We start from the raw sequence: 110,729 nt of genomic DNA, 5'->3' as shown, positions 1-110,729 counted from the left end.
AGACCGGCGATGCGATCTTCTTCGGCGCCGCCACCTACAAGTCGGCCAGCGATTTCATGGGCGCGCTGCGCCTGAAGCTGGGCAAGGACCTGGGCATGGTCGCCGACACCTGGGCGCCGCTGTGGGTGACCGACTTCCCGATGTTCGAGTGGGACGACGAGGAAAACCGCTACGTCGCCCTGCATCACCCGTTCACCGCACCGGCGGTCGACTCGATCTCCGACCTGCGCGCCAATGCCAAGACCGCGGTGAGCCGCGGCTACGACATGGTGCTCAACGGCAACGAGATCGGTGGTGGTTCGATCCGCATACACAACTCGGCGATGCAGTCGGCGGTGTTCGAGCTGCTCGGCATCGGCGCGGAGGAAGCCGAAGGCAAGTTCGGCTTCCTGCTCGACGCGCTCAAGTACGGCGCACCGCCGCACGGTGGCATCGCCTTCGGCATCGACCGCATCGCCGCGCTGATGGCCGGCACCGAGTCGATCCGTGACGTCATCGCGTTCCCGAAGACCACGACCGCGCAGTGCCTGATGACCGGCGCGCCGTCGCCGGTGCCGGACGCGCAGCTGGCGGAAGTGCACATTCAAGTTCGTCCGAAGAAAGAAGGGAAGTAATCGCAATGTCGGAAGTTGAAGTGGAGCAGGCTCTGGAGCTGGAGTGGGAAGCGCTGGTGGATGCCGGTTCGGCCGCGGGTGCCGGCCTGGTGACCGAGCGCGCGCAGGTGTTCGGCGGTTGGCTGGTGCGCACGCGCACTGCCGCCGGTCAGCTGTCGATGACCTTCGTTGCCGACGGCCAGTTCCGTTGGGACGGTGAGGACTTCGGCGACGAGGACTACGAGGAAGAAGACGAGGACGCCGAGGAAGACGACGGCGAGGAGTCCGACGAGGAAGAGGAAGAGGACGAAGAGGAAGCCTGATCATGGCGACCATTCGCCGTGCCACCGTGGCCGACGCGGAAACCGTGTCGGCCCTGGCCGCGCAGACCTTCACCGAGACCTTCGGGCACCAGTACCCGGAGGCCGACCTGCAGTTCTTCCTGCGCGACAGCTATGCCGTCGACAAGCAAGAGGTGATCCTCGGCCACCCGGACTATGCGGTGTGGCTGCTGGAAGTGGAGGGCAAGGCCGTCGGCCACGCGGCGGCAGGCCCCTGTGGCCTGCCGCATGCCGATGTCGCCGATGGCGATGGCGAGCTCAAGCGCCTGTACGTCTTGCGCGAGCACCAGAACGGCGGATGGGGCGCGCGGTTGTTCGAGACCGCGCAGGAATGGCTGCTGCGCGACGGGCCAAGAACGCTATGGATCGGTGTGTGGAGCGAGAACCTGGGGGCGCAGCGGTTCTATGCGCGTTACGGGTTCGAGCGGGTAGGGGACTACGACTTCATCGTTGGCGGTACTCGCGATCACGAGTACATCCTGCGCCGCTCGGCGTAGCTCCCCTCTCCCTGGCCGCCTTCGCGGCCTGTCCTCCCGCAAGGGGAGAGGGCAAAGCGGTGTTCCTTCTCCCCTTGCGGGAGAAGGTGCCCGCAGGGCGGAAGAGGGGGTGCTCTTGCGGTTGCTTCAAACGACCTCCATCAAGGTCCCCATGCCCACCCACCGCGTCATCCTCCTCCACGGCCTCTGGATGCCCCGGCTGTCGATGCACTGGCTGGCCCAGCGCCTGCGCGAGGCCGGATTTGCCCCCGAGTTCTTCGGCTACGCCACCGTCGCCGGTGGCCCGGATGCGGCGATCCCGCGCCTGGCCGACCGCCTGCAGCGGGCGCCGGCGCACGTGGTGGCCCACAGCCTCGGCGGACTGGTCGCACTGACCACACTGGAACGCCATCCATCGGTCCCCGTCGAGCGCGTGGTCTGCCTGGGCTCGCCGTTGTGCGGCAGCGCCGCCGCCAGCGGTATCGCGGGTTACGCCTGGACCGCGCCGACGCTGGGCCGAAGCGCATCCCTGTTGCGCAAGGGCTGCGCGCCCTGGTCGGGCAAGGCCGAAGTGGGGATGGTCGCCGGCCGCACCTCGCTGGGCCTGGGCAAGTACTTCGGCCGCTTCCAGGAAGAGAACGACGGCACCGTCTCCGTCGCCGAAACCCGGCTTGTCGGCCTTACCGACCACACCGTGGTCGATACCAGTCATACCGGCCTGGTCTATTCCCGCCAGGTCGCCGCCCTGGTCGCCGGCTTCCTGCGCAACGGTCGCTTCGCGTCCTGAGCCGGGTAACGTGACCGGCGGCACGTCCCGCCCAATCGAGTAAAATCGCCGCTTCGCCAAAGCAACAGCCTGGAACAGTTCATGGGTAGAGGTCCCTCGATCGAGGCCCGCAAGAACGCGGTAGACGCGCAGCGCGGCAAGATCTTCACCAAGATCATTCGTGAAATCGGCGTCGCTGCACGCGCCGGTGGCGGTGACCCGTCGGCCAACCCACGCCTGCGCGTGGCGGTCGACAAGGGCCTGTCGGTGAACATGACCAAGGACGTGATCGAGCGCGCCATCAAGAAGGCCACCGGCGAACTCGAAGGCGTGGTCTACGAAGAGATCCGCTACGAGGGTTACGCCCCCGGTGGCGTCGCCGTCATCGTCGACTGCCTGACCGACAACAAGGTCCGCACCGTCGCCGACGTGCGCCACGCCTTCGGCAAGTTCGGCGGCAACCTCGGTACCGATGGCTCGGTGTCGTTCATGTTCAGGAAGGTCGGCGTGCTGTCTTTCGCCGCCGGTGCCAGCGAAGACCAGGTCACCGAGCTGGCGATCGATGCCGGCGCCGACGACGTGGTCGTCTACGACGACGGCGCGATCGACGTTGTCACCAGCCCCGACGCCTTCGCCGCCGTCAAGGCCGCCATGGAAGCCGGCGGCCTCAAGGCCGACATCGCCGAAGTAACGATGCGCGCCGACAACGACATCGCCGTCAGCGGCGAGACCGCGCAGCAGGTGGTCAAGCTGCTGCGCTGGCTGGAGGACATGGACGACGTCCAGAGCGTCTACTCCAATGCCGACCTCGGCGAGGATGCCTACGCCTGACGGCGTAAGCTGACCCCGTGATCAGAATCCTCGGGATAGACCCCGGTTCCCAGCGCACCGGCGTCGGCGTCATTGACGTCGCCGCCGACGGCCGCTGCACCTTCGTCCATGCGCGCGCGCTGGTCCTGCTAGATGCCGAGGACTTCCCGTCGCGGCTCGGGCTGCTGTGCGAGGGCCTGGAGGCGCTGCTGGACGAGTGGCAGCCGCAGCAGGTCGCGATCGAGACGGTGTTCATGGCCAAGTCGGCGACCTCGGCGCTCAAGCTTGGCCACGCCCGCGGCGCCGCATTGGCGACGGTGGTGCGCCGGCGCATTCCGATCAGCGAGTACGCGCCGCGCGTGATCAAGCAGTCACTGGTCGGTCGCGGTGCGGCCGAGAAGGACCAGGTCCAGCACATGGTGCGATTGCTGTTGAACCTGCCGGACACCAAATTGCAGGCCGACGCCGCCGATGCACTGGCGGTGGCACTGACCCATGCGCACATGAGCGCGACGGCCGCGCGCACCGGCGTGGCCACCCACCTGTTGCGGAGGCGCGGCGCATGATCGGTCGTCTGAAAGGCATCCTGGTCCACAAGCAGCCGCCGTGGCTGGTGGTGGACGTGAACGGCGTCGGCTACGAGCTCGAGGCGCCGATGAGCACGTTCTACGACCTGCCCGACCTGGGCCGTGAAGTCGCGCTGTTCACCCATTACGCGCAGAAGGAAGACAGCGTCTCGCTGTACGGCTTCCTGCGCGAGGGCGAGCGCCGCCTGTTCCGCGATGTTCAGCGGGTCTCGGGCATCGGCGCCAAGATCGCCCTGGCGGTGCTCTCGGGCACTTCGGTCGACGAGTTCGCGCGCCTGGTCCAGTCCGGCGACATCACCGCGCTCACCCGCATCCCCGGCATCGGCAAGAAGACCGCCGAGCGCATGGTCGTGGAGCTTCGCGACCGCGCCGCCGACCTGGCCGGCGCCGGCGTGACCCTGACCGGCAACGGCGCCGCTGCCGACCCCCAGAGCGAAGCCGTCATTGCCCTGCAGCAGCTGGGCTACAAGCCGGCCGAAGCCGTGCGCATGGCGCGCGAAGCGACCGCGGCCGGCGATGACGCCGCCGCCATCATCCGCAAAGCGCTAAAGTCCGCGCTTCGTTGACGCCACGGCGGCCCCGGCCGCCCCGAGCAATCCACTCCATGTCCTCTCCCGCTACCCACTCGACCTCCGCCAATGGCGCGCAGCACGGCCACGGCAAACAGGGGCTGGGCGGCCTTGTCATCGGTGCCATCGGCGTCGTCTTCGGCGACATCGGCACCAGCCCGCTGTACACCCTGAAGGAGGCGTTCTCGCCGCACTTCGGACTGATCGGCAACCACGACACGGTGCTTGGCATCCTGTCGCTGGTGTTCTGGGCGTTGATGATCGTGGTGACGGTGAAGTACGTGACCATCATCATGCGCGCCGACAACGAGGGCGAGGGCGGCATCATGGCGTTGATGACGCTGGCCCAGCGCACCCTGGCCAAGGGTTCGCGCTCGGCGTACATCATCGGCATCCTCGGTATTTTCGGCGCCTCGCTGTTCTTCGGCGACAGCGTGATCACCCCGGCCATCACCGTGCTCGGCGCGGTCGAGGGCCTCGAGGTCGCTGCACCCGGCCTGCACCGGTTCATCGTGCCGATAGCGGTCGTCATCCTGGTGATGGTGTTCTTCGCCCAGCGTTTCGGCACCGAAAAGGTCGGGCGGATCTTCGGGCCGATCACCACGGTGTGGTTCCTCGCGCTGGCGGCGATCGGTATCCACAACATCATCGAAGCGCCGGAGGTGCTCAAGGCGCTGAACCCGATGTGGGGCGCGCGCTTCTTTGTCGAGCACGGCTCGCACTCGGTGCTGATCCTGGGCGTGGTCGTGCTGGCCGTGACCGGCGGCGAGGCGCTGTACGCGGACATGGGCCACTTCGGACCGCGCCCGATCCGCTACGCCTGGTACATCCTGGTGCTGCCGTGCCTGATGCTGAACTACCTGGGGCAGGGCGCCTTCGTGCTCGGCCACCCGGACGCGGTCAAGAACCCGTTCTTCGAGGCCGTGCCGGCCTGGGCGCTGTACCCGATGATCGTGCTGGCGACGATGGCCGCGGTGATCGCTTCGCAGGCGGTCATCACCGGCGCCTATTCGGTCGCCCGCCAGGCCATGCAGCTGGGCTACATCCCGCGCATGCAGGTCAAGCACACCTCGCAGTCGACCATCGGCCAGATCTATGTCCCGTACATCAACTGGCTGCTGATGATCGCGGTGCTGGCGGTGGTGCTGATGTTCCGCAGCTCGACCGCACTGGCCACGGCCTACGGCATCTCGGTGTCGGCGACCATGCTGATCGACACCCTGCTGCTGGCGCTGGTCGCGCGCGCGCTGTGGCCGCGCTGGCGCACCTGGGTGCTGCCGCTGTGCCTGCTGTTCTTCGTGGTCGATGTCGGCTTCGTGATCGCCAACGGCGCCAAGTTCTTCGACGGTGCCTGGTTCCCGCTGCTGCTGGGCCTGGTCGTGTTCACCCTGCTGCGCACCTGGCGCCGCGGCCGCGAGCTGCTGCATGACGAAGTGCGCAAGGAAGGCATCTCGCTCGACAGCTTCCTGCCCGGCCTGATGCTGGCGCCGCCGGTGCGCGTGCCGGGCACGGCGATCTTCATGACCGCCGACAAGGGCGTGGTGCCGCACGCGCTGCTGCACAACCTCAAGCACAACAAGGTGCTGCACGAGCGCAACGTGTTCCTGACCGTGGAGACGCTCAACGTCCCCTACGCGCCGCGCGACAAGCGCCTGAAGATCCAGGCCATCGGCGACGACTTCTACCGCGTCCTGATCCGCTTCGGCTTCATGGAAGTGCCCGACGTGCCGCTGGCGCTGATGCGCTCGTGCGACGCCGGCGGCACCTATTTCGACCCGATGGACACCACGTATTTCGCCAGCCGCGAGACCGTGGTGGCCAGCCGCCACCGCGGCATGCCGATCTGGCGCGACCGCCTGTTCGCCTTCATGCACCGCAACGCCGCGCCGGCCACGGGCTTCTTCCGCATCCCGGGCAACCGCCTGGTGGAGCTGGGGGCGCAGGTCGAGATCTGACCGTGGTGCAAAACCGGGGTCAGAGTACCTTTTGCTTAAAAGGCACTCTGACCCGGTTTTCGCGACCCCTGCCCATGCGAACATACGGGCATGAATGACTCCCGCATCATCGCTGCCGGCGCCACCCGCGAGGACGAGGCCATCGAGGCGTCTATCCGGCCCAAGCGGCTGGACGAATACCTCGGCCAGGCGCCGGTGCGCGAGCAGATGAAGATCTACATCGAGGCCGCCAAGGCACGCGGCGAGGCCCTCGACCATGTCCTGATCTTCGGCCCGCCAGGCCTGGGCAAGACCACGCTCAGCCACGTCATCGCCAATGAGCTCGGCGTCGGCCTGCGCCAGACCTCCGGCCCGGTGATCGAGAAGGCCGGTGACCTGGCCGCGCTGCTGACCAACCTGCAGCCGCACGACGTGCTGTTCGTCGACGAGATCCACCGCCTCTCGCCAGCGATCGAGGAAGTCCTCTATCCGGCGATGGAGGACTACCAGATCGACATCATGATCGGCGAGGGCCCCGCGGCCCGTTCGATCAAGCTCGACCTGCCGCCCTTCACCCTGATCGGCGCGACCACCCGCGCCGGCCTGCTGACCGCGCCGCTGCGCGACCGTTTCGGCATCGTCCAGCGCCTGGAGTTCTACAGCGCCGAGGAATTGACGAAGATCGTGCGCCGCTCGGCGCAGATCCTCGGCATCGCCTGCGAGCCGGAAGGCGCGGCCGAAATCGCCCGCCGTTCGCGCGGCACCCCGCGCATCGCCAACCGCCTGCTGCGACGCGTGCGTGACTTCGCCCAGGTCCGCGCCGGTGGCGACATCACCCGAGACGTCGCCGATGCGGCGATGGCCATGCTCAAGGTCGATCCGGAGGGTTTCGACGAGCTCGACCGGCGCATGCTCAAGATCATCATCGAGTCCTTCGACGGCGGCCCGGTCGGCGTCGAATCGCTGGCCGCGGCGCTGAGCGAGGAGCGCGGCACGCTCGAGGACGTCATCGAGCCGTACCTGATCCAGCAGGGCTACCTGATCCGCACCGCGCGCGGCCGGATGGCCACGCCCAAGGCCTACCGCCACATTGGCCTGAGGCCGAAAGCCAGCAACGGCGGGCTTTTCGAGGAGGTCGGCAGTGACGGTTGATGTGGCGTTCAGTTGGCCGACACGGGTTTACTGGGAAGATACGGACGCTGGCGGCGTGGTCTACCACGCCCAGTACCTGGCGTTCCTCGAGCGCGCGCGGACCGAGTGGATGCGTGCGCAGGGGTATGGCCAGGAGTTTTTGCGGATCGAGCATGGCCTGGTGTTCGCCGTGCGCGCCATGCAGCTGGATTTCCTCAAGCCGGCACGGCTGGACGATGCGCTGGCGGTGTCGGTGGGGCTGCAGGAATGCCGCCGCGCCAGCGCCGTTTTCATCCAGTCGATCGCAGGCGGTGACGACCTGCTGCTGACCGCGCAGGTGCGGGTGGCGGCGCTGGATGCGGAGGGATTCCGCCCGCGTCCGATACCGCAGCCGTTGTACGACCAGCTCAAGGCGCTCGAGCTACCGCCGCGTTGACCAGATTGACCCCGTTCCACGCTTCACCCGTTTTCATCGATCGCAGTCCCCCAAGTTGCACACAGTCCCGCGTGACGGGCACGGAGAACCAGGCATGACCCCATTGTTGACAGCACTGCAGGCCACCGCGGTGGAGCCCCTGCCGGAAGAGGCCGCCAATGCCGCCAACACAGCGGTGCAGGCGCTGTCGACGGGAGCCGTCGACAACAACAGTCTCAACCTGCTGCAACTGGTGCTGCACGCCAGCATCCCGGTGCAGCTGGTCATGCTGTTGCTGCTGTTCGGTTCGATCGCTTCGTGGGTGATCATCTTCCGCAAGAAGCGCGTGCTCGACCGTGCCGCGCGCGAGGCCGACCAGTTCGAAGAGCGCTTCTGGTCCGGCGCCGAGCTGTCCAAGCTCTACGCCGGCACCACCGAGCGCAACCGCGAGATCGGTGGCCTGGAAGCGATCTTCGAAGCCGGCTTCCGCGAGTTCGGCCGACTGCGCCAGCGCCGCGGCGCCGACAGCCGCATGCAGCTCGAAGGTGCCCAGCGCGCCATGCGCGCCACCGGCTCGCGTGAGATCGACGGCCTCGAGCACAACCTGGAATTCCTCGCCAACGTCGGTTCGATCAGCCCGTATGTCGGTCTGTTCGGCACGGTGTGGGGCATCATGATTTCGTTCCAGGGCCTGGCCAACATGAAGGAAGCGACCATCGCCACGGTCGCCCCCGGCATCTCCGAGGCGCTGATCGCCACGGCGATGGGTTTGTTCGCGGCGATCCCGGCGGTGTGGGCCTACAACCGCTACGCGACCAAGGTCGAACGCATGTCGGTGCGCTACGACGCGTTCTCCGAAGAGTTCTCCTCGATCCTGCAGCGCCAGGCGAACCTCGACGAGACCTGATGCGATTCCCTCGCAACGTCCCGCACACCTTGTGCGGACCTTTCCCGGCCCGCTTCGGGCCGTGAACTAACCGGTCTTCTGGACCGAACGAAACGAGAGGAAGGCCATGGCCGGTATCACCGCGCGCCGCCATCGCAAGCGCAAGCTCAAAGCCGAGATCAACGTCGTTCCCTATATCGACGTGATGCTGGTGCTGCTGATCATCTTCATGGTCACCGCGCCGCTGTTGAATCTCGGCGTAGACATCGACCTGCCGCAATCCAATGCCAAGTCGATCCAGGAAAAGAAGGACCCGGTCGTCGTCAGCGTCGATCCCGACGGGCATTACTTCCTCGCCCTCAAGGCAGGCAGCAACGAGGCGGTCACCGCCGAAGCGCTGCAGGCCAAGGTGTCGGCGATCGTCGCGCAGAATCCGGATGTCGCCGTGTTCGTCGCCGGTGACGCCAAGGCCAATTACCAGAGGGTGATGGACGCGCTGGTGCTGCTGCAGAGCGCGAACGTGAAGAAGGTCGGTCTGATGAGTCAACCGGATCAGGCCCAGAGCCAGGCGGGTCGCTGATGCGGGAGTCGCGCGCCGACACCGCGCGGGCGATCTGGCAGGCGATAGGGCTGCATGCCCTGCTGTTTGCCCTGATGTTCGTCGGTCTGCTGTGGACCCGTGCTGCGGCACCGGTGTCGGCGGCAGGCTCGCCGGTGACCGCTGAACTGATCGACGCCGACGCATTGTCGCCGGCGATGCAGCGCACGTTGCTCAAGCGTCCCAAGCCGGCCGAGCTGCCCAAGCCGGAACCGGAAGAGGCCGCGCCGCTGCCGCAACCGTTGCCGGAACCACGGCCGGAAGATTCGGTCGCCACGCCGCAGCCGCAGCCGCAGGATTTCATTCCGGTTCCGGACAACGAGAACCAGGAAGCGGTCGTCGACCAGCCCACGCCGATCGCGGCCGAGGAAGACAAGGTCCAGGAAGCCAAGCGCAAGCAGGACCAGGTGGACCTGACCGAGCAGAAGCGCCAGGAGCAGATCGAGAAGCAGCGTCGCCTGGCCGAGCAGCAGGACCAGGAGCGCCAGCAGAAGCTGGCCGAGATCCGCCGCAAGCGTGAAGCCGCCGCTCGCGAGGCCGACCTGGCCGAGCAGCGCCTGCGCCAGATTGCCGACGTGCGCTCGCGGCCTTCGCCGGCAGAGTCGGCAGGCAGCAGCGATGCCAGCCCGCCGCCGGGCAATGCCGGCACCGATACCGGCCTGCAGGCACGCTATGCCGCTGCATTGCAGGAAGCGATCCTGAGCAAGTGGACCCGCCCGGAAACCGTGCCGGTCGGTTCGCGCTGCACGCTGCTGATCCGGCAATTGCCGGGCGGGCAGGTGATGAGCGCGGAAGTGTCGGAGCCGTGCGCCTACGATGAGCAGGGTCGTCGCTCTATCGAGGCGGCCGTGCGAAAGGCGCAGCCGCTGCCGTATGCCGGATTCGAGAAGGTATTCGCGCGCGATCTGACGCTGAAGTTCACGGCGCAGGATCGCTGAGGCGACGCGACCTCCCTCTCCCACAAGGGAAGAGGGTGCAAGGGTTTCCTTCTCCCCTCGTGGGAGAAGGTGCCCCGAAGGGGCGGAAGAGGGGGCTGCTTTTGCCCTTGGCTTGAGCCCACGTTCACCACACGCCTGTTAACAATTGCAAAGCTGAATGACCGCATCACTGGAGCACCGATGAACCGACCCGTTGCCTGGCTTGCCTCGCTGCTCGCCCTGCTGCTTCCTGTCGCCGCTTTCGCCCAGCAGGGGCTCGAGATCGACATCGTCGGCGGCAATGCCGCTGCCCTCCCGATCGCCGTGGTGCCGATGCCCTACCAGGGCAGCGGGACAGCGCCGGAAACCGACCTCGCCCAGGTGGTCAGCGCCGACCTCGCGCGCTCCGGGCAGTTCCGGCCGCTACCGGACAAGGACATCATCGAAAAGCCGACCAAGGGCGGGGAGATCAACTACCCGACCTGGCGCGCGTTGAACCAGGACTTCATCGTTGTCGGCCGCGTGCTCGATGCCGGCGCCGGCAGCTACCGCCTCGAGTACGAGCTGTTCGACGTGGCCAAGCAGCAGCGCCTGCTCGGCTTCGCCCTGACGGCCCGTGCCAACGCGATGCGTGACGTCGCCCATCAGGTCGCCGACGCGGTCTACGAAAAGATCACCGGCATCCGCGGCGCGTTCTTCACCCGCATCGCCTATGTCACCGCGACCGGTACCGGCAAGGGCGCCCAGTACGCGCTGATGGTCGCCGACTCCGACGGCTTCAACCCGCAGACGGTGGTGCGCTCGCCCGAGCCGCTGCTGTCGCCGTCGTGGAGCCCGGACGGTGGCCGCCTGGCCTATGTCAGCTTCGAGGGCGGCAACTCCTCGATCTACATCCAGAACATCACCTCCGGCAGTCGTGAGCTGATCGCCAAGTTCCGCGGCATCAACGGCGCCCCGTCGTTCTCGCCCGACGGCCGTCGCCTGGCCCTGACCCTGTCGCGCAGCGGCAACCCCGAGATCTACGTGATGGACCTGGGCAGCAAGGCGCTGACCCAGCTGACCAACCACTTCAGCATCGACACCGAGCCGAGCTGGAGCGCCGATGGCGGCACGATCTACTTCACCTCCGACCGCGGCGGCCGCCCGCAGATCTACTCGGTCCCGTCCAGCGGCGGCAGTGCCACCCGTGTCACCTTCCAGGGCAGTTACAACGCCAGCGCCAGCATTTCGGCTGACGGCAAGAAGATCGCCACCGCCCAGGGCGCCGGCAATGTCTACCGGATCGCCATGATGGACAGCACCCTCGGGTCTGCGCGCTGGAGCACACTTTCGCCCGGTTCCCTGGACGAGTCGCCCAGCTTTGCCCCGAATGGCGCAATGATCCTTTATGCTGCGCGCGAGGGCCGCCGGGGCGTGCTCTATGCCGTTTCGTCCGATGCCCGGGTGCGCCAGCGCCTGGTGCTTGCGGATGGGGACGTGCGTGAGCCGGCTTGGGGGCCATTCCGCTTGCCTCGCTGATCCTGTCGGAGTGCTCCTTTCGGAGTAAGCCGCCGGACCGGCGAAGCTGCATTCGTTCTTGTTTCACTTCTGCTTGCCCCGTATCTGTCCCTGCTCGAATGACGAGGAAAACCATGAACAACACCGCTCGCATCCTGCTCACCGCCGTGCTCTGCACCGCGGCCGTGGCCTGCTCCAAGAAGGTCAAGGAAACCCCGCCGCCGGCCGAAACGCCGACCACCGCTCCGGCTGCTGAAGCTCCGGTCACCTCGGGCGTCTACGGCCCGAACGATCTGGACACCGACGCTTGCCTGCGCCAGCGCGTGGTCTACTTCGACTTCGACCAGGACAGCCTGCGTCCGGAGTTCCAGGCCATCGTCGGCTGCCACGCCAAGTACCTGCGTGACCGTCCGTCCTCGCGCATGACCCTCGAAGGCAATGCCGACGAGCGCGGCAGCCGCGAGTACAACCTCGGCCTCGGCGAGCGCCGCGGCAATGCCGTGTCGTCGGCCGTCCAGGCCAATGGCGGCTCGGGCAGCCAGGTCACGGTCACCAGCTACGGCGAAGAGCGTCCGGTCTGCACCGACTCGAACGAAGATTGCTGGGCCAAGAACCGTCGCGTCGAGATCGTGTACACCGCCAAGTAATATCCGGCGATGATGCGCAAGACGTTACTTGCCATGGCGTTCGCGGCGACCCTCGTGGTCGCCGCGCCCGCTGTCGCGCAGCGGGCCAGCCTGGCTGACCGCGTGGCCGTGCTCGAGCAGCAGGCCGCCAACAACCAGGGCAATGTCGACCTGCTCAACCAGGTCAGCCAGCTGCGCAGCGAAGTGCAGGCCCTGCGTTCGCAGATCGAAGAACTGCAGCAGCAGAACAACCAGCTGCTGGAAAGCGGCAAGGCCCAGTACCTCGACCTCGACGGCCGCATCAACCGGATCGAGAGCGGCGCGGTTGCTCCTCCGGCCACCGGAACCCCGGCACCGGCGGCACCGGCCAAGACCAAGCCCGCGGCGCCGTCCGCATCGGCCAAGGACCGCCCACCGGCGGTCTACGGCGACAAGGGCGCACTGGCCCAGGGCGCCGACGAGCGCTCGGCCTACGATGCCGCCTTCAGCGCACTCAAGAGCGGCGACTACGTCGAGTCCTCGCGCCTGTTCCAGGCCTTCGTCGAGACCTACCCGCAAGGCGCCTACGCGCCTAATGCGCTGTACTGGCTCGGCGAGAGCTACTACGTCACCCAGAATTACGAACTGGCGCAGATCCAGTTCCAGTCCCTGCTGGACCGTTTCCCGACCCACGACAAGGCTCCGGGCGCGATGCTCAAGGTCGGCCTGTCGCAGTTCGGGCTCAAGCAGGTCGAAGCGGCCGAGCGCACGCTGGCCGAGGTTTCGGCGAAATACCCCGGCTCCGACGCCGCCCGCACCGCCAGCGACCGCCTCAACGCGATCCAGCTCGGCCGGCTGCGCTGAAAGACCTGAAAGGTCGGGTACTGCCCGGCAAGATCCTTTAAAATCGCAGCAATGAACGCACTCCCCGCCGAAGCGGCCGCAGCGTCGCCGGACCGGCTGCGGATCACCGAGATTTTCCTGTCCCTGCAGGGCGAAGCCCGCGCCATCGGCTGGCCGACCGTGTTCGTGCGCCTGACCGGCTGCCCGCTGCGCTGCCAGTACTGCGACACCGCCTACGCCTTCCACGGCGGCGAGTGGCACCAGATCGACGACATCCTCGAGGAAGTCGCCGGCCACGGCGCCCGCCATGTCTGCGTCACCGGTGGCGAACCGCTCTCGCAGAAGCGCTGCATCGGCCTGCTGCAGCGACTGTGCGACGCCGGTTACGAAGTGTCGCTGGAGACCTCCGGCGCGATCGACATCAGCCAGGTCGACACCCGCGTCTCGCGCATCCTCGACATCAAGACGCCGGGGTCGATGGAGGTCCACCGCAACCTGTGGTCGAACCTGCCGCTGCTGACCCCACACGACCAGGTCAAGTTCGTGATCTGTTCGCGCGAGGACTACGACTGGGCCAAGGGCATCGTTGCCGAACACGGCCTCACCGCGGTCTGCGATGTACTGTTCTCGCCCAGCTTCACCCAGATCAAGCCCAGCGACCTGGCCGACTGGATCGTCGCCGACAGGTTGCCGGTGCGGTTCCAGCTGCAGTTGCACAAGATCCTGTGGAACGACGAACCGGGCCGCTGACGGCGTCCGGTTTCGTTCCGCGGTGACTCCCCAGTGGAAGCCAATCAGATGAAGAACGCTGTTGTCCTGGTATCGGGCGGGATGGACTCCGCCGTGGTCATCGCGATCGCGCGCGAGCAGGGCTTCGCCGTGCATGCGCTGAGCGTGCGCTACGGCCAGCGCCACACCTCCGAACTCGATGCCGCCGACCGCGTGTCGAAATCGCTCGGCGCGGTTGCGCACAAGACGGTCAACGTCGACCTGCGCAGCATCGGTGGCTCGGCGCTTACCGACGAAACCATCTCGGTGCCGACCGACGACGATGGCCACGCGATCGGCCAGGCCGCGGCCAAGGACGCGATCCCGGTGACCTACGTGCCGGCGCGCAACACGATCATGCTCTCGGTCGCGCTGGGCTGGGCCGAAGTGCTGGGCGCGGCCGACATCTTCTGCGGCGTCAATGCGGTCGACTACTCCGGTTACCCGGATTGCCGACCTGAGTTCATCGCCGCATTCCAAAACCTGGCCAACCTCGCCACCAAGGCGGGCGTGGAAGGCGCCGGCCTGCGCGTGCACGCGCCGCTGCAGTTCATGAGCAAGGCCGACATCGTCCGCGAGGGCATGCGCCTGGGCGTGGACTTCGCCGAGACCGTCTCCTGCTACAAGGCCGACGACCAGGGCCGCGCCTGCGGCCATTGCGACGCGTGCCGCCTGCGTTCGGAAGGGTTCATCGCGGCCGGCGTCCCCGACCCGACGCGTTACGTATGAACGACGGACGCCGCCGCACACTGCATCGCGACGGCGCCGTGCGCTAGAATGCACGCCCCGGCGCAAGGCCGGGCGCACCGCCCGCAACCATCGCGAGCGCCGGAAAGTTCCAAGTGGGCCGTTAGCTCAGTCGGTAGAGCATCGGACTTTTAATCCGCTGGTCGATGGTTCGAATCCATCACGGCCCACCAACTCGTCCGGCGTCGGACTCGGTCACCCGAAACGCGGTGATCCTGATTCCGTACTTCTGCATGAGTTCGGTTTCGTTGAGCAGCCGCTTGATCCCGTCGGCGCCCCTGACGTAGGCATCTCGGCGCATCTCCGGATGGTAAGTCGTCGACACCCGGTCTTCACAGGACCCGGTGACGTACCTGACCTGAAGCTCGGGCGAACTGATCAGCGTGACATCGGATGCACCGCTCAGCAGACGCCCCCGCCAGAAGTGCGAGGCGCTGCAATCGGGCCCTTGCGAGACGCCCTGGTAATCGCAGATTTGCGTGTCGCGATGGACGCCCCTGACTCCCTGTCGTTCGAACTCGACGACGAACGGGAACTCCCGGTGCTTGTCTGCGGGCGCCTCTGGTTTGTGCATCAGGGAGCATTCCATGTAGGCCATGGTCATGCATCCAGCGAGCAGAAAAGGCATTCCCAATGCAACTGAACTGCGCAGGATCATGCAGGCCCCCAACCTTGGTCGCGCGACGGTAGCACGGCCCAAGGCGACTCGGGCTATTGGGCCCGCGATCGCCCGAGGCCGTCTCAACGAGTTCACTTGCGAGACGAACTGGTCGATCCCGCTGCCTGGGACTTTCGAGCCACCAGCCACAGCACCATGAACACCGGCACGGGCGAGATCATCATGAGCAGCCCCAGACCGATGTTGGCGCCGCCGCCCGTATTCAACAGGCCGTCCACGTAGTACCAACCCCAGAACGCCAGCGATGCCAGCAGGCCCCAACCCCAGGCCTTGTCGACCCGCGTTGCGCCGCGCACGACCACCCAGATCGCGAACGCGGCGAAGGGCGCGAACGCCAGCGCGGTGCGGACCCAGCGCGGCTCGACCTCGGTCCCCATCGTGAAAGGTCGCGACGCCAGTTGATCGAATAGCCACTCGCCGCCCCAGACCACGGCCAGGGCGTACACGGCCGACCACAACAGCAGTCTGGCAGCGGTGATCACACCACTCACCCAGCGGGTCAATGGATCTGGAACGCGATGGTGAAGGGCACCTGCGCACCTCGGCGAGCCGATGCGCGCATCTGGTACACCTGGATCGTGTACGTACCGGACGCGGGCAGCTTCCCGCTCCAGTTGGAACCCACGCTGCCGCTCCCCAATGCGGTTGACGATCCGGGGCGGTCGCCCGGAGCGAAGACATTGAAGTTGGCATTGCTGCTTCCGGAAATCTTCACGGTCATCGTCTGGCCAGACTTGGCCCCGAGTGTGTAGTTGACGCTGTCGTATCCGCCGAGGTTTCCCTTCAGCGAGGCATTGCTGCTGCCCTTGGCGAATGCAACCGGGACCGTCGATACCTTGTCCTGCGCGATCGAAGCGGTCGCGAAAGCGATCAGGAAGAAAGCGAGAGTGGCAATGAGCGGCTTCATGATGGATTCCGGCAGAGTGGATGGAAGCAATTCAGTCCTTGCGGAACACGGCGCGGCAGCCATCGTCGACCCAGACGCTATGGCGGGACAGGCCCCACGACACACCTTCGGTGCAATCGGCCTTGCTGAGCTGCCGGACCACGCGTACCGAGCCTGCGGTATTCATGTCGCACTCGTTGCGGCCGCCGTGGGTCGACTCGCAAGTTACTTCGCTGGCGCCACCGGAAGACTGTCCGCGATAGCTGGTCCGCTGGACACGATCCTTCTGGCCGGAGGAATAGCCGTTGCCGTAATCGGTCGATGCGCGCTGCGCGTTGTAGGGCTGGTTGTACAGGCCATCGCGGTAACCACGTTCGAAATCAGCCTCGCTGGCGCTGCTGTTGTCGTGCTGTGCGTCGTCGTGGTGGTGCGATTTGTGCTCGAGGGCGGCGATGCCGAGAATCGCTATCGCGCCAACGGCAATGGCGGCGGCTGTGTTGTTGCTGCTGTTGCCGCCGCCGGAAGCCTGCTGGCCACAGTCGATCGGCCCGGTGTTCGTCGCCGACATCACCTTGCCGCCTTCCGATCGGACCACCACGCATTGGTTCTGGCCGTTGTTCCACCAGTACTCGTAGCCCGATCCGTCCTGGGAACGTTGCAGGTAGCCGCGCTTGAGCAGCTCGCTACGGCTCCAGCCTATGTCCTGGTAGTTCAGGTCGGCCAGCTGGTTGGCGGGTGACTGCGCGAGCGCGATGCCGGGCGCGGCTGCTGCGACTGCCGTGGCGAGGACCGTTCCAAGCAACGCGGAAGACACCTGCATGGACCACCTCCATAAGCCCGCCAAGGCAGCAGACGATAGGCACGGAAAAGTGATCCGGATGTGATGTCATCCGACTCGCAAGGTTGAATGAACCACGTCAATCCAGCCGGCTCAGGCCGCGAACGCGCACTTGCGCCGGCTTGACGGCATGGGTATCGGCTGCCTGCGCGCGGATGCGGACCAGCACGTCCGCCGGATCCAGTTCATCGCCCGGTGCAACCGTGTACACCAGGGTCGACTGGCCCCAGATTCGCAGATGGTCACTCAGCTGGATCTCGTAGTCGGCGAAGTAGCAGTAGCGCATGGCGGATCAGGTACCCACGTGGATGTTGTTCTCGCACTCGCTGCAACCCAGCCGCTCCAGTGCGATCGAAAGCGCAAGCACATAGCCTTGTGCGCCATAACCGTCGATGACGTTGAGCGGGTTGCCGGCGCAGCTGTGCCCGGGAGATCCGTCTCCGTCGGCGTGCACTTCGATGTACGGGACACCTGAGCGCTGGAGCGCGGCGTCGAGTTCACCGTTGAGGTTCGCGGCCGGGCCCGGGTCGAGCAGCAGGAACTCGGTGTTCCTGCCATCGATGTGGCGCAGGCGATCCAGGACGTCCGACATGTCGCGGCAACTGAACACCGCGACTGTCTTGCCGGCAAGGGACGCCCTTTCGACGAGTTGCGACACGACTTCCCGTGGAAGGCCATGGGCACCGGATCGAGCGCCGTCGGGGGCGGCGAGAATGGCGATGGACATCGTTCACTCCGTTGTGACCAGTGCGCAGTCTCCGGCGAGGGGCCGTAAATCCTCCATTCGCAGACCGGCTCGCCGTCGTAAGCGGCGCGTAAATTCGCTGCCCTGTGCGTGGCGAAGCCGGGGGCGTCGGTAGCGACGCACGTCCCGGCCACCTGGCGCGGTACGATGCGTCAGGCTCCCCTCGAGCGTTCGCCCACATGGATCGCATCGAAGCAATGAAGATCTTCATTGCCGCACTGGACGAAGGCAGCCTGGCCGGCGCCAGTCGCAGGACGGGCCGCTCGCCTGCCGCGGTGAGCCGCGCCGTCGCCTCGCTGGAGGCGCATGTGGGCGTGCCGCTGCTGCACCGGACGACGCGGTCGATCAAGCTCAGCGAAGCAGGCGAGCGCTACGCCACTGCATGCCGCAAGGTGCTTGCCGATCTGGAAGAGGCCGATCGGCAGGCCGCCGGAGAACGCTCGGTTCCGCGCGGCACGCTCACGATCACCTCGACCGTCTTTGTCGGCGTGGAGATCCTCCGCCCGGTCGTCGATGCCTTCATCGACGAGTACCCGACGGTCAATGTGCGCATGCACCTGCTGGAACGACCGGTCAATCTGATCGACGAAGGCATGGACCTGGCCTTGCGCATCTCGCACCTGGCCGACTCCACCCTGGTTGCCCAACGCGTCGGCGAGGCGCGTCGCGTGCTGGTGGCTTCGCCACGCTACCTTTCGACGCATCCACGAATTGCGGAGCCGGGGGACCTCGCCAAGCATCAGATCATCGCCATGGCGCACATGGGGCTGGATGCCTGGAGCTTTCCGCCGCCAGAAGGATCGTCGATCGCCCGTTCGGTTTCATTCACTCCGCGACTGGTGGTCAACAACGTCCGCGCCGCGATCGCGTCGGCGGTCGAAGGCCACGGCGTCGTCCGCCTGCTGTCGTACCACGTAGCCGCTGAGGTAGAGCAGGGCGACCTGCAGATCGTCCTGGAGGACTCGGAGCCGGCGCCGCTGCCGGTCCACCTGGTCTCGCCCTATGGCCGCCTCGCCGTGCCGAAGGTGCGGGCCTTCGTCGACTTCGCCTTGCCGCGCCTGCGAGCGGGCTTCGCCCGGCTGACCGCGTAGCGCGGAAGCAATTGTTCCGGGAAGTGGAAGGGTAGCTGCCGGAGTGCGGCGATTCGCAAACAGCACCCGTGCTCCTAGATTGAGGTTCGTCGGTAGCCAAGCGGTTTCCGGCTCCGATCCTCCCTCACATCCAAGAGTACGAACATCATGAGCAGTTCAAGCAAAGTAGCTATCGTCACTGGCGCATCGCAAGGCATCGGTGCCGGTGTGGTGCAGGCGTTCCGGGATCGCGGCTATCGCGTCATCGCCAACTCGCGCAACATTAAGCCGTCCAATGATCCCGACATCCTGACGGTGGCCGGCGATATCGCCGATCGCGAAGTCGCCGAGCGGATCGTGCGCGAAGGCCTGGCCAGGTTCGGTCGCATCGACACGCTGGTCAACAACGCCGGCATCTTCAACGCCAAGCCGTTCACGCAGTACACGCAGGACGACTACGCCAGCGCCATCGCGGTCAATGTCGGCGGGTTCTTCAACATCACCCAGCTCGCTGCTGCGCAGATGGAGAAGCAGGGTTCGGGCCACGTGGTCACCATCACCACCAGCCTGGTCGACCACGCCATCGACGGTGTGCCGTCGGTGCTCGCCTCGCTGACCAAGGGCGGGCTCAATGCAGCCACCAAGTCGCTTGCCATCGAGTACGCCAAGCGTGGCGTGCGTGTGAACGCGGTCTCGCCTGGCGTCATCAAGACCCCGATGCACGCTCCGGAAACCCACGAGTGGCTGTCGGCGCTGCACCCGGTCGGTCGCATGGGCGACATCGGCGATGTCGTGCAGGCAGTGCTCTATCTCGATGCGGCCACGTTCGTGACCGGTGAGATCCTGCACGTTGACGGTGGCCAGAGCGCCGGTCACTGATGCAAGGTGTTGTGTCTGGCGGCCTTCGGTTGGCCGCCAGATGTCACGGCCCGGTGGTTCACAGGATATGGCGGCCGCGAGGCCGCCGCGGAGGTTCTCAATGAAAAAGGGTTACTGGATCATCGCGTGGAAGTCGGTCAGCGATGCGGCCGCGGTGGAGCGCTATATCGCACCCGGCACCGACGCGATCCTTGCCCATGGAGGGCGCATCCTGGCGGCAGGCGTCCCGGCGAGGGCGTACGAAGAAGGTCTGTCGTCGCGCCTGGTGCTGGTCGAGTTCGACAGCCTGCAGTCGGCGGTAGCGGCCTACGAGAGCGCCGACTACCAGGCGTCACTCACCCATCTGGTCGGCGCCGCCGAGCGCGATGTGCGCATCGTCGAGGGCACCGGTTAGCGCACCGGGCCTCAGTGGAACGACGAGCGGATCTCCTCGACGGTGCGCTTGCGGTCCTGCAGATGCGGGTAGTGGCCGATGCCGGGCAGCACGGTGAGTTCGAGGTGGGCCTTCGCGCTGAACTCCGTCGCCATTGCCTGGTTGATGTAGAGGTCCTTCTCGCCCCAGACCACCTTCACCGGCGTCCTGAGCCGGGCGATATTCGACTCGAAGTACTGCTGGTCGCGGGTGAAACGGGAGTAGTAGTGGGCGAAGGCATCCACCGACGTCATGTTGCCCTGGCTCCATCCGCGCGCCATGTCGTCGCGGAACTCCGGTGATATCCCGTACCGCGCATCGTCGGAGAGGCCCCGGTAGAACGTATTGGCCAGGATCTCGTCGCGATGGCCGTTCATGTATGCCCGGGTCGGTTCCGCGGCCGGGCCGCCCTTGAGGTTCTGCAGGCTCTCGTACATGTACTGGGGCCGGTCGAACGGCGCGAAGTCGCCGACGATGATCGTCCGCGCGATGTCAGGCTGTTCAAGGGCGAGCAGCAGCGCCGGCAGCGCACCTATGTCGGTTGCGTAGATCGTCAGGTTCGAGCGGTCGATGCCCGCCTTGTCGATGTATTGCCTGAGCACCCTTGCATAGTCCGCGGGGGCATAGGAGAACCTGTCGGCGGCCGGACGGGAGGAAAGCCCGTAGCCCGGCCAGTCGAAGGCGTGCACTTCGTAGTCGTCGCCCAGGTCGATGGCGATTTCCTTCCAGGCATACACGGTCTCGGGAAAGCCGTGCAGCAGGAGCACGGTTCCTTTCGCCGCCGCGTTGTGCACGACCAGGTTGCGCAACGACATGTCCCTGTCGATCTCGACGACTCCGATGTCCGCTTTCGGCTGCGGCTTGCCGGGATCATGGGCGCAGCCGGATGCAATCAGGGTGCCGGTCATGAGAATGCTCCCGATCAGGTTCTTCAAGGATGGCTTGGACACGCCAGTTGCCTCGGTGCAGGGCTACGGGATCAGCCGATCGACGTGCGCCTGCAGGCGCGGGCCGACCAGCAGGATCGCGGGAATCACGATCAGGTAGCCGATGCCCCACGAGCGCAGCCATGTCAGGGCGAAGTTCTCGGTGAAGCCGAGATTGAGGGCGAGAAGCGCGAAGGAAATGATGCCCGTGGTGACTACGCCCATCGAAAGGGCGAAGGCGATCTTGCGTTTGAGGTGGGTGTTCATGGCGTGATCCTGGCTGGAGATACCGAGCGGTATATTCGTGGTCAAAAAAAACGGGGTCAGAGTGACTTCAGGTCAGGGCGACGATGGAGCTTTCCACCGCCGACATGACGAGCTTGCTGTACTTGCTGTTGCCAGTCAGGCGAGACAGCATGATGGAGCCTTCGATCGTGGCGATCAGCGTCACCGCGGTCTGCTCCGCGTCGATGTCCTTGCGGAACTCACCGTCGGCGATCCCTGCCTCGATGACCGCGACCAGATGCTTCTTCCAGCCCAGGAACGCCGCCTTGGCTTTCTCCCTGAGGGCAGGGTGGGTGTCGTCGGCCTCGATGGCGGTATTGAGCAGGGGACAGCCGCCTTCTGGAAATCCGCTGGGCAGCCTGGTGTAGGCACCGGTGATGGCCAGCAGCCTGTCCTTGTTGGAAGCGTGGCGATCCATGTGCGCACGGACCGTAGCCTGCGCCTGCGCCCAGTTGTGTTCGAAGGCGGCCAGGGCCACTTCTTCCTTGTTGGCGAAGTTGCCGTAGATGCTGCCCTTGGTCAGCCCGGTGGCGGCTTCCATGTCGGCCAGGGACGTGCCGGCATAGCCCTTCACGTTGAAGACCGGTGCGGTCTTCTCGACGATCAGGTTGCGGGTTCTTTGCGCCTTGTTCATGGCGGCGAAAATATACCGATCGGTATTTGCTGTCAACACCTTCCAGTCCCCCGTTCAGGCTGGCGCTGGCCTGAGGCCGTCCTGGTCGCGTTCTGCCGGCGCGTTAGGAAACAGCATGGCGATCGCCGCTGCCGCCAGGCCGACGGCCATCGAGCCTACGTAAAGCCACGTGTAGCTGCCGAAGCGGTCAAACAACCATCCGCCCATCAGCGGGCCAGTCGCCATGCCGAGACTGGAGAGCATGTTCATCGCGCCAAGTACGGTGCCGAGGATCGCGGGACTGAATGCATCGCGCGCCAAGGAGGCATACAGCGGCATCGTGCCCCCATAGGCCATGCCAAAGACGATCGCGACGGCATAGAAACCATCGATCTGGCTGACCTTGAGATACATCACTGCGGCGAAGGCCTGAACGAGCAACCCGACCACCAGCACCGGCTTGGCGCCGATGCGATCGGCGAGGGTGCCGCACAACAAGCGGCCGCCGAGTCCGGCCGCACCTTCCATGCTGTAGATGGTGACTGCTGCAGTGACGCTGAGGCCGCATCCGACCGCATAACTGACAGTGTGGAAGATCGGTCCGGAATGGGCTGCGCAGCAGGCGAAGAACGCCAGTGCCAGCACGATGAACGGCCGCGAGCGCAGCGCCTGCGCGGCAGTCATCCGCTGCGTTGGTGCGATCGCGTGGTCCGCAGTTACAGGCGCGGCGCGGACGAACCACACGGCCGGCAGTGTCAGTGCCCATGCCACGATGCCGACGATCACCAACGTCTCGCGCCAGTCGTAGTGGCTGATCAGCCATGCCACCAGCGGCGACATCGTCATCGGCGCCACGCCCACGCCGGCCGAGACCAGCGAGATGGCCAGGTTCCGATGCCGGTCGAAGGACGCTGCGGTGGCGGCGATCACCGGAGCAAAGAAGCTCGACGTCGCCAGACCCAGCAACACGCCGTAGGCAAGCTGGAACTGCAGCAGGCTGCCGGCAAGACTGGCCAGTACGCATGACAGGCCCAGCAATATCGACCCGGCCAGAACCACGACCCTCGGCCCGAAACGGTCGCTGAGCATGCCCCAGCCAAAGCTGCCGAAGGCGCCGCTGATGAAGGCCAGGGTCATGGCGCTGGAGAGGCCGGCGCGCGACCAGCCGGTCGCGGCGCCCATCGGCGCCAGCAGCACCGCCAGGGCGAAGATCGTGCCGATCGCGACGCAGCCCAGCAGCGCACCGGCGGCGACGAGCCCCCAGTTGCGGTCCATGGCCTGTGGGGCGGCGGGGCGGGATCCTTGGGAGGGGGATCCTTGCATGGGCGAATCTCCTCATGGCAGATACCAGGGAGACGAACCACGGCAGCGCGAATCGACAGGGGACCCGGCAGTGGCATGCGCGGCGCCGGATGGGGCGATCAGGTCCCCGGGTTCTTCGCCACCACGATGATCCCGCGCGCGTGCAGGCTGGCCAGGTCGTCGCGCGCGATCTCGATGTCCGTGCTCATGTCGTAACGGATCCCGTCGGCGACGGCGCGCTTCAGGTCGCGGTAGACGCGTTGCTTGCTGGCGGAGCTGTCCATGGCCGGATGCGCCATGACCCGGTCGGGGAAGACTTCCTCCACGCGCATCAGTCCGTACACCGCAGGCGCCGCAGTGGCGCCATGCAGTGCGTTGATGCGAGCCATGTAGATGTCACCGGGGCTGGGGTCATCTAGGCAGCGGCGAGTGCGGTTCTCGAAACTGCCAACGAAGATCATCGCCGACGCCGTGGCCAGCGCCACGATGGCGATCGCCACCTTGTACGTGATGTTGCTCATGCGTTCCTTCCGGCGCGTCGGGCATGACGCGTGGACGCAATTCTGGCGAGCATGCATGCGTGATCACATAGGAACAGTCTCAAGCAGTGCACGTGCCTGCACGCCGAACCGGTGAACGACGGCTGACGTTGCGCATGCGCTTGAGAATCTCCTGATGGAAACAGCCACGACGCGCCACCTACGCTGTCGCGCCTGCGCTTGCAGCATGCCTGCGCAAACCAACTACATCAGTGGCGCGTGCGCCGGGAGAAATTGCATGATCAAACGACTGTCGGCCGAGTTCATTGGCACGTTCTGGCTGGTGCTCGGCGGCTGCGGAAGCGCCGTGCTTGCCGCCCATTTTGGTGGCGATGGCAATCCGCTGGGAATCGGACTGCTCGGTGTGTCACTGGCGTTCGGCCTGACGGTGTTGACTGGTGCGTATGCGCTGGGCCACATCTCCGGCGGACACTTCAATCCGGCGGTCAGCGTCGGCCTGTTTGCGGCTGGACGATTCCCGGCCCGTGATGTGCTGCCCTATGCGGTGGTACAGGTGCTCGGTGCGATTGCCGCCGCCTGGGTCATCCAGCAGATCGCAACTGGCAGCGCGCAGGTCGTGATCGATCTCGACGCGCCGGGCGCATTCGCCAGCAACGGTTACGGCGCGCTGTCGCCCGGCGGTTTCGACATGGCATCGGCGATGCTGTGCGAAGTGGTGCTGACGGCGATGTTCCTGATCGTGATCCTCGGTGCCACCGACGGCCGTGCGCCGGCCGGCTTCGCGCCGATCGCGATCGGCCTGGCGCTGACGCTGATCCACCTGATCAGCGTCCCGGTGACAAACACCTCGGTAAATCCGGCGCGATCGACCGGCATGGCGCTGTTTGCCGGCAGTGGGGCGATGAGCCAGTTGTGGCTGTTCTGGCTGGCGCCGATCATGGGCGGCGTGCTGGGCGGCCTCGCCCACCGCGGTCTCAAGAGTTGAAGCCTGGGTCCCCACGCACGCGCGTCGTCGTGCGTGGGGACTTCCGGTTCACGAGCCCGGCGGCTGCCCGGCCAGGCTCGGCACGGCGTTGCTGCTGGTGGCAAAGCGCGGCAGCTCGTCGCGGGTATCGAACCAGGGCAAACGCGACTGCGTCCATACGTGGTCGTCGATGCGCACGCGCGTGGGCTCATCGAGACTGCCGATCGACACCTGCACGCGATCTGCCAGGACGTCCTCACGCATGCCCAGCGTGCTTCCACAGTTGGCGCAGAATGCGCGTTGCGCGAACTGCGACGAACGAAACCAGCTCGGCTGCGCGCCGGTCCACTGGAACGATGCCACCGGGAAATGGACGAATGCCAGCACGGGTGCGCCGGAGTGGCGGCGGCACGTCTGGCAGTGGCAGATCACGCCTCGCAATGGCTCGGCGCTGGCGCGGTAGCGGACGGCGCCGCACAGGCAGCCGCCCTCGTACAGGACGTCATTGGGCATGGTGCCTCCTGTGGCGATCTGCAGTCAGGTGCCAACACTGCTGCGCGGATAGTGCTGGGTTGCCGGGTTCAACGCGGGATGTGCTGCGTTTATACGCCGGTGCGGGTGTGGCCGGCGTCGCCGTCAGGGCGCGCTGTCGAACAGGTGTTGCAGCACGGCCTCGCCGTAACGGTCGAGCTTGCTCGCACCGATGCCGGGGATGCGCCCGAGTTCGTCGAGGTCGTCGGGCGCGGCTTCGGCGATCGCACGCAGCGTGCTGTCGTGGAAGATCACATAGGCCGGGACGTTCTGCTCGCGTGCCATCACGGCACGCCAGTGGCGCAGCGCGTCGAAGCGCAGCTGCGAATCGACGTCCAGTTCGATCATCTGCAGCGTGGTCGCGCCGCGCGACTTGCGCCCGCGTGCCGGCTTGGGTGCCTCGTGGCGGAAACGCAGTTCGCGTTCACCGCGCAGCACCGGGCCGCTGGCCGCGGTCAGGCGCAGCGCGCCGTGGTGCTCGACGTCGGCCTCGAGCAGGCCGTTGGCGACTAGCTGGCGGAACACGCCGCGCCACTGCCGCTCGTCGAGGTCGTTGCCGATCGCGAAGGTGCTCACGCGCTCGTGGCCCCATTGCCGCACCTTCTCGGTGTCTGCGCCGCGCAGCACGTCGATGACGTGGCCGGCACCAAAACGCTGTCCGGTGCGGTACACGCACGACAGCGCCTTGCGCGCGGCCTGGGTGCCATCCCAGCTGCTGGGCGGTTCCAGGCAGTTGTCGCAGTTGCCGCAGGCGCCCGGATGCGGTTCGCCGAACCAGCCCAGCAGCGCCTGGCGGCGGCACTGGGTGGATTCGCAGTAGCCGAGCAGGGCATCGAGCTTGCCCAGCTCCAGGCGCTTGCGATCCTCACCGGCCTCGCCCTGCTGGATCATCGTGCGCAGGTTGACCATGTCGCCCAGGCCGTAGCTCAGCCACAGTTCGGCCGGTTCGCCGTCGCGGCCGGCGCGGCCGGTTTCCTGGTAGTAGCCCTCGATCGACTTGGGCAGGTCGACGTGGGCGACGAAACGCACGTCGGGCTTGTCGATGCCCATGCCGAAGGCAATCGTCGCCACCATCACCACGCCGTCTTCTTGCAGGAAGCGGCGCTGGTTGCCGGCGCGCACCTGTGCGTCCATGCCGGCGTGGTAGGGCAGGGCCTTGATGCCGGCGGCCTGCAGCTGCTCGGCGACGCTCTCCACGCGCTTGCGGGAGAAGGCGTAGACGATGCCGCTCTCGCCGCGATGGCCGGCCAGGAAGTCCAGCAGCTGGCGCACGCCGGCGCCGTCCTTGTGGACGACGCGGTAGCGAAGGTTGGGGCGGTCGAAGGAGCTGACGAACTGCCGTGCGTCCTCCAGCGCCAGGCGCTCGGCAATCTCGCGCCGGGTCGGCGCGTCGGCGGTGGCGGTCAGGGCGATGCGCGGGATCCCGGGCCAGCGCTCGTGCAGGACGGTGAGCTGACGGTATTCCGGGCGGAAGTCATGACCCCACTGCGAGACGCAGTGCGCCTCGTCGATCGCGAACAGACCGATCCGGGCACGCTCGAGCAGCGACAGGAAGCGACCGGTGAGCAGGCGCTCCGGGGCGACGTAGAGCAGGTCGAGCTCGCCGGCCAGCAGCTGGCGTTCGACGTCGGCGGCGGTGGACGCATCCAGCGTGGAGTTCAGGTAGGCCGCGCGCACGCCGAGCTGGCGCAGCGCCTCGACCTGGTCCTGCATCAGCGCGATCAGCGGCGAGACGACCAGGCCGCAGCCGTCGCGCAGCAGGGCCGGGAGCTGGTAGCACAGGGATTTGCCGCCGCCGGTGGGCATCAGCACCAGGGCGTCGCCGCCGCGGCTGACGTGTTCGACGATCTGCGCCTGTTCGCCGCGGAAAGCAGGGTGGCCGAAGATGCGGCGGAGCAGATCGAGTGCGGGGTCGGGCATGCGCCTAGTTTAGCGGGCGCGAGGGGCCGGCCTGTCGGAGAACCCCTCTTCCGCATGCGGAAGAGGGGTCAGGGACGGTCATTCCAGCAGCGAGCGCAGCATCCAGGCGTACTTCTCGTGGGTCTGCAGGCGCTGGGTCATCAGGTCGACCGTCGGGTCGTCGCCGGCGTCATCTGCCAGCTTGAGCACCTTGCGCGCAGTGCGGGCCACGGCCTCGTTGCCGACGGTGAGCTGGCGAACCATCTCGCGCCAGTCCAGCGACTCGGTCAGGCCGGGCTCTTCGGGGATCGAGCTGAGGCGGATGAATTCGGCGTACGAACCCGGGGCATTGAAGCCCAGGGCGCGGATGCGCTCGGCGGTTTCGTCCAGCGCGTTCCACTGCTCGGTGTACTGGCCCTCGAACATCAGGTGCAGGCTGTTGAACATCGGCCCGGTGATGTTCCAGTGGAAATTGTGGGTCTTCAGGTACAGCGTGAAGCTGTCGGAAAGGAAGCGCGACAGGCCCTCTGCAATCTTCTTGCGATCGCCGCTGCTGATCCCGATATCGATGGCCGAGGAGCTGGCCACCCCCGTGGCCGCGGTCTTGGCCGGGGACTTGGACTTGGCGCTTTTCTGTTTAGCCACTGTTTTTCTCCCTACGCTGAGGTTTGCGGGCGACAATAGACGCCGCCGATCGCAATTTGAAATGGTTTTTGGCTTGCAGTCTGATCGATGAAATCAATGGACCCGGCGCAGTCTAGACAGCCCGATGTCAGTAACGCGTTACGCCAGGCCCGGCGCGCCATCGATGGTGCGCTGAGTCGTGACCGTGGGCGACTGCAAGGGCTGTGGTCGCGCTGGAGCGGCAAGCCGGCGGACGAACGCGCACGCGAAGCCTTCGCCCAGGCCTTGAGCGCATCGGTCGCGCAGCGCCAGGCGCGGGCCGCGGCGCTGCCGCAGGCGCCGGTCGACCCGTCTTTGCCGATAGCGGCCGAAGCCGAACGCATCGTCGAGCTGATCCGCAAGCACCAGGTCATCGTCATCGCCGGCGAAACCGGCTCGGGCAAGACCACCCAGCTGCCCAAGTTGTGCCTGGCGGCCGGCCGTGGCGCCGCCGGCATGATCGGCTGCACCCAGCCACGTCGTATCGCCGCGCGCGCGGTGGCCCGGCGCGTGGCCGAGGAGCTGAAGACCCAGGTCGGCGGCGCGGTCGGGTACCAGGTGCGGTTCACCGAGAATGTCGGTGAGCAGACCGCGGTCAAGTTCATGACCGACGGCATCCTGCTGGCCGAGATCCAGTCCGATCGCTGGCTGTCGCGCTACGACACCATCCTCATCGACGAGGCGCACGAACGCAGCCTCAACATCGATTTCCTGCTCGGCTACCTCAAGCAGCTGCTGCAGCGTCGCCCGGACCTGAAGGTCATCGTCACCTCGGCGACCATCGACACCGAGCGCTTCGCCCAGCATTTCGGCGATGCGCCGGTGGTCAATGTCGAAGGCCGTGGCTATCCGGTCTCGGTGCGCTATCGCCCGCTCGGCGAGGGCGAGGACGACGGCGAGCAGGGCCGTGAGCAGGGCCGCGATCGCAGCGTCAACGACGGCATCGTCGCCGCCTGCGACGAAATCACCCGCGAGGATCCGCGCGGTGACGTGCTGATCTTCCTGTCCGGCGAGCGCGAGATCCGCGACGCCCACCAGGCGCTGGAACGGCGCAAGTACCGCGAAACCGAAGTGCTGCCGCTGTACGCGCGACTGTCTGTGCGCGACCAGGATCGCGTCTTCAATCCCGGCCCCAAGCGCCGCATCGTGCTGGCCACCAACGTCGCCGAAACCTCGCTGACGGTGCCGCGCATCCGCTACGTGGTCGATCCCGGCCTGGCCCGCGTCAAGCGCTACAGCCCGCGCGGCAAGCTCGACCGCCTGCACATCGAGCCGATCAGCCAGGCCAGCGCCGACCAGCGCAAGGGCCGCTGCGGTCGCATCAGCGAAGGCACCTGCTACCGCCTGTATTCCGAAGCCGACTTCCTGTCGCGGGCGCGCTACACCGATCCGGAAATCCGCCGTGCCGCGCTGGCCGGCGTGATCCTGCGGATGCTGTCGCTGGGACTGGGCAACATCGAGGAGTTCCCGTTCCTGGAGCCGCCGGACCCGCGCGCGGTCGCCGACGGCTGGCAGCAGCTGGGCGAGCTGGGCGCGGTCGACGAGTCGCGCAAGCTCACGCCCACCGGCAAGCTGATGTCGCGCCTGCCGGTCGACGTGAAGCTGGCACGCATGCTGGTCGCCGCCAACCAGCACGGCGTGCTGCGCGAGATGCTGGTGATCGCCTCGTTCCTGGGCATCCAGGACCCGCGCGAGCGTCCGGCCGACCAGCGCGCCGCCGCCGACAACGCCCATGCGCAGTTCGCCGACCCCAAGTCGGAGTTCGTCGGCATCCTCAAGTTGTGGGAGGCCTACCAGTCGGCACACGAGGAACTCACCCAGTCGAAACTGCGTGGCTGGTGCGAGAAGCACTTCGTCGGCTTCCTGCGCATGCGCGAGTGGCGCGAGCTGCACCGCCAGCTCAGGCTGATGGGCGATGAGCTGGACTGGAACAGCGAGCCGCGTGCCGGCGAGTTTGACCAGGCGGTGTACACGACGCTGCACCGTGCCCTGCTTGCCGGCCTGCCGACGCAGATTGGCTTCCGCAGCGAGCGCGGCCAGTACGACGGCCCGCGCGGTCGCAAGTTCCAGCTGTTCCCGGGCTCGCCGCTGGCCAAGAAGCCGCCGCCGTGGGTGTTGTCGGCGACGCTGCTCGACACCGAGCGAGTGTGGTCGCTGACCAACGCCGCGATCGAGCCGGACTGGGTGATCGCCGAGCTGCCGCATCTGCTGGCCCGTCGCCAGCACGATCCGCGCTGGGCGCGATCGCAGGGTCGGGTGGTCGGCAGCGAGCAGATCAGCTTGTTTGGCTTGGTGCTGGCACCCAAGCGGCCGGTGCACTACGGCGCGCTGTTCCCCGAAGAAAGTCGCGTAATTTTTGCCCGCGATGCGCTGGTCACCGGCGAAATCAACACCCGGAGCGCGTTCCTGGCGCGCAACCTGACCACACTCGCCAAGGCGCGCGACGAGGAAGCCAAGCAGCGCCGCAGTGGCCTGGTCGTCGAAGAGGAGTGGATGGCGCAGTGGTACCTCGACCGCCTGCCGCCGCACGTGCACAACGCGCAGGCGCTCGATGCCTGGTACGGCAAGTTGCCGCCGGCGGAGAAGGCCGCGCTGGAATGGTCGCTGGCCGACTTGATGGTGGTCGACGAAAGCGATGCGCAGCGCTTCCCGCCGTACCTCTCGCTGGGCAATGCGCGACTGGCGGTCAAGTACCGGTTCGAACCCGGTGCCAGCGACGATGGCATGACCCTCGCGGTGCCGTTGCACCTGCTCAACGCGCTCGATCCGGTGAGGTTGTCATGGCTGGCACCGGGCTTCGTCGCCGACAAGGCGGCGGCGCTGATCAAGTCACTGCCCAAGACCTTGCGCCGCAACTTCGTGCCGGCGCCGGATTTCGCCCGGGCCTTCTTCGAGGCGCATCCGCAGGCCAGCGCTGACAGCATCACCGGTGAGCTGTCGCGTTTCCTGTCGAAGCTTGGCGGCGTCGCGGTTGTGGCACTCGACTTCGACGAGGCGGCGCTCGAGCCGCACCTGCGCATGAACCTGCAGCTGATCGAAGGCGGCGGCAAGGGTGAGAGTCGCAACGTGCTGGCCGAATCGCGCGACCTCGACGATCTGCGTCGTCGCTTCGGCGAACGCGCGGCGGCGGCCTTCGCGGCCCGCGCCGCCGACGGCCTGGCGCAACAGGGCTTGACGACGTTCCCCGATGCGCCGATTCCGGTCTCTGTGGCGGGCGCCGGCGGTGTCCCTGCGTACCCGGCGCTGCACGACGATGGCGAGAGCGTGTCGCTGCGCGTGCATGCCGAAGCCGAAGTCGCGCGCCGCGAGCATCCGCGCGGCGTGCGCAGGCTGCTGGCGATCGCGCTGGCCGACAAACTCAAGCAGGCGCGCAAGCAGTTGCCGGTCACGCCGAAAACCGGATTGTTGTACGCGGCGATCGAATCGGCGGCTCCACGCAACGATGGCCTGAAGGAGGGCGATCGCCTGCGCGTGGACCTGGTCGATGGCGCGTTCGCATCGCTTGCTTCCGATGATGCGGACGCCGCGCTGTTCGACATCCGGGACGCCGGCGCATTCGCCACGCGCCGCGATGCCATCGCGAAGCAATTGTTCGCCGACGCGATGGAGCGTCTGCGCCAGGCCGAGACCATCCTGGGGGCCGTCGCTGAAGCACGCGCCAAACTGGAGTCGCCGCTGATGGGCTGGGCCAGCGGCAACCTCGACGACATGCGCGCGCACCTGGCGTCGTTGACGCCGCCGGGCTTCCTGCGCAACGTTCCGGCGCAGGCCTTGCGTGAGTATCCGCGTTACCTGAAGGCATTGGCCCTGCGCGGCGAACGCGCGCTGCGCGATCCGGTACGCGACCAGGCGCGGATGCTCGAGATCAAGCCGTTTGCCGACGCACTGGCCAGGGCCGTGGAGGAAGGTGCTGGCGACCAGCCCGACTGGCAGGCACTGCGCTGGGACCTGGAGGAGCTGCGCGTGTCGCTGTTCGCGCAGGAACTGGGCGCCCGCGGCGGCGTATCGCCGAAGAGACTGGCGCAGCGGCTGGCGCAACTGCGCCGCTGACTTGCAACACTGGAACGCAGCGCGTCGCTCAGTCGGCGCGCTGCACCTTCATGCGCGGCGTCTGCCCTTCCATCTGCAGGTACCAGGCGCCCATGAAGCCCGGCGTCAGCGTGACCTTCGGGTTGCTCACAGGCTTGCCCAGGTAGAGGTTGCCTTCGACAACGCGCCAGCGCTGGCCGTTGTCGAGCACCACCGTGTCGCCGCGCGACCAGGCGCGGACATCGCCCTGCACGCTGGCCGTGACCGGTGCTGCGGCCGTGCGCTTCTCGCGCCGGCCGACGTCATCTGCGGCGCGCTCGGCCACGGCGGCTTCCACCGCCGCGCCCTGCTCCTGACTGAGCAGGCGGTTGAGCAGGGTCAGCTGCTCGGGCGACAGCGTGTCCAGGCCGGTGGCGCGCATCTGTTCGGCGTTCAGTCGCTGCTCCAGGGCAACGTAATCCTTTGCCGCACGCGCTGGCCCGGGCGAGATAGAAGCAGCAACGAACACGGCGATGCAGGCGAGCAACAGGCGCATGGACGATTCCCCTGGTGGCAGCTACTGAGTGGCGGTTACTTGACGCGCTGCACCTTGGCGCGCGCGTTGAAGCCCTCGATCGACAGATACCACGCAGAACCAATCACGCTGGGCGTGATCTTGACCTTGGGGTTGGCATCCTTGACGCCGGTGAGCGAGACATCGTCGATCTGCTGCCACACCTGGCCGTTGTCGAGCGTGAAGCTGCGACCCTTGCCGAAGCCGGTGAAGTTGCCGGTGATCGTGCCGTCGACCGGCTCGCGCGATGCGGCCAGGAACAGGCCGCGGCGGTCTTCGTCGCCACCGCTCTGCTTGGCGGTCTCGGCGGCCTTGGCGGTTTCGACCTTGAGCTTGCCATCGAGCCAGTCGTTGAGATTGGCCAGCTGCTCGGGACTCAGGCGGTCCAGGCCGGCGGCCTTGAACTGCTCGTAGCTCATCTGCTGCTCGATCTTCTGCTGGGCGAACGACGCTCCGGCCAGGGGCAGCAGTGCCGCCAGCGCGAACAGGCGGAGCGAGGTATTGCGGGGGCGGGTCGAACGCATGCGCTGTTCCTCCAGACGGTTGCCCGCTAGTGTAGACCGCGTCGTCCAGGATCGTTCCACGCCACGCCCCCGCCATGGTCACCGAGATTCCACAGCTTGCCGCCGTGATGGCGCATCCGGTTGCCGCCGGCATCGCCGCGCCGTTGCGCAAGGCCATGGAGCAGGCGGCCGCGGCGCCCTCGGCGCTGGACGGTGCCGACGATCCGCCCCAGGTCGTGGCGAGCATGCTCGAGGCACTGGTGCTCCTCGGCGCCGATGGCGACACCGCGGCGGCGGCAATCCTGCACACGTATCCCGGCTGGCGGGCTTCACTGGGCCCGGTCGAGCGCGACTTCCCGGCGGTCGCACCGCTGATCGAAGGCCAGCGCGCCGCCGCGCAGGTCTGGGCGCTGCATGCCGAGCGCCATGGCCAGGCCGGCAATGAAGGCCTTCGACGGCTGCTGCTGGCCATCGTCCGCGACCTGCGGGTGGTGCCGATCCTGCTGGCGCGCCAGCTGGCGCGGATGCGCCATGCCGAACCGTTGCCGGACGAGCAGCGTCGCGAGCTGGCGCTGCTCACCCGCGACATCCACGCGCCATTGGCCAACCGGCTGGGTATCTGGCAGCTCAAGTGGGAGCTGGAGGATCTCGCGTTCCGTTACCTGGAACCGCAGACCTACCAGCAGATCGCGCGCCTGCTCGACGAGAAGCGCACCGATCGCGAACGCTACATTGAACAGGTCAAGGGCACGCTGCGCGAGGCGATGGCGGCACAGGGCGTCGTCGCCGAGATTGCCGGCCGGCCCAAGCACATCTACAGCATCTGGAAGAAGATGCAGCGCAAGAACGTGCCCATCGGCGAGCTCTACGACCTGCGCGCGGTGCGCGTGCTGGTCGACAGCCTCGCCGACTGCTACGCCGCGCTCGGCGTCGTCCATGCGACCTGGGCGCCAATCCCGAGCGAGTTCGACGACTACATCGCCCGGCCCAAGCGCAACGACTACCGCTCGCTGCACACCGCCGTGGTCGGGCCGGAAGGCAAGACCCTGGAAGTGCAGATCCGCACGCACGACATGCACCGCCAGGCCGAGCTCGGCGTGGCGGCGCACTGGAAGTACAAGGAAGTCGGCAGCCACAGCGCCGATGCCGCCTTCGACCGCAAGATCGCCTGGATGCGGCGCCTGCTGGAAGCCTCGGGCGAAGGCGGGCGCGAAGACGGATCGCTGTCGGGCGAGTTCGACACCGAGCTGGTCGAAGACCGCATCTACGTGCTGACGCCAAAGGGCGAGGTGATCGACCTGCCGACCGGGGCGACGCCGCTGGATTTCGCCTATCACGTCCACACCGAGGTCGGTCATCGTTGCCGCGGCGCCAAGGTCGATGGCCGCATCGTCCCGCTCGACCACAAGCTGCGCACCGGCGACCGCGTCGAGATCATGACCGCCAAGACCGGCGAGCCCCGTCGCGACTGGCTGATCGCGGCCAACGGTTTCCTCGCCAGCAGCCGCTCGCGCGACAAGGTGCGGGCCTGGTTCCACAAACTCGATCGGGCCCGCAACGAGAGCGCCGGCAAGGACCTGCTCGACAAGGAGCTGCGTCGCCTCGGCCTGCTCGGCGCCGACCTCGCCCCGGCCCGCGAGAAGTTCAACCTTGCCAGCGACGGCGAAGTCTACGTGCAGGTGGCCCTGGGCGATATCGGCCCGCATCAGGTCGGTCGCGCGCTGCTCGAGCACGAACGCGCGGCGTCCGCTGCCGCAGCGGCTGCGGCCACGCCTGGCAGCACCGTCACCACGCCGACGCCGCCGCGACGGGTCCCGCGCAGAACCACCGACTTCACCGTCGAGGGTGTCGGCAACCTGCTGGTGCAGCTGGCGCGTTGCTGCCAGCCGTTGCCGGGCGAGCCGATCGTCGGCTACCTCACGCGTGGCCGCGGCGTCACCGTCCACCGCCCCGACTGCGCCGCATTCCAGCGTCTGGCCGCGTCGCAACCGCAGCGCGTGCTGCCGGTGGAGTGGGGGCGCGCGGGCAGCGGTTACGAGGTCGATATCGAAGTGCTGGCGCTCGACCGCAAATGGCTGCTCAAGGAAGTGACCAACCTGATCGCCCAGGGCAACGCGCACGTGCTGAGCATCAGCAGCGATGTCGAGCGCAACGGTGCCCGGGTACGTCTGCGCCTGCGCCTGCGCGTGGGCGATTACGGCCAGCTGTCGACGCTGCTCGGCAAACTGGCGTCGTTGCCCGGGGTGGAGCATGCGCAGCGACGCTGAACGCCACGCATCGTCCTCCACATCCTCTCACCGACATGAGGCTATGCTTGGCGGGTGACATCAGCAGCGCCACATGAACCGGGGAAATTCAGCGCCAACGGCGCCGACGGCGACGTTGGCGGCGGCGGTGACGGCCGCGATGGCCGCTCGGGGCGTGACCGGGTCGAGCCGCAAGCGCCGCGCTGGAACGACTGGCAATGGGGCGAAGACGACGACCGCGGCGGTCGCTGGGCTGACGAGACCGCCAGGCGCATCCGCTGGCGCGGCTGGGGCATCGGCGTCATGGCCCTGGTCTCGGTGGCGCTGCTGTTGCTGCTGCTGCGGCAACCGCTTTCGAACTGGCTGTGGCCGGATACGCGTGCACAGCAATTGCAGGCCGACGCCGCCAGCGCCCTGCAGCAGGGGCAGCTGACCTCGGCCGACGGTCGTGGTGCGCGCGAGCTGTACGCGGCCGCGCTGGCGCTCGATCCGGATCGCAGCGAGGCGCGCCAGGGCATGGCCAAGGTCGGCCAGCAGGCGCTGGTGCAGGCCGAACGTGCGCTGGAGAAACGCGACTACGCGCAGGCCCATCGCTCGATCGCGCTCGCGCGCGAGCTGGCGGTTCCGCAAGCACGCGTCGATGCGTTGGAACAGCGCGTGCGTGAGCGCGAGGCCGGAGATTCTGGCGTCGACAAGCTGCTCGCCCAGGCCGCTGCCGCGCGCAAGGCCGGGCTGCTCGATGGCGGCGACAATGCCGCGCTGCCTCTGTACCAGCGCGTGCTGGCACTGGAGCCGAAACGGACCGATGCACTGGAAGGTCGCGAGGACACCCTCGCCGACCTGTTGCAACAGGCGCAGACGTCATTGGCGAGAGGCGAGCTGGCCGAAGCTTCGGCGCGGATCCGGCGCGTGCAGGCTGCCGACCCGGGACACGTCGATCTGCCCGATGCACTGGCCGGACTCAACCGCGCCGCCGAACAACACCGTGCCAAAGCCGATGCCGATCTCCGTCGCGGCCGACTCGACGAGGCGGTCGAGGGATACCGCGCGGTCCTGGCGGCCATGCCGGACGATGAGCGGGCACAGCACGGCATCGCTGCCGTCGCCAACGCTTACGCCGGGCGCAGCCAGCGCTATGCCGGCGATTTCCGTTTCAACGAGGCCGAGAAGGAGCTGGCGCAGGCGCGCCGCATCGACGCCAGTGCACCGGGTGTGGCGGCTGCCGAACAGCGGCTGGTGCAGGCGCGACAGTCACAGCAGCGCTACGGCAAGAAGGTTCCGACCGCCGAACGCCAGCGCCGCCTCGACCAGTTGCTGGCCGATGCCGCCCAGGCCGAGTCGCGCGGCAACCTGCTGACGCCGCCGGGCGACAGCGCGTTCGACAAACTGCGCGCGGCTCAATCGATGGCGCCGCAGGATCCGGCGGTGCGCTCGGCAATGGCGCGCCTGTTGCCGGCGGCGCAGCGTTGCTTCGAATCCGAACTGCGCGGCAACCGCCTCAGCCGTGCGCGTGAATGCCTGGATGCGCGTGCCGTGCTCGAAGGCGATGGCCCGGCGGTGCGCGATGCGCGCCGGCGCCTGGCGCAGCGCTGGATCGCCGTCGGCGACGAGCGCCTGGGCGCGGGCGAACTGGGCGCCGCGCAGGCGGCGCTGGTGGCCGCGCGCGAACTGGATCCGCAGGCCAGCGGCCTGGGCGAATTCGCCGACCGGCTGCGCCGCGCTTCAGCCGCCAACTGACCGCTCGGTAGGAGCGAGCTTGCTCGCGACCAGGCGATTGCGCCGCCGATACACCGATCGCGAGCAAGCTCGCTCTTACAGGCGCTGCATCAGCCGGCGGATCCCAGCAGCACCCGGCGCACCACATCGCGGCCGGCATCGAGCGAAAAATGCCGCTCTACGTTGGCCAGGCCGTTGTCGGCCAGGCGCTGCCACAGCGCCTCGTCGCGATACAGCCGCAGGATCGCTTCGGCGAAACCAGCGGCATCGTCGGCCACCAGAACGTCTTCGCCATTGCGCAGGTGCATGCCTTCGACCGCACAAGCCGTGGCCACCACCGGCTGGCCATGGGCCATGCTCAGGTTGACCTTGCCCTTGACGCCGGCGCCGAAGCGCAAGGGCGCGACGGCGATGCGTGCGCCATCCATGTAGGGCGACAGGTCGGGCACGTGGCCGTGGATGCGCACGCCCGGTTGCGATGCCAGTGCATCGATCTCGGCAGTGGTGTCGCTGCCGATGCAATGGAAAACGATGTCAGGCGCCTGCGCGCGAACCAGCGGGAAGACCTCGGTGACGAACCAGCGCACGGCATCGACGTTCGGCGGATGGCGGAAGCCGCCGACGAACACCAGGTCGCTGCGTTGCCCATGTGGCTGGCCGCGGCCGTGGACGTGGTGCAGGTTGGAGAGGATTTCCACGTTCGCCGCCGGCGCATCGACTGCCAGCAGGTTGCGTTCGACATCACTGACCACCAATGTCGCGTCGCTGCGCGAGATCATGTCCAGTTCCAGTGCGCGGGTACGCTCGGACGCGCGCATCAGCGCCTGGTCGTCCGCCAGCTCTGCACCGCGGCGCTCGCGAAGGTAGTGCAGATCGACGGTGTCGAACACCAGCCGCGCGTGCGGCGCGTGCTTGCGCAGCAGCGGCAGCCACTCGCGCAGGACGTAATGGCGGCAGACCAGGACCGTGTCGAAGCGGTGGCCATGCTCGCGGATCCAGCGCGCCGGCGTGCCGAAGAACGGCGCGTACCAGGCCTGCACACCGAGCTGCTGCAGGCGCTGCGTGTGAGCGCCGGCATGGTTGAGGTCGGTGGGAACGAAGGTGACGTGCGCGCCTTCGTCGAGCAGCAGGCGCATCAGGTTGACCATGCGCAGCGAAGCCGAGTCGTGGTCGGGACGGGGCGTGGCGCTGTCGATGATCAGGATGCGGCGCTGGTCCTTCGCGGCTGAAGCCTCGTCGGGCGCTGTGCCATCGGGCCATTGCCGCGACAGGGCGGTACGCCACTTTTCGGCAAACGTATGGCGATTGCGCACCTGGTGCGCCTTGACGCCCTGGTTGACGTCGGTGCCGGCGGTGATGCCTTCCAGGTGCACGACCTGCGAGGCTGGCTGGTACAGCACCCGATAGCCGGCATCACGCACGGCGAAAGCCAGGTCGGTGTCCTCGAAGTAGGCCGGTGCATAGCGCGAGTCGAACGCGCCGATGCGCTCGAACAACCGGCGCGGAATGGCTATTGCCGCGCCGGAGCAATAGTCGGCGGCACGGACATGCGAATAGCGCGGATCGTTGGGGCTTTCGAACTTGCCCAGGTTGTGGGCGTTGCCGTCGGCGAACACGAGTCCGCCGGCTTCCTGCAGGCGTCCGTCCGGGTAGACCAGTTGCGACCCGGCAAGCCCGGTGCCGGGGTGCTGGTCGAACGTCGCCAGCAGCGTATCCAGCCAGCGCGGCTGCGGCAGCGTGTCGTTGTTGAGGAACACCACATACTCGCCACGCGCCAGCGCGGCGCCGTCGTTGCACGCGGCTATGAAGCCGCCATTCTGGCGGCGGCGGTGGTACGTCAGACCTTCGACCTGCGGCAACGCAGTCCCGGTCTCGTCCGACGAACCGTCGTCGACGACGATGACCTCGATCGCGCACTCCGGCGGATACGCGGCAATCGCGCGCAGGCACGACAGCGTGTGTGCGAACTGGTTGTAGACGGGGATGACGATGCTGGCCCTGGGCCGGTCCGACCAGGGCAGCGAGAACGGTGCAAACGGGGCCCGGTCCGGCAGATAGAGTTCGGGCCGGTGCGCGGCCGGCACCCGGTGGAACTGCCGGGCGACCCGCTGCCAGGTGGCCTCGATGCCGCGCGTGCGCAGGCTGGTCAGGCCGCGTCGAAGCAGGCCGGTGCTCCTATCGAAGTAGAACCGCACCTCGGTCCAGCTCAGGCCCATCGATCGCTCGTCATTCTGAAGATTCCTTAACGCAGACTTTGCCGCGACCCCGTCCGCGCGGGGCGGCGGGCCGGCTGCGATAGACTCGCGGCCACGAGGGCGCAGCCCCAACATTGTCCCATGCCGTGGCCCAAATCGATTACGACGAAGACGAAACCGCAGACGACAGTCAGTCCCCGCAATGGCGGCGACGCCTGGTCACCTGGCTGCTGGCCGCAGTGGGCCTGGGCCTTGGCTTCCTCATTCCCTACACGCTGTACCTGAACCACGAAGTCAGCGAACGCTTCGGCCAGCTGCGTTGGCAGATCCCGACCCGGGTCTATGCGCGGCCGCTGGAACTGGCCCCGGGCCTGACCCTGGACGCGACCACCCTCAAGACCGAGCTCGATGCCGCCGCCTACCACTCCGGCGACGGCGTGCGCCCGGGCAGCTACTCGCGCACCGGCGGCCGCTGGCTGATTTCCAGCCGCGGTTTCAGCGATGTCGACGGCGCGGTACCGGCACGGCGCATCGAAGTCGTGCTGTCCGGCAGCCGGGTGGCCTCTGTACGCGATGCCGAGAAGAAGCGCGAACTGAAGACGGTGCGGCTCGACCCGGCCCGCATCGCCACGCTGTACGGCCAGAAGCAGGAAGAGCGGCGCCTGGTGCGCCTGAAGGAAGTGCCCGAGCTGCTCGTCACCGGCCTGCAGGCCGTCGAGGATCGCGACTTCAACAGCCATCACGGCATCGACGTGACCGGCATGATCCGCGCCGCCTTCAAGAACGTCGCCGCCGGCCGCGCGAAGCAAGGCGCCAGCACCCTGACCCAGCAGCTCGCCCGCAGCGGCCTGCTCGGCATCGGCCGCGAGCAGACCCTGACCCGCAAGGGCAAGGAAATCCTCTACGCGATGCTGATCGAAGCCCGTTACGACAAGGGCACGATCCTGGAGGCGTACTTCAACCAGGTCTACCTCGGCCAGCGTGGCGCGCAGGCCATCCACGGCGTCGCCGCCGGCGCCGAGTTCTGGTTCGGCCGCGACCTGGCCGACCTGAGCACCGAGCAGATCGCGCTGCTGATCGGCATCGTGCGTGGACCGTCCTACTACGACCCGAGGCGCAATCCCGAGCGCGCGCTGGAACGGCGCAACTTCGTCCTCGGCGAAATGCACGAGACCCAGCTGATCGACGACGCCGAGTACCAGCGTGCGCTGAAGGCGCCGCTGGGCGTGACCAAGGACCCGGGCAGCGTCGCCGCGAACCGTTTCCCGGCGTATGTCGACCTGGTCCGCCGCCAGCTTGCCCGCGACTATCCGGCCGATGCACTGGCCGGCGCCGGACTGAGCGTGATGAGCGGGATGTCGCCGTCGGCGCAGGCCATGGCCGAGGGCGCGGTCGCCCGGACCCTCAAGAGCCTGGACAACAAGCGCCGGCCGCCGCTGCAGACCGGCCTGGTCGTGACCGACGTCCACAATGGCGAAGTCGTTGCCGTCGTCGGCAGCCGCAGCGTGGCCGAGCACGGCTTCAACCGCGCGATCGAAGCGCAGCGCCCGGTCGGTTCGCTGCTCAAACCGTTCGTGTACCTGCTGGCATTGGCGCAGCCGGGCAAGTACTCGCTGGCCAGCTGGGTCGACGACTCGCCGGTCACCGTCGCGCTGGGCAAGAAGAAGAACTGGAACCCGGGCAACTCCGACGGCCGCAGCCACGGCACGGTGCGCCTGATCGATGCGCTGGCGATGTCCTACAACCAGGCCACGGTGCGCGTGGGCATGCAGGTCGCTCCCGAGCGCATCGCCAGCCTGATCAAGACCCTGGCCGGCATCGAGACCGAGCCCAATCCGGCGTTGATCCTGGGCGCGGTCGACCAGAGCCCGTACGCGATGGCGCAGCTGTACCAGTTCCTCGCGTCCGGTGGCGAGATCCAGCCGCTGCACGCGGTGCGCGGCGTGCTCGACGCCAACGGGCGTGCGCTCAACCGCTACGACAAGGACCCGGCGCCGGCGCAGGAAGGCGACGCCATTGCCGCGCGCCTGATCACGATTGCATTGCAGCAGGCGGTGTCGAACGGCACCGGCACCCAGCTCGTCCGCGATGGCCTCGGCCGCCTGTCGCCCGCGGGCAAGACCGGCACCAGCAATGACGGTCGCGACAGCTGGTTCGCCGGCTGGACCGGCGACCACCTGGCGGTGATCTGGGTCGGCAACGACCAGAACCAGACCACCGGCCTGTACGGCGCAACCGGTGCCATGCGCGTGTGGTCGGCGATCTTCTCGCGCCTGCCCAGCGCACCGCTCAAGGTCGGCGACAAGGGCATCGACTGGCAGTGGACGATCGCCAGCAACACCACCGATCCCGATTGCGTAGGGTCGCGTCGCATGGCGTATGTCGCCGGCTTCGCCCCTGCCTATGCGCCGTGCCCGGCGCCGGAACCGGTGGCCGAGGAAGGGCAGGGTGGTTGGCGCGAATGGTTCGGTTTTGGTCGCAAGGATGAGGAGCAACCGGCCGAACAGACTGCGGAGGCGCCGCCACCGCAGCAGCAGGAGAATCTGCCGTGAGGATCACGCCGTGAGGATGTTGAAGTTGCCGGCGCCGCTGGCGCTGGCGGGTTTGCTGTTGGCCGCGTGCAGCACCACGCCGCCGCCGCTGGCCGAGCCGATGTTCGACGCGCCCGCCGCGGTGCGCGCTGTTCGCGCCGCTGGCGGTGCCGCCAGCAGCGAGCTCGACGTGCAGCCGCTGCGTGACCCGCAGGTCGAGGACCTGCGCAAGGAAGCCGAACGCCTGGAGCGCGCAGGCCAGAACCCGCAGGCGGCCGCCGCGCTGGACCAGGCGCTGCAGATCACGCCGGACGATCCGGCGCTGCTTCAGGAGCGCGCGGAAGCGGCGCTGCTGAACGACAAGCTCGATGACGCCGAGCGTTTCGCCCGCAAGGGCCTCGACGGCGGTTCGAAGGTCGGGCCGCTGTGCCGGCGCCATTGGGAAACGATCGCGCAAGTGCGCGAGGCCAGGGCGCGGGCGCTGCCGGTGGACGTCCCGGGCAACCCCAGCGCCACCGATGCCCGCCGCGAGCGCGATGCCTGCACCGTCGCGGCACCGCCGCGTTACTGAAATGCGGCGACAATGCCGGAATGACTAACCGCCTCAGCGAGGCGAGTCGCGCGGCCCTGGCCGACGGCGGCGAACTCTCGCGCAACATCCCGGCCTTCACCACCCGCGTCGCCCAGCAGGACCTGGCGGCGGCGATCGCCGATGCCGTCGACAGCCGCGGAACGTTGCTGGCCGAAGCGGGCACGGGCACGGGCAAGACGTTTGCCTATCTCGTGCCGGCATTGCTGTCGGGCAAGAAGACCATCGTCTCCACCGGCACGCGCGCGCTGCAGGACCAGCTCTACCACCGCGACCTGCCGCGCGTGCGCGATGCCCTCGGCATAGGCCTGAAGACCGCGCTGCTCAAGGGCCGCGCCAACTACCTGTGCCATTACCGGATGCGCCAGGCTCAGGGCGAGCCACGCTTTGCCACGCGCGAGCTGGCCGCGCAGTTCCAGCGCATCGTCGCCTGGTCCGGGCGCACGCGCATGGGCGACCTGGCCGAGCTCGACGCGCTGCCGGAAGATTCGCCGCTGCTGCCGATGGTCACCAGCACCGCGGAGAACTGCCTGGGCAGCGAATGCCCGTTCTTCGCCGACTGCTTCGTCGTGCAGGCGCGCCAGCGCGCGCAGGCAGCCGACCTGGTGGTGGTCAACCACCACCTGCTGCTGGCCGACCTGGCGCTCAAGCAGGAAGGCTTCGGCGAGATCCTGCCGGGCGCGCAGACGTTCGTGGTCGACGAGGCGCATCAGTTGCCGGAACTGGCCGCGCAGTTCTTCGGCGAAGCGCTGAGCGCCCGGCCGCTGGTCGAGCTGGCCCGTGATGCGCTGACCGAATGCAAGCAAGTGCCGTCGGCGCTGGCCGCGGTGCAGGAGCCGGCGCGCGCGCTGGAACAGTGCGTGCGCTTGCTGCGGGCGGCGATGGACGAACTGCCGGTGCGCGGTACGCGCAGGCGCGCGGCCGAAGAGCCGGCGGTCGAGGAGGCCTTCGATGCCCTCGCCGATGCGTTGCGGCAACTGCACGATGTGCTGCAGCCGCTGGCGCCGGCATCGCCCGGCTTCGATGCCTGCGCGGCGCGGGCGGTCGAATTCGAAGGGCGGCTGCAACGCTGGCGTGACGACTCCGGCGACGCCGAGCCAAAGGAAGACGACGAGTTCGCCGAGGACTTTGCCCAGGTCGACGCCGCCGCTGACGAAACGCAGGACGACGACGCGACCGCGAAGGCCAAGGCCGCGAAGAAGAAACGCGACGATGGCAGCGTGCTCTGGTACGAGCTGACCGCGCGCGGATTCCGTCTCAGCCGCACCCCGCTCGACGTCGCCGGCCCGCTGGCGCAACACCGCGCGCAGTCGCATGCGGCCTGGGTGTTCACCTCGGCCACGCTCGCCGTCGGCGGCCGCTTCGAGCATTACGCGATCAAGCTCGGGCTGTACCTCAAGGGCGACGATCCGCCGCAGACGCTGCTGGTGCCCAGTCCGTTCGACTGGGAGAAGCAGGCGCTGTGCTACCTCCCGCGCGGCCTGCCGGATCCGACCGTGCGCAACTACAACGAAAGCATGGTCGAGAAGATCCGGCCGGTGCTGGAGGCCTCGCGCGGGCGCGCGTTCGTGCTGTTCGCATCGCATCGCGCATTGCGCGAGGCGGCCGAGCTGCTCAAGGGCGGGCCGTGGCCGCTGTTCGTGCAGGGCGAGGCGCCGCGACCGGTGCTGCTCGAACGCTTCCGTGCGTCCGGCAATGGTGTCCTGCTTGGTGCGGCGAGTTTCCGCGAAGGTGTCGACGTCGCCGGTGATGCGCTCAGCGTGGTGGTGATCGACAAGCTGCCGTTTGCCGCGCCCGACGATCCGGTGTTCGAGGCGCGACTGGACGCGATCCGCCGCAACGGTGGCAACCCGTTCCGTGACGAGCAGCTGCCGCAGGCGGTGATCGCCCTCAAGCAGGGCGCCGGTCGGCTGATCCGCAACGAACACGATCGCGGCGTGCTGGTGCTGTGCGACCCGCGCCTGACCAGCAAGACCTACGGCAGCGTCTTCCTCAACTCGCTGCCGCCACTGCCGAAGACGCGGCACGTGGAGGATGTCGCGGCGTTCTTCCCGCCAGAGCCAGCTGCGGAGCTGGATGTGGTCGAGGCCGGGCTGGGGCTGGGCAGCGGGGACGCGTAAGGGCTGCTCACGCGATGGACGTTATGCTGTTGACCTGCCTCCCGCCCCCGACGCAATGAACCTGCTCGCATTCGAAACCGCCACCGAAGCCCTTTCCGTCGCCCTGTTGATCGACGGGCAGGTGCACGAGCGGTTCGAGCTGGCGCCGCGTCGCCATGCCGAGCTGGCGCTGCCCTGGGCCGATGAGCTGCTGGCGCAGGCGGGCATCGCCCGTTCGCAGCTCGACGCCATCGCGGTCGGGCGCGGGCCTGGTGCCTTCACCGGCGTGCGCCTGGCGATCGCGGTGGTGCAGGGCATCGCCATGGCACTCGACCGGCCGGTGGTGCCGGTGTCGACGCTCGCCGTGCTGGCGATGCGCGCGGACCTGCTGCCGCATGCGGGTGCCAGTCGCCACGTGCTTGCCGCGATCGATGCGCGCATGGGCGAGGTGTACTCGGCCGCGTTCGAGCTTCGCGACGGCGACGCACATGCGCTGTCGCCGGAGTCCGTGCGCGGGCCGGATCAGGTCGAGCTACCGGACTCGCCAGCCGCTGGATGGTTTGGTGTCGGCACCGGTTTCGGTGCGGCGGAGGGCGCGTTGGCGCAACGCCTCGGTGATCGCGTGGTCGCCTTCGATGCGACGCAACTGCCGCATGCGGCCGACGTTGCGCGCCTGGCCGCACATGCGTTCGCGCGCGGCGAAGCGGTTGCGCCGGAGCGCGTCGAGCCGGCCTACCTGCGCAACAACGTGGCGCTGACGATCCGCGAGCAGCAGGCGCTGCGCGATTCGCGCTGATCCTGTGGGAGCGAGCTTGCTCGCGATAGCCGCTGCGGCAGCGTGGGTCGCGAGCAAGCTCGCTCCTGCAAGAGCGCGTTACTCGTCGACCAGCGTGCCACCCGGCAGGAAGTTCCAGGTCCGCGTGACGTGCAGGATGTCGGGGTTTTCCTCGGTCCTGGGCAGCGGCGGGTAGGGCTCGGCCAGCCTGGCGATGCGCAGTGCCGAACCATCGAGCAGCGGCACGCCGCTGGATTTGACGATGTCGGCGCGCTCGACCGAACCGTCGCGGCGGATCGCCACGCTGATCACCACCTGGCCGGCCAGATGGCGGCGGCGGGCTTCATCGGGGTAGTTGAGATTGCCGACGCGCTCGACGCGGTCGACCCATTCGCGCAGGTAGCCGGCCCAGGTGTATTCCTGCGTGCTGGCCGAGACGAACTTGCGCGTAGGACGCTTGGCGTAACGCTCCGAACGCATGTGGATCTCGGCGGCCAGGCGCGCCATCTCCATGTCGTGTTCGATCTTTTCCTGGCCTTGCGGCAGGGGGCGTTCGCTCGGCGCGGGTGTCGTCCGCGCGATGGCCGTGGTGGTTTCGCCGCGGCTGCTGGTGACCACGCGCGCCTGCGGCGCCGGCTGCGGTGCCGGCGACTGCGCGCGCAGCGTGCGCGGCGCCAGGCCGGTGGTGGCCTGCGGCAGCGGGCCCGACTGGGCCTCGCGCGGGCGCGTGCTCTTGTCGTGCTCGCCGCCGCCCTGGTTGTTGGCCTGGGCGAGGAAATCGGCCTGCTTCGGCGTCAGTGCCGAGGTCGTCTGCGTCAGGATCACGTCCAGCGTCGGCATCACCGGCGCGGCGTTCTCCAGCGTCCATCCCAGGCCGAGCAGGAGGATGCCGTGGACCAGCAGCGACAGCACGAAGGTCGCGCTGACGCGGCCGTTGTCGGCATCGCCGTAGCTGTGTGGTGCGACGACTGCGCTCATGCGGCCAGGCGGGCCTCGATCGCGTCGAACATCAGCCCGGCGATGTTGAGGCCGTACTGCGCATCGAGTTCGCGGATGCAGGTGGGGCTGGTGACGTTGACTTCGGTGAGGTAGTCGCCGATCACGTCCAGGCCGACGAACAGCATGCCGCGTCGCTTCATCTCCGGGCCGACTTCGGCCGCGATCCAGCGGTCACGGTCGCTCAGCGGACGGCCTTCGCCGCGGCCGCCGGCGGCGAGGTTGCCGCGGAATTCGTCGCCCTGCGGAATGCGCGCAAGGCAGTAGTCCACCGGCACGCCGTCGACCAGCAGGATGCGCTTGTCGCCTTCGCTGATCTGCGGCAGGTAACGCTGCGCCATGGCCAGGCTGTGGCCCCCTTGGGTCAGCGTTTCCAGGATCACGTTGAGGTTGGCCTCGCCAGCGCGCGCGCGGAAGATCGAACGCCCGCCCATGCCGTCGAGCGGCTTGAGCACGGCCTCGCCGTGCTCGCCGACGAAGGCCTTGAGCGCGGCGTTGTCGCGGCTCACCAGCGTCGGCGGGCAGCACTGCGGGAACAGCAGCGCGGCCAGTTTCTCGTTGTAGTCGCGCAGGCCCTGCGGGTCGTTGACGACCATCGCGCCGGCCTGCTGGGCCAGGCCGAGCACCTGGGTGTCGTGGATGTATTCGTTGTCGACCGGCGGGTCCTTGCGCATCAGCACGACCTGGCCCGGGCCGAAGGCGAGGGTGCTCCAGTCGCCCAGCTCGAACCAGCCGGCCTTGTCGTCGCGCACCCGCAGCGGGGCGACCCTTGCCAGCGCCGTACCGTCGCGCACGGACAGCCCGCCGGGTTGCACGTAGTGCAGTCGATGGCCGCGGCGCTGCGCTTCCAGCAGCATGGCGAAGGTCGAGTCCTTGGCGATCTTGATCGACCCGATGGGGTCCATCACGACGACGATGTCGAGCGGCATGGCGGCACTGCGAGGAAGAATGCGCCAGATGGTAGCAGGCGGGTCCCGGGCTCCGGCCAGCTTTCCCAGCCTTTCTGCGGTCTTTTGCCGCCCGGGTGTCCGGCTGCCCATCCGGACTGGTACGTACGTCGCGGCTCGGCAATCCGGTCGTCGGCAGCGCCGGGGAACTGGGGTATACGCATCGGGCGTGCCCGAAAGTCGCCCCGCCGGCCGGTCCCCCGACCCCCTGCTGTTCGATCCGGAAGCGGTTCCCGGCTTGACCGGGCCCGTGGCGCGTTCAGCATGCCCGCTGAAAAGTTTGCTTGACAGCTTCGGCGCGGCTTGGAATAAAGACAGCTGGCGAAGTGCCCGCAGACGCGCGGCATTCGCACGGGGGAAATCGAAAATGCTAGACGAGGTCCGCAACGGCAGCCTCGGCGGTCTGAAGGTCATGGTGATCGACGATTCCAAGACCATCCGCCGAACCGCCGAAACGCTGCTGAAACGAGAAGGCTGTGAGGTGGTTACCGCCACCGACGGCTTCGAGGCGTTGGCGAAAATCGCCGACCAGCAGCCACAAATCATCTTCGTGGACATCATGATGCCGCGCCTGGACGGCTATCAGACCTGCGCCCTGATCAAGAACAATCATCTGTTCAAGGGCACGCCGGTCATCATGCTGTCGTCGAAGGACGGCCTGTTCGACAAGGCGCGCGGGCGCATCGTCGGCTCCGAGCAGTACCTCACCAAACCATTCACCCGCGAAGAACTGCTCGACGCGATCCGAACGCACGTAAACGCCTGACCGGGGGGTAAGGCAACAAATGGCACGTATTCTTCTTATCGAGGACTCGCCGACCGATACGGCGGTCCTTACCCAGCTTCTTGAGCGCAATGGCCACCAGGTGCTGGCCTCGGGCAGTGCCGAAGACGGCATTGAAACCTGCAAGCGCGAGAAGCCCGACCTGGTGATGATGGACGTCGTGCTTCCGGGCATGAACGGCTTCCAGGCCACCCGTGCCCTGTCTCGCGACGCCGACACCAGCGCCATTCCGGTGCTCATCGTCAGCACCAAGGGCATGGACACCGACAAGGCCTGGGGCATGCGCCAGGGTGCCCGCGACTACATCGTCAAGCCGCCGCGCGAAGACGAGCTGATCGCCCGTATCAACGCCTTGCTGGGTGCCTGACTAGATGTTGCATTCGCCGTTCGATGTGCTGGTCGACTACGAGCGCCGCAGCCTGGCGCACGTGGTCGGCTTGCCCGAGCAGCTCGACGCGCCGGGCCTGTGGCGTGGCGTCGGTTACCGCATTGGTGACCGTCGCCTGGCCTCCGGCTTCGGCGAGGTGCTGGAAATCCTCCCGCTGCCGCAGGTCACCCCGGTGCCTGGCGCGCAGCCGTGGCTGCTTGGCCTGGCCAACGTCCGCGGCAGTCTTTTGCCGATCGTGGACCTCAAGCAGTTCCTGGAAGGCCAGCGCACCGTGCTGCATGAAAGTCAGCGCATTCTGCTCGTGCGCCAGCCCGGCGGCGACGTTGCGGTGCTGATCGACGAGCTCTACGGTCAGCGCAGCTTCCTGGAACAGCAGCTGGTCGAGGTCGAAGTCGAGCCGGAGGCCGAAGAGGGCTCCGACGCCGCACTGGCCACCGGCCGCTACAGCCATTTCATCGAGCGCGCCTACCGCCTCGACAACCACACGTGGGGCATCTTCAGCCTGGACAGGCTGGCCCGCACGCCCGAGTTCCGCCAAGCGGCCTCTGAAATGCCGCGCACTGACATGTCGCGGTCCGAGCACCGCTCCAGCAGCAACAATACCGAGGTTGAATCATGAGTGTCACTGCGATTGATAGCGCTGCCGGCAAGGGCCGTAGCCTTGGCGTCAACACCTGGCTGGTCGTGCTGGGCATATCGGTGCTCATCTTCGGCCTCAACACAGGCTACGCAACGTGGAAGGCGGCCCGACTCGGTGGCGCCAGCTCCTCGGCCTCGGATCTGCAGGTGAACTCGCAGAAGCTGGCCGTGCAGGGCTCGGAGGCGGTCAGCGGTGACGCCGCGGCCTTCACCGCGTTCAAGGAAACCCGCGCCCAGATCGTCCAGGACGTGGAGCAGCTCAACACCAACTTCGGCGACACCGCCGGCGTTTCCGGTCCGATCAAGACCGTCGCCGACACCTGGGGCCCGCTCGGCAAGAGCGCAGACCAGGTGGTCTCGAGCGAAACCGCGGTGCTGGCCCTGGCCGGCAACGCCGACAGCTTCACCAGCCGCGTGCCGCAGCTGCAGGCGCGCCTGGACGAACTGGTGCGCGCGATGTCGGCATCGGGTTCGCCGTCCTCGCAGGTCTACATCGCCCTGCGCCAGGTGGTGCTGTCGGGCAAGATGAACGAACGCATCACCCAGATCCGCGCCGGTGGCAGTGGCGCCGCGCTGGCGGGTGAGGCCCTGGGCCGCGACGCCGCCGTGTTCGGCAACGTCCTGACCGGCCTGCGCAAGGGCGACGCCGCCTTCGGCGTGACCCCGCTGGGCAACAGCAACGCCCTGGCCGCACTGGCCCAGGCCGAGACGCTGTGGCTGGAAATGAAGAAGGACCTGGACGCCATCCTGTCCAGCTCGCAGAACCTGTTCCGCGCACAGGCCGCAGCCGAAGCGATCACCGGCGGCTCCAACAAGCTGCTGGCCGACAGCCAGAACCTGTTCCGCGCCTTTACCGCCTTCGGTTCGCTGAAGGACACCAGCATCGCCGGCAACCTGTGGATCTCGATCCTGTCCGGTGCAGGCGCGCTGCTCGCGATCGTCTTCCTGGTGTTCTCGCTCAACAGCCAGCAGAAGAAGCGCTACCTGACCACCAAGGAACTCAACGACCGTAACCAGGAGGCGATCATGCGCCTGCTGGACGAGATGGGTTCGCTCGCAGAAGGCGACCTGACCGTAAAGGCCACCGTCACCGAGGACATGACCGGCGCCATCGCCGACTCGATCAACTTCGCAGTCGAACAGCTGCGCAGCCTGGTGCAGACGATTACCGACACCTCGGTGCAGGTTGCCGCCAGCGCCCAGGAAACGCAGGCCACCGCCATGCACCTGGCCGAGGCCGCAGAGCACCAGGCGCAGGAAATCAACTCCGCTTCCAGCCGTATCAGTGAAATCGCGGCCTCGATCAACCAGGTGTCGCGCAACTCGGCCGAATCGGCCGACGTGGCGCAGCGCTCGGTGCAGATCGCGACCAAGGGTGCGGGCGTGGTGCGCCAGACGATCGCCGGCATGGACTCGATCCGCGACCAGATCCAGGAAACCTCGAAGCGAATCAAGCGACTGGGTGAAAGCTCGCAGGAAATCGGCTCGATCGTGGAACTGATCAACGACATCTCCGAGCAGACCAACATCCTGGCGCTTAACGCGGCAATCCAGGCGGCTTCGGCCGGTGAAGCGGGCCGCGGCTTCGCGGTCGTGGCCGACGAAGTGCAGCGACTGGCAGAACGCGCATCCAACGCGACCAAGCGAATCGAAACGCTGGTCCAGACGATTCAGTCCGACACCAACGAAGCCGTCAGCTCGATGGAGCAGACGACTTCGGAAGTGGTCGCCGGTGCACGACTGGCCGAGGACGCGGGTACCGCGCTGGGCGAGATCGAAAAGGTGTCGTCGGACTTGTCCAACCTCATTCAGGGCATCTCGACCGCCGCGCAGCAGCAGTCCAGCGCGGCATCGAACATCACCGCGACGATGAACACCATCCAGTCGATTACGGCGCAGACCTCGCAGGGTGCGAACCAGACGGCGGCGTCGATTGGAAACCTCGCGCAACTGGCAGCCGACCTGCGTCGCTCCGTTGCCGACTTCAAGCTGCCGGCCTGACAAGGACGAGGTCGATGAACAGGTTCAAATGTGGCCACCGGCGCATGCTCGGCACGAGCATGCACGAGGGCATGGGCCACGGAACGCGCCGGTTCACCGCTGCGTGGGGTGAACGATGACGGTGATGCGCGAAGCAATCGATACGACCACGCTGGGCTGGATCAAGCCGGAGCTGGACGAGACCCTGCGCCTGGCGCAGCAGGAAATCGAGGCGTATGCCGAGAATCCTGCCGACACCAGCCGCATGCGCCATTGCGCCGATCAGCTGCACCAGGTGCACGGCACCTTGCGCATGGTCGAGCTGTACGCGCCAGCGATGGTCGCCGAGGAAATGGAGCGCCTGGCACTGGCGTTGCAGCAGGGCAAGGTCGCCGATCGCGACGAGGCCTGCGCGGCGCTGATGCGCGGCGTCGTCCTGTTGCCCGACTACCTGGAACGCCTGCAGGGCGGCCACCGCGATATCCCTATCGTGCTGCTGCCGCTGCTGAACGAACTGCGCGCCACGCGCGGCGAAGCCGGCCTCAACGAGAGCGTGCTGTTCGCGCCCGACCTTGACCGTCCGTTGCCGGCGAACCTGGCCGGCGCGCCGACCCAGCGCAGTGCACCGTCGCACAGCTCGGCCGGTCACCTGGCCGCACTGCGCGATGCCCTGGCGACCTGGCCGGAAGACGGCAATCCCGCGCATCCGGACAAGCTCGCCGGCGCTGTCGACGGGCTGCTGTCGGACGTCGTGCTGGAACCAGTGCGGCGCATGTTGTGGGTGGCCTCCTCGGTCGCCGGCGCCCTGCGTGACGGCGCCCTGCCGGCCACGCGCGCCCTGCGCCAGGCCTTCGGTGGCGTCGAGCGCGAAGCGCGCCTGATGCTGGCCGATGATGGTTTCGCCGCGCCGCGCACCGAGCCGGCCGCCGAGCCGACCCGCCAGCTGCTGTACCACGTCGCCCACAGCGATGGCCGCCATCCGGCGCTGGACGACCTGCGCCACACCTTCGAACTCGCATCGCACCTGCCCAGCGAGTCCGAACTCGAACATGCCCGCGGCAGCCTCAGCGGTCGCAATCGCGCGCTGCTCGATACCGTCGCCGCGGCGATCAAGGAAGACCTGCTGCGCGTCAAGGACGCGCTCGACCTGCACCTGCGCACCGGCCAGACCGATGTCGCCGGCCTGATGCCGCAGGTGGAAGCACTGACCCGCGTCAGCGACACGCTCGGCATGATGGGTCTGGGCGTTGCCCGCACCGTCGTGCTGCAGCAGCGCGATGCGATGCACGAGATCGTCAGCGGACGCCGTCCGGCCGACGAAGGTGCACTGCTCGACGTCGCCGGCGCACTGCTTTATGTCGATGCCTCGCTCGATGACCAGGTTTCGCGCCTGGGCCTGCCGGACGAACAGGCCGACGACGACCTGCTCGCCGGTGAGGCTCGCAAGGTCCTGGACGTGGTCGTGCGCGAGGCCATCGCCAACTTCGGCGACGCCCGCCAGGCCTTCGTGGCCTTCGTTGAAACCAACTGGGACCACGCCGAACTGGCCGAAGTCCCGCGCGTGCTGGACGAAGTCGGCGGCGCGCTGCGCATGCTCGAACTGTCGCAGCCGGCCGACTACCTGACCGGCGTCAAGCGCTACACCGAGGTCGAGCTGATCGGCCGCAAGCGCGTGCCCAACGGTCAGCAACTCGACACCCTGGCCGACGCCCTGGCGAGCCTGGAGTACTACCTGGAGGCACTGCGCGAGCAGCGCCCGAACCGCAACAACATCCTCGACATCACCCGCCAGAGCCTGGAATCCCTGCGCTACTGGCCGCTGCCGGAATTCGACATCGCCGCGACGATGGCGCCGTCTTCGCCGATCACGCGCGAAGAGCTGGCCAACGTCCCGGACTTCGAACTGTCCGACACGATCACGCTGGGCACGGTGACGATGTCCGCGTCGTCGGACGAGAAGGTGGCGCCCGCGCCGGCAGCGATCGAAGTTGCCGCGCCAGTGGTTGCCGCGCCGGCACCCGCACCGGCTCCGGTGGCAACGACGGCGCAAGCCATCGCCGCCGGTGGCTTCGAGCACAGCGACGACATCGACGACGAGATCCGCGAGGTCTTCCTCGAGGAACTCGACGAGGAGATCCGTCACCTCGGCGACCTGCTGCCGGTCTGGCACGAGTCGCCGGACGACAGCGAACGCCTGCGCCCGATCCGTCGCGTATTCCACACGCTCAAGGGCAGCGGCCGCCTGGTCGGTGCCAAGACCCTGGGCGAGTTCAGCTGGAAGATCGAGAACCTGCTCAACCGCGTGCTCGACGGCACCCGTCCCGCCAGCCCGGCGGTGATGGGCCTGGTCGGCCATGCCTACACCGCGCTGCCGCAGCTGCACGCCGCGCTGCGCAACGAGGGCGTCATCTCGGCAGACCTGGCCGGAATGGAAGCGCACGCCGACCGTCTCGCCGAAGGCAACGAGGGGCACTACACGCCGCCTGCAGCCATGGCGGTCGCCGCCGCCGTGGTCGAGGAACCGGTCGTGGTCGAAGAGATCGCGCTGGAAGCGGTCAACCTCGACGTGCTGGTCGCGGAAGAGCAATCCGAGCCCGTCTACGCCGTCGAAGAATCGATCGAAGAACCGGCAGTCGTGGTCGAGATCGAGCCGGGTACCCCCGCCTCGGTCGACGCGGTGCTGCTGGAGATCCTCGACGCCGAGGTCAGCGGCCACCTGGTCACGATCGAGCAGTGGCTGGCCGCGGCCAACCACGGTCCGCGCCTGGTCGACGACGGCCTGCAGCGTTCGTTCCACACGCTCAACGGCGCCTTCGCGATGACCGAAGTGCCGGTGATCACCGAGATCACCGGGCCGACGGAGATCTACGTCAAGCGCCTGCTTGCTTCCGGCCAGCCGGCCAGCAGCGAGGGCGTTGCGGCGATGGCCGACGTGGCCAATGCGATCCGTCGCACCCTGGCCACGCTGAAGACGCCGTATCCGCGCGTGCCCGCGTTCGAAGGACTTGCCGCGCGCATGCGTGCGCTGCGCGACGGTCTGCCGGATGCGCGCCAGTCGATGCCGGTCAACATCGAGCCGATGGATGTCGCCATCTCGATGGACGACGGCGACGAGGCCCTGCTGACGGCGTTCGACCTGAGCGAGTTCACCGACCTGGCCGGCGACGCCGGTCCGGATTTCCTTGCCGATTCTTCGCAGGCCGAACGCGTGGAGGCCGAACTGGCCGAAGCGCGCCGCATCGAAGCCGAGCGCCTGGCCATCGAACTGGCCAATACCGAGCTCATCGAAGTCGAAAGCGTGCAGGGCGAGCGCTTTGCCCTGGAGCAGACCGAGGCCGAACGCCTTGCCCTGATCCAGCGCGAGCAGGACGCACGCCTGGAAGCCGAGCGTGTCGAGATCGCACGCCTGGAAGCGGAGCGTCTGGAAACGGCGCTGCTCGAAAGCGCGCGTCTGCAAAACGAGCGTCTCGAAGCCGAGCGCCTCGAAGCAGAACGCCTCGAAGCAGAACGCCTCGAAGCAGAGCGTCTCGACGCAGAACGTGCCGAAGCCGAACGCGCTGAAGCCGAACGTGCCGAAGCCGAACGTGCCGAAGCCGAACGCGCTGAAGCCGAACGCGCCGAGGCCGAACGCGCCGAGGCCGAACGCGCCGAGGCCGAGCGTCTCGAAGCCGAGCGCCTGGCTGCCGAGCGTGCCGAAGCAGAACGCCTCGAAGCAGAACGCCTCGAAGCAGAACGCCTTGAAGCCGAGCGCCTCGAAGCCGAGCGCCTTGCCGAAGAAGAGCGCGAGTACGCACGCCTTGAAGCCGATTACGCAGAGGCCGAGCGTGTCGCCCGCGAACAGCAGGCCGCCGCGATCGAAGCCACTGCCTCGGTCGGTCTGGCAGCGTTCGCCGACGCGGGCGCCCCGGGCGCCAACGAGTCGGACAACGATCAGCCCGAGCGCGCTCCGGTCGCGCACGAGCCGCGCGCGGCAGTCGCCAACGATGCCGTTGCCGACGCTGCAGCTGCCGACGAAGCCGACGATGCCCAGGAACCGGCCGTCGCTGCGCTGATCGCGCACGCACTGGCAGCCAGCGACGATCCGGACGAAGCACTGGACCTGAGCGGGCTGGACCCGGAACTGGTCGACATCTTCGTCGAGGAAGCCAGCGACCTGCTCGACCACTCCGACGGCCTGCTCGCGCAACTGCGCCAGGCGCCGGGTGACCGCGAGCCGGTGGTCGGCCTGCAGCGCGACCTGCACACCATCAAGGGCGGCGCGCGCATGGCCGGCATCATGGCCGTGGGCGAACTCGGCCACGCCATGGAATCGCTGCTCGAAGCCGTGGCCGAACAACGCTGCGAACTCGGCCGCGATGGCGTGCCGCTGCTCGAGCACGGCTTCGATCGCCTCCATGCCATGGTGACGCGTGTCGGCGAACGCCGCGCGATCGCCATGCCGGAGGAACTGATCGCGCAGTTCGACGCGCGTGCCCGCGGCCAGGCCTATGTGCCGGCCGTGCAGGTCGAGGCTGCCAAGCCGGCTCCGGCCGTGGTGGAAGCACCGCAGCACGTCGAACTCAAGCCGCTGTCGGCGCCGATCAGCGATGCGCCGGCCACCGACGACGACGAGATCGGCGTGCGCGCTCCGCAGGAACAGGTGCGAATCCGCGCCGACCTGCTCGATCGCCTCGTCAACTACGCCGGTGAAGTCGCGATCTACCGCGCCCGACTGGAACAGCAGCTCGGTGCATTCCGCGGCGCCATCGCGGAAATGGCCGCGACCAACACGCGTATGCGTGACCAGCTGCGTCGACTGGAAATCGAAACCGAAGCGCAGATCGTCGCCCGCTACCAGCGCGAAGGCGATCTGGCCGAGCAGGCATTCGATCCGCTCGAGCTCGACCGCTTCTCCAACCTGCAGCAGCTGTCGCGTGCACTGGCCGAGTCGGCCGCTGACCAGACCAGCCTGCAGACCACGCTCGACGACCTGACCCGTCAGTACGAAACGCTGCTGCTGCAGCAGTCGCGCGTGAGCTCGGAACTGCAGGAAGGCCTCATGCGCACGCGCATGGTGCCGTTCGACGGCCTGCTGCCGCGCCTGCGCCGTGTCGTCCGCCAGGCCTCGGGCGAACTGGGCAAGAACGTCCAGCTCAAGCTCGACGGTACCCAGGGCGAACTCGACCGCAACGTGCTCGAGCGCATGACCGCGCCGCTGGAACACCTGCTGCGCAACGCCGTCGCGCACGGCCTGGAAACGCCGGACAAGCGCCGCAAGGCGCACAAGCCGGAAGAGGGCACGATCCGAATCGCGGTCCGCCGCGAAGGTTCGGAAGTGGTGCTGGAAGTCGGCGACGACGGTGCCGGCCTCGACCGCGCCGCGATCCGCCGCCGTGGCGAAGAGCGTGGCCTGGTCCGCGCCGACGCGGTGCTGTCCGATGCCGCCCTCGATGCACTGATCCTGGAACCGGGCTTCTCCACCGCCGATGCCGTCAGCCGCCTGTCCGGCCGTGGCGTGGGCATGGACGTGGTCGCCAGCGAAGTGCGCCAGCTCGGCGGCACGCTCGACATCCACTCGGTCCCGGGCAAGGGCGTCAACTTCACCCTGCGCCTGCCGCAGACGCTCGCGGTCACCCAGGCAGTGTTCGTCCGCATCGGCGAGACCACCTTCGCCGTGCCGATCGCCTCGGTCCGCGGCGTCGGCCGCATCGCCCGCGACCGCCTCGACATGGCCGATGCGACCTACCGCTACGGCGGCGAGGACTACACGGTCCACGACCTCGGTGCGCTGGTCGGCCACGGTACTGCCAAGGCCGAAGGCCACCTGCAGATGCCGCTGCTGCTGATCCGCTCCGGTGACCTGCGCGCCGCGGTCTGCGTCGACCAGGTCGTCGGCAACCGAGAAATCGTGGTGAAGGCCGTCGGTCCGCAGGTTGCTTCGGTGCCTGGCATCTTCGGCGCGACCATCATGGGTGACGGCCGCGTGGTCGTGATCCTCGACGTCGCCCCGCTGGTGCGCCGCCAGATGCTGCTGCCGCGCGACCACGTGCCGGTGGTCGTGGCGCCGGTCGAACAGCGTCGCGTGCCGCTGGTGATGGTGGTCGACGACTCGGTGACGATGCGCAAGGTCACCGGCCGCGTGCTGGAGCGCCACAACTTCGAAGTCCTCACCGCGAAGGACGGCATCGATGCCCTGGAGCGCATGGCCGACCGCGTGCCGGACCTGATGCTGCTCGACATCGAAATGCCGCGCATGGACGGCTACGAGCTGGCCACCGCCATGAAGGGCGATTCGCGCCTGCGTGGCGTGCCGATCGTGATGATCACCTCGCGTACCGGCGACAAGCACCGCCAGCGCGCGTTCGAGATCGGTGTGGAGCGCTACCTCGGCAAGCCGTACCAGGAGCCGGAACTGATCCGCAACGTATACGAACTGCTCGGCATCAATGCGCAGGGAGCATCTCGCGGCCATGAGTGAGTCTTCGCGTCGCGCGGTACTGCTGGCGCGACCGGGCGCGGCGTGCGAACGCCTGCGCTCGGCGCTGTCCGATGCCGGCGCGCAACTGGTTCTGGAAGCCGACCCGACCACGCTGGATCCGTCAGCGCTCGGACTGGCGGCGCCGCAGGTGATCGTGGTGGCCCTGGACGCGGTCACCGAGGACGCCATTGAACGGTTCGATCCCGTGCTGGCTGATCCAGCGGTTGAAGTGATTTACGAAGAGGCGGCTCTGGCCGCCTCACGCGAGGGCTGGGACCTGGCGCGCTGGAGCCGGCACTTGTCGGCCAAGCTGCAGGGTCATGGCGATGTGCTCCCGCCGGGGCACGAGCCGGAAGGCGAGGGCGATGCCTTCGATCCGCCGGAACCTGCGCCCGTCGTGGCTGCCGTGATGGCCGAACCCGTTGCTCCGCCGGTCGTGGTGGCCGCACCGGCTCCGGCTCCGGCACCTGCGTCGGTACCGGCACCGGCTCCGGTCGAGACGATGGCACTCAGCCCGTTCGACCCGGTTGCCGCGGAACTCGATTACGCGCCGCCCATCACCATGGCAAGCACGCCATCGTTCATGGCGACGGAGTCCCTCGACGCCATCGAGATGCCGTTGCTCGACGAACCGGGCATGGTCTCGACCGACGCCGACGCGCTGGTGATCGAGCCGTTCGAATCCAGTTTCGATTACGAAATCGCTCCGGCGGCCGAACCCATCGTGGTCGAGCTGCTCGACGACGGTGCGTTCGAAATGCCGGCGGCGTCGACGGACCGCGTCGTTCCGGCCGAGCCGATCCTGTTGTTCGAAGCCAGCCGCTCGCTGGATCTTGCCAGTGACGACGTCGCACCGGTCGCCCCGACTGCTGCTGCCGCCGCTCCGCTGGCTCCTGACTGGTCGTTTGCCGACGAGACGTCCGGCAGCACGGCCAGTACCGACACGCGCGCAGCGAACAACCTGTTCCAGCGCGACCTCGGCGATCTGGAAACGCGCATCTCCGCACTGGAACTGGTCGAAGACCGGACGACCGTGCACAACAACGGCGCGGTTCTGGTCCTGGCCGGCATTGGCGGACCCGATGCCGTGCGCCAGCTTCTCGGTGCGTTGCCTGATTCCTTCCCGCGCCCGGTGATGGTGCAGCAGCGTCTCGACGGCGGCCGTTACGACCGGCTTGTCGCGCAGATGCAGCGCGCCACGCCGTTGCAGGTAAGGCTGGCCGAGCCGGGCCTGCTGGCGATGGCCGGAACGATCTACATCCTGCCGGCCGAGATCGGCATTGCCGTCAACGAGTCCGGCATCCGCTTCATCGAAGGCGAAGGCGATGTCATCGCCGCGCTGCCGTCGGCGGATTCGGCGGTGCTGCTGCTCAGCGGCAGCGACCCGTCGCGCGTGGATGCCGTGATGAATCACTCCTGGGCGGGCGCGTTAGTGGCCGGCCAGGCACCGGACGGCTGCTATGACGCCGCGGCCTCGACCGCACTGATCGCACGCGGCGGCGTTGCCGGGCAGCCGGTCGATTTGGCCGAACGTCTGATCGCGCGTTGGCGTTGAGCGGGCAGACCAGGAACCTACAGATGCCGAATCGAAATCACTCCAATAGTTCCGCCGGCAAGCATGCGGCGACCGTACCGGTCGTCGGAGGCCCCGCTGTCGAAAACGACATCCGCGGCGTCCTGATCCAGGTCGCCGGTGGCCGCTTGCTGCTGCCCAACGCGACGATCGCCGAAGTGCTGTCGTACGCGGAACCCGAGCCGCTGGCCGACGTGCCGGACTGGCTGCTGGGGCGCATGCGCTGGCGCGGCTGGCAGCTGCCGCTGGTCGCGTTCGCGCGACTGGCCGGCCTTGCCGACGAGCGCGGCGGACTGGGCAGCAAGGTCGTGGTGCTGCGCGCACTGGGCGGCAATCCGCGCGCGCCGTACTTCGCCATGCTGACGCAGGGCTTCCCGCGCCTGGTGACGGTGTCACGCGACACCCTGGTCGTCGTCGACGACACCCAGTCGCTGCCCAACGGCGTGCAGGCGCGCGTGCTGCTCAACGAAGACGCGGCCTTCCTGCCCGACCTGGAATCGATCGAGGCGCAGGTCAGCGCGGTGCTGGTACAGGCGGCTTGAGCGCAACACCAGCGGCGACGCCGGCGCGGTTCGCGTCGGTCGATGCACTTCGCGGCATCACGGTCGCCGCCATGCTGCTGGTCAACAACCCGGGTGACTGGGGCCACGTCTACGCGCCGCTGCTGCACGCGCACTGGCATGGCTGCACGCCGACCGACCTGATCTTCCCGATGTTCCTGTTCATCGTCGGCGTGTCGATCACGCTGGCGCTGGTGCCGCGCCTGGAGCGTGGCGATGCTCCCGCCGCGATGACGCGCACCGTGCTGGTCCGCGCCGCGCGCATCATCGGCCTCGGCCTCCTGTTGCACCTGTGGGCGCTGTGGGCGTTCGACCTGGCGCACTACCGGGTGATGGGAGTCCTGCAGCGGATCGGCCTGTGCTTCGCCGCCGGGGGCCTGCTGGCGCTGCATGCGCGGCCACGTACGCAGTGGCTGGTGCTCGCCGCGCTGCTGGTCGGCTATGGCGCACTGCTCGCCGCCGGCGGCAGCTACGAACCCTTCGTCAATCTCGCCAGCCGCATCGATCATGCGCTGCTGGGTGTCCACGCTTACCAACTCGATCCAGCCAGCGGCCGCGGCCACGACCCCGAAGGGCTGGTCAGCACGCTGGGCGCACTGGCGACCACAGTGCTCGGCATGCGTGCCGGTGACTGGCTGCGGCGCGGCGATTCGCGTGCGCTGTGGCTGGCGGGTGCCATTGCCATGACGCTGGGCCTGGCCTGGTCCTGGTGGCAGCCGTTCAACAAGAACCTGTGGACGCCCTCTTACGTGCTGTGGACCGGGGGCATCGCCTGCTTGGTGCTGGCAGTCGTGCACTGGCTGGTCGATCGCAAGGGACTGCCGGCACTGGGGCGCGCGTTCGGCGTCAATGCGATCGCGGCCTATGCGGGGTCGGCGTTCATGCTTTACGCGCTGGTCGCCGGCGGTTGGCTGGAGCCTTTGTATCGGGTTGGCTTCGCCGACTGGATGACACCGAAGTTTGGTCCGTTCGTGCCGTCGCTGGCGTTCGCGATTGCCTTCGTTGCGGTGTGGTGGGTAGTGGTTCGCGTGCTCGACGCCCGACGGATCCATTTCAAGATCTGATCGCTACTGCAAATCCCCGAACCGCGCCTGCAGCGCCGCAACCGCCGCCAGCCCCGCACTTTCGGTACGCAGGATGCGCGGCCCAAGCCGCAGCCCAAGGAACCCCGCCGCGCGCAACTGATCGCGATCCAGCGGCGACCAGCCGCCTTCCGGACCAATCGCCAGATACACCGGCGCACTCGTATCAAACGACAGGCTCGAGAACGCCAGCTCGCCTTCCGGATCGAGGATCAGGCGCAGGCCGCCGGCGGGCAGGGCAGCCAGCGTTGCCTGCAGCGTCACCGGTGCGGACACGGCGGGCACGACAGCGCGACCGCTTTGCTCGCACGCCGACGACACCACGCTGCGCCAATGCGCCAGCCGCTTCTCCGCGCGCGCTTCGTCCAGCTTCACTTCGCTGCGTTGCGACCACAGCGGACGGAATGCGGCGGCGCCCAGTTCGGTCGTCTTCTGCAGGATCAGGTCCATCTTCTCGCCGCGCGCCACGCCCTGCAGCAGCACCAGCTGCAGCGGCGATTCACGCAGCACCGGGGTGGCGGCGTCGACCGCCACGCGCAGCTCGCGCTTGCCCAGGGCGACGATCCGAGCTGCGTAGTCGTGGCCATCGCCATTGAACAGCACGCAGGCATCACCGACGCCCAGGCGCAGGACGCGCCCCAGGTGGGCGGCCGCGCTCTCGGGCAGGACAACTTCGCTGCCGGCCGCCAGCGGCTGGTCGACGTGGACACGGGTCAGGCGCATGCGGTGGCCTCGTCGATGGCGGCGCGGGTGGTGTCGGCGAGCAGCTGCAAGGCTTCCTCGTCGACGCAATACGGCGGGATCCAGTACAGCACGTCGCCCAGCGGACGCAGCAGCACGCCGCGATCCAGTGCGGCGCGGTAGGCACGCAGGCCGACACGCATGGCGGGATCGAAGCTGGCGCGGCGGTCGCCGCCCGGGGTCAGCTCGAAGGCGACGATCATGCCGGCCTGGCGCACATCGGCCACGTGGCGATGCCCGGCCAGCGGCGCCGCCAGAGCGGTCATGAGCGCGGCGGTGGCGCGGTTGCGGTTGAGGATGTCGTCGCTGGCGAAGATGTCGAGGCTGGCCAGAGCCGCCGCGCATGCCAGCGGATTGCCGGTGTAGCTGTGCGAATGCAGGAATGCCTTCTCGCGCGAATCGTCGAGGAAGCCGTCGTAGATGGTCTGTGTCGCCAGCACCGCCGCCAGCGGCAACGCGCCGCCGGTCAGGCCCTTGGACAGGCACAGCAGGTCCGGCTGCACGCCGCTTTGCTCGCTGGCGAACAGCGTGCCGGTGCGACCGAAGCCGACGGCGATCTCGTCGCAGATCAGGAACACGCCGTGCGCATCGCACAGCTCGCGCGCCAGCTTCAGGTACACCGGGTCGTGCATGCGCATGCCACCGGCGCACTGCACGCGTGGCTCGAGGATCAACGCGCAGACTTCGTTGCCGTGGCGCTCCAGCAACTCGCGCAGGCCGTCGGCGGCGCGACGCGCATGCGCTTCCGGCGTCTCGCCGGCTTCGCACAGATAGGCATCGGGCGACGGGGCGAACAGGGCTTCGGCCAGCAACGGCGCATAGACGCGGCGGTACAGCGGGATGTCGCCGACCGCGAGCGCGCCCAGGGTCTCGCCGTGGTAACCGTTGTCGAGCGCGATGAACTTGGTCCGGCCCTCGATGCCGCGATTGCGGAACCAGTGGAAGGCCATCTTCAGCGCGACCTCGACGCCGGCCGAACCGTTGTCGGCGTAGAAAACCTTGCTGAGGGGTTCGCGGCCGGTTTCGCGCGGCGCGATGGCGAGCAGGCGCTCGGCCAACTCGACCGCAGGCGCATGCGAGCAACCGGCCAGGATCACGTGTTCGAGTGTCATCGCCTGCTGGCCGATGGCGGCGGCGATGCGCGGCTCGGCGTGGCCGAACAGGTTGGTCCACCAGCTGCTGATGGCGTCGAGATAGCGGCGGCCGTCGCGGCCCACCAGCCAGGCACCTTCGCCACGCGCGATCGGCAGCAGCGGCAGGGTCCCGGGATGCTCGCGCATCTGCGTGCACGGGTGCCACAGCACCGCCAGGTCGCGGTCGCGCCAGTGGTCGGCATCGCCGTCGCCACCTGCCCGGACACCGGCCTCTGCTAGCATCGCCTTATCGTGAGTGTTCTTCTGCATCCCACCATTATCCCGCCTGGCGGCGCGCGGTGCAGCGCAGCGGCCGGGGCCTGCCATGGAACCTGGCCATGAGCCGCCGGCTGCCCACCATCCACAGCATCACCGAGCATGACGCCGGTCCGTACCGGCTCGAACGCCTCGATCTCGAGTTCGCCAACGGCGAACGCCGCCATTACGAGCGCCTGCACGGGCGCGGCCACGGCGCTGTTGTCGTCGTGCCCCTGCTCGACGACGACACCGTGTTGCTGGTGCGCGAATACGCCGCCGGCATGCACCGCTACGAACTGGGCCTGGTCAAGGGCCGGATCGATGCCGGCGAGACGCCCGAGCAGGCAGCCGACCGCGAGCTCAAGGAAGAAGCCGGCTACGGCGCGCGCTCGCTCAACGTGTTGCGCTCGCTGACGCTGGCGCCGACCTACATGAGCCACCAGGCGCATCTGGTTCTGGCGCGCGACCTGTATCCGGAGCGACTGCCCGGCGACGAGCCCGAGGAGTTGGAAGTGGTGCCGTGGAAGCTCGACGACCTGCACCAGCTGATCCTGCGCGAGGACTTCTCCGAAGGCCGCAGCATCGCCGCCCTTTTCATCGCCCGCGAGTGGCTGAGGACGCACCAGACATGATCTCCACCCACATGATTGCCGGCGAGCTGCGCGAAGGCGTGATCGCGCTGGCGCACGATGCCGCCGCCGCGATCCTGGGCATCTACGACAGCGATTTCGCCGTGCAGCACAAGGACGACGATTCGCCGTTGACCGCCGCCGACCTGGCCGCGCACCGCTGCATCGTCGACGGCCTGGCGCGGCTGACGCCGGACATCCCGGTGCTGTCGGAGGAATCCGCGCACGAAGTTCCGACCGCGCAGCGACGGCAGTGGCAGCGCTCGTGGATGGTCGACCCGCTCGATGGCACGCGCGAGTTCGTCAAGCGCAACGGCGAGTTCACCGTCAACATCGCCCTGATCGAAGACGGCGTGGCCGTGTTCGGCGTGGTGCAGGCGCCGGTGACCGGCGTGCTCTGGCACGGCGGCGCCACGCTCGGTGCGTTCCGCCGTGAAGGCGATCGTGAAGAAGTGGTGCGTTCGCGTGCGCCGGCTACCTCGCCATTGCGCGTGGCGGCCAGCCGTTCCCATCGCGACACGCGCACCGAGGCGTTCATCGCGCGCATGGGCCAGGTCGAGCCGATCGGGCTCGGTTCGTCGCTGAAGTTCTGCACGCTCGCCGATGGCCGACTGGATGTGTATCCGCGCTTCGGACCCACCAGCGAGTGGGATACCGCGGCCGGCCAGTGCGTGCTCGAAGGCGCCGGTGGCGTGGTGCTCGATCCGCAGGGACGTCCGTTCCGCTACAACCAGCGCGAAGGCATCCTCAACGGTGACTTCATCGCCCTGGGCGATCCCGCGCTGCCGTGGCGGCAATGGCTGGGCAACTGACATGTCCGACATCGACCGTCTCCTCACCATCATGGCGCGCCTGCGCGACCCGCAAAGCGGTTGCCCGTGGGACGTGCAGCAGGATTTCGCCAGCATCGCGCCGTACACGATCGAGGAAGCCTACGAAGTGGCCGACGCGATCGACCGCGGTGACCTGGACGATCTGAAGGACGAGCTGGGCGACCTGCTGCTGCAGGTGGTGTTCCACTCGCGCATGGCGCAGGAGCAGGGCGCGTTCGAATTCGCCGACGTGGTCGCCGCGATCAGCGACAAGATGGTGCGCAGGCATCCGCACGTATTTGCCGATGCGGCAGTCGACGGCGTGGAAGCGCAGACGGTCGCGTGGGAAGAGCACAAGCGTCGCGAACGCGAGGACCGCGCCCTCCAGGAGCGCGGCCACCAGGACCGCTCCGCGCTTGCCGGTATCGCCCGTGGCCTGCCCGAGTGGCAGCGCGCGGTGAAGTTGCAGAAGCGCGCCGCGCGCGTGGGTTTCGACTGGCCCGACGTGACGCCGGTGATCGCCAAGCTGCACGAGGAGATCGAGGAAGTGCGCGCCGAGTTTGCCGCGCTGGATGCCGATCCGGACGATGCTGCCGCGCGCGACCGGCTCGAGGACGAGATCGGCGACGTGCTGTTCGTCTGCGCCAACCTGGCGCGCCACGCGAAGGTCGATGTAGGCGCTGCGATGCGCCGGGCCAACCTGAAGTTCGAGCGTCGCTTCCGCGCGATGGAGGCCCTGGCGGAAGCCGATGGCGCGGAACTGGCCGGGCAGTCGCTGGAAGCCCAGGACCGCTACTGGGACCGGGCCAAGGCGGCCGAGAAGTCCTAGGCAAGCGGCAGCGCGGCCTGCCTGTTGGTCACAACCCGGCGACGTAGTCCTCCGGGTCCATGCGCACACCGTCCTGGCGGACCTCGAAGTGCAGGTGCGGTCCGGTCGAACGCCCCGAAGATCCGACCAGGGCGATCGGCTGCCCCGCCAGGATCGGCTCGCCCGCGCGCACCAGCAGTCGTTCGTTGTGCGCATAGAGGGTGCTGCAGCCGTCGCCATGATCGATCAGGACGAGGTAGCCATAGTCCTTGCTGTAGGTCGCGCGCGCGACGATGCCGTCGGCCGTCGCGTGCACCGAGGTGCCAGGCGGCGCGGCGAAATCGATGCCGTTGTGGAACGCGGCGCGATGTCGAAAGGGATCGGTGCGGCGGCCGAAGCCGGAGGTTACCCGGATGGCGTCCAGCGGCAACCGCATCGGCAAGCTGCGCGGTCGTGCCGACGCGAAGTCGAAGAGATGCCGATGCGAGGACGCGAGCGGTTCGGGTCGCGGCAAGGCAACGACCATTGTCGCTGCCCCTGTCACTGCTGCCGGCACATGCGAGGCGGCAGGGCTGTCCTGGGTGGCCAGCACGATCACCATCCCTGCACCCGCCACATGCAGGCTGGCCCGCCACGCCGAGCGTTGTCGGCGCGCGCTGGAACGGGCGAAGGGAGGGAACTGGCGGCGGTGACGATGAAACATGGCGGAGGTCCGGTGACTGGCACCTTCCACTGGCGCGCACGCAGCTTTCTGGCCGGGCGATGGAGGCCAGGGGCGGCATTTTGGTTGGAGGCGCCGGATAGGGCGCCGGAGCGATGTGTCGGGACGATTTGTCCGGGGCACATTGTCCGGTTGGCCTGCGCGCATACCATCAGATTCGTCCCAAACCGGAGTTCGTCGCAGACCGGGATTCGTGCCAGAACCGGCGGGATTTCGCCCCGAAACCGCTCCTGCTTGCCCCATCGCCTGCACCGGTGCACGATCACGTCCGGACCGGCAGCGCTGCCGCCGCGGCGCACGGCGCACCGGTCCACATGGGGACATTGGGAGGAACACCGTGCCGCGCTTTTCCAGCTTCCGCGAGTTCTACCCGTACTACCTGGGCGAGCACAGCCATCGCACCAGCCGGCGCCTGCATTTCATCGGCAGCTGCGGCGTGCTGGCGCTGCTGGTGCTGGCCATCGTCGAGCGCAATGGCTGGTGGCTGCTGGCCGCGCTGGTGTGCGGTTACGGCTTCGCCTGGGTTGGCCACTTCTTCTTCGAGAAGAATCGACCGGCCACCTTCCGCCATCCGTTCTATTCGTTCGCTGGCGACTGGGTGATGTTCAAGGACATCCTCAGCGGCAAGATCCGCTTCTGATCGCGCGCCGGCTTCAGCTGGGGAAGGATCAGTCGAGGAAGATCAGCCACGCCGCCACGGCGATCAGGGCAAAGCCGGCCCAGTGGTTCCACTTCAGCGGCTCGCCCAGGTACCAGGCGGAGAAACCGGCGAAGACCAGCAGGGTGATCACTTCCTGCATGCCCTTGAGCTGGGGCGCCGAGTAGACGGCGCTGCCTATCCGGTTGGCGGGCACCATCAGGCAGTACTCGAAGAAGGCGATGCCCCAGCTCACCATGATGGCCATGACCAGGGGCGTGGATTTGTACTTGAGATGCCCGTACCAGGCAAAGGTCATGAACAGGTTGGATCCGAGCAGCAGGAGGATCGGGTAAATGCGTTCGGCAGGCATGGGAAATCTTCGTCGTAAAGAATTCGTTCAGCTTTAGCACAGGACCTTCACGAAACATCCACACTCGCAAAGGCAGCCTTCACAAAGCTGAAGGGTTGGAGGGGTTTGCATGCAGGGTACCGGCACAAGGGACGGCGGTCTGGTCCTGATCGTGGAGGACAACCGCAACATCTCGGAGATGGTCGGCGAATACCTCGAGGGCCGTGGCTTCGAGGTGGACTATGCCAGCGACGGACTCGACGGTTACCGACTGGCGACCGAGAACAATTATGACGTGGTCGTACTGGATCTGATGCTGCCACGCATGGACGGCGTGGAGTTGTGCAAGAAGCTGCGCGAGGAAGCGCGCAAGTCGACGCCGGTGCTGATGCTGACCGCGCGCGACACGCTCGACGAGAAGCTGACGGGGCTGGGGGCAGGCGCCGACGATTACCTGACCAAGCCGTTCGCGATCCAGGAGCTGGAGGCGCGCCTGCGCGCGCTGATCCGGCGCGAGCGTCGCCAGGTCGGCGGTGAGGTGCTCAAGGTCGCCGACCTCGTGCTCGATCCGGCCAGCCTGCGCGTGACCCGGGGCGGCAGCGAGCTGCAGCTTTCGCCGATCGGCCTGCGCCTGCTGACGATCCTGATGCGCGAGTCGCCGCGGGTGGTCAGTCGCCAGGAAATCGAGCGCGAGATCTGGGGCAACGGCCTGCCCGATTCGGACACTTTGCGCAGCCATCTGTACAACCTGCGCAAGACCATCGACAAGCCGTTCGACAAGCAACTGCTGCACACGGTGCAGAGTGCCGGCTACCGCGTTGCCGACATCTCGCAGCCGCCCGAGTAAGACGGCAGCGCCATGCGGCACGGACTTCCGCGCAGGATCAAGCTTGCGTTCCTGACGCAGGCCTTGATCGGCAGCATCGTGATCACGGTGGGCATCCTGCTCGCCGGCGTGATCGTGCGGCAGGAAGTCATCGAGCAGCGCGTCCGCCAGGAAGCGCAGGCGTTCTGGAAGGCGTACGCGGTCGATCCGAACCATCGGCTGCCCAGCAGTTCGACGATGTCCGGCTACGTGGTGATTCCGGGCCAGGCCAATCCGAAGCTGCCGGCCGAACTGCACGGGCTGGGTCCGGGCGTGCAGCGGCTGCCCGACAGCCGCAGCCTGGTCTACGTCGACCGCCGCCCGCAGGGAACGCTGTACCTGGTGTTCTCGGCATGGATGGCCGACCAGTCGGTGCTGATGACCGGCCTGGTCTCGCTGCTGCTGTCGCTGGTCACCAGCGGCGTGCTGATCTGGTTGACCTACCGGACCTCCAAGCGGCTGGTCACGCCGGTGAGCTGGCTGGCCAACCAGGTCGCGCACTGGGATCCGCGCGACCCCGATGCCAGCGCGATCGCGCCGGCGCGATTGCCGGCCGATGCCAGCGACGAGGTGCGCAAACTGTCGAAGGCGCTGACCGGACTTTCCGAGCGCGTCAGCGATTTCGTCCGCCGCGAACGCAACTTCACCCGCGATGCCAGTCACGAGCTGCGCACGCCCCTCACCGTGATTCGCGTGGCGAGCGACCTGATGCTGGCCGACCCGGAAACAAGCCCGCGCGCGAAGCGCTCGCTGGCGCGCGTGCAGCAGGCCGGTCGCGACATGGAGTCGGTGATCGAGGCCTTCCTGATCCTCGCCCGCGAAGCCGACGTGGCGCCGCAGAGTGAGGAGTTCGAGGTGCGCGACATCGTCGCCAGCGAAGTCGAGCGGATCCGGCCGATGCTGACCGGCCGACCGGTGGAAGTGCTGTTCCATGACGAGGGTGGCCCGCGACTGGTCGCGCCGCCGCACGTGCTGCGGGTCATGGTCGGCAACCTGCTGAGCAACGCGGTGCGTTTCACCGGTAGCGGCCAGATCGAAGTGCGGGTGATGCCCGATCGCGTGGTGATCCGCGACAGCGGCATCGGCATGTCGCCGGAAGTGCTGGCCAAGGCCTTCGATCCGTTCTTCCGCGCCGAGTTTGCCGAAAGCGACGGCAAGGGCATGGGCCTGTCGATCGTGCGCAGGCTGGGCGAACGCTTCGGCTGGCCGGTGAGCCTGGCCAGCGAGCCGGGGCAGGGCACGACGGCGGTGATCCGGTTCCAGTAACCGTCTGGCGACAGGGCGCAACGACCGGCCAGGGGTGACAATGCGCTGAACCAATCGGCACAGGCGCTGTCAACGCAACGCCACTCCAGGCGTTGGTGCCGGCATAACCCATGAATCGAGCCAAATGAGCGCAGCCCGCAAGTCCGTCCAGTCGCCGAACTCCCGCAAGTCAAACGTGTGGATCCGTCGCGGCATCGCCGCTGCCGTCGTGCTGGCGCTTGCCGGTGGTGGCTACTGGTACTTCCGCCAGCGCGATGCCGAGGCCGCCACCGGCGCCTACCGCACCGCGCCGGTCGAACGCGGTGACATCCGCGTCGCCATATCATCGACCGGCACGCTCAGCGCGATCTCGACCGTGACCGTGGGCAGCCAGATTTCCGGCCAGGTCACCGACGTGCTGGTCGACTTCAACGACCAGGTCAAACGCGGCCAGGTCATCGCCCGCATCGACCCGAAGACCTACCAGGCACAGATCGCCCAGGGCAATGCGCAGGTCGCCAATGCCCGCGCCGCGCTGTCGCAGGCGCAGGCGACGCTGGTCAATGCCGAGCTCGACTACCGACGCAAGGCCGACCTCGGCACGCGCCAGCTGGTCGCGCGCAGCGACGTCGACCTCGCCCGGGCCGCACTCGACCAGGCGCGCGCGCAGGTCAACGCCGCGAAGGCCTCGATCCAGCAGCAGGCCGCGTCCACCGAAACCACCCAGGTCAACCTCGACCGCACCGTGATCCGCTCGCCGGTCGACGGCGTCGTGCTTACGCGCAGCATCGAGCCGGGCCAGACCGTGGCCGCCAGCCTGCAGGCGCCGGAACTGTTCAAGATCGCCGAGGACCTGGCGAAGATGAAGATCGAACTGGCCGTGGACGAGGCCGACATCGGCCAGGTCCGCACCGGCCAGGGCGTGTCGTTCACCGTCGATGCGTTCCCCGATCGCCAGTTCCGCGGCACCGTCGAGCAGGTGCGCCTGTCGGCGACGACGACCAATAACGTGGTGACCTATCCGGTGGTGGTGACCGTCGACAACAGCGACGGCACGCTGCTGCCCGGCCTCACCGTCAATGCCGAGATCGAAGTCAGCCGCCGCGACAACGTGCTCAAGGTGTCCAATGCCGCGCTGCGCTTCAAGCCGGCCGACGATGCCGCCGGTGCCGGCGCCACGACGGCCGCACCGCAGCCGAACCGCCAGGGCGGCAGCGGCGTGATCGACGACCTCACGCGCACCGCGGCGACGCTCAAGCTCAATGCCTCGCAACAGGCGGCGTTCGATGCCGCCGTCACCGCGGTGCGCGAACGCCAGGCCGCACGGCAGGCACAGGCAGCGCAGTCCGGTGGCGGCAACCGCCTGTTCGGCGGCGGTGGCGGCGGTCGTGGGCCCGGCGGTGGCGGCATGGTCGTGACCGCTGGCGGAAGTGGTGGCGGCAACATGCAGGCGCAGATGCGCCAGCGCATGGCCGACCGCTTCCGCGAGGATTTCGCCCAGTTCCGCAACAGCCTCGACGACACGCAGAAGGCGAAGTGGGACGGCGCACTGGCAGGGTTGCTCAACGCCAAGCGCGCACCGCTGTACCGCCTGGCCGGCGGCAAACCGGAAATGCTGATGGTGCGCATCGGCGCCAGCGATGGCAGCAGCACCGAAGTGTCCGGCGGCGGGCTCAAGCAGGGCGACCTGGTGGTGACCGGCGAGCGGGCGCAGCAATGAGCGCCGACGCTGCGGCAACGCCGGCGGTGATCCTCACGCGCGGGCTGTGCAAGACCTACTCGGCGCACACCGAGGCCGAAGTGCAGGCCCTGCGTGATGTCGACATGCGCATCGATCGCGGCGAGTTCGTCGCGATCATGGGGCCGTCGGGGTCGGGCAAGTCGACGCTGATGAACCTGATCGGCTGCCTCGACACACCCAGCGCCGGCTCGTACGAATGCGACGGTGTGGATGTCTCCACGCTCGACGCCGAAGAACTCGCGGTGCTGCGCCGGGACAAGATCGGTTTCGTCTTCCAGGGCTTCAACCTGTTGCCGCGGATGAGCGCGCTGGAGAACGTGGCGATGCCGCTGGGCTACGCGCAGGTGCCACCGCATGAGCGCCTCGAGCGTGCCCGTGCCGCGCTGGTCGCGGTCGGCCTGGGCGAGCGCGTCGGCCATCGCCCCAGCGAGCTGTCCGGTGGCCAGCAACAACGCGTCGCGATCGCGCGCGCGCTGATCAACCAGCCGCCGATCCTGCTGGCTGACGAGCCCACCGGCGCGCTCGACAGCAAGACGGGCGAGGAGATCCTGGCGCTGTTCAAGCGCCTGCGCGATGACAACCACACCGTCGTGCTGATCACCCACGACGCCGAAGTCGCCGCGCACGCCGACCGCATCTACGTCATGCGCGACGGCGAGCTGCATGCGCAGGAGGACGCGGCATGAACTTCTCCGACATCCTGCGCACCGCCATCTACGCGCTGCGCGGCAACTGGATGCGCAGCGCGCTGACGTCGCTGGGCGTGATCATCGGCATTGCCGCGGTGATCGTGATGGTCTCGGTGGGGCAGGGCACGCAGGCCGAGATCGACAAGATGGTGTCGGGCCTGGGTTCGCAGCGTCTGGACATCAGCTCCGGTGCCGGCCGCGGCCCGGGCGGCGGTGGCGCGCGCATGAGTGCTTCGAGCTTCTTCACCCTCAACGAAGGTGACGTCGAGGCGATCCGCAGCGAGATCCCGGAAGTGCAGTACGTCGCCGGCGCGCTGCGCGGCAACACCCAGGTCGTGTACGCGGAGAACAATGCCTCGACCAGCTGGCAGGGCGTGCAGCCGGACTTCTTCGACATCAACGGCTGGGCCATCGCCAACGGCGAAGGGTTCGACGCGCAGGACTACACCAGCGCCGGCAAGGTGGTGATCCTGGGCGAAACGGTGCGGCGCACGCTGTTCGGCGATGAACCCGGCGTCGGCCAGACCATTCGCCTGGGCCGGGTGCCGTTCACCGTGGTCGCCACGCTGAAGCCCAAGGGCCAGGGCGGTTTCGGCCAGGACCAGGACGACGTGGTGATGGTGCCGCTGCAGACCGCGCGCCGTCGCCTGATGGGCGCGATGGGGCTGCCGGCTGGCGCGGTGACGCAGATTGCGTTGACGGTGGCCGACGCCAAGGACCTGAGCTACGCCCAGGGCGAAGTGGAGGCACTGCTGCGCCAGCGTCATCGCATCAAGCCAGGCGAGGACGATGACTTCAACGTACGCAACATCTCCGAGATCGTCGCCACGCGCACGGCGACGACGCGGTTGATGTCGCTGCTGCTGGGTGCGGTTGCGACGATCTCGCTGATCGTCGGCGGCATCGGCATCATGAACATCATGCTGGTGTCGGTGACCGAGCGCATCCGCGAAATCGGCCTGCGCATGGCGGTGGGCGCCGGTCCGTCGGACGTGCGCCGGCAGTTCCTGGCCGAGGCGATGCTGATCTCGCTGATCGGTGGCGCGCTGGGGATCGCGATCGGCATCGTCGGGGCATTGCTGGTGGGCAAATTCAGTGACTTGCCGGTGGCGTTGAGCGGGCAGGTGATCGCGCTGGCGGCGAGCTTCTCGATCATGACGGGGTTGTTCTTCGGCTATTACCCGGCGCGCAAGGCCTCGCAGCTGGATCCGATCGAGGCATTGCGGCAGCAGTAGCGGCCCGGGATGGCGGTGGGGGTTCGGCGCTATGCTCTGGCTTCCTCGCCGGACCTCGACCCATGCGCCTGCCGATCCTGATCTCGCTCCCGTTGCTCGCACTGTCTGCCATGACCGTCAACGCCCACGCCGCCGACCAGCCCGCCGCGCCGAAGACCGCACTGGTCATCCATGGCGGTGCCGGCTTCGTGCCGAAGGACTCGATCACCGAAGAGGAGCGTCGCGCCTACCACGCCGCCCTCAATCGCGCGCTCGATGCCGGCAATGCCGTGCTCAAGCGTGGTGGCAGTGCACTCGACGCGGTCACCGCGGTGGTGGTCGTGCTGGAGGACGCGCCGCAGTTCAATGCCGGCAAGGGCGCGGTGTTCAATGCCAAGGGTGGCCATGAACTCGACGCCGCGATCATGGAAGGGCATACGCGTCGCGCCGGCTCGGTGGCCGGTGTCACCACGATCAAGAACCCGATCAAGCTCGCGCGCACTGTCATGGAGCACAGCGCGCACGTGATGCTCGCCGGCGCCGGCGCCGAGGCGTTCGCCGACACCCGTCCTGAAATCGAGCGCGTGCCCAACAACTGGTTCGACACCGACAAGCGGCGCCAGCAGCTCGAGAAGGCGCAGCGCGAGGAAGCCGCCAAGGGCAAGCGCGAGGCCAGCCGCTCGCTAGACGATGCGCCGACCTATTTCGGCACCGTCGGCGCGGTCGCGCTCGATGCGCAGGGCCACATCGCTGCCGCCACCAGCACCGGCGGCATGACCAACAAGAAGTGGGGCCGCGTCGGCGATGCGCCGATCATCGGCGCAGGCACCTGGGCCGACGAGGGTTGCGGCGTGTCCGGCACGGGGTGGGGCGAGTACTACATCCGCAACGCGGTCGCGCACGACATCTGCGCACGCGTGGCTTACCGCGGCGATTCCTTGCAGGCGGCGGCGGAGGAAGTGGTGAACCGGATCGTTCCCGCCGCCGGCGGCGACGGTGGTGCCATCGCCATGGATCGCCAGGGCAACATCGCCATGCCGTTCAACAGCGGCAGCATGTTCCGCGGCTGGATCAGGACGGACGGTAGCCGCGGTACGGCGATCCACGAAGGGGAGTGAGACACCCCTCTCCCCTCTCCCTGTCCGCCTGCGGCGGACTGTCCCTCTCCCACAAGGGGAGAGGGAATTGCAGCAGCCTTCGAAGCATCCGCGTTGCCCTCTCCCCTTGCGGGAGAGGGACAGGCGCGAAGCGCCAGGGAGAGGGGGTCAGTGCGGCAGCTTGCTCGCCAGCAGGTCGACCCGGTCGATCTGCGGCGGCTGTGACAGCAGCTCGTCCGCGCGCGCCATCAGTGCGGCCGCGATCGGCCCGTCGAGGTGCGCCTGGCGTCCGGCTTCGGTGTCGAACGTGTCGTAGATGCCGAAGCTGCTGGGGCCAAACCGGAGGGCGAACCAGGTCCGGGTCCCCGGCTCGGCCTCTGCCAGAGGCAGCGCGCTGCGGAGGAACTGCTCGAGCTGGTCTTCCTTGCCGGGTTTGGCCTCCAGCCTTGCCAGCAGAGCGCAACGGGACATGGCGGTTCTCCGTGGGGGCGAGCGGCGAGTCCGTCAGATTAGGGTTGGTGCCGCTAATGGCACGCGAAAAACGCGTCAGGCGGGCATGACCGGGTTCCGTTCATGCCTGCGCGGGGCAGGCGCACGGGGCTTGTGGCAAAATCGGCCCCCTGCCGCGGCCCCCCGGGGCCGCGCCTCGTACCCCTTACAGACCCCATCCATGTCGAACTTCGAGCAGTCCCAGCACTTGTGCGAGCCGCCGGAGTCCCCTCAGGGTGGCGCAGGTGCACCGACCGATCGCAGGCCTTCCAGGCTGGCTTTTCTTTCCCGTCCTGCGACCTGAGCGACCGACATGGCTGATGAGTTTGGGCACATGCCGCGCGGCCCCGCGCGCATCCTGAAGGCTGCCAGGTGGTCGATGCAGGGACTGCGCGCGGCCTGGCTGCACGAGTCGTCGTTCCGGCTCGAGGTGTACCTGTTCGTCGTCCTGGCGCCGCTGGGCTGGTGGCTGGGGCAGACCGCGGTGGAACGCGTGCTGCTGGTCGGTTCGATGTTGCTGGTGCTGAGCATCGAGTTGCTCAATTCGGCGGTGGAGGCGGTGATCGAGCGTTACGGTCCCGAGTTCCACGAGCTGGCGGGCCGTGCCAAGGACATGGGCTCGGCCGCGGTGTTCGTGCTGATGATGAATGTATTGCTGACCTGGGGTGCGATCGTCGTACCCCGCCTGTGGTGAACCCGGCCGGACAGGTCGTTCGCCACGGGTATCCCGACCAGATTCTTAAAAGCCAAAGTGCAGGAAACCGCAAGTGATTGTTGAGCTGCTGACCGATCCGCAGGTGTGGATCACCCTCGTTACCTTGAGCGCCATCGAGATCGTGCTCGGTATCGACAACCTCGTCTTCATTTCGATCGCGGTCAGCAAGCTGCCCTACACGCAGCGCGAGAAGGCACGCAAGTTCGGCATTGCCGTGGCCTGCATCACGCGTATTGCCTTGTTGCTGACGCTGGCCTGGCTGGCCGGCCTCACCCACGATCTGTTCACCATCTTCGGCCAGGGCATCTCGGTGCGCGACCTGGTGCTGATCCTCGGCGGCGCGTTCCTGCTGGTGAAGGGTTCGATGGAGATCAAGGACCTGGTCGTCGGCGAGGGCGAGGCCGAGGACATCCACACCAAGCCGGTCGCTTCGTTCATGGGCGTGATCGCGCAGATCGCGGTGATCGACATCGTGTTCTCGCTTGACTCGGTCATCGCCGCGGTCGGCATGGCCAACCACACGCCGGTGATGGTCGCGGCGATCCTGCTCGCGGTGGCGGTGATGCTGCTGGCGTCCAAGCCGCTGGGCAACTTCATCGACCACAACCCGACGATCAAGATGCTGGCGCTGGCCTTCATCGTGCTGGTCGGTATCTACCTGATCGCCGACGGCTTCGAGATGCACATCCCGAAGGGTTACATCTACGGCGCGATGGGCTTCTCGGCGCTGGTCGAGTGCCTGAACCTGTGGGCGAAGCGACGCGCGCAGCGTCGCCTGCAGCCGGAGTAGTGGCTGGCGGCTTGCGGCTCGTGTGATACGGGCTGCCTGGCTGCGGAGCGGCGTCGTCCGCCGGGCCGGGGATTGCTCCGCCCCTTAGTCGGACATCCTGTCCGATGCGGGGCGCGGGACATCCATGTCCCGCTGCTGCGCAATCCCCGTCCCGGCGGACAACGCTTCGGCATTTCGTTGCCCGGTCTGCGGCTTTTTGCCCGTAATCCCCGCGAATTCGGGGACCCAGCGTCGTTGCTCTCACGCCTGTCATCCCCGCGAAGGCGGGAATCCATGGACGTTGCTTCGGGCGTCGTTGGTTACGCGTTCGTTATTCCGCCTCGCTGGTTTGCATGCCGCCCCCGTAGATGCTGCAATGCCGGCCATCGTCACGGAAGGAGTCGCGCGTCATGACCCGGTTTATCCAAACGCTTGTCCTGGTCCTCATGGCCGCCACGCTCAGCGGCTGCGGATACAACACCATCCAGCAGAAGGATGAGGCCGTGAAGGCGGCCTGGTCGCAGGTGCTCAACGTCTACAAGCGCCGCGCCGACCTGGTGCCCAACCTCGTCGCGACCGTGAAGGGCTACGCCAGCCACGAGCAGCAGGTGCTGACCCAGGTCACCGAGGCGCGTTCGAAGGTCGGCAGCATCAACGTCAATGCCGACGATCCGGCGTCGCTGGCGAAATTCCAGCAGGCCCAGGGCGAACTGCAGAGCGCGATCGGTCGCCTGCTGGTCGTCAGCGAGAACTACCCGCAGCTCAAGGCCGACCAGAACTTCCTGCAACTGCAGGCCCAGCTGGAAGGCACCGAGAACCGCATCACCGTCGAGCGCCAGCGTTACATCGGCACGGTGCAGGACTACAACACCTACATCCGCCAGTTCCCGACCAACCTCACCGCGATGATGTTCGGCTACAAGCCCAAGCCCAACTTCTCGGTCGACAACGAGGCGCAGATCCAGGAAGCGCCCAAGGTCGAGTTCGGCCAGCCGGCGCAGCCGCAGCAACAGCAGCAGCCCCAGCAGCAGCCGGCACCGGCCAACGGCTGAGACCGGCGTGAGGCGTAGCGGAGCATTGCCGTGATCTGGCGGCGCATGCGGGTGCCGGTCGCGAGCTTCGCGACCTGGTTGCTGTTCGCGCTCGTCTCCGTGCAGGCGCAGCAGCTGGCGCCGATCCCGGCGATGACCTCGCCGGTGGTCGACACCACCGGCACGATCGACGCGACCACCCGCCAGCAACTCGAGGCACAGGCGCTGGCATTGCAGCAGCGCAAGGGCAGCCAGCTGCAGGTGCTGGTGGTGCCGACCACGATGCCGGAGGACATCGCGCAGTACGCGGTGCGCGCCTTCGACCAGTGGAAGGTGGGACGCAAGGGCGTGGACGACGGCGTCCTGCTGGTGGTCGCCAAGGACGACCGGCGCGTGCGCATCGAAGTCGGCTACGGCCTGGAAGGCGCGATTCCCGATGCCACTTCCGCGCGAGTGATCCAGGAATACCTGGTGCCGAAATTCCGCGCCGGCGACTATGCCGGCGGCATAACCGATGCCAGCGGCGCGCTGGTCAAGCTGATCGACGGCGAGCCGTTGCCAGCGCCGATGGCCGAGCACCGTACCGGGCGCGGCAACGGTGGCGGCGGCTGGCTGTTCGCGTTGTTCGTCGCCTTCATCGTCGCCCAGGTCGCGCGCGGCATCTTCGGCCGGGCGCCATCGCTGCTGCGCGGCATCATCGGCGCCGGCGCCGCCGGCGGCATCGCCTGGCTGATCTCGTCGATGTTCCTGGTCGGCGGCATCGGTGCGGCAATCGGTTTCTTCATGGGGCTGGCCAGCCTGCCTTCGGGACGCTACGCGCGTGACCGCGGCTATGGCGGCTTCGGTGGCTGGGGCGGTGGTGGCGGGTTTGGTGGTGGCGGTGGGGGCTTCGGCGGCGGTGGCGGCTGGGGCGGTGGCGGTGGCATGAGCGGAGGCGGTGGCGCCTCCGGGAGCTGGTGACATGCGGCTGTTCAAACACCTGTTCCCACCCTCGGCCAAGCGCCTGTTCCCGGGCGAGAGCCTGCAGCGCATCGCCAAGGCCATCGCCGACAGCGAACTGGACCATACCGGCGAAATCTGCTTCGCCGTCGACCCGAGCCTGCATCCGCGCCAGGTGATGTCGGGCGTGGAGGCGCGCGAGCACGCCGCCGAAGTGTTCGCCCGGCTGCGCGTGTGGGACACCGAAGCCAACAACGGCGTCCTGCTGTATCTGCTGCTGGCCGACCATCGCATCGAAATAGTGGCCGACCGCGGCTTCGAGGGCCGGGTAAGTGCCGAGCAGTGGCGCGGCGTGTGCCAGCTGATCGAGGAGCGGTTGCGGGCGGGCGAGGCGGAGGCTGGCGTGATGGCCGGCATCGATGCGCTTTCGGCGCTGCTGGTCGAGCATTTCCCGCGCGGTGAGGGGCAGCACGACCGCAACGAACTGCCGGACCTGCCGTACATCCTCTAGGGCGGCGGAGAGGGCACAATAGTCGCCACGCTTCACGTCCTCCATCCAGAAGCCCGGAGCCGTACCGCCGCATGATCGTCCTGCACCAGATCGATCCGATCGCATTCCATCTCGGCCCGCTGCAGGTGCACTGGTACGGAATCATGTACCTGCTGGGCTTCGGCACCGCCTGGTGGCTGGGTCGACGCCGCATTGCCGCCGGGCGCCTGCCCGGCGTCAGCGAACAGGCCTACGGTGACCTGCTGTTCTACGCGATGCTCGGCGTCGTGCTGGGCGGGCGCCTGGGTTACGTCTTCTTCTATTCCTTCCATGAGCTGCTGCGCGATCCGTTGATGCTGCTGCGCATCTGGGAAGGCGGCATGAGTTTCCATGGCGGCCTGCTCGGCGTCGTCGCCGCGGCCTGGTGGTGGTCGCGCCGGCATCGCCTGCATCTGTTCGACACCGTCGACTTCATCGCGCCGCTGGTGCCGCCGGGCCTGGGTTTCGGCCGCCTGGGCAACTACATCGGCGGCGAGTTGTGGGGCAAGTTCACCGATGGCGGCTGGGGCGTGGTGTTTCCGCGCGCGCCGGAATTCAGCAACTGGACCGGCGAGCAGATCCACAGCCAGTTCGCCAGCGGCGCGCTGGAACGGTTTGCGCGCCATCCCTCGCAGCTCTACCAGGCCCTGCTCGAAGGGCTGGTGATGTTCCTGGCGCTGTGGTGGTTCTCCAGCAAGCCGCGTCCGCGCTATGCGGTGTCGGGTCTGTTCGCGCTGCTGTATGGCTGCTTCCGCTTCCTGATCGAGTTCGTGCGCGTGCCCGACCAGCAGATCGGTTATCTGGCTTTCGGCTGGCTGACGATGGGGCAGGTGCTGAGCCTGCCGCTGATCGCGCTGGGCCTGTTCTGGCTGTGGTGGTCGCGTCGCCAGCCGACGCTGCAGCCGCTGGCCGTGCCGCCGAGCGCGGGCTGAGCAGAGGACCGATGAAATGAAGCAATACCTCGACCTGCTGCGCCACGTCCTAGATCACGGCAGCGACAAGGCCGACCGCACCGGCACCGGCACGCGCAGCGTGTTCGGCTGGCAGATGCGCTTCGACCTGGCCGAAGGCTTCCCGCTGGTCACCACCAAGAAGCTGCACCTGCGCTCGATCGTGCACGAACTGCTGTGGTTCCTGCAGGGCGAAACCAATACCGCCTACCTGAAGGACAACAAGGTCAGCATCTGGGACGAATGGGCCGACGCCGATGGCGAATTGGGCCCGGTCTACGGCAAGCAGTGGCGACGCTGGGCCGGTGCCGACGGCATCGAGATCGACCAGATCCGCTGGGTGGTCGAGGAGATCAAGCGCAATCCCGACTCGCGCCGCCTGATCGTCTCGGCATGGAATGTCGCCGACCTGCCGCGCATGGCGTTGATGCCGTGCCACACGATGTTCCAGTTCTACGTCGCCAACGGCAAGCTCAGCTGCCAGCTGTACCAGCGCAGCGGCGACATCTTCCTCGGTGTGCCGTTCAACATCGCCAGCTACGCGCTGCTGACGCACATGGTGGCGCAGGTATGTGGCCTGGGCGTGGGCGATTTCGTGCACACGCTGGGTGACGCGCACCTGTACTCGAACCATTTCGAGCAGGCGCGCGAGCAGCTCTCGCGCACGCCGCGCGCGCTGCCGACGCTGCGGCTCAACCCGGATGTGCGCGACATCTTCGGCTTCCAGTACGACGACATCGCGATCGAGCACTATGACCCGCTGCCGGCGATCAAGGCGCCGGTCGCGGTCTGATGTCGGCGGTAATGACAGTAGAACTGGTCCTGATCGCCGCGCACGACCGCAATCGCGCCATCGGTCGCGACAACGACTTGCCGTGGCGCCTGCCCGATGACCTCAAGCGCTTCAAGGCGCTGACGCTGGGCAAGCCGGTACTGATGGGGCGCAAGACCGCGCAGTCGCTCGGGCGCGCGTTGCCCGGTCGGCTCAACCTGGTGCTGACGCGCTCGGGACAGGTGCCGTTCGAAGGCATGCAGGCGGTGGCGTCGCTGGATGAGGCGATGCGCATCGCCCAGGCCGCGGCTGCGCCGGCGCTTTGCGTGATCGGTGGTGGCGAGGTCTATGCGCAATGCCTGCAACAGGCAACGCAGATGCACCTGACCCTGGTCGACACGGTGGTCGAGGATGCCGATGCATTCTTCCCCGCGATCGATGAAGGGGTGTGGCGTGTCGTGGCGCGCGAGCGGCATGAGGCGGATGCGAAACACGCCTGCGCGTTCGAGTTCGTCGATTACCTGCGCGCGTAGGAGCGAGCTTGCTCGCGATCATGCGTGTCCAGCGCCGAAAGGCCTGATCGCGAGCAAGCTCGCTCCTACCCGTCGCGCTCAGTCCTGATCGGTTTCCACAGGTGGTGATGGGGCAGCCGTTTCGTTCTGGCGCGGCCGCGCTTGCCCGCCGTTGCCCTGGCCGCGCTGCTGACCCTGACGCGACTGTCCGCCCTGCTGCTGGCGCTGCTGGCGTTGGCGATTGCGGTCATCCGCGTGATACGGCGGACGCGGTCGCGGCGGCGTCGCCGGAACATCGCGCCCGGCGACCTGGACCAGGCGCAGCTCGTCGGTGTCCAGCTGCAACGCGGTGAGCTTGCCGCCCCACACCGCACCGGTATCGATGGCGTGGACGCCATGGCCGATGAACAGTCCCAGCGTCGACCAGTGGCCGCAGACGATCTTGAGGTCGCGCTCCACGCGCCCGGGCACTTCGTACCACGGGTACAGTCCGGCCGGCTGCGTGCCGGGGCTGCCCTTGTCCTCGAACGAGATGCGGCCGCGCGGCGTGCAGTAACGCAGGCGCGTGAATACGTTGATGATCGCGCGATGGCGTTCGACGCCAGCCAGCTTGGGATGCCAGGCCGGCTTGTCGCCGTACATGTTCTTGAGCAGCCGGCGGAACTGGTCGCCGTGCAGGCGCTCCTCGATCTCGCGGGCGAAGCGCTCGGCCATCTGCGTGGACCACTGCGGCGCGAGCGCGGCGTGGACCATCATCCAGCCCAGCTTGCGGTCGGCGTGGACCAGCTTCTGCATGCGCAGCCAGGTCAGCAACTCGTCGCGGTCTTCGGCCAGCACGATGCGCTGCAGGTCCTGGTTGACCTTGCGCTGCTCGTCCTCGCGCCGTTCGCCGATCGCCAGCAGCGACAGGTCATGGTTGCCCAGCACCACCACGCTGCTGGCGCGCAGCGAGTGCACCAGGCGCAGGGTTTCCAGCGACTGCCCGCCGCGGTTGACCAGGTCGCCGCAGAACCAGAGTTGATCGCGCGCGGGGTCGAAGGCGATCTTTTCCAGCAGGCGCTGGGTCGCGTCGTAGCAGCCTTGCAGATCGCCGATGGCCCAGGTGGTCATGTGCTGAGGGCCCGGTCAGTGCAACGTTCGCGGCACGGACAGGCTGAAGGCCGGAATCGGCGCATCGAACTGCGTGCCATCGTCGGCGAGCATGTGGTAGCTGCCTTCCATCATGCCGTGGCTGGTTTCCAGCACGGCACCGGAGGTGTATTCGAAATCGTCGCCGGGGCGCAGGTACGGCTGTTCGCCGACCACGCCTTCACCCTCGACTTCCTGGACCTTGCCGTTGCTGTCGGTGATCAGCCAGCGCCGGCTCAGCAGGCGTGCCGGCACGCGGCCGGCATTGCGGATGCTGATCGTGTAGGCGAAGACATAGCGGTCCTGGCCAGGCTCGGACTGGTCATCGAGGTAACGGGTGGCGACGGAGACGTCGACGGCGTAATCGGTACTGCGTTCCATGCCGACAGTGTAGGGCGAGGCGTCGAAAATTGGTCAACGTTGTGTATGCAAGGCGGGAATGAAGCGCGGGAGTGGGGAATGGGGAGCGCAGGAATGAGGCCGCCGACTGGGCTTCCAGCCCATTGAGCTCGTCCGCCGGCCCGCAACTCCACCGTCATGTCACTTGTCGTTCCCCATTCCCCACTCCCGCGCTTCATTCCCGCTTCAGCGAATTCGCCAGCCGCACGAAATCGGCGACCTCGATCTGTTCGGCGCGAGCGTCGGGGCGCACGCCGACAGCCTCGATCGCGGCCGCATCGCACAGCTTCGACAGCGCATTGCGCAGGGTCTTGCGACGCTGTCCGAACGCATCGCGCACGACCGCGGTGAACATCGCCGGATCGGCGACGCCAATGGTTTCCGGCGCACGCGGCACCAGGCGCACCACGGCCGAATCCACCTTCGGCGGTGGCTTGAACGCGCCCGGCGGGACGTCGAACAGCGGCGTCACGTGGCAATAGGCCTGCAGCATCACGCCCAGGCGCCCATAGACCTTGCTGCCCGGCCCGGCAGCCATGCGGTCGACGACTTCCTTCTGCAGCATGAAGACCATGTCGCGAATGGCCGAGGCATGGTCCAGCGCATGGAACAGGATCGGCGAGGACAGGTTGTAGGGAAGGTTGCCGACCAGTCGGATCTGCCCGTCGCCGGCGCCGCTATTGCGCGCGATCGCGCTGAAATCGACGCTGAGCACGTCGCGGTGGATCACTTCCAGCGTGCCGTGCGCGCGCGCGGCCTCGGTCAGCGGGAAGATCAGGTCGCGATCGAACTCGATCACCGTCAGCTCGCCATGGCGGTCGAGCAGCGGGAACGTGATGGCGCCCTGGCCGGGGCCGATCTCGACCAGGCGATCGCCCGGCTTGGGGTCGACCGCCTGCACGATCATGTCGATGATCCGGCGATCGTGCAGGAAATGCTGGCCGAGGTGTTTCTTGGCCGGCTCGGTGAAGTGGCGGGTGCTCATGCGGGCGAGCCTTCGGAGGATGTGCTCGTAGAGGATGTGCCCAGGCCCGAAGCGCTGCGTCGGACGCGGGCAATGCGGGCGCAGGTATCGGCGGCGGCGATCAGGCTCGAAGGGTCGGCCACGCCCTGGCCCGCCAGTTCCAGCGCGGTGCCGTGGTCGACCGCCACGCGCGGATAGGGCAGGCCGAGGGTGAGGTTCACCGCGTGCTCGAAGCCACTGTATTTCAGCACCGGCAATCCCTGGTCGTGGTACATCGCCACCACCGCGTCGAAGCCGCGCAACTTGGCCGGCAGGAAGGCGGTATCGGCAGGCAACGGGCCGACCAGACGCAGGCCCTGGGCGCGCAGCGCGGCGATGGCCGGTTCGATGATGTCCAGCTCCTCGCGGCCGAGGTGGCCCGCTTCGCCGGCATGCGGGTTCAGGCCCAGCACCGCGATCACCGGCTCGGCGATGCCGAAATCGTCGCGCAGTGCCGCATGGGTGGTCAGCAGGGTGTGGCTCAATGCCTGCGCGCTGATCGCATCGGCGACCGCGCGCAAGGGCAGGTGGGTGGTGACCAGGGCGACGCGGACGATGTCGTTGGCCAGCATCATGACCACTTCGCGCCCGGCCTGTTGCGCAAGCAGTTCGGTGGTGCCCGTGTAGGCAATACCGCCTTCGTTGATCACGGCCTTGTGCACGGGGCCGGTGACCACGCCGTCGTATGAGCCATCCAGGCAGCCTTGCGCGGCCTGCAGCAGGGCGCTGATCACCGCCTGCGCATTGCGCGGGTCGGGATGGCCGAACGCGGGGATGACGGGATTGGCGACTTCTACCAGGGCCAGTTCGCCGGGCCCGAGGGCCGGCTGGCCGGGGCGCAGCAACTGCAGCGGCAAACCCAACGCGGCGGCGGCCGCCTGCAGGCTGCGTGCATCGGCGAAGGCGGTCAGGGAATAGTCGCGCGGGCGCTGGGCCAGCCGCACGCACAACTCGGGGCCGACACCTGCCGGTTCGCCCGGGACCAGGGCGAGCCGGACGTGGTTGTTCCCGGGGGTCATCCCGGGATCACTCAGCTGCCGCTGGCAGGCGCCGCGGCCGGGGTGGCGGGCTCGGCGGCCTTGCCGACGCGGACGTCAACGAAGGCTTCGCCGCGCATCTCGCGCAGGTAGCGGTTCCACTCGTCCTCGAGCTTGCGACGGCCGATGGTTTCCTGGATCTGGGCGCGACGGTTGCTGTCGCCCACATTGGTCTCGCGGGTGCCCTCGAGCTTCACCAGGTGCCAGCCGGCCTGCGTGCGCACGGGTGCGGACACCTGGCCCTGCTGCAGCCCGGCCAGCGCCGCGCCGAAGTCGGGACCGAATTCGTCGCGGGTGAACCAGCCCAGCTCGCCACCCTTGCCGCGCGAGCTCGGGTCTTCGGAGTTTTCCTGGGCCAGCAGGGCGAAGTCGGCGCCGCCGGCCAGGCGGGCCTGCAGCGTCGCCGCCTTGGCCTTGGCCTTGGCGTCGTCGGTCTTGTCGTCCACGCGAATCAGGATGTGCCTGGCCTGGTACTGGGTGACCATCGCCGGCGCCGCCTGCGAGGCGTCCCGGGTCTCGACCAGCTTGACCAGCTGGAAGCCGCTGGGACCGCGGATCGGCGCGGTGACATCGCCCGCGTTCATGCTTCGCATCATCGAGGCAAAGGCCTGCGGAATCTCGTCGACGCTGCGCCAGCCCAGGTCGCCGCCTTCCAGCGCGTTGGGGCTGTCGGAGTAGCGCACGGCGGCCGCGGCGAAGTCCATCTCGCCCTTGTCGATCAGGGCCTTTACGCCCTCGATCTTCTTCTGGGCGACGGCGATCTGCTCGGCGGTGGCGCCTTCGGGCAGCTGCACCAGGATGTGGGCCAGGTGGTACTGGTTGCCGCTGTTGGCCTGGGCGGCCATCGCGGCGTCGATCTCCGAGTCGCTGACCGTGACCCGGCTCTGCGCGAAGCGCTGGCGCAGGCGCTGGATCAGCAGTTCATCGCGGATCGAGCTGCGGAAATCGTTGTAGGAGGTGCCTTCGCGGGCCAGCTGCTGGCGCAGCTGCTCCGGGCTGACCCGGTTCTGCTGGGCGATGCCGGCGATGGCCTGGTCGACTTCCTGGTCGGTGACCCGTACGCCGGTGCCGGCTGCGCGGGCAACCTGCAACTTCACCAGGACCAGGCGCTCCAGCACCTGGCGCTCGAGCACGTCGCGCGGCGGCAACTGCGCCTCGCGGCCGGTGTACTGGCCGAGGATGTTGGCGACGGCGCGGTCGAGCTCGGTCTTGAGGATCACGTCCTCGTCGACCACGGCGGCGATGCCGTCGATGGGCTGGACCGAGCCGGTGGGCTCCTGGGCCGTTGCGGTCGCCAGCGGCAGGGTGCCGGTGAGCACCGCGACGGCAAGGGCGGACGCGAATAGTTTCTTCATAGGGTCGGGTCGGGAGTTGATTCGACTTGGCCGCCGCCGTTATTCAGGCGCTCCGCGGAGCTTGGCGGCACGAGATAGAGGTCATCGCGGTTGTAACCGAGGATACCACGGCGCAGGGCGCGCTCTACGTTCTGCCCGGCCGAGCCCAGGCCCTTGAGTTCAAACTCGAACATGATCCGGGTATCCAGTTCACCATCGCGATTTCGCAGGTAGCGGCGGCCGACCAGGCGGGCGGCCAGGCAGCAGCTTTCCCATTGGACACCGGCGATCGCCTCAAGTTGCTTCTTGTCGAGGATCGAATAGTAGTAGCGTCCGACCACGCTCCAGGTGCGGTTGATCGGGTACAGGAACGAGAAATCGGCCTGTTCGAGCAGGTCCTGGCTCTCGGGCGGATCGATGCCCGGGCGGAAGCTGGCGTTGCGGCGGTAGCGGTAGCCGAAATTGACCACGCCGTTGTTGTCGAAGATGTACCTGGCGCGGAAGCTGGTCATGTCTTCGGCGCGGTATTTCGGGTTCCACATGTAAGTGCCCGACAGCGTCCAGCGGTCGCTGGGGCTGACGCTGGCGTCGGCGATCCAGGCCGACTTGCCCTGCTCGATCGGTGCCTCGTTGGGCAGGGTGACCCGGCTGTCGTCGAAGTAGAAGATCTGGCCCAGGCTCGCCGCCAGGCGTTCCTGGCCGGTTTCCTCGCTGATCAGGCGCGTGGTCAGGGCGGCGGTGAGCTGGTTGGCATCGGCCTGGCGGTCGGCGCCGGTATAGCGGTTGTCGCGGAACAGCTGGCCCCAACTGAACGTGGTCGCGCCGGTGTCGTAGATCGACAGGCCGGACTGGTCGCGGTAGGGCACGTTCAGGTAGTAGATGCGCGGTTCCAGCGTATTGAGGTAGCCGTCGCCACGGATCGTGGTGTTGCGGTCGAAGTAGACACCGGCATCGACCGAGGTGATCGGCAGGCTGCGGGTCTGGTTTTTGTCGCTGAGGTCGGGGGCGGTCCCGCCGTAGCGGCGGACAAACTCGGCTTCCCGCTCGGCGCCGTTGCCGTCCATCTGATAGGCCGTGTAGCGCCAGGCCAGCTTGGGTCGGATGAACCAGCTGGCGCCTTCCAGCGGCATGCTGATGAAGGGCTTGACGTCAAAACGTGAGCCGCCGAGGAACTCGGTGTGGTCGAAGCGCACCAGTTCGGTGTCCACGCCCGCGTGCAGCCAGTTGCCCACAACCGGCTGCGCCCAGTGCGCATATGCGCGCGGCAGTCGATCGAACGCCAGGCTGGCATCGGTCAGGGTGTAGTCGGCCAGCTGGTAGTGGTCGGCCATCAACTGCGCTTCCCAGTAGCGGCCGCGTCCGTACAGGCCCATGTCGCTGCGGATCGTGTAGTTCGAGATGCCGTACAGGCTGCTGCTGAAGTCCTCGAAGTAGTGCGTGTCGCTGACCCAGCCCAGGTTGGTGTTGGCGTACCAGGTGCTGTTGAAGTTGTGGCTGGCGGTCAACGCGAACTGGCCACGATTGTCTTCGGGCAGCGTGGCGCCCGGAATCGGGTTGCCGTTGAGGTCGTTGAGGTAGCGCTCCGGTTCGTTGCCCGGCAGGTCGTCCTTCGGCATCCAGTTGCCATAGACCTCGCCCCTGCCGCTGGGATACAGCCAGCGGAACTCGGCGCCGAGCAGGCTGCCGCGGTCGCTCATGTAACGCGGGTAGAGCGTGGCATCGTAGTTCGGGGCAAGGTTGAGGTAGATCGGCTGTTTCCAGTCGAAACCATTGCGTCCCGACAACGAAAGCTGCGGATACAGCAGGCCGGTGCGGCGGCGCTCGTCGACCGGAAACATGAACCACGGCATGTACATCACCGGCACCTTGCCGATGCGGATCGTCGCATTGCGCGCAACGCCCATGCCTTCGGCGGTGTCGATGTCGATCCGGTGCGCGCGCAGTTCCCAGGCACGCTGGTCGGGCGCGCAGGTGGAATAGGTCGAACCGATCAGGCTGCCCTTGGCGCCGTCGAGGTCGATGCGGTCGGCGCCGCCATTGCCGCGGCGCTGGGTCAGCTGGTACTGGACGTCCTCGATGCGGTGCTTGTCAGCCGTCTGGTCGCCTTCGGCGCGCGAAGCGGTGACGCGCATGCCCGAGTCCTGGTAGCGCACGTGCCCGTCGGCGACGTACTTGCCGGTTTCCTCGTTGTAACTGAGCTTGTCGGTACCGAGGAACTGGTCTCCCCGATTGAGCCTGACGTTGTCCTGGACGACGATGTCCTGTTCGTTGGCCGAACGCTCGAGCTGGCCGCCGTCGATGTCGGTCGGTTCCTGGCCACGCGTGGCCAGGTTGCCCATCGGAGCGGGCGCGTCGTCGAAGGACGGCACCGCGTCCACGATCGGGCACAGGCCCCAGTCTTCTCCGTCGCCGTCGGCGGCGTGCGCGGGCAGGGCCAGCGCGATGCACAGCGACAACGGGAGCAGGCGTAGGGATTGGCGCACTCGGGATCCGTCGCTTGGCGTGGGGAAACGGGTCGCTAGCTTGCCGTATCCACTGCAAGCGGGCAACGCGAGGGCCATCATGCCCACATCCTTGTTCATTTCCGCGTCAAGGCGCGGTGGGGCCCTCGGACAGGGCGCCCACGTGCGCCACGCTGCATTCGCGCAATGCCGACAGGTCGTAACCGCCTTCGAGCATCGACACGACCCGGCCATTGCCATGGCGGTCGGCAATGGCCACCAGTTCGCGGGTGATCCAGGCGTAGTCGTCGGTCTCCAGCTCCAGTTGGGCGAGCGGGTCGCGCTTGTGTCCGTCGAAACCGGCGGAAATGAAGAGCATCTGCGGGCGGAATGACTCCAGGGCCGGCAGCAACTGCTCGCGCCAGGCGCGGCGGAATCCGTCACTGCCGCAGTCCGGCGGCAACGGCGCGTTGACGATGTTGCCCACGCCACGCTCGTTGGCGTAGCCGGTGTCCGGATACAGCGGCATCTGGTGCGAGCTCAGGTACATCACCCGCGGATCGGTATCGAAGATCGCCTGGGTGCCGTTGCCGTGGTGCACGTCGAAATCGACCACGGCCACGCGCGCCAGTCCGTGCTTGTCGCAGGCATGCGCGGCGGCCACGGCGATGTTGTTGAACAGACAAAAGCCCATGGCCACCATCGAGGTGGCATGGTGACCGGGTGGCCTGACCGCGCAGAACGCGCGCCGCACTTCGCCGTGCATCACCGCGTCAACCGCAGCGATACCCGCACCTGCCGCCCGCAGCGCGGCTTCGGCCGAGCCCGGTGCCAGCACAGTGTCCGGATCGAGCGCCATCGGTCCATCGACCTCGGTGTCGAGCACCAGCGCCAGCAATGCATCGTCATGGACGCGCAGCAACTGCCCGCGGCTTGCGCGCGGCGCCTCCTGCCAGTCCAGTCCGGGGAAGTTCTCGCGCAGCGCTTCGGTCACCGCGACCAGCCGCAGCGGCCGCTCGGCGTGGCCGGGGCCGGGATCGTGAAAGGTGCAGGCCGTATGGCTGTAGACGCGCATGTCAGCCCGGCTCCGACTTCTGCGCGCTCAGGCCTTGCGGCGCTCGTGGTTCCACAGCACTTCGCCGTGGCCACTGGCACGCGCCAGCACGCGCGCGAGCACGAACAGCAGATCGGAGAGGCGATTGAGGTAGCGCACCGCTTCGGGCCGCACCGGCTCCAGCCGCGACAGCGCCACGGTCTCGCGTTCGGCACGGCGCACGACGGTGCGTGCGATATGGCAACGCGCCGCGGCTTCGCCACCGCCGGGCAGGATGAAATCCTTCAGCGGAGGCAGCGGCTCGTTGAATGCATCGAGCTGCTGCTCGAGGCGATCGATGTCGGCATCGAAGATGGCGGCGTGGCCGGGGATGCACAGCTCGCCGCCAAGGTCGAACATCTGGTGCTGTACGGTCGTCAGCAAAGAACGGATGTCTTCGGGCACGTCGGTCGCCAGGACCAGGCCGATGCAGGAGTTGGCCTCGTCGACCGTGCCATAGGCCGCCACGCGCGCCGAATCCTTGGCGACGCGGCTGCCGTCACCCAGGCCGGTCGTGCCGTCGTCGCCGGTGCGGGTGTAGATCTTGCTGAGGCGGTTGCCCACGACTACCGCAGACCGCCGGTCAGACCGTCTGCATCCGCAGCGCCGGAACGCGCTGGCGCAGCAGGGCGAAGCCGCCGAACAGCAGCGCGGCGTAGAACAGCGTGCCCAGCACGGTCCACTGGAAGAACGGGATGCCGGCGACGAAGGCCGCGCCGAGGCCGGCGGCGGTCATCGGGTACATCGGGGTCACCTGGAACGCCCACGAAGCGAAGTTGGTGACGACGAAGAACAGCACCGAGCCGACCAGTGAATAGCCGAGCACGCGCGAACCGCTGACACGGCCGCGCAGGTTCAGGCCCAGCGCCGTGGTGAGGGCCACGCACAGGTAGACCACCCAGATGCCGGCGCTGCCGAACCAGGTCGAATACAGGCCACCGTTGATCGCGGCCAGCGCGATGTCGGAAATGAACATGCCGGCCAGCGGCACGAAGAACGCCCAGCGCCTGGAGGCGAAATACGCACCGCCAAACAGGGCCATGGCCTCGACCGGCGAGAAGTTCGGCGGGTGCGGCAGCAGGCGGGTGAGCGCGGCGACCACGATCATGCCGGCGAGGACCAGCGGGCCGGGTGCGAACAATTTCTCGGAAGCAGGACGATTCATCGTGGTGGATTCTTTGGAAGGTAACGGCCTTCAGGAACCGCTAGCATAACGCAATGCCAGTTTTGCCCCCCAATTCCCCGGCCCCCGAATCCTCCGCCACGACCGGTTCCCCCGGTCGGTCCGGGGCCGATCTTCACGATGTCCTCATCGTCGGTGGCGGCCTGGTCGGTGCCAGCCTGGCCATCGCGCTCGAGCGCATCGGCCTGGACGTAGGCCTGGTCGAAGCGGCTCCGGCCGGCGCCCTGCCGGCGGTGTTCGACGAGCGCAACCTCAGCTTCGCCGAGGCCACGGTCAACGCACTGACGGCACTGGGCGTGCTGCAGAAGCTGCGCGCGCCCAGCGGCGCGATCGAGCGCATCCACATCAGCCGCCGCGGCGACTTCGGCCGCAGCCTGCTGGAGGCCCGGAGATACGGTCGCAGCGAGTTTGGCCGGGTCGTGGTCGCGCGTGATTTCGGCGAGGCGCTGGAAGCGCGCCTGGCGGAACTGCCGCGTCTGAGCCGGTATCGGCCGACCCGCTTCCTTGGCCTGGCCCCGACCGACGGTGCCGCCTGTGCCGTGCACGTCGCCGACAACGATGGCGAGCGCGTGCTGCGTGCGCAGTTGCTGGTCGCCGCCGACGGCACCCGCAGCGGCGTGCGCGACGCACTCGGCATCGGCATCGACGAGCACGACTATGGTCAGACCCTGTTCGTCACGCGCGTGCGCGCGGCTCGTCCGCCGGACGGCACCGCCTACGAGCGGCTCGGTGATGACGGCCCGACCGCGCTGTTGCCGCGAGGCGATCGTCACTATGGCCTGATCCATGCCGTTGCCAGCGAGCACGCTGCGCAGGTCGCTGCGCTGGACGAGGCGGGCTTCCTGGCGCGTGCGCAGGACGCATTCGGCTGGCGCGCCGGGCGCTTGCTCGCCTGTGGTCCACGCAGTTCGCACCTGGCGATACGCGTTCTGGCGCAGCGCACCGTTGCCACGCGCGCGGTGCTGATGGGCAATGCGGCGCAGACCATCCATCCGATCGGCGCGCAGGGTTTCAATCTCGGGCTGCGCGATGCGCTGACCCTGGCCGAGCTCATCGAGCACGCACGCCGCGCCGATCCCGGCGCCGATTGCGGAGCGCCGGCGCTGCTCGCGTCGTATGTCGAACGCCGCCGCGAGGATCGCGAGCGCACCACCGGTTTCTCCGACGGCCTGGCCCGGCTGAGTTCCAACGAGGCGCGGCTGCTGCGGCCGCTGCGCAGCCTCGGGTTGTTCGCGGTGGACCGGTTGCCTTCGGCGCAGTCTTACCTGGTGGGTGGCGCGATGGGCTATCGCGGTGACGTGCCGGCACTTTGCCGGGAGATGGCGCAATGAGCCGGCGCGGTGGACTTGACGTGATCGTGGTCGGTGCCGGCGTCGTCGGCGCCGCGGCCGCACTCGCGTTTGCCCGCGACGGCCTTCGCGTGGCACTGGTCGAAGCGCGCGAACCGCCGGCATGGCGGCCGGAAGCGACCGACTCGGACGCCATCGACCTGCGCGTGTACGCATTCGCCCCGGACAATGCCGCGCTGCTCGATGACCTGGGTGCCTGGTCCGGCGTGCGTGATGCGCGCGCACAACCATATCGCGCGATGCGCGTGTGGGATGCGGCAGGCGGTGGCGAGCTCGCCTTCGATGCCGATGCGTTCGGCCGGCGCGAGCTGGGCTGGATCGTCGAACATGCCTTGCTGGTCGATCGCCTGTGGAAGGCATTGGCCGCCGCTGGCGTGCAGCTGCATTGCCCCGATGCGGTCACCGCGTTCGCGCAGGACGAGCAGGGCGCAAGCGTGGAATTGCAGAGCGGGCTGTCGTTGCGCGCGCGGTTGGTCGTGGCAGCCGATGGTGCCGAGTCGAAACTGCGGGCGCTGGCCGACATCGAGGCACAGCGGCACGACTACGGCCAGCGCGGCCTGGTTGCCTTCGTCCGCAGCGAGTTGCCGCACCAGGCGACGTGCTGGCAGCGTTTCCTGCCGACCGGGCCGCTGGCCTTCCTTCCGTTCGCCAGCGACGCGCATACCAGTTCGATCGTCTGGACTTTGCCCGACGACGAGGCTGCGCGGCTGCTGCAGATTGAACCGGACACATTCCTCGGCGAACTGGAGGCGGCATTCGCCGGACGACTTGGCAAGCTGGTCGCGGTGTCGAAGCGGGCGGCGTTTCCACTGCGCCTGCAGCTTGCGCAGAGTCAGGCCGCCGGGCGCCTGGCGGTGATTGGCGACGCCGCGCACGCCGTGCATCCGCTGGCCGGCCAGGGCGTCAACCTCGGCCTGCGCGATGTGACGACGCTGCGTGCCATCGTGGCGAATGCGCACCAGCGCGGCATCGATCCTGGTTCGCCGCAGCGACTGGCGCGCTGGGCACGGCAACAGCGAAGCGCCAATGCCGTATCGGCGTATGCATTCGACGGCATCAACCGTCTGTTCTCGAACGATGCAGTGCTGCCGACGCTGTTGCGGGGGCCGCTGCTGGGTCTTGCAGGGCGCCTGCCGCCGCTGACGCATGCCTTCTGGCGTCACGCCGCGGGGCTTTGACTGGCTCCGCCACCCCTTCCCGGTCCGTGGGAAGGGATGGCTTGCATACCCCCGAGCTCAATACCCGTTACATGCACGCCTTACTTGCCGCCGGCGAGTTCCTTGCGGGTGATGCGGCCGTTGTGATCAGCATCGATACGGGTGAAGTCGGTCGCCAGCGTGGTGTTGGTGGTTACTTCTGTGCGGCTGAGGTTGCCGTCGCGGTCGGCATCAAGCGAATCGAAATCGACCTTCGCCGCCAGCGTCGAATTCGGCGGGCTCGAGGTCACGTTGACCTGCTGCTGCGCGCTGGCCGACGCCGGGACTGCCGGCGTTGCCGGCATCGCCGGCACGGCAGGCGTCGCAGCACGTACGGCGGCATCTGCAGCCTGCTGTGCCTGCACGCTGGCAGCGCCGGCGGCTGACGCCGCCTCGCGCGCCTCTGCCGCGCCGGATGCGGGGTTGGCACCGACAGTGGCGACATCCTGGGCGCCGTGCGCGTCGTGGGCGGCATTGACCGCGCGATTGGCAGCGTCCTGCGCATCGCTGGCGTGCTGCGACGCGGAAGGACCGTAGCCCGGGGCCGCGGTCGCTGTTGCATCACGGGCGCTGGCGGCACTCTCGCGCGCGGCGTTGGCATTTTCGGTGGCTGCCTTCGCGGCTGCTTCGGCCTGCTGCTGCGACTTGGCCGGGGCGGCCTGCGTGCGTTGCGCCATCGCCGTGCCGGTCGATGCGAGCGCGACCAGCAGCGCCGCAGCGAGGACCATCTTGCTATTGCCGTTCGAGGTGATGCCGTGCGTGGAATTCATCGTCTGCGCTCCCTGTGCTTGTAGGCAAGGGCGACGCTAGTCCCGCAATCATCAACCGCCGATAAATTTCATGTTCACGCGATGGGCAGCGTTCACGCAGGTGAGGAGGGTGTCATTGCGGCGTCGCGAAGACGGTGATCTCCTCGCGGTCGTGGTAGAGCTGGCGCGCGCGGATGGTCAGCGGTTTCTCCGCCTGACGCTCGAACAGCTCCAGGCACAGGCGGGTTTCTTCCCAGCGCTTCTTCATCGGCAACTTCAGGTTGAAGATGGTGTGCCTGCACCAGCCTTCACGGATCCACGTCGCCATGCGCTCGGCGACGCGGCGCGGTTGTTCGACCATGTCGCAGACCATCCAGTCCAGCGGGCCCTTGGGTTGCCACTGGAAACCGTCCGCGCGCAGGTGCTCGACGCGTCCGCTGTCGAGCAGTTCCGGACGCAGCGGTCCGTTGTCGATGGAGATCACGCGCAGGCCCTGGCGCATCATCACCCAGGTCCAGCCGCCCGGCGCCGCGCCGAGATCGGCGGCGCGCATGTTGTCGCGGAACAGTTTCTCGCGTTCGTGCTCGTGCACCAGCGTGAGCAGTGCTTCCTCGAGCTTCAGTGCCGAACGACTTGGCGCATCGGCGTGCATGCGCAGGCGCGGGATGCCCAGTTGCCACGGCGAGCCGTCGCGCGGACTCGCCTGCGCGAGCATGGCGTGGTCGCCGGCGAGGAAGATCACGTGCAGGCGCGGGCGTCGCGGATCGTCGATGCGGGTCAACCAGCCGGCCTTGCGCAGCGCCGGGCGCAGCGCATTGCCGAAGCTGCGCGCCAGTCCGGCCAGCGGCTTGGCTTCATCGGAATCGGGATGCTCGACCCACACGTCGCCGTAGGCGGACGGCCTGCCATCGGGATAGGCCGCATGCAGTGCATTGATGATCGGCGTGATGCGATCGCTCGGGTCCAGTCCCTGCAGGTCGGCCAGTCGCAACAGCTTCTGCCGGGCGAAGATCAGATCGTCGTATGGCAGCGCCCGCGACAGCGCGACCGCATCGGTGCCCAGGAATTCGACGTAGGCCTGGTTGCGCTGCGTGCGTGCATAGCCGGGCAGGTCGAGCAGTGCGGCGCGCTCGCTCAGCTCGGCGGCCAGCTCCGGTTCGAAGCCGGGACGGCAGTAGCAGAGCAGGGCGTCGGCGATGGGGGAGTCGGTGCTCACTCAGTAGCGCTCGCCGCCGAGTTCGCCGTAGGTACGCAGCACCTCGCGCGCATCGTCGCGGTGGATGTCGCGCACGACCTGTATTCCGCGACGCTCCAGTTCACCGGCCCAGTCGGCCGGCAGCGGGCCTTCGTCGAATTCGGTAAGTTCCTCGACGTCGTCGCTGCGCGCGCCGATCAGCAACCGGTCGACGCCGGCCCACACGGTGGCGCCGTAGCACTGGCAGCATGGCTGCGATGACGTGGCGAGCGTGATCGGTCCGACACGCTGGCCATCGGCGTCCTCGTTGAGGCGTGCGCGCTGGGTGCGCTGCTGCGCCAGCATGTACGCCATGGTTTCGGCATGCGCCAGCGAGCAGGTGTGGGGCAGCACGCGGTTGACGCCGATGGAGATGATGCGGTCGTCGGGACCGAATACGGCCGCGCCGAACGGGCCGCCGCTTGCAGCTTCGATGTTCAGTCGCGACAGCTCGATGGCCAACGCGACCTTGGCTTCATCGCCGGCGTAGGCGCGGTCGGTGTCGACCGCCTCGTGCACCCACGCAGGCAGCGTCAGGTGAACCTGGGCATACAACATCAGCGCACCTGCTCCGGGCCCTGCTCGAGAGCCGAGGCCTGTTCCTTGCATTGCCCCTGCACGCACTGGCAGCTGTCGATCTGCCTGAAACCGCACACGCCCATGCGACCGCTCTTCGCGCAGGCGTCCTGGACGCCCTGCGGATCGGTCGGACTGTTGACGTTGACGCAGGCCGGCATCGCGCCGCAGCAGTTGCCGACGTCCTTGATGGCGCAGTCGTTGTCGCTGCGGCAGCTGCGGTCGATCTTGACGGCCGCTGGCACGGCGACCGACTTCGCGGGAGCGGGAGCGGGAGCGGCAGCAGGCGTGGGCGTTTCCGGTGTTCCCGCCGTAACCGGCGTGGCAGGTGTGACCGGCGTGGCGGCGGCCTGCGGCGTCGCTGCCGGCGCCGGTTCAGACGGCGGAGCGGCGCAGGCGCACAGGACGGTCAGCAACAGGGCGGTCAAAGCCGACGACAGGCGACGCATGGCCTTTCTCCTCAGGATTTCGTGGTCCAGGTGTCACGCAAGGTGACGCTGCGGTTGAACACGGGTGCGTCGCTGCGGTGGTCGTGGCGATCGGCGACGAAGTAACCGATGCGCTCGAACTGGAACGACTGCTCCGGACTGGCCACGGCAGCTGCCGGCTCGACATAGCCGGTGACGGTGCGACGCGAATCCGGGTTGAGGTGGTCGGTGTAGGTCTTGCCGGTGCCCTCGTCGTCATCCGGATCGGCGACGTTGAAGAGGCGGTCGTACAGGCGGATCTCGGCGGCAATGGCATGGCGCGCGCTGACCCAATGGATCGTGCCCTTGATCTTGCGGTCGGCGCCGGCCATGCCGGGGCGCGATTCGGGATCGAGCACGCCACGGATCTCGACGACCTTGTCGCCGTCCTTGATCACTTCGTCGCAACGGAAGATGCCGGCGCCGCGCAGGCGCACTTCGCCGCCCGTGGTGAGGCGCTTGAAGCCCTTCGGCGGAACCTCCTCGAAGTCCTCGCGTTCGATCCACAGCTCGTTGGAGAACGGCATGGTGCGCACGCCGGCGCTTTCGTCCTTGGGATGGTTCGGGAACGTCAGCGATTCCTCGTGACCGGCCGCCAGGTTGGTGATCACCAGCTTGAGCGGGTCGATCACGGCCATGCGTCGCGATGCGCTGGCATCGAGGTCGTCGCGCAGGGCGCCTTCGAGGATGGAGATGTCGAGCAGCGAGTTCTGCTTGCTGATGCCGACGCGGTCGACCATCAGGCGCAGCGCCGACGGCGTGTAGCCGCGGCGGCGGATGCCCTGCAACGTCGGCATGCGCGGGTCGTCCCAGCCGTCCACCAGCCCGGCCTGCACCAGCGCCATCAGCTTGCGCTTGCTCATCACCAGGTAGTTGAAGTTCAGGCGCGAGAATTCGATCTGGCGCGGCTTGCTGGCCTCGAACGGCAGGCCCTTGTCGAGCAGCGGCTGCACCAGCTCCTTCGAATTGGCCAGGTCGACCTTGTCCACGCACCAGTCGTAGAGCGGGCGGTGGTCCTCGAACTCCAGCGTGCACAGCGAATGGGTGATGCCCTCGACCGCGTCGCTGAGCGAGTGGGCGAAGTCGTACATCGGGTAGATCGGCCAGTCCATGCCGGTGTTCTGGTGCTCGACGTGCTTGATGCGGTACAGCGCCGGGTCGCGCAGGTTCATGTTGCCGGCGGCCATGTCGATCTTCGCGCGCAGCGTGCGTGCACCATCGGGGAATTCGCCGGCGCGCATGCGGCGCAGCAGGTCGAGGTTCTCATCGACGCTGCGGTCGCGGTAGGGCGAGTTGCGGCCCGGCTCGGTCAGCGTGCCGCGGTAGGCGCGCACTTCGTCGGCCGACAGGTCGCAGACGAAGGCATCGCCCTGGCGCACCAGCTTCTCGGCGGCGCGGTAGATGACCTCGAAGTAGTCCGAGGCGTGGCGCAGGTCGTGCCACTCGAAACCGAGCCAGCGCACGTCCTCCTGGATGGCGCGGACGTATTCCGGGTCTTCCTTGACCGGGTTGGTGTCGTCCAGGCGCAGGTTGCACTCGCCGCCGAACTCGCGGGCGATGCCGAAGTCCAGGCAGATCGCCTTGGCGTGGCCGATGTGCAGGTAGCCGTTGGGCTCGGGCGGGAAGCGGGTCTTGATCGCCTCGTGCTTGCCGCTGGCCACGTCCTCGCGAACGATCTGCCGGATGAAGTCCTGCTTGGTGGATGCCAGGGAATCGTCGGCGGTCGGGGCGGCGGTCGGGGCGTTGGCGTGGGGCGTAGCGGACATTCGGGATCGCACGGGCGGGGAAGACCGGGAAGTTTAGCCCGTCATCCCGATGAACGCCGGGAACGCATGGCACGTCATCCCGGCGAACTCCGGGATCCAGGCCCGCAGCGTCCGGGCCCCGTCTACGCCGCTTCCCGGCCGGGGCGTATTCTCATCCACAGCCTCACCGTGGATCCCCCCCATGAAAGTCGTCTACGAAGCCGCCAACCTTATCGACGCCCACTTGGTGCGCCATGCCCTGGAAGCCCAGGAGATCCCGGTGTTCCTCAAGGGCGAGGCGCTGCTGGGCGGGATGGGCGAGTTGCCCCTGTTCGGCACCATCCTGGTGTGCGTGCCGGACGTGGTCTGGCCCGAGGCCAGTGAAATAGTCGCCGCGCTGCCGCTGAACCAGCCGCCGCAGGACGATGGCGAGGAAGCCTCCGACCACCCGCCGGGCCTGCTGCCGGCCTGACCAGCCGTCCCGGGAGGATGGGGTATCGTCTCCCGCCCCCCACTTCGGCCCCGCCATGTCCTACTTCGACTCCCTGATCCGCGAAGTCGCCGACTTCCCCAAGCCGGGCGTGGTGTTCCGCGATGTCACCCCGCTGCTCGCCGACGCCGGCGGCTTTGCCCGTTGCATCGATGCGCTCGCCGAACCCTGGCAGGGCAGCGAGGTGCAGGCCGTGTGCGGCATCGAGTCGCGTGGCTTCATCTTCGGCGCGGCGCTGGCGCAGAAGCTGCACGCCGGCTTCGTGCCGCTGCGCAAGCCGGGCAAGCTGCCGCCGCCGCTGGTCGAGGTCGCCTACCAGCTCGAGTACGGCAGCGATCGCCTGCAGGCGCGCAATGACGCGCTGCGACCGGGCGAACGGACCCTGATCGTCGACGACGTGCTCGCCACCGGCGGCACCCTGGCAGCGGCGCAGGAACTGGTGCTCAAGCTGGGCGCCGAGCTGGTGGGCGCGAGCGTGCTGATCGAGCTGGAAGCCTTGCAGGGGCGTTCGCGCTGGCCGGGTGCGACCCCGTTGCACGCGTTGCTGCGCTACTAGGCTGCATCCGACTTTTCACGCCGCCAACGCAGCCGGCCGGTAGCCTGACTGCGGCTCAGCAGCCGGTACGGTCGGGATGGACGCATTCAACTACCTGTCGGTGATGGTGTCGCTGGTGCTGGGCCTGGGCATGACCCAGCTGTTCGCCGGCATCGGCAACATGGTCCAGATCCGCCGGCGCGTGACGCCCTATTGGCTGCACAGCATCTGGATCGGGCTGCTGATCGCCCTGCACATCCAGATGTGGTGGTCGTTCTGGGCGATGCGGGCGGAGCGCGACTGGACCTACGGCGAGTTCGCCTTCGTCCTGATCGGGCCGGCGACGCTGTGCATCGCCAGCCATGCGTTCCTGCCGGAACTCATCGACGGCACCATCGACGTGCGCAAGCACTATTACGATGCGCGCAAGGTGTTCTTCGGAATGCTGATCGTGGCCGCAGTCTGGGGCATCGTCATCGAGCCGCTGATGGGCCTGCGGCCGCTGCTGATCCCGTTCCGGCTGGTGCAGGTGGCGGGGATCGGGCTGATGGTGGGGTGCATGCTGTCGAGCAAGCCGCGCGTGCACGTGGTGTCGACACTGCTCATCGCGACCATGCTTGCGGTCGGCACGGTGCTCACGCGCTATCGGCTGGGCCAGACGGGATTGGAGTAGGAGCGAGCTTGCTCGCGGCCGGGCGCCTGACGCGAGCAAGCTCGCTCCTACAACGGCAGCGGTTGCGCGGCTTGCGTCTTTGGCGGCACCAGCAATGAGGCCGGCAGCTTGCGGAACTCGCCCGCCAGCTGCATCAGGAAATCGCCCATCGCCGAGCTGCGACGCCAGACCATCGCGATCTGCCGGTGCGGTGCTTCGCCGCGGAAACTCAACAGGTGGATGTCGGACGAGACCGGCACCGGCGGTTGCACGGCCAGCATCGGTAGCAGCGTGATGCCGACTCCGGCGGCGACCATCTGCCGCAGCGTTTCCAGGCTGGTGGCGCGGAAGCCGTCGCGTTCGCCGGCACCGGCCATGTGGCACACATCCAGCGCCTGGTCGCGCAGGCAGTGGCCTTCCTCGAGCAGCAGCAGGTGCTGGTTGTCGAGGTCGTTGATGTCGAGCGAGTCCTGGTCGGCCATCGGGTGCTGTTGCGGCACGGCCAGCAGGAACGGTTCGTCGAACAGCACTTCGACGTGCAGCTGGTCGTCGTGGATTGGCAACGCCAGCAGGCCGGCATCGAGGCGGCCGTCGCGCAGGCGCGCGAGGATCTGGTCGGTCTTCTCTTCGACCAGCAACAGCTCCAGGCGCGGGAAACGCTGGCGCAGCGGCGCCACCACGTGCGGGAGCAGATAGGGACCGAGCGTCGGGAACAACCCCAGCCGCACCGTGCCGGCCTCCGGGTCCTGGCTGCGCCGCGCGATCTCGGCCATCTGCTCGACATCGGCGATGACCTTGCGCGCACGCTCGGCGACTTCGCGCCCGACCGGAGTGAGCATCACACGCCGCGGTGCGCGTTCGACCAGGGCGACGCCGAGTTCGTCCTCAAGCTTCTTGATCTGCGTCGACAGCGTCGGCTGGCTGACGAAGCTGGCCGCGGCAGCGCGGCCGAAATGCTTGTGATCGGCGAGGGCTACCAGGTACTTGAGGTCGCGCAGGTTCAAGAGTGTTTCTCCAACTTGCGGAGCGACGGACAGATGGGTTTTGTTGTTCGATCTACAACGGTGCTGCGAATCCGGACCCTGCCAACTCGTCCATTAACCCGTCATCCCCGCGAAGGCGGGGACCCAGCGACGTCGATCTGTCTGCATGCAAAGTCACTGGGTTCCCGCCTTCGCGGGAATGACGGTTTTCAAGCTCAGGCCGCTACCGCTGCAGTCGCGCTCTCCGCCGGTGCACTCGTGCGGATCAGATGGTCGAACGCGCTCAACGCCGCCTTCGACCCTTCACCCATCGCGATCACGATCTGCTTGTAGGGCACGGTCGTGACGTCGCCTGCGGCGAACACGCCCGGGATCGACGTACGACCAAATGCATCGACTTCGATCTCGCCACGCGGCGACAGCGCCACCGTGCCCTTGAGCCACTCGGTGTTGGGCAGCAGGCCGATCTGCACGAACACGCCTTCCAGCTCGACGCGATGCGAATCGCCGCCGACGCGGTCCTTGTAGACCAGGCCATTGACCTTCTGGCCATCACCGAGCACCTCGGTGGTCTGGCCGCTGGTGATCACGGTGACGTTGGTCAGGCTGCGCAGCTTGCGCTGCAAAACATCGTCGGCGCGCAGCTGGTTGTCGAACTCGATCAGGGTGACGTGGCTGACGATGCCGGCCAGGTCGATCGCGGCTTCGACGCCGGAGTTGCCGCCGCCGATCACCGCCACGCGCTTGCCCTTGAACAGCGGGCCGTCGCAGTGCGGGCAATAGGCCACGCCCTTGTTGCGGTACTGCTCTTCGCCGGGCACGTTCATCTGCCGCCAGCGCGCGCCGGTGGCCAGCACCACGCTGCGCGACTTCAGCGACGCACCGTTCTCCAGCTGCACTTCGATCAGTCCGCCCGGCTCGCTGGCCGCAATAAGCTTGCTCGCGCGCTGCAGGTTCATGATGTCGACGTCGTATTCGCGCACGTGCTGCTCCAGCGCGCTGGCCAGCTTCGGGCCCTCGGTGTAGGTCACCGAGATGAAGTTCTCGATCGCCATGGTGTCGAGCACCTGGCCACCGAAACGCTCGCCGGCGATGCCGGTGCGGATGCCCTTGCGCGCGGCGTAGATGGCCGCTGCCGCGCCGGCAGGACCGCCGCCGACGACGAGCACGTCAAATGCATCCTTGGCGCTGATCTTCTCGGCATCGCGCTGCGAAGCGCCGGTATCGAGCTTGGCCAGGACCTGTTCGATGGTCATGCGACCCTGGTCGAACGGCTGGCCGTTGAGGAACACGGTCGGCACCGACATCACCTGGCGCTGCTCGACCTCGTCCTGGTAGAGCGCGCCGTCGATGGCGACGTGGCGGATGTTGGGGTTGATCACGCTCATCAGGTTCAGCGCCTGCACCGTGTCCGGGCAGCTCTGGCACGAGAGCGACATGAACGTCTCGAAGACGTACTCGCCTTCGAGATCGCGGACCTGCTCGAGCAGCTCCGGCGCAGCCTTCGACGGGTGGCCGCCGACCTGCAGCAGCGCCAACACCAGCGAAGTGAATTCGTGGCCCATCGGGATTCCGGCGAAGCGCACACCTACATCGGTGCCGACGCGGTTGATCGCGAACGAGGGCTTGCGCGCATCGTCATCGCGGCGCGCATAGGAAATCTTGTCCGACAGCGAGGCGACGTCCTGCAGCAGGGCCTCGAGCTCGCGCGACTTTTCGCCGTCATCGAGCGAAGCGACCAGCTCGATCGGCTGCGTGACCTTTTCCAGGTACGCCTGCAACTGGGTCTTGAGATCGGCATCCAACATGGGGGACGGCTCCATCGATTGTCAGATGAACGCCGCGAGCGCCCGGGCAGGGGAGGGAGGGAGAACTGCCCGAACGTCGCGACATCCAAAAAGGAAACTGGCGGGCATGTGGCCGGCCAAGTCCGCGGGGGCGGACAGGGGAGGGCGCCAGGCCCTGCCTTGCACCCCGGTCGAAGCCGCCTCTCCCGTGCGGGAGAGGGGCATCGGAACGGCTTTAGATCTTGCCGACCAGGTCGAGCGACGGCTTCAGGGTCTTCTCGCCCTCGTGCCACTTGGCCGGGCAGACCTCGCCCGGATGGGCGGCGACGTACTGGGCAGCCTTGACCTTGCGCAGCAGCTCGGACGCGTCACGGCCGATGCCACCGGCATTGATCTCGACGATCTGGATCTTGCCGTCCGGATCGATCACGAAGGTGCCGCGGTCGGCCAGGCCGGCTTCTTCGATCATCACGCCGAAGTTGCGGGTGATGACGCCAGTCGGATCGCCGATCAGCGGGTACTGGATCTTCTTGATCGTGTCGGAGGTGTCGTGCCAGGCCTTGTGGGTGAAGTGGGTGTCGGTCGACACGCCGTAGATCTCCACGCCCATCTTCTGGAACTCGGCGTAGTTGTCGGCCAGGTCGCCCAGCTCGGTCGGGCAGACGAAGGTGAAGTCGGCCGGGTAGAAGAACACCACGGACCACTTGCCCTTCAGGGTGGCGTCGGTCACTTCGACGAACTCGCCGTTCTTGTAGGCAGTGGCCTTGAACGGAAGAACTTGGGTGTTGATCAGCGACATCAGGGGATTCCTTATGCGGGGTGGGTGGAAGCGATGGGCAAAGATTAGGGATCGCGCGACAATCCATCAAGTTGATTGATGGAATTGATTTAATAGGCGTTGCCTATGGACGCTCCGGCGGATAGGCGACGCTTATCCATCCTGAGGTGCGGATGTTTCCGCCCGGCTCAAGGCGGCCCTGGCTCGCGCTGGCGGGTGCCGCACGCGACAATGCCGGCATGAGCAGACCACCCCATTCAGCCGGCCCGGCAGGGCGCCCGAGCGTTGCCCGGCTCCTGGCCGAGGCGGCCGGCCGGCTTTCGGGCGACGAGGCCCGGGCCGAGGCCGAGCACCTGCTGGCCCATGCCCTGGGGGTGTCGCAGACCTGGCTGTACGTCCACGCCGAGGATGCGCCGGCGCCTGACCGCCTGGCCGAGTTCGAACGCCTGCTGGCGCGACGGCAGGCCGGCGAGCCGGTCGCCTACCTGCTGGGCCAGCGCGGTTTCTGGCGCTTCGATCTGCAGGTGACCCCGGCGACGCTGATCCCCCGCCCGGAAACCGAGCGTCTGGTCGAGCTGGCGCTCGATCGCCTGCCGCCTGGCCAGCCGCTGCGGATCGCCGACCTGGGCACCGGCACCGGCGCGATCGCGCTGGCGCTGGCGCACGAGCGTCCGCAGGCGCAGGTGGTGGCGGTCGATGTCAGCGAACAGGCGCTGCGGGTGGCGCGCGAGAACGCGCGCCTGCTCGGCCTGGCCCGCATCGAGTTCCGCCATGGCGACTGGCTGGCGCCGCTGGCCGGCGAACGTTTCGAGCTGATCGCCAGCAACCCGCCCTATATCGCCGATGACGATGTCCATCTGCAGCAGGGCGACCTGCGATTCGAGCCGCGCTCGGCGCTGGCGTCGGGGCGCGATGGCCTCGATGCGATACGGCGCATCGTTGCCGACTCGCCGGCCTGCCTGCAGCCGGGCGGCTGGTTGCTGATCGAACACGGCTGGGAGCAGGGCGAAGCGGTGCGCGAGCTCATGACCGTGGCAGGGTTCGAACAGGTCGAAACCGCGACCGACTGGGAGCAGCGCGATCGTGTGACGTTGGGTCAGTGGCCACAGTAGGAGCGAGCTTGCTCGCGAACGAAACTGGCCGCCTGCCAAACGCCTTCGCGAGCAAGCCCGCTCCCACAGCCTAGAATTGCCCACCCGGAATTGCTCCCCTCACGTGAGGCCCCCGATGCGCACGCTCTATCCCGAGATCGAACCCTTCGACAGCGGCACCCTGCAGGTCGACGGCCGCCATACGCTCTACTTCGAGCAGTGCGGCAACCCGGACGGCAAGCCGGTGGTGCTGCTGCACGGCGGTCCCGGCGCGGGCTGCAGCCCGAAGATGCGGCGCTTCCACGACCCGGCCAAGTACCGCATCGTGCTGTTCGACCAGCGCGGCAGCGGCCGTTCGACGCCGCACGCCGACCTCGTCGACAACACCACATGGGACCTGGTCGCCGACATCGAGAAGCTGCGCGGCAAGCTGGGGATCGACAAGTGGCAGGTGTTCGGCGGCTCGTGGGGTTCGACGCTGGCGCTGGCCTATGCGCAGGCGCACCCGCAGCGCGTGACCGAACTGGTGCTGCGCGGCATCTTCATGCTGCGTCGCTGGGAGCTGGAGTGGTTCTACCAGGACGGCGCCTCGCGCCTGTTCCCGGATGCCTGGGAGCACTACCTGGCGGCGATTCCGGTGGTCGAGCGCCACGACCTGATCAGCGCCTTCCATCGCCGCCTGACCTCGTCCGACGAAGCCACGCGCCTGGCCGCGGCCAAGGCATGGAGCGTGTGGGAAGGCGCGACCAGTTTCCTGCACGTGGATCCGGATTTCGCCGCCAGCCACGAGGATCCGCAGTTCGCGCTCGCCTTCGCGCGCATCGAGAACCATTACTTCGTCAACAGCGGCTTCTTCGAGGTCGATGACCAGTTGCTTCGCGACGCGCACCGCATCGCCGACATCCCCGGCGTGGTCGTGCACGGTCGCTACGACGTGGTCTGCCCGGTCGCCAATGCGTGGGACCTGAAGAAGGCCTGGCCGAAGGGCGAGCTGGTGATCACGCCGGCGTCGGGGCATTCGGCGTTCGAGGCGGAGAACGTGGATGCGCTGGTGACGGCGACAGACAGCTTCGCCTGACTTGGCTCGTCATTCCCGCGAAGGCGGGAATCCAAGGACGTCGCTCCCGCTTGAGGACTGAGGCCAAAGCCAACGTCCATGGATCCCCGCCTTCGCGGGGATGACGCCGGACGCTGCATACGTATTCAAGGACAGCCCGCCCCCTGCTCGCGCAGAATCGCCCGGACGCCGCCAGCAGGCGGCCCGGGGGATACGAATGAGCGCGATTGCCGAGTCCGAGCAACAACACGTCACAGCACGGGTCGTATTGATCTCCGCTGCCGCTGCACTGGGCGGCTTCCTGTTCGGTTTCGACACCGCGGTCATCAACGGTGCAGTCGATGCCATCCGCGGCGGCTTCGGCCTCGGCGCGGCGCAGACCGGTTTCGCCGTGTCCTGCGCGCTGCTCGGGTCCGCGCTGGGCGCCTGGTACGCAGGCCCCTTGGCGGACCGCTTCGGTCGCGTGCGGACAATGCAGGTGGCGGCGTTCCTGCTGGCGATCAGCGCGCTGGGCTCCGGCTTGGTGTTCGGCGTGTGGGACCTGGTGTTCTGGCGCGTGGTCGGCGGCATCGGCGTCGGCGTGGCTTCGGTGATCGCACCGACCTACATCGCCGAGGTTTCGCCGGCCGCCGTGCGCGGGCGACTGGGCTCGCTGCAACAGCTGGCGATCGTGCTCGGCATCTTCATGGCGCTGCTCAGCGATGCATGGCTCGCCGGTATCGCCGGCGGCGCATCGGCGAAGTTGTGGTTCGGGCTGGAGGCATGGCGCTGGATGTTCCTGGTCGCGGTGGTGCCGGCGCTGGTTTACGGCGCACTGGTGCTGGGCGTGCCCGAATCGCCGCGCCACCTGGTTGCACGCGGTCGTCCGCGTGAGGCGCGCGATGTGTTGCGGCAGGTGCTGGGTCTCAACAGCGAGGCCGCGCTCGACCAGAAGGTCGCCGACATCCAGCACAGCCTGCGTTCGGAATACCGTCCGACCTTGAAAGACCTGCGCGGCCCCCGCGCCGGATTGCTGCCGGTGGTGTGGATAGGTATTGCGCTGTCGGTGTTCCAGCAGTTCGTCGGCATCAACGTGATCTTCTATTACTCGTCGACGCTGTGGCACTCGGTGGGCTTCAGCGAGGCCGACTCGTTCACGATCACTGTCGTCACTTCGGTGGTGAACGTATTGGTGACGCTGGTCGCGATCGCCCTGGTCGACAGGATCGGGCGCAAGCCGCTGCTGACCATTGGTTCGGCCGGCATGGCGGTGACGCTGGCGCTGATGGCGTGGTGCTTCTCGCAGGCGACCGGCAGCGGCGCCGAACTGAGCCTGCCCGAGCCGTGGGGCATGGTCGCCCTGGTCGCCGCCAATGCCTACGTGGTGTTCTTCGGCATGAGCTGGGGCCCGATGGTGTGGGTGCTGCTGGGCGAGATGTTCCCCAACCGCATCCGCGCGATCGCGCTGGCGGTGGCTGCCTCGGCGCAGTGGATCGCCAACTTCATCATCACCAGCAGCTTCCCGTCGCTGGCGGAAATCGGGCTGTCGTTCGCCTATGGGCTGTATGCGCTGTTCGCGCTGGGCTCGCTGGTGTTCGTGCTGACTTCGGTGCGCGAGACCAAGGGGATGGAGCTGGAGGAGATGCGGGACTAGCGCTTCGCGCTTTCTCCCTGGCGCCGTTCGGCGCCTGTCCCTCTCCCACGAGGGGAGAGGGAAGAAGGGGAGAGCATCCGCGTTGCCCTCTCCCCTCGTGGGAGAGGGACAGGCCGCCAAAGGCGGCCAGGGGAGAGGGGGCCTAGTCGGCCGCCGTCCCGTCCGGGTTGTGCTCGATCATCCACAACCCCGCCCAAAGCTTGAGGTCCAGCTCGTAGCCCTCGCGCTGCTTCTGCATCAGCCATGCCGGTGCCTGCGCGCGCGGGACTTCATGCACGGTGATGTCTTCGTTGTCGATGCCGCCGCCGCTGCCGACCTTGCTCAGCTCGCGCGCGCGGACGAAGGCGATGCGTTCGTTGCTCATGCCGGCCGAGGTCGGGCCGACCAGCAGCACGTCGACGCGCTGCGCCGACCAGCCGGTCTCCTCGATCAGTTCGCGCCGCGCCGCCGCTTCCAGCGTGTCGGTGGCGTGGTCGTCGCCGACCAGGCCCGCCGGCATCTCGATCGTGCGCGCGCCCAGCGGGATGCGGAACTGCTCGACGAACAGCACCTTGTCGTCCGGCGTCACCGCGATGACGATCACCGCCATGCCGTCGCCGTGCGTGCGCTCGACGTACTCCCAACGACCGCGCCTGCGCATGCGCAGCCACGGACCTTCATACAGGGTCTCCAGCGGTTCTTGTGCCTGTTCGTTCATGACGTACCTGTCGTGTTTGCCTGAATGCTATGCCGGGGACTGTGACGCCGCGAAGTCCAGGCCGGCCGACTGGTACAGCCGTCGCCGCGTCATCGGACCGAATCGCACCGCTTCGCACAGTGCACCCAGCCCGGCGCCGTCGCCATTGCCGCGGGCGAACTGCAGGCTGATGTCGCCCAGCGGCGCATCCAGCGCGATCGTGGTCAGCTGGCGGCACAGCAACGCCTGCTCGCGGTGCTGGCGCAGCTTGGCTGCCGCGCTGGCGGCGCCGCGCAGGCGCAGGTACGGCACTTCCTCCACGCGTGCCAGCAGGGCATCGAGCGTGTCGAAGTGGGCCAGCAGCGCCGCCGCGGTCTTGGCGCCGATGCCGGGCACGCCGGGGATGTTGTCGACGGCATCGCCGGTCAGCGCCAGGTAGTCGGCGATCTGCCGCGCCTGCACGCCATGGCGCTCGGGCACGCCGGCCGCGCCCCAGCGCTGGCCGCGGGCGAAGTCCCATTGTTCGTCGTGGTCGCCCAATAGCTGCGACAGGTCCTTGTCGGCGGAGACGATCACCGAACGAAAGCCGTTGCCGCGCGCGGCATGCACGGCGCTGCCGATCAGGTCGTCGGCTTCGTACTGGCCGTGCGACAACACGGGCAGGCCGAGCGCGACGCACAGCGCCTTGCAATGCACGAACTGGCGCTTGAGCTCTTCCGGCGCCGACTCGCGGTTGGCCTTGTAGGCCGGGTACAGCTCGTTGCGGAAGCACGAGTCCAGTGCTTCATCGAAGGCGATGGCGATGTGCTGCGGCCGCTCGCGATCGATCAGCTCCAGCAGGAAGCGGGCGAAACCGTGCACGGCATTGGTAGGCCAGCCGTCTGCGTCGTGGAACTCGTTGGGCATCGAATGCCAGGCGCGGAACACATACATGCTGGCATCGACGAGATACACGGTAGACGCAGGTGCACGCGTCGCGACCGGTGCGGGCGTCATGGTGTCGGCGCCGCTCATGTCGGCGACCACGCGCTGAGCAGTTCGGTCGGATCGGGGCGCTCGCGCTCGGGCGCGTCCAGCTTCGGCGTGCCGATATGGACGAAGCCGACCACGCGCTCATGCTCGGCCAGGCCCAGCCATTGCGCGACCTGCGCGTCATAGGCCAGCCAGCCGGTCAGCCAGATCGCGCCATACCCCAGCGCCTGCGCGGCCTGGAGCAGGGCGAAGCACACGCACGAAGCGGTAGAGAAGCGTTCGGACTCGGGAATCTTCTCGTCCGGACCGAGTATTCCGATGACAGCGACCACAAGCGGTGCGTGCGAGAATCGCAACCGATCCTTTTCAATGACCGCGTCGCTGGCGTCGGGATCGCGCTGGCGACTGCGTTGCGCAAGGCGCTCGCCGAAGGCGTGGCGGGCATCGCCGCTGAAGCTGATGAAGCGGAACGGCACCCGCTTGCCGTGGTCGGGCACTCGCACGGCCGAGCGCAACAGGCGCATGAGCGTGTCCGGATCGGGTCCGGGCTCGCCCAACTGCTTGGGCGGGACCGAGCGGCGGGCATCCAGGGTGGCCAGGGCCAGGTCGAATTTCTGGGACGGGTCAGAAGTGTTTCGCGACATCAGTCACAATTGCTCAAAGTGGGCCTGCAAGGCGAGGTCGTATCTTGCCACTATGCGCCTACCAACTGCCGGCACACGGCAGGTTCGGTCCACGTAACAGGGGAACAAGCAGTGTCCGGCTATCCGCACGGCGTCGCTCAAGCTACGCGTACCGATCCGATGCGCATGCTTGAGGAGATCAAGCGTCAGGCCCTGGAAGCGCTCGGCGGGCTGCCGGGCACGCTCTACGGCCCGATCGAGGATGCGCTCAAGCTCGCATCGCTCAAGACCGACGGCAAGAACAACTATTACGAAGAGCAGGCCGCGCTGTGGGTGCTGCGCCAGCAGCAGGCGTCGCATGTCATGCGCTACCGCCAGCAGGTCGCGCAGGGCTTCGACGACTTTCGCGCGCTGCGCATCCGCAGCGGTGGCGAGGTCCAGCTGCGCCTGGTCGATGAGCAGCAGCTGGAATACGAGCTCGCCAGCGGCCGCCTGAACGAGGCGCTGGTGGCGCGGTTCGCCCGCCCCCTGGACACCCTGCAAAGCCGCCTGCAGACCCTCTCCGAGGCGATGCGCGTGCCGGTCGGGGTCAATCCGATCGGCCCGGACCGCCTGGTCACGGCCTTTGCCCAGACTTTCCTTGAAGCGCAGGTCCCCGACACCCTGCGCGCCCGCCTGTTCCGTCATTACGAAACAGAGCTGGTGCGCGTGCTTGGCGAGCTCTACGCGCGCGTCAACACGCTCTTGGCGACCTCCGGCTATGGCAGTGCGGCACCGGCACCTGCCCCCGCCAGTCCACGTGCCGATGCCTCGCGCCGCGACGGCTATGCGCCGCCGACGGGCTTTGGCGGGTCCGGCGATGGCTTCGGCGGCCCTGGCGCCGCCGCGCCGTTCACGCATGCCTCCGGCGCGGGCAATTTTGGCCGCACCCTGTCGACCCCGATGTCCAACCAGGACATTGCGGCGATGGCGGGCGAACTGGCGGAACTGCGCTCCCAGCTCCATGCCTGGCGCGAAAGCCTGCCCAAGGACGAGGCCGGTCCGGCGCTCGGCACGGCCTCGGCACGTGCCACCGGCCCGCGTCGCGAGATGCGGGTGGATGAAATCCTCAGCGTCGCCTCGCTGCTGCAGGCCGAGCCGCCGGACGCGTTCGCACGCGCGCTGGCGGTGTCGGGCAGGCTCGGCGAAACGATCCGCGACCACCTCCAGGACGGCGCCCGCCGCCTCGGTCTGAATCCCGAGCAGGCCTGCTTCAGCTCCGAGGAAGAAGATGCGATCGACCTGGTCGCACTGCTGTTCGATTCGCTTTTCCAGCACAACGCGCTGCAGGACCGCGCCCGCCGCCTCTACGCGCGCCTGGTGCTGCCCTACGTCAAGGTTGCGCTCACCGACAACGGTGTGTTCGTCAAGCGCGAGCATCCCGCGCGCCGCCTGCTCGATGCCATCACCGAGGCCTGCGAAGGCAACGACGCCGAGACCGCGCAGGATCGCGAACTGCTCGACCGCGCCACCGAAATCTCGCAGCGCATCGTCGCCGAATACAACGAAGACCTGGCCGTGTTCGAGCTGGCGCACGCCGAGCTCGACGCATTGCTGGCGCAGCAGCGCCGCCGCATCGAACTGCAGGAGCAGCGCGCCGCCAAGGCCACCTATGGCCGCGAACGCCTGGGCGCGGCGCGTGAGCAGGCCGAATCGGCACTGAGCGAGCGCCTGGCCGAGCCCGAACTGACCCAGGCCGTGGCCGACTTCCTGGCCATGCCGTGGCGCCACCACGTCGTCCAGACCTTGTTGCGCGATGGTGCCGATCCGCGCCGTCACGCCGAGGCGATTGCCCTGGGCGATGCGTTGTTGATGGCCGACCGCATGGCGGGGCAGAACCGCGGCCGCGAGCTGGCCGACCAGCTGCTGGCGCTGCAGCCGGCGATCGTCGAATGCCTGGCCAGCTCCGGGCTGGACGACAGCGCCGCTCAGCACGGCATGGCCGGACTGGTGCGCGCGCTGGCGACGCCGGATACGCCGCGCAGCCGCCGACCGTCGCCGCCGCTGACGATGCCCGAGGACGATGCCAGCGAGAGCGAGCGCAAGCTGTGGCTGGTCGGTGGCACCGATACGATGACCCACGACCAGATCCTGGCCGAGCGCATGCGCAGTCTGGAAGTGGGCGACTGGGTGCGTTTGACCGATGCGCAGGGTGAGTCGGTTGCGGCCAAGATTGCCTGGGTCAGTCCGCTGACCTCGCGCTTCCTGCTGGTCAATCGCCGCGGCATCCGCATGCTGGTGGTTTCGCCCGAGGAACTGGCGTCGCTGGCAAGCGCCGGGCGCCTGACGATCGGTGCCGAGCGCACGGCCTTTGACGAGGCGATGCGGCAGGTGCGTCGCCATCTGGATCGGGCGCCGGTCGCGCGCTGATCGGCCGTGCTCGTCATCCCGGCGAACGCCGGGACCCAGCCCGCAGTCCATCAGCAACGTCACGTCATCCCGGCGAACGCCGGGACCCAGGCCCGCACTCCATCAGCAATGTCACGTCATCCCGGCGAATGCCGGGATCCATTT

The 110,729-nt window shown here is 67.8% G+C and carries 108 protein-coding genes, 1 tRNA gene and 2 pseudogenes (1 of these 111 running past the window's edge); 66 read left to right on the top strand and 45 right to left on the bottom strand.

Annotated features, from left to right (window positions below; all coding sequences use genetic code 11):
* From aspS to AC3A3Q_RS13935, 19 genes are all read left to right on the top strand, one after another.
* Window positions 1-614, top strand: the 3' portion of a protein-coding gene (aspS, locus tag AC3A3Q_RS14025; RefSeq protein WP_487586820.1) for an aspartate--tRNA ligase. Its footprint begins 1,186 nt before the window's first position; 614 of the gene's 1,800 nt are visible here — the last part of the coding sequence; the start codon falls outside the window, past its left edge; it ends in the stop codon at window positions 612-614.
* A gap of 5 nt (window positions 615-619) precedes the next feature.
* Complete coding sequence (locus AC3A3Q_RS14020) at window positions 620-916, top strand: DNA primase (RefSeq protein ID WP_487586819.1); 297 nt, start codon at window positions 620-622, stop codon at window positions 914-916.
* Between the two features lie 2 nt (window positions 917-918).
* Window positions 919-1,431 carry a GNAT family N-acetyltransferase gene (locus AC3A3Q_RS14015; RefSeq protein WP_487586818.1) on the top strand — a complete coding sequence of 171 codons (513 nt, stop codon included), beginning with the start codon at window positions 919-921 and terminating at the stop codon, window positions 1,429-1,431.
* A gap of 151 nt (window positions 1,432-1,582) precedes the next feature.
* Window positions 1,583-2,197, top strand: a complete 615-nt coding sequence (locus AC3A3Q_RS14010) for an esterase/lipase family protein (protein ID WP_487586817.1) — start codon at window positions 1,583-1,585, stop codon at window positions 2,195-2,197.
* Between the two features lie 81 nt (window positions 2,198-2,278).
* Window positions 2,279-3,007: a YebC/PmpR family DNA-binding transcriptional regulator gene (locus tag AC3A3Q_RS14005; RefSeq protein ID WP_487586816.1), complete on the top strand. Its 729-nt coding sequence runs from the start codon at window positions 2,279-2,281 to the stop codon at window positions 3,005-3,007.
* A gap of 17 nt (window positions 3,008-3,024) precedes the next feature.
* A complete protein-coding gene (gene ruvC, locus AC3A3Q_RS14000; RefSeq protein WP_200606716.1) occupies window positions 3,025-3,552 on the top strand; it encodes a crossover junction endodeoxyribonuclease RuvC in 528 nt (175 codons plus the stop codon).
* The gene (gene ruvA / locus AC3A3Q_RS13995) at window positions 3,549-4,139 is read left to right on the top strand and encodes a Holliday junction branch migration protein RuvA (RefSeq protein WP_487586815.1); all 591 of its coding nucleotides are present in this window, start codon (window positions 3,549-3,551) and stop codon (window positions 4,137-4,139) included. The genes ruvC and ruvA overlap by 4 nt, the downstream gene beginning before the upstream one ends.
* 38 nt (window positions 4,140-4,177) lie before the next feature.
* Window positions 4,178-6,097, top strand: a complete 1,920-nt coding sequence (locus AC3A3Q_RS13990) for a potassium transporter Kup (RefSeq protein ID WP_487586814.1) — start codon at window positions 4,178-4,180, stop codon at window positions 6,095-6,097.
* A 90-nt stretch (window positions 6,098-6,187) separates the two neighbouring features.
* Window positions 6,188-7,228: a Holliday junction branch migration DNA helicase RuvB gene (gene ruvB / locus AC3A3Q_RS13985; protein ID WP_487586813.1), complete on the top strand. Its 1,041-nt coding sequence runs from the start codon at window positions 6,188-6,190 to the stop codon at window positions 7,226-7,228.
* Entirely contained in the window at window positions 7,218-7,643 is a 426-nt protein-coding gene (gene ybgC, locus AC3A3Q_RS13980) for a tol-pal system-associated acyl-CoA thioesterase (protein WP_487586812.1), read from the top strand. The genes ruvB and ybgC overlap by 11 nt, the downstream gene beginning before the upstream one ends.
* 94 nt (window positions 7,644-7,737) lie before the next feature.
* Window positions 7,738-8,529 (top strand): protein TolQ, encoded by a 792-nt coding sequence (gene tolQ / locus AC3A3Q_RS13975; protein WP_200606711.1) that lies wholly within the window; start codon window positions 7,738-7,740, stop codon window positions 8,527-8,529.
* Window positions 8,530-8,635: 106 nt separating this feature from the next.
* Window positions 8,636-9,088, top strand: coding sequence for a protein TolR (gene tolR / locus AC3A3Q_RS13970; RefSeq protein WP_200606709.1), 453 nt, complete (start codon window positions 8,636-8,638; stop codon window positions 9,086-9,088).
* Window positions 9,088-10,044 (top strand): cell envelope integrity TolA family protein, encoded by a 957-nt coding sequence (locus tag AC3A3Q_RS13965; RefSeq protein ID WP_487586811.1) that lies wholly within the window; start codon window positions 9,088-9,090, stop codon window positions 10,042-10,044. Before tolR ends, AC3A3Q_RS13965 begins: the two co-directional genes overlap by 1 nt.
* A 180-nt stretch (window positions 10,045-10,224) precedes the next feature.
* Complete coding sequence (gene tolB / locus AC3A3Q_RS13960; RefSeq protein ID WP_487586810.1) at window positions 10,225-11,541, top strand: Tol-Pal system beta propeller repeat protein TolB; 1,317 nt, start codon at window positions 10,225-10,227, stop codon at window positions 11,539-11,541.
* Between the two features lie 113 nt (window positions 11,542-11,654).
* Window positions 11,655-12,167 (top strand): peptidoglycan-associated lipoprotein Pal, encoded by a 513-nt coding sequence (gene pal, locus AC3A3Q_RS13955; protein WP_487586809.1) that lies wholly within the window; start codon window positions 11,655-11,657, stop codon window positions 12,165-12,167.
* A 12-nt stretch (window positions 12,168-12,179) separates the two neighbouring features.
* Window positions 12,180-12,989 (top strand): tol-pal system protein YbgF, encoded by an 810-nt coding sequence (gene ybgF / locus AC3A3Q_RS13950; RefSeq protein WP_487586808.1) that lies wholly within the window; start codon window positions 12,180-12,182, stop codon window positions 12,987-12,989.
* A gap of 51 nt (window positions 12,990-13,040) precedes the next feature.
* Window positions 13,041-13,718: a 7-carboxy-7-deazaguanine synthase QueE gene (gene queE, locus AC3A3Q_RS13945; protein ID WP_487586807.1), complete on the top strand. Its 678-nt coding sequence runs from the start codon at window positions 13,041-13,043 to the stop codon at window positions 13,716-13,718.
* Between the two features lie 48 nt (window positions 13,719-13,766).
* A complete protein-coding gene (gene queC / locus AC3A3Q_RS13940) occupies window positions 13,767-14,465 on the top strand; it encodes a 7-cyano-7-deazaguanine synthase QueC (protein ID WP_487586806.1) in 699 nt (232 codons plus the stop codon).
* A 115-nt stretch (window positions 14,466-14,580) separates the two neighbouring features.
* A tRNA-Lys gene (locus AC3A3Q_RS13935) sits at window positions 14,581-14,656 on the top strand.
* Here the strand turns inward: AC3A3Q_RS13935 and AC3A3Q_RS13930 are convergent.
* From AC3A3Q_RS13930 to AC3A3Q_RS13905, 6 genes are all read right to left on the bottom strand, one after another.
* Window positions 14,644-15,141: a hypothetical protein gene (locus AC3A3Q_RS13930; RefSeq protein WP_487586805.1), complete on the bottom strand. Its 498-nt coding sequence runs from the start codon at window positions 15,139-15,141 to the stop codon at window positions 14,644-14,646. The two genes, AC3A3Q_RS13935 and AC3A3Q_RS13930, sit on opposite strands and share 13 nt — an antisense overlap.
* A 92-nt stretch (window positions 15,142-15,233) precedes the next feature.
* Window positions 15,234-15,644: a hypothetical protein gene (locus AC3A3Q_RS13925; RefSeq protein WP_487586804.1), complete on the bottom strand. Its 411-nt coding sequence runs from the start codon at window positions 15,642-15,644 to the stop codon at window positions 15,234-15,236.
* A gap of 17 nt (window positions 15,645-15,661) precedes the next feature.
* Window positions 15,662-16,069 carry a g-type lysozyme inhibitor gene (locus tag AC3A3Q_RS13920; RefSeq protein WP_487586803.1) on the bottom strand — a complete coding sequence of 136 codons (408 nt, stop codon included), beginning with the start codon at window positions 16,067-16,069 and terminating at the stop codon, window positions 15,662-15,664.
* 31 nt (window positions 16,070-16,100) lie between these two features.
* A complete protein-coding gene (locus tag AC3A3Q_RS13915; RefSeq protein ID WP_487586802.1) occupies window positions 16,101-16,868 on the bottom strand; it encodes a DUF3011 domain-containing protein in 768 nt (255 codons plus the stop codon).
* Between the two features lie 97 nt (window positions 16,869-16,965).
* Window positions 16,966-17,172, bottom strand: coding sequence for a hypothetical protein (locus AC3A3Q_RS13910; RefSeq protein WP_487586801.1), 207 nt, complete (start codon window positions 17,170-17,172; stop codon window positions 16,966-16,968).
* Between the two features lie 6 nt (window positions 17,173-17,178).
* Entirely contained in the window at window positions 17,179-17,613 is a 435-nt protein-coding gene (locus AC3A3Q_RS13905; protein WP_487586800.1) for a 3-dehydroquinate dehydratase, read from the bottom strand.
* Between the two features lie 215 nt (window positions 17,614-17,828).
* On the opposite strand from AC3A3Q_RS13905, the gene AC3A3Q_RS13900 reads away from it, so the two are divergent.
* The 3 genes from AC3A3Q_RS13900 to AC3A3Q_RS13890 all read left to right on the top strand — a co-directional run bounded on the left by AC3A3Q_RS13900 (window position 17,829) and on the right by AC3A3Q_RS13890 (window position 19,974).
* Window positions 17,829-18,722, top strand: coding sequence for a LysR family transcriptional regulator (locus AC3A3Q_RS13900; RefSeq protein WP_487586799.1), 894 nt, complete (start codon window positions 17,829-17,831; stop codon window positions 18,720-18,722).
* A gap of 147 nt (window positions 18,723-18,869) precedes the next feature.
* Entirely contained in the window at window positions 18,870-19,580 is a 711-nt protein-coding gene (locus tag AC3A3Q_RS13895) for an SDR family NAD(P)-dependent oxidoreductase (RefSeq protein WP_487586798.1), read from the top strand.
* A 100-nt stretch (window positions 19,581-19,680) separates the two neighbouring features.
* Window positions 19,681-19,974, top strand: coding sequence for a DUF1330 domain-containing protein (locus AC3A3Q_RS13890; RefSeq protein WP_487586797.1), 294 nt, complete (start codon window positions 19,681-19,683; stop codon window positions 19,972-19,974).
* 11 nt (window positions 19,975-19,985) lie between these two features.
* Here AC3A3Q_RS13890 and AC3A3Q_RS13885 read toward each other — a convergent pair whose 3' ends face one another.
* From AC3A3Q_RS13885 to AC3A3Q_RS13865, 5 genes are all read right to left on the bottom strand, one after another.
* Window positions 19,986-20,927 (bottom strand): alpha/beta fold hydrolase, encoded by a 942-nt coding sequence (locus tag AC3A3Q_RS13885; RefSeq protein WP_487586796.1) that lies wholly within the window; start codon window positions 20,925-20,927, stop codon window positions 19,986-19,988.
* 36 nt (window positions 20,928-20,963) lie between these two features.
* Window positions 20,964-21,185 carry a DUF2798 domain-containing protein gene (locus AC3A3Q_RS13880; protein ID WP_487586795.1) on the bottom strand — a complete coding sequence of 74 codons (222 nt, stop codon included), beginning with the start codon at window positions 21,183-21,185 and terminating at the stop codon, window positions 20,964-20,966.
* A gap of 67 nt (window positions 21,186-21,252) precedes the next feature.
* On the bottom strand, window positions 21,253-21,837 hold the full coding sequence (locus AC3A3Q_RS13875) for a TetR/AcrR family transcriptional regulator (protein ID WP_487586794.1): 585 nt from the start codon (window positions 21,835-21,837) through the stop codon (window positions 21,253-21,255).
* 54 nt (window positions 21,838-21,891) lie between these two features.
* Window positions 21,892-23,091, bottom strand: a complete 1,200-nt coding sequence (locus AC3A3Q_RS13870; protein WP_487586793.1) for an MFS transporter — start codon at window positions 23,089-23,091, stop codon at window positions 21,892-21,894.
* 146 nt (window positions 23,092-23,237) lie between these two features.
* Window positions 23,238-23,639 (bottom strand): hypothetical protein, encoded by a 402-nt coding sequence (locus AC3A3Q_RS13865; RefSeq protein ID WP_487586792.1) that lies wholly within the window; start codon window positions 23,637-23,639, stop codon window positions 23,238-23,240.
* Window positions 23,640-23,895: 256 nt separating this feature from the next.
* Here AC3A3Q_RS13865 and aqpZ point away from each other — a divergent pair, with 256 nt between their 5' ends.
* Entirely contained in the window at window positions 23,896-24,603 is a 708-nt protein-coding gene (gene aqpZ, locus AC3A3Q_RS13860; protein ID WP_487586791.1) for an aquaporin Z, read from the top strand.
* A gap of 48 nt (window positions 24,604-24,651) precedes the next feature.
* Here the strand turns inward: aqpZ and AC3A3Q_RS13855 are convergent, their stop codons facing one another.
* From AC3A3Q_RS13855 to AC3A3Q_RS13845, 3 genes are all read right to left on the bottom strand, one after another.
* On the bottom strand, window positions 24,652-25,095 hold the full coding sequence (locus AC3A3Q_RS13855) for a GFA family protein (protein ID WP_487586790.1): 444 nt from the start codon (window positions 25,093-25,095) through the stop codon (window positions 24,652-24,654).
* Window positions 25,096-25,218: 123 nt separating this feature from the next.
* Complete coding sequence (recQ, locus tag AC3A3Q_RS13850) at window positions 25,219-27,033, bottom strand: DNA helicase RecQ (protein ID WP_487586789.1); 1,815 nt, start codon at window positions 27,031-27,033, stop codon at window positions 25,219-25,221.
* Between the two features lie 78 nt (window positions 27,034-27,111).
* Complete coding sequence (locus AC3A3Q_RS13845; protein WP_487586788.1) at window positions 27,112-27,657, bottom strand: Dps family protein; 546 nt, start codon at window positions 27,655-27,657, stop codon at window positions 27,112-27,114.
* 96 nt (window positions 27,658-27,753) lie between these two features.
* Here AC3A3Q_RS13845 and hrpA point away from each other — a divergent pair, with 96 nt between their 5' ends.
* Window positions 27,754-31,725 (top strand): ATP-dependent RNA helicase HrpA, encoded by a 3,972-nt coding sequence (gene hrpA, locus AC3A3Q_RS13840; RefSeq protein ID WP_487586876.1) that lies wholly within the window; start codon window positions 27,754-27,756, stop codon window positions 31,723-31,725.
* Between the two features lie 28 nt (window positions 31,726-31,753).
* Here the strand turns inward: hrpA and AC3A3Q_RS13835 are convergent, their stop codons facing one another.
* Together AC3A3Q_RS13835 and AC3A3Q_RS13830 are read right to left on the bottom strand one after the other, a co-directional pair.
* Window positions 31,754-32,239 carry a hypothetical protein gene (locus tag AC3A3Q_RS13835; protein WP_487586787.1) on the bottom strand — a complete coding sequence of 162 codons (486 nt, stop codon included), beginning with the start codon at window positions 32,237-32,239 and terminating at the stop codon, window positions 31,754-31,756.
* A gap of 35 nt (window positions 32,240-32,274) precedes the next feature.
* Window positions 32,275-32,781, bottom strand: a complete 507-nt coding sequence (locus AC3A3Q_RS13830) for a hypothetical protein (RefSeq protein ID WP_487586786.1) — start codon at window positions 32,779-32,781, stop codon at window positions 32,275-32,277.
* A 74-nt stretch (window positions 32,782-32,855) separates the two neighbouring features.
* Between AC3A3Q_RS13830 and AC3A3Q_RS13825 the strand changes: the two genes are divergently transcribed.
* Complete coding sequence (locus tag AC3A3Q_RS13825; protein ID WP_487586785.1) at window positions 32,856-35,027, top strand: RelA/SpoT family protein; 2,172 nt, start codon at window positions 32,856-32,858, stop codon at window positions 35,025-35,027.
* A 282-nt stretch (window positions 35,028-35,309) separates the two neighbouring features.
* The gene (locus tag AC3A3Q_RS13820; RefSeq protein WP_487586875.1) at window positions 35,310-36,743 is read left to right on the top strand and encodes a tetratricopeptide repeat protein; all 1,434 of its coding nucleotides are present in this window, start codon (window positions 35,310-35,312) and stop codon (window positions 36,741-36,743) included.
* An 89-nt stretch (window positions 36,744-36,832) separates the two neighbouring features.
* Here AC3A3Q_RS13820 and AC3A3Q_RS13815 read toward each other — a convergent pair whose 3' ends face one another.
* Window positions 36,833-38,938: a glycosyltransferase gene (locus AC3A3Q_RS13815; protein WP_487586784.1), complete on the bottom strand. Its 2,106-nt coding sequence runs from the start codon at window positions 38,936-38,938 to the stop codon at window positions 36,833-36,835.
* Window positions 38,939-39,063: 125 nt separating this feature from the next.
* Here AC3A3Q_RS13815 and mrcB point away from each other — a divergent pair, with 125 nt between their 5' ends.
* The 4 genes from mrcB to tsaB are packed head-to-tail and all read left to right on the top strand — an operon-like array spanning window position 39,064 to window position 44,932.
* Window positions 39,064-41,469 carry a penicillin-binding protein 1B gene (gene mrcB, locus AC3A3Q_RS13810; RefSeq protein ID WP_487586783.1) on the top strand — a complete coding sequence of 802 codons (2,406 nt, stop codon included), beginning with the start codon at window positions 39,064-39,066 and terminating at the stop codon, window positions 41,467-41,469.
* 16 nt (window positions 41,470-41,485) lie between these two features.
* Window positions 41,486-42,019 carry a hypothetical protein gene (locus AC3A3Q_RS13805; RefSeq protein WP_487586874.1) on the top strand — a complete coding sequence of 178 codons (534 nt, stop codon included), beginning with the start codon at window positions 41,486-41,488 and terminating at the stop codon, window positions 42,017-42,019.
* Between the two features lie 20 nt (window positions 42,020-42,039).
* Entirely contained in the window at window positions 42,040-44,157 is a 2,118-nt protein-coding gene (gene yoaA / locus AC3A3Q_RS13800) for a DNA repair helicase YoaA (RefSeq protein WP_487586782.1), read from the top strand.
* Between the two features lie 55 nt (window positions 44,158-44,212).
* Complete coding sequence (gene tsaB / locus AC3A3Q_RS13795) at window positions 44,213-44,932, top strand: tRNA (adenosine(37)-N6)-threonylcarbamoyltransferase complex dimerization subunit type 1 TsaB (protein ID WP_487586781.1); 720 nt, start codon at window positions 44,213-44,215, stop codon at window positions 44,930-44,932.
* Between the two features lie 78 nt (window positions 44,933-45,010).
* Here tsaB and AC3A3Q_RS13790 read toward each other — a convergent pair whose 3' ends face one another.
* Both AC3A3Q_RS13790 and gshB read right to left on the bottom strand, forming a co-directional pair.
* Window positions 45,011-45,889, bottom strand: coding sequence for an energy transducer TonB (locus AC3A3Q_RS13790; RefSeq protein WP_487586780.1), 879 nt, complete (start codon window positions 45,887-45,889; stop codon window positions 45,011-45,013).
* A complete protein-coding gene (gshB, locus tag AC3A3Q_RS13785; RefSeq protein ID WP_487586779.1) occupies window positions 45,886-46,836 on the bottom strand; it encodes a glutathione synthase in 951 nt (316 codons plus the stop codon). The genes AC3A3Q_RS13790 and gshB overlap by 4 nt, the downstream gene beginning before the upstream one ends.
* Window positions 46,837-47,221: 385 nt before the next feature.
* Here gshB and pilG point away from each other — a divergent pair, with 385 nt between their 5' ends.
* From pilG to AC3A3Q_RS13760, 5 genes and pseudogenes are all read left to right on the top strand, one after another.
* Complete coding sequence (gene pilG / locus AC3A3Q_RS13780) at window positions 47,222-47,620, top strand: twitching motility response regulator PilG (RefSeq protein WP_115843698.1); 399 nt, start codon at window positions 47,222-47,224, stop codon at window positions 47,618-47,620.
* A 19-nt stretch (window positions 47,621-47,639) separates the two neighbouring features.
* Entirely contained in the window at window positions 47,640-48,005 is a 366-nt protein-coding gene (locus AC3A3Q_RS13775) for a response regulator transcription factor (protein ID WP_487586778.1), read from the top strand.
* Between the two features lie 7 nt (window positions 48,006-48,012).
* Window positions 48,013-48,573, top strand: a pseudogene (locus AC3A3Q_RS13770) (chemotaxis protein CheW); the annotation flags it as partial.
* Window positions 48,574-48,641: 68 nt separating this feature from the next.
* On the top strand, window positions 48,642-50,666 hold the full coding sequence (locus AC3A3Q_RS13765; RefSeq protein ID WP_487586777.1) for a methyl-accepting chemotaxis protein: 2,025 nt from the start codon (window positions 48,642-48,644) through the stop codon (window positions 50,664-50,666).
* Between the two features lie 115 nt (window positions 50,667-50,781).
* Window positions 50,782-53,028, top strand: a pseudogene (locus tag AC3A3Q_RS13760) (Hpt domain-containing protein); the annotation flags it as partial.
* 898 nt (window positions 53,029-53,926) lie between these two features.
* Here AC3A3Q_RS13760 and AC3A3Q_RS13755 read toward each other — a convergent pair.
* Entirely contained in the window at window positions 53,927-54,439 is a 513-nt protein-coding gene (locus tag AC3A3Q_RS13755; RefSeq protein WP_487586873.1) for a pentapeptide repeat-containing protein, read from the bottom strand.
* Here AC3A3Q_RS13755 and AC3A3Q_RS13750 point away from each other — a divergent pair.
* From AC3A3Q_RS13750 to AC3A3Q_RS13735, 4 genes are read left to right on the top strand one after another with little or no spacing between them, the layout of a single operon-like run.
* Window positions 54,322-57,102 (top strand): response regulator, encoded by a 2,781-nt coding sequence (locus AC3A3Q_RS13750; protein WP_487586872.1) that lies wholly within the window; start codon window positions 54,322-54,324, stop codon window positions 57,100-57,102. The two genes, AC3A3Q_RS13755 and AC3A3Q_RS13750, sit on opposite strands and share 118 nt — an antisense overlap.
* Window positions 57,095-58,657: a chemotaxis protein CheB gene (locus AC3A3Q_RS13745; protein ID WP_487586776.1), complete on the top strand. Its 1,563-nt coding sequence runs from the start codon at window positions 57,095-57,097 to the stop codon at window positions 58,655-58,657. Before AC3A3Q_RS13750 ends, AC3A3Q_RS13745 begins: the two co-directional genes overlap by 8 nt.
* 23 nt (window positions 58,658-58,680) lie before the next feature.
* Complete coding sequence (locus AC3A3Q_RS13740; protein WP_487586775.1) at window positions 58,681-59,217, top strand: chemotaxis protein CheW; 537 nt, start codon at window positions 58,681-58,683, stop codon at window positions 59,215-59,217.
* Window positions 59,214-60,299: an acyltransferase family protein gene (locus tag AC3A3Q_RS13735; protein WP_487586774.1), complete on the top strand. Its 1,086-nt coding sequence runs from the start codon at window positions 59,214-59,216 to the stop codon at window positions 60,297-60,299. Before AC3A3Q_RS13740 ends, AC3A3Q_RS13735 begins: the two co-directional genes overlap by 4 nt.
* Window positions 60,300-60,302: 3 nt before the next feature.
* On the opposite strand, the gene AC3A3Q_RS13730 is transcribed toward AC3A3Q_RS13735, so the two are convergent.
* Together AC3A3Q_RS13730 and bioA are read right to left on the bottom strand one after the other, a co-directional pair.
* Entirely contained in the window at window positions 60,303-61,040 is a 738-nt protein-coding gene (locus tag AC3A3Q_RS13730; RefSeq protein WP_487586773.1) for a 16S rRNA (uracil(1498)-N(3))-methyltransferase, read from the bottom strand.
* Window positions 61,031-62,434, bottom strand: coding sequence for an adenosylmethionine--8-amino-7-oxononanoate transaminase (bioA, locus tag AC3A3Q_RS13725; RefSeq protein ID WP_487586871.1), 1,404 nt, complete (start codon window positions 62,432-62,434; stop codon window positions 61,031-61,033). The genes AC3A3Q_RS13730 and bioA overlap by 10 nt, the downstream gene beginning before the upstream one ends.
* Window positions 62,435-62,529: 95 nt before the next feature.
* On the opposite strand from bioA, the gene nudE reads away from it, so the two are divergent.
* Genes nudE through mazG form a run of 3 tightly spaced genes read left to right on the top strand, consistent with a single transcriptional unit; the run spans window position 62,530 to window position 64,719 of the window.
* Window positions 62,530-63,081, top strand: coding sequence for an ADP compounds hydrolase NudE (gene nudE / locus AC3A3Q_RS13720; RefSeq protein ID WP_200606631.1), 552 nt, complete (start codon window positions 62,530-62,532; stop codon window positions 63,079-63,081).
* Complete coding sequence (cysQ, locus tag AC3A3Q_RS13715) at window positions 63,078-63,890, top strand: 3'(2'),5'-bisphosphate nucleotidase CysQ (protein ID WP_487586772.1); 813 nt, start codon at window positions 63,078-63,080, stop codon at window positions 63,888-63,890. The genes nudE and cysQ overlap by 4 nt, the downstream gene beginning before the upstream one ends.
* A gap of 1 nt (window position 63,891) precedes the next feature.
* Window positions 63,892-64,719 carry a nucleoside triphosphate pyrophosphohydrolase gene (gene mazG, locus AC3A3Q_RS13710; RefSeq protein ID WP_487586771.1) on the top strand — a complete coding sequence of 276 codons (828 nt, stop codon included), beginning with the start codon at window positions 63,892-63,894 and terminating at the stop codon, window positions 64,717-64,719.
* A 28-nt stretch (window positions 64,720-64,747) separates the two neighbouring features.
* On the opposite strand, the gene AC3A3Q_RS13705 is transcribed toward mazG, so the two are convergent.
* A complete protein-coding gene (locus tag AC3A3Q_RS13705; RefSeq protein WP_487586770.1) occupies window positions 64,748-65,401 on the bottom strand; it encodes a M23 family metallopeptidase in 654 nt (217 codons plus the stop codon).
* Between the two features lie 355 nt (window positions 65,402-65,756).
* Here AC3A3Q_RS13705 and AC3A3Q_RS13700 point away from each other — a divergent pair, with 355 nt between their 5' ends.
* On the top strand, window positions 65,757-66,059 hold the full coding sequence (locus AC3A3Q_RS13700) for an Mpo1-like protein (RefSeq protein WP_487586769.1): 303 nt from the start codon (window positions 65,757-65,759) through the stop codon (window positions 66,057-66,059).
* A gap of 28 nt (window positions 66,060-66,087) precedes the next feature.
* On the opposite strand, the gene AC3A3Q_RS13695 is transcribed toward AC3A3Q_RS13700, so the two are convergent.
* Window positions 66,088-66,429: a DMT family protein gene (locus AC3A3Q_RS13695; RefSeq protein ID WP_487586768.1), complete on the bottom strand. Its 342-nt coding sequence runs from the start codon at window positions 66,427-66,429 to the stop codon at window positions 66,088-66,090.
* A gap of 109 nt (window positions 66,430-66,538) precedes the next feature.
* Between AC3A3Q_RS13695 and AC3A3Q_RS13690 the strand changes: the two genes are divergently transcribed.
* The 6 genes from AC3A3Q_RS13690 to AC3A3Q_RS13665 all read left to right on the top strand — a co-directional run bounded on the left by AC3A3Q_RS13690 (window position 66,539) and on the right by AC3A3Q_RS13665 (window position 73,280).
* The gene (locus AC3A3Q_RS13690) at window positions 66,539-67,255 is read left to right on the top strand and encodes a response regulator transcription factor (protein ID WP_158733290.1); all 717 of its coding nucleotides are present in this window, start codon (window positions 66,539-66,541) and stop codon (window positions 67,253-67,255) included.
* A gap of 12 nt (window positions 67,256-67,267) precedes the next feature.
* Window positions 67,268-68,539, top strand: a complete 1,272-nt coding sequence (locus AC3A3Q_RS13685) for a sensor histidine kinase (protein ID WP_487586767.1) — start codon at window positions 67,268-67,270, stop codon at window positions 68,537-68,539.
* A 124-nt stretch (window positions 68,540-68,663) separates the two neighbouring features.
* Window positions 68,664-70,238 (top strand): efflux RND transporter periplasmic adaptor subunit, encoded by a 1,575-nt coding sequence (locus AC3A3Q_RS13680; RefSeq protein WP_487586766.1) that lies wholly within the window; start codon window positions 68,664-68,666, stop codon window positions 70,236-70,238.
* Window positions 70,235-70,945, top strand: a complete 711-nt coding sequence (locus AC3A3Q_RS13675; protein WP_487586765.1) for an ABC transporter ATP-binding protein — start codon at window positions 70,235-70,237, stop codon at window positions 70,943-70,945. The genes AC3A3Q_RS13680 and AC3A3Q_RS13675 overlap by 4 nt, the downstream gene beginning before the upstream one ends.
* Entirely contained in the window at window positions 70,942-72,183 is a 1,242-nt protein-coding gene (locus tag AC3A3Q_RS13670; protein ID WP_487586764.1) for an ABC transporter permease, read from the top strand. Before AC3A3Q_RS13675 ends, AC3A3Q_RS13670 begins: the two co-directional genes overlap by 4 nt.
* A gap of 110 nt (window positions 72,184-72,293) precedes the next feature.
* The gene (locus AC3A3Q_RS13665; RefSeq protein ID WP_487586870.1) at window positions 72,294-73,280 is read left to right on the top strand and encodes an isoaspartyl peptidase/L-asparaginase family protein; all 987 of its coding nucleotides are present in this window, start codon (window positions 72,294-72,296) and stop codon (window positions 73,278-73,280) included.
* Between the two features lie 147 nt (window positions 73,281-73,427).
* Here AC3A3Q_RS13665 and AC3A3Q_RS13660 read toward each other — a convergent pair whose 3' ends face one another.
* On the bottom strand, window positions 73,428-73,730 hold the full coding sequence (locus tag AC3A3Q_RS13660) for a putative quinol monooxygenase (protein ID WP_200606619.1): 303 nt from the start codon (window positions 73,728-73,730) through the stop codon (window positions 73,428-73,430).
* Window positions 73,731-74,061: 331 nt separating this feature from the next.
* Here AC3A3Q_RS13660 and AC3A3Q_RS13655 point away from each other — a divergent pair, with 331 nt between their 5' ends.
* The 8 genes from AC3A3Q_RS13655 to AC3A3Q_RS13620 all read left to right on the top strand — a co-directional run bounded on the left by AC3A3Q_RS13655 (window position 74,062) and on the right by AC3A3Q_RS13620 (window position 79,986).
* Window positions 74,062-74,442, top strand: coding sequence for a diacylglycerol kinase (locus tag AC3A3Q_RS13655; RefSeq protein WP_200606617.1), 381 nt, complete (start codon window positions 74,062-74,064; stop codon window positions 74,440-74,442).
* A gap of 73 nt (window positions 74,443-74,515) precedes the next feature.
* A complete protein-coding gene (locus tag AC3A3Q_RS13650; RefSeq protein WP_487586763.1) occupies window positions 74,516-75,253 on the top strand; it encodes a TerC family protein in 738 nt (245 codons plus the stop codon).
* A gap of 389 nt (window positions 75,254-75,642) precedes the next feature.
* Window positions 75,643-76,284: a LemA family protein gene (locus AC3A3Q_RS13645; protein ID WP_487586762.1), complete on the top strand. Its 642-nt coding sequence runs from the start codon at window positions 75,643-75,645 to the stop codon at window positions 76,282-76,284.
* Window positions 76,285-76,329: 45 nt separating this feature from the next.
* Window positions 76,330-77,223 carry a TPM domain-containing protein gene (locus AC3A3Q_RS13640; RefSeq protein ID WP_487586869.1) on the top strand — a complete coding sequence of 298 codons (894 nt, stop codon included), beginning with the start codon at window positions 76,330-76,332 and terminating at the stop codon, window positions 77,221-77,223.
* Between the two features lies 1 nt (window position 77,224).
* The gene (locus AC3A3Q_RS13635; RefSeq protein ID WP_487586761.1) at window positions 77,225-77,713 is read left to right on the top strand and encodes a TPM domain-containing protein; all 489 of its coding nucleotides are present in this window, start codon (window positions 77,225-77,227) and stop codon (window positions 77,711-77,713) included.
* A 71-nt stretch (window positions 77,714-77,784) separates the two neighbouring features.
* On the top strand, window positions 77,785-78,663 hold the full coding sequence (lgt, locus tag AC3A3Q_RS13630) for a prolipoprotein diacylglyceryl transferase (RefSeq protein ID WP_487586760.1): 879 nt from the start codon (window positions 77,785-77,787) through the stop codon (window positions 78,661-78,663).
* A 16-nt stretch (window positions 78,664-78,679) separates the two neighbouring features.
* On the top strand, window positions 78,680-79,474 hold the full coding sequence (locus AC3A3Q_RS13625) for a thymidylate synthase (protein WP_487586759.1): 795 nt from the start codon (window positions 78,680-78,682) through the stop codon (window positions 79,472-79,474).
* Window positions 79,475-79,485: 11 nt separating this feature from the next.
* Window positions 79,486-79,986 (top strand): dihydrofolate reductase, encoded by a 501-nt coding sequence (locus AC3A3Q_RS13620; protein ID WP_487586758.1) that lies wholly within the window; start codon window positions 79,486-79,488, stop codon window positions 79,984-79,986.
* Window positions 79,987-80,064: 78 nt separating this feature from the next.
* Here AC3A3Q_RS13620 and AC3A3Q_RS13615 read toward each other — a convergent pair whose 3' ends face one another.
* The 9 genes from AC3A3Q_RS13615 to AC3A3Q_RS13575 all read right to left on the bottom strand — a co-directional run bounded on the left by AC3A3Q_RS13615 (window position 80,065) and on the right by AC3A3Q_RS13575 (window position 89,565).
* A complete protein-coding gene (locus AC3A3Q_RS13615) occupies window positions 80,065-81,075 on the bottom strand; it encodes a symmetrical bis(5'-nucleosyl)-tetraphosphatase (RefSeq protein WP_487586757.1) in 1,011 nt (336 codons plus the stop codon).
* A 15-nt stretch (window positions 81,076-81,090) separates the two neighbouring features.
* Window positions 81,091-81,474, bottom strand: coding sequence for a Co2+/Mg2+ efflux protein ApaG (gene apaG, locus AC3A3Q_RS13610; protein ID WP_158734096.1), 384 nt, complete (start codon window positions 81,472-81,474; stop codon window positions 81,091-81,093).
* Window positions 81,475-81,667: 193 nt separating this feature from the next.
* Window positions 81,668-82,477: a 16S rRNA (adenine(1518)-N(6)/adenine(1519)-N(6))-dimethyltransferase RsmA gene (rsmA, locus tag AC3A3Q_RS13605; RefSeq protein ID WP_487586756.1), complete on the bottom strand. Its 810-nt coding sequence runs from the start codon at window positions 82,475-82,477 to the stop codon at window positions 81,668-81,670.
* Entirely contained in the window at window positions 82,474-83,514 is a 1,041-nt protein-coding gene (gene pdxA / locus AC3A3Q_RS13600; RefSeq protein WP_487586755.1) for a 4-hydroxythreonine-4-phosphate dehydrogenase PdxA, read from the bottom strand. The genes rsmA and pdxA overlap by 4 nt, the downstream gene beginning before the upstream one ends.
* An 11-nt stretch (window positions 83,515-83,525) precedes the next feature.
* Window positions 83,526-84,887 (bottom strand): peptidylprolyl isomerase, encoded by a 1,362-nt coding sequence (locus AC3A3Q_RS13595; RefSeq protein ID WP_487586754.1) that lies wholly within the window; start codon window positions 84,885-84,887, stop codon window positions 83,526-83,528.
* Window positions 84,884-87,349, bottom strand: a complete 2,466-nt coding sequence (gene lptD, locus AC3A3Q_RS13590; RefSeq protein ID WP_487586753.1) for an LPS assembly protein LptD — start codon at window positions 87,347-87,349, stop codon at window positions 84,884-84,886. Before lptD ends, AC3A3Q_RS13595 begins: the two co-directional genes overlap by 4 nt.
* 106 nt (window positions 87,350-87,455) lie before the next feature.
* The gene (locus tag AC3A3Q_RS13585; RefSeq protein WP_487586752.1) at window positions 87,456-88,382 is read right to left on the bottom strand and encodes a histone deacetylase family protein; all 927 of its coding nucleotides are present in this window, start codon (window positions 88,380-88,382) and stop codon (window positions 87,456-87,458) included.
* A gap of 27 nt (window positions 88,383-88,409) precedes the next feature.
* A complete protein-coding gene (locus AC3A3Q_RS13580; protein ID WP_200606603.1) occupies window positions 88,410-88,964 on the bottom strand; it encodes a cob(I)yrinic acid a,c-diamide adenosyltransferase in 555 nt (184 codons plus the stop codon).
* A gap of 19 nt (window positions 88,965-88,983) precedes the next feature.
* Entirely contained in the window at window positions 88,984-89,565 is a 582-nt protein-coding gene (locus AC3A3Q_RS13575) for a DUF6580 family putative transport protein (RefSeq protein WP_487586751.1), read from the bottom strand.
* Between the two features lie 53 nt (window positions 89,566-89,618).
* Between AC3A3Q_RS13575 and ubiH the strand changes: the two genes are divergently transcribed.
* Both ubiH and AC3A3Q_RS13565 read left to right on the top strand, forming a co-directional pair.
* Window positions 89,619-90,914 carry a 2-octaprenyl-6-methoxyphenyl hydroxylase gene (gene ubiH / locus AC3A3Q_RS13570; RefSeq protein WP_487586750.1) on the top strand — a complete coding sequence of 432 codons (1,296 nt, stop codon included), beginning with the start codon at window positions 89,619-89,621 and terminating at the stop codon, window positions 90,912-90,914.
* On the top strand, window positions 90,911-92,110 hold the full coding sequence (locus AC3A3Q_RS13565) for an FAD-dependent oxidoreductase (RefSeq protein ID WP_487586749.1): 1,200 nt from the start codon (window positions 90,911-90,913) through the stop codon (window positions 92,108-92,110). Before ubiH ends, AC3A3Q_RS13565 begins: the two co-directional genes overlap by 4 nt.
* 80 nt (window positions 92,111-92,190) lie before the next feature.
* Here AC3A3Q_RS13565 and AC3A3Q_RS13560 read toward each other — a convergent pair whose 3' ends face one another.
* The 5 genes from AC3A3Q_RS13560 to AC3A3Q_RS13540 all read right to left on the bottom strand — a co-directional run bounded on the left by AC3A3Q_RS13560 (window position 92,191) and on the right by AC3A3Q_RS13540 (window position 96,920).
* Window positions 92,191-92,898, bottom strand: a complete 708-nt coding sequence (locus AC3A3Q_RS13560) for an EF-hand domain-containing protein (RefSeq protein ID WP_487586748.1) — start codon at window positions 92,896-92,898, stop codon at window positions 92,191-92,193.
* 112 nt (window positions 92,899-93,010) lie between these two features.
* Complete coding sequence (rlmM, locus tag AC3A3Q_RS13555; RefSeq protein ID WP_200608417.1) at window positions 93,011-94,063, bottom strand: 23S rRNA (cytidine(2498)-2'-O)-methyltransferase RlmM; 1,053 nt, start codon at window positions 94,061-94,063, stop codon at window positions 93,011-93,013.
* A 30-nt stretch (window positions 94,064-94,093) separates the two neighbouring features.
* Window positions 94,094-94,669 (bottom strand): nucleoside deaminase, encoded by a 576-nt coding sequence (locus tag AC3A3Q_RS13550; RefSeq protein WP_487586747.1) that lies wholly within the window; start codon window positions 94,667-94,669, stop codon window positions 94,094-94,096.
* A complete protein-coding gene (locus tag AC3A3Q_RS13545; RefSeq protein WP_487586746.1) occupies window positions 94,669-95,136 on the bottom strand; it encodes a hypothetical protein in 468 nt (155 codons plus the stop codon). Before AC3A3Q_RS13545 ends, AC3A3Q_RS13550 begins: the two co-directional genes overlap by 1 nt.
* 11 nt (window positions 95,137-95,147) lie before the next feature.
* Entirely contained in the window at window positions 95,148-96,920 is a 1,773-nt protein-coding gene (locus AC3A3Q_RS13540; protein ID WP_487586745.1) for a glutamine--tRNA ligase/YqeY domain fusion protein, read from the bottom strand.
* A 181-nt stretch (window positions 96,921-97,101) separates the two neighbouring features.
* Here AC3A3Q_RS13540 and AC3A3Q_RS13535 point away from each other — a divergent pair, with 181 nt between their 5' ends.
* From AC3A3Q_RS13535 to AC3A3Q_RS13525, 3 genes are all read left to right on the top strand, one after another.
* Window positions 97,102-97,371: a putative signal transducing protein gene (locus AC3A3Q_RS13535; protein ID WP_487586744.1), complete on the top strand. Its 270-nt coding sequence runs from the start codon at window positions 97,102-97,104 to the stop codon at window positions 97,369-97,371.
* 55 nt (window positions 97,372-97,426) lie between these two features.
* Window positions 97,427-97,945 carry an adenine phosphoribosyltransferase gene (locus tag AC3A3Q_RS13530; RefSeq protein WP_200606590.1) on the top strand — a complete coding sequence of 173 codons (519 nt, stop codon included), beginning with the start codon at window positions 97,427-97,429 and terminating at the stop codon, window positions 97,943-97,945.
* Window positions 97,946-98,021: 76 nt separating this feature from the next.
* Entirely contained in the window at window positions 98,022-98,597 is a 576-nt protein-coding gene (locus tag AC3A3Q_RS13525; protein WP_487586743.1) for a hypothetical protein, read from the top strand.
* A 47-nt stretch (window positions 98,598-98,644) separates the two neighbouring features.
* On the opposite strand, the gene AC3A3Q_RS13520 is transcribed toward AC3A3Q_RS13525, so the two are convergent.
* The 3 genes from AC3A3Q_RS13520 to ahpC form a co-directional block, all read right to left on the bottom strand.
* Window positions 98,645-99,580 (bottom strand): LysR substrate-binding domain-containing protein, encoded by a 936-nt coding sequence (locus AC3A3Q_RS13520; protein ID WP_487586742.1) that lies wholly within the window; start codon window positions 99,578-99,580, stop codon window positions 98,645-98,647.
* Between the two features lie 194 nt (window positions 99,581-99,774).
* Complete coding sequence (gene ahpF, locus AC3A3Q_RS13515) at window positions 99,775-101,367, bottom strand: alkyl hydroperoxide reductase subunit F (RefSeq protein ID WP_487586741.1); 1,593 nt, start codon at window positions 101,365-101,367, stop codon at window positions 99,775-99,777.
* Window positions 101,368-101,581: 214 nt separating this feature from the next.
* The gene (ahpC, locus tag AC3A3Q_RS13510; protein WP_241918628.1) at window positions 101,582-102,145 is read right to left on the bottom strand and encodes an alkyl hydroperoxide reductase subunit C; all 564 of its coding nucleotides are present in this window, start codon (window positions 102,143-102,145) and stop codon (window positions 101,582-101,584) included.
* 218 nt (window positions 102,146-102,363) lie between these two features.
* Here ahpC and prmC point away from each other — a divergent pair, with 218 nt between their 5' ends.
* From prmC to AC3A3Q_RS13495, 3 genes are all read left to right on the top strand, one after another.
* Window positions 102,364-103,236 (top strand): peptide chain release factor N(5)-glutamine methyltransferase, encoded by an 873-nt coding sequence (gene prmC, locus AC3A3Q_RS13505; protein WP_487586740.1) that lies wholly within the window; start codon window positions 102,364-102,366, stop codon window positions 103,234-103,236.
* A gap of 115 nt (window positions 103,237-103,351) precedes the next feature.
* Window positions 103,352-104,293, top strand: a complete 942-nt coding sequence (gene pip / locus AC3A3Q_RS13500; protein WP_487586739.1) for a prolyl aminopeptidase — start codon at window positions 103,352-103,354, stop codon at window positions 104,291-104,293.
* 196 nt (window positions 104,294-104,489) lie between these two features.
* On the top strand, window positions 104,490-105,905 hold the full coding sequence (locus AC3A3Q_RS13495) for a sugar porter family MFS transporter (protein ID WP_487586738.1): 1,416 nt from the start codon (window positions 104,490-104,492) through the stop codon (window positions 105,903-105,905).
* Between the two features lie 142 nt (window positions 105,906-106,047).
* Here the strand turns inward: AC3A3Q_RS13495 and AC3A3Q_RS13490 are convergent, their stop codons facing one another.
* From AC3A3Q_RS13490 to AC3A3Q_RS13480, 3 genes are read right to left on the bottom strand one after another with little or no spacing between them, the layout of a single operon-like run.
* Complete coding sequence (locus AC3A3Q_RS13490) at window positions 106,048-106,602, bottom strand: NUDIX hydrolase (protein ID WP_487586737.1); 555 nt, start codon at window positions 106,600-106,602, stop codon at window positions 106,048-106,050.
* Between the two features lie 27 nt (window positions 106,603-106,629).
* Window positions 106,630-107,595 carry a 5'-3' exonuclease gene (locus AC3A3Q_RS13485; protein WP_487586736.1) on the bottom strand — a complete coding sequence of 322 codons (966 nt, stop codon included), beginning with the start codon at window positions 107,593-107,595 and terminating at the stop codon, window positions 106,630-106,632.
* Window positions 107,592-108,197, bottom strand: coding sequence for a nitroreductase family protein (locus AC3A3Q_RS13480; protein ID WP_487586735.1), 606 nt, complete (start codon window positions 108,195-108,197; stop codon window positions 107,592-107,594). Before AC3A3Q_RS13480 ends, AC3A3Q_RS13485 begins: the two co-directional genes overlap by 4 nt.
* A gap of 159 nt (window positions 108,198-108,356) precedes the next feature.
* On the opposite strand from AC3A3Q_RS13480, the gene AC3A3Q_RS13475 reads away from it, so the two are divergent.
* Window positions 108,357-110,585, top strand: coding sequence for a DUF1631 family protein (locus AC3A3Q_RS13475; RefSeq protein WP_487586734.1), 2,229 nt, complete (start codon window positions 108,357-108,359; stop codon window positions 110,583-110,585).
* Window positions 110,586-110,729: the final 144 nt, after the last annotated feature.

It is taken from the genome of Lysobacter sp. Soil_C_59 (assembly GCF_057656415.1).
The sequence above is the reverse complement of the archived record's forward strand: the minus strand, read 5'-3'. Positions and strand labels throughout refer to the sequence as shown.

Excerpts from the sequence above, each read along its gene's own strand:
- AC3A3Q_RS14020 (WP_487586819.1), top strand. The coding sequence starts at position 620 with ATGTCGGAAGTTGAAGTGGAGCAGGCTCTGGAGCTGGAGTGGGAAGCG.
- AC3A3Q_RS14015 (WP_487586818.1), top strand. The coding sequence starts at position 919 with ATGGCGACCATTCGCCGTGCCACCGTGGCCGACGCGGAAACCGTGTCG.
- AC3A3Q_RS14010 (WP_487586817.1), top strand. The coding sequence starts at position 1,583 with ATGCCCACCCACCGCGTCATCCTCCTCCACGGCCTCTGGATGCCCCGG.
- AC3A3Q_RS14005 (WP_487586816.1), top strand. The coding sequence starts at position 2,279 with ATGGGTAGAGGTCCCTCGATCGAGGCCCGCAAGAACGCGGTAGACGCG.
- ruvA (WP_487586815.1), top strand. The coding sequence starts at position 3,549 with ATGATCGGTCGTCTGAAAGGCATCCTGGTCCACAAGCAGCCGCCGTGG.
- AC3A3Q_RS13990 (WP_487586814.1), top strand. The coding sequence starts at position 4,178 with ATGTCCTCTCCCGCTACCCACTCGACCTCCGCCAATGGCGCGCAGCAC.
- ruvB (WP_487586813.1), top strand. The coding sequence starts at position 6,188 with ATGAATGACTCCCGCATCATCGCTGCCGGCGCCACCCGCGAGGACGAG.
- tolQ (WP_200606711.1), top strand. The coding sequence starts at position 7,738 with ATGACCCCATTGTTGACAGCACTGCAGGCCACCGCGGTGGAGCCCCTG.
- tolR (WP_200606709.1), top strand. The coding sequence starts at position 8,636 with ATGGCCGGTATCACCGCGCGCCGCCATCGCAAGCGCAAGCTCAAAGCC.
- AC3A3Q_RS13965 (WP_487586811.1), top strand. The coding sequence starts at position 9,088 with ATGCGGGAGTCGCGCGCCGACACCGCGCGGGCGATCTGGCAGGCGATA.
- tolB (WP_487586810.1), top strand. The coding sequence starts at position 10,225 with ATGAACCGACCCGTTGCCTGGCTTGCCTCGCTGCTCGCCCTGCTGCTT.
- pal (WP_487586809.1), top strand. The coding sequence starts at position 11,655 with ATGAACAACACCGCTCGCATCCTGCTCACCGCCGTGCTCTGCACCGCG.
- ybgF (WP_487586808.1), top strand. The coding sequence starts at position 12,180 with ATGCGCAAGACGTTACTTGCCATGGCGTTCGCGGCGACCCTCGTGGTC.
- queE (WP_487586807.1), top strand. The coding sequence starts at position 13,041 with ATGAACGCACTCCCCGCCGAAGCGGCCGCAGCGTCGCCGGACCGGCTG.
- queC (WP_487586806.1), top strand. The coding sequence starts at position 13,767 with ATGAAGAACGCTGTTGTCCTGGTATCGGGCGGGATGGACTCCGCCGTG.
- AC3A3Q_RS13930 (WP_487586805.1), bottom strand. The coding sequence starts at position 15,141 with ATGATCCTGCGCAGTTCAGTTGCATTGGGAATGCCTTTTCTGCTCGCT.
- AC3A3Q_RS13920 (WP_487586803.1), bottom strand. The coding sequence starts at position 16,069 with ATGAAGCCGCTCATTGCCACTCTCGCTTTCTTCCTGATCGCTTTCGCG.
- AC3A3Q_RS13915 (WP_487586802.1), bottom strand. The coding sequence starts at position 16,868 with ATGCAGGTGTCTTCCGCGTTGCTTGGAACGGTCCTCGCCACGGCAGTC.
- AC3A3Q_RS13910 (WP_487586801.1), bottom strand. The coding sequence starts at position 17,172 with ATGCGCTACTGCTACTTCGCCGACTACGAGATCCAGCTGAGTGACCAT.
- AC3A3Q_RS13905 (WP_487586800.1), bottom strand. The coding sequence starts at position 17,613 with ATGTCCATCGCCATTCTCGCCGCCCCCGACGGCGCTCGATCCGGTGCC.
- AC3A3Q_RS13900 (WP_487586799.1), top strand. The coding sequence starts at position 17,829 with ATGAAGATCTTCATTGCCGCACTGGACGAAGGCAGCCTGGCCGGCGCC.
- AC3A3Q_RS13895 (WP_487586798.1), top strand. The coding sequence starts at position 18,870 with ATGAGCAGTTCAAGCAAAGTAGCTATCGTCACTGGCGCATCGCAAGGC.
- AC3A3Q_RS13890 (WP_487586797.1), top strand. The coding sequence starts at position 19,681 with ATGAAAAAGGGTTACTGGATCATCGCGTGGAAGTCGGTCAGCGATGCG.
- AC3A3Q_RS13880 (WP_487586795.1), bottom strand. The coding sequence starts at position 21,185 with ATGAACACCCACCTCAAACGCAAGATCGCCTTCGCCCTTTCGATGGGC.
- AC3A3Q_RS13875 (WP_487586794.1), bottom strand. The coding sequence starts at position 21,837 with ATGAACAAGGCGCAAAGAACCCGCAACCTGATCGTCGAGAAGACCGCA.
- AC3A3Q_RS13870 (WP_487586793.1), bottom strand. The coding sequence starts at position 23,091 with ATGGACCGCAACTGGGGGCTCGTCGCCGCCGGTGCGCTGCTGGGCTGC.
- AC3A3Q_RS13865 (WP_487586792.1), bottom strand. The coding sequence starts at position 23,639 with ATGAGCAACATCACGTACAAGGTGGCGATCGCCATCGTGGCGCTGGCC.
- aqpZ (WP_487586791.1), top strand. The coding sequence starts at position 23,896 with ATGATCAAACGACTGTCGGCCGAGTTCATTGGCACGTTCTGGCTGGTG.
- AC3A3Q_RS13855 (WP_487586790.1), bottom strand. The coding sequence starts at position 25,095 with ATGCCCAATGACGTCCTGTACGAGGGCGGCTGCCTGTGCGGCGCCGTC.
- recQ (WP_487586789.1), bottom strand. The coding sequence starts at position 27,033 with ATGCCCGACCCCGCACTCGATCTGCTCCGCCGCATCTTCGGCCACCCT.
- hrpA (WP_487586876.1), top strand. The coding sequence starts at position 27,754 with ATGGACCCGGCGCAGTCTAGACAGCCCGATGTCAGTAACGCGTTACGC.
- AC3A3Q_RS13835 (WP_487586787.1), bottom strand. The coding sequence starts at position 32,239 with ATGCGCCTGTTGCTCGCCTGCATCGCCGTGTTCGTTGCTGCTTCTATC.
- AC3A3Q_RS13830 (WP_487586786.1), bottom strand. The coding sequence starts at position 32,781 with ATGCGTTCGACCCGCCCCCGCAATACCTCGCTCCGCCTGTTCGCGCTG.
- AC3A3Q_RS13825 (WP_487586785.1), top strand. The coding sequence starts at position 32,856 with ATGGTCACCGAGATTCCACAGCTTGCCGCCGTGATGGCGCATCCGGTT.
- AC3A3Q_RS13820 (WP_487586875.1), top strand. The coding sequence starts at position 35,310 with ATGGCCCTGGTCTCGGTGGCGCTGCTGTTGCTGCTGCTGCGGCAACCG.
- AC3A3Q_RS13815 (WP_487586784.1), bottom strand. The coding sequence starts at position 38,938 with ATGGGCCTGAGCTGGACCGAGGTGCGGTTCTACTTCGATAGGAGCACC.
- AC3A3Q_RS13805 (WP_487586874.1), top strand. The coding sequence starts at position 41,486 with ATGTTGAAGTTGCCGGCGCCGCTGGCGCTGGCGGGTTTGCTGTTGGCC.
- yoaA (WP_487586782.1), top strand. The coding sequence starts at position 42,040 with ATGACTAACCGCCTCAGCGAGGCGAGTCGCGCGGCCCTGGCCGACGGC.
- tsaB (WP_487586781.1), top strand. The coding sequence starts at position 44,213 with ATGAACCTGCTCGCATTCGAAACCGCCACCGAAGCCCTTTCCGTCGCC.
- AC3A3Q_RS13790 (WP_487586780.1), bottom strand. The coding sequence starts at position 45,889 with ATGAGCGCAGTCGTCGCACCACACAGCTACGGCGATGCCGACAACGGC.
- gshB (WP_487586779.1), bottom strand. The coding sequence starts at position 46,836 with ATGCCGCTCGACATCGTCGTCGTGATGGACCCCATCGGGTCGATCAAG.
- pilG (WP_115843698.1), top strand. The coding sequence starts at position 47,222 with ATGCTAGACGAGGTCCGCAACGGCAGCCTCGGCGGTCTGAAGGTCATG.
- AC3A3Q_RS13775 (WP_487586778.1), top strand. The coding sequence starts at position 47,640 with ATGGCACGTATTCTTCTTATCGAGGACTCGCCGACCGATACGGCGGTC.
- AC3A3Q_RS13765 (WP_487586777.1), top strand. The coding sequence starts at position 48,642 with ATGAGTGTCACTGCGATTGATAGCGCTGCCGGCAAGGGCCGTAGCCTT.
- AC3A3Q_RS13745 (WP_487586776.1), top strand. The coding sequence starts at position 57,095 with ATGAGTGAGTCTTCGCGTCGCGCGGTACTGCTGGCGCGACCGGGCGCG.
- AC3A3Q_RS13740 (WP_487586775.1), top strand. The coding sequence starts at position 58,681 with ATGCCGAATCGAAATCACTCCAATAGTTCCGCCGGCAAGCATGCGGCG.
- AC3A3Q_RS13730 (WP_487586773.1), bottom strand. The coding sequence starts at position 61,040 with ATGCGCCTGACCCGTGTCCACGTCGACCAGCCGCTGGCGGCCGGCAGC.
- bioA (WP_487586871.1), bottom strand. The coding sequence starts at position 62,434 with ATGCTAGCAGAGGCCGGTGTCCGGGCAGGTGGCGACGGCGATGCCGAC.
- nudE (WP_200606631.1), top strand. The coding sequence starts at position 62,530 with ATGAGCCGCCGGCTGCCCACCATCCACAGCATCACCGAGCATGACGCC.
- cysQ (WP_487586772.1), top strand. The coding sequence starts at position 63,078 with ATGATCTCCACCCACATGATTGCCGGCGAGCTGCGCGAAGGCGTGATC.
- mazG (WP_487586771.1), top strand. The coding sequence starts at position 63,892 with ATGTCCGACATCGACCGTCTCCTCACCATCATGGCGCGCCTGCGCGAC.
- AC3A3Q_RS13705 (WP_487586770.1), bottom strand. The coding sequence starts at position 65,401 with ATGTTTCATCGTCACCGCCGCCAGTTCCCTCCCTTCGCCCGTTCCAGC.
- AC3A3Q_RS13695 (WP_487586768.1), bottom strand. The coding sequence starts at position 66,429 with ATGCCTGCCGAACGCATTTACCCGATCCTCCTGCTGCTCGGATCCAAC.
- AC3A3Q_RS13690 (WP_158733290.1), top strand. The coding sequence starts at position 66,539 with ATGCAGGGTACCGGCACAAGGGACGGCGGTCTGGTCCTGATCGTGGAG.
- AC3A3Q_RS13685 (WP_487586767.1), top strand. The coding sequence starts at position 67,268 with ATGCGGCACGGACTTCCGCGCAGGATCAAGCTTGCGTTCCTGACGCAG.
- AC3A3Q_RS13680 (WP_487586766.1), top strand. The coding sequence starts at position 68,664 with ATGAGCGCAGCCCGCAAGTCCGTCCAGTCGCCGAACTCCCGCAAGTCA.
- AC3A3Q_RS13675 (WP_487586765.1), top strand. The coding sequence starts at position 70,235 with ATGAGCGCCGACGCTGCGGCAACGCCGGCGGTGATCCTCACGCGCGGG.
- AC3A3Q_RS13670 (WP_487586764.1), top strand. The coding sequence starts at position 70,942 with ATGAACTTCTCCGACATCCTGCGCACCGCCATCTACGCGCTGCGCGGC.
- AC3A3Q_RS13665 (WP_487586870.1), top strand. The coding sequence starts at position 72,294 with ATGACCGTCAACGCCCACGCCGCCGACCAGCCCGCCGCGCCGAAGACC.
- AC3A3Q_RS13660 (WP_200606619.1), bottom strand. The coding sequence starts at position 73,730 with ATGTCCCGTTGCGCTCTGCTGGCAAGGCTGGAGGCCAAACCCGGCAAG.
- AC3A3Q_RS13655 (WP_200606617.1), top strand. The coding sequence starts at position 74,062 with ATGGCTGATGAGTTTGGGCACATGCCGCGCGGCCCCGCGCGCATCCTG.
- AC3A3Q_RS13645 (WP_487586762.1), top strand. The coding sequence starts at position 75,643 with ATGACCCGGTTTATCCAAACGCTTGTCCTGGTCCTCATGGCCGCCACG.
- AC3A3Q_RS13640 (WP_487586869.1), top strand. The coding sequence starts at position 76,330 with ATGCGGGTGCCGGTCGCGAGCTTCGCGACCTGGTTGCTGTTCGCGCTC.
- AC3A3Q_RS13635 (WP_487586761.1), top strand. The coding sequence starts at position 77,225 with ATGCGGCTGTTCAAACACCTGTTCCCACCCTCGGCCAAGCGCCTGTTC.
- lgt (WP_487586760.1), top strand. The coding sequence starts at position 77,785 with ATGATCGTCCTGCACCAGATCGATCCGATCGCATTCCATCTCGGCCCG.
- AC3A3Q_RS13625 (WP_487586759.1), top strand. The coding sequence starts at position 78,680 with ATGAAGCAATACCTCGACCTGCTGCGCCACGTCCTAGATCACGGCAGC.
- AC3A3Q_RS13620 (WP_487586758.1), top strand. The coding sequence starts at position 79,486 with ATGACAGTAGAACTGGTCCTGATCGCCGCGCACGACCGCAATCGCGCC.
- AC3A3Q_RS13615 (WP_487586757.1), bottom strand. The coding sequence starts at position 81,075 with ATGACCACCTGGGCCATCGGCGATCTGCAAGGCTGCTACGACGCGACC.
- apaG (WP_158734096.1), bottom strand. The coding sequence starts at position 81,474 with ATGGAACGCAGTACCGATTACGCCGTCGACGTCTCCGTCGCCACCCGT.
- rsmA (WP_487586756.1), bottom strand. The coding sequence starts at position 82,477 with ATGAGCACCCGCCACTTCACCGAGCCGGCCAAGAAACACCTCGGCCAG.
- pdxA (WP_487586755.1), bottom strand. The coding sequence starts at position 83,514 with ATGACCCCCGGGAACAACCACGTCCGGCTCGCCCTGGTCCCGGGCGAA.
- AC3A3Q_RS13595 (WP_487586754.1), bottom strand. The coding sequence starts at position 84,887 with ATGAAGAAACTATTCGCGTCCGCCCTTGCCGTCGCGGTGCTCACCGGC.
- AC3A3Q_RS13585 (WP_487586752.1), bottom strand. The coding sequence starts at position 88,382 with ATGCGCGTCTACAGCCATACGGCCTGCACCTTTCACGATCCCGGCCCC.
- AC3A3Q_RS13575 (WP_487586751.1), bottom strand. The coding sequence starts at position 89,565 with ATGAATCGTCCTGCTTCCGAGAAATTGTTCGCACCCGGCCCGCTGGTC.
- ubiH (WP_487586750.1), top strand. The coding sequence starts at position 89,619 with ATGCCAGTTTTGCCCCCCAATTCCCCGGCCCCCGAATCCTCCGCCACG.
- AC3A3Q_RS13565 (WP_487586749.1), top strand. The coding sequence starts at position 90,911 with ATGAGCCGGCGCGGTGGACTTGACGTGATCGTGGTCGGTGCCGGCGTC.
- AC3A3Q_RS13560 (WP_487586748.1), bottom strand. The coding sequence starts at position 92,898 with ATGAATTCCACGCACGGCATCACCTCGAACGGCAATAGCAAGATGGTC.
- AC3A3Q_RS13550 (WP_487586747.1), bottom strand. The coding sequence starts at position 94,669 with ATGTTGTATGCCCAGGTTCACCTGACGCTGCCTGCGTGGGTGCACGAG.
- AC3A3Q_RS13545 (WP_487586746.1), bottom strand. The coding sequence starts at position 95,136 with ATGCGTCGCCTGTCGTCGGCTTTGACCGCCCTGTTGCTGACCGTCCTG.
- AC3A3Q_RS13540 (WP_487586745.1), bottom strand. The coding sequence starts at position 96,920 with ATGTCCGCTACGCCCCACGCCAACGCCCCGACCGCCGCCCCGACCGCC.
- AC3A3Q_RS13535 (WP_487586744.1), top strand. The coding sequence starts at position 97,102 with ATGAAAGTCGTCTACGAAGCCGCCAACCTTATCGACGCCCACTTGGTG.
- AC3A3Q_RS13530 (WP_200606590.1), top strand. The coding sequence starts at position 97,427 with ATGTCCTACTTCGACTCCCTGATCCGCGAAGTCGCCGACTTCCCCAAG.
- AC3A3Q_RS13525 (WP_487586743.1), top strand. The coding sequence starts at position 98,022 with ATGGACGCATTCAACTACCTGTCGGTGATGGTGTCGCTGGTGCTGGGC.
- ahpF (WP_487586741.1), bottom strand. The coding sequence starts at position 101,367 with ATGTTGGATGCCGATCTCAAGACCCAGTTGCAGGCGTACCTGGAAAAG.
- ahpC (WP_241918628.1), bottom strand. The coding sequence starts at position 102,145 with ATGTCGCTGATCAACACCCAAGTTCTTCCGTTCAAGGCCACTGCCTAC.
- prmC (WP_487586740.1), top strand. The coding sequence starts at position 102,364 with ATGAGCAGACCACCCCATTCAGCCGGCCCGGCAGGGCGCCCGAGCGTT.
- pip (WP_487586739.1), top strand. The coding sequence starts at position 103,352 with ATGCGCACGCTCTATCCCGAGATCGAACCCTTCGACAGCGGCACCCTG.
- AC3A3Q_RS13495 (WP_487586738.1), top strand. The coding sequence starts at position 104,490 with ATGAGCGCGATTGCCGAGTCCGAGCAACAACACGTCACAGCACGGGTC.
- AC3A3Q_RS13490 (WP_487586737.1), bottom strand. The coding sequence starts at position 106,602 with ATGAACGAACAGGCACAAGAACCGCTGGAGACCCTGTATGAAGGTCCG.
- AC3A3Q_RS13485 (WP_487586736.1), bottom strand. The coding sequence starts at position 107,595 with ATGAGCGGCGCCGACACCATGACGCCCGCACCGGTCGCGACGCGTGCA.
- AC3A3Q_RS13480 (WP_487586735.1), bottom strand. The coding sequence starts at position 108,197 with ATGTCGCGAAACACTTCTGACCCGTCCCAGAAATTCGACCTGGCCCTG.
- AC3A3Q_RS13475 (WP_487586734.1), top strand. The coding sequence starts at position 108,357 with ATGCGCATGCTTGAGGAGATCAAGCGTCAGGCCCTGGAAGCGCTCGGC.